Source organism: Lentzea flava (assembly GCF_014648475.1).
Taxonomy (GTDB): Bacteria; Actinomycetota; Actinomycetes; order Mycobacteriales; family Pseudonocardiaceae; genus Lentzea; species Lentzea flava.
Window position 1 is genome coordinate 1 of sequence record NZ_BMRE01000016.1, and the last position, 115,343, is coordinate 115,343.

The following is a 115,343-nucleotide window of genomic DNA, read 5'->3' on the forward strand; positions in this document are numbered from 1 at the left end:
ACCGAGTGGTCACAACCCTACCCATCAAGGTTGCACAAGGAATGGTGGCCTAATGAGCTCCGACGACCGACACAGGTCATCGTGTGCCAAAAGTGCTCAAGATCGCCCTGGGCGAGCTGTACGAGGCCACCTACGCGCTGGACATCCCGACGTGAAAGACCATCGTCATCACGATGGTGTGGTCCGGCACCCTGATCGGTGGCCTTGCTGCCCTGACGGTGAACGAGCGCAAGAACTCGACGCAGGCGTGCTACGAACGCATCTTGGACGCGACGATCACGCTCGTCGCCCTCATCGCCCTGTTCAACCTTTTGGCGACCGTGACCTCACGGGCGCTGGCGTTGAAGACGAAGTGAAGTGGATGAGCATGCGTTTCGCCACGGTCAGGCAAGGTGACACCCTCACCGGCGCACGCGTCGACGAGGACGGCCGGGTCGTCCTGGTCGACGCTGACAACGCGGTCGACGCGTTCCTGCGGTTGGACCAGCTGCGCGACATCGGCCAAGCCGACGCGGCCACCGTCCGTTACGCCTGCGTCTCCCCCGCCCCCGCGCACATCCTGTGCGTGGGGCTGAACTACCGAAGCCACATCGAGCAGCTGGGCCGACCGATCCCGCGGTACCCCACGTTGTTCGCGAAGTTCGCCTCGACCCTGACCGGCCCTCGCGACCGCATTGTGCTGCCTTCCGTCAGCGACCGCGTCGAGGGCGAGGTGGAACTCGCTGTGATCATCGGCAGACCGGTACACCGAGTCACGACCACCGAGGCCATGGCCGCCATCGCCGGGTACACCGTGTCCAATGACCTGTCGTTGCGCGACTGGCAGCACCGTACGAGCGAGGCCCTGCAGGGCAAGGTCTTCGACCGCTCCACTCCCCTGGGCCCGGTGCTGGTGACCCCCGACGAGGTGGACGATGCCCACGACCTGACGCTCTCCTTCACTGTCGATGGAGTGCCCTGGCAACACGGGTCGACCAGCGACCTGCTGTTCTCCCCCGCCGAACTGGTCGCCTACTGCAGCACTTTCCTCACGTTGCGTCCCGGCGACGTCATCCTCACCGGCACTCCGGGAACCACCGCCGACGCGGCCGGCCTCGTTCCAGGACAGACCATGGTCACCTCTATCGAGGGCATCGGCAGCGCCGTCAACGCCACAGCCGCGGACCCGTTTCCCGACACGCGCCCTGCAACGGATTCACCGACAGAGGAGGGAACTCCGCAAGCGGGGTGATCAGTCCGTTGCTCCTGAACGTCGCGCTGCATGGGCTGGAGGAAGCGGCCGGAGACCGTCAGGAACGCAGTGACACACGGCGAACCGGACGAGGCCACCGCGCTGGTGGGGTATGTCGACGACATGGTGGTGCTATGCCATTCCAGGCGGCAGGCCGAACAGGTCAAGGCGATGGTCGCTCTCTGGCTGGCGCCCAGAGGCTTGTCCTTCAACGGGGACAAGACGAGGATCATCCACCTCGATGACGGATTCGACTTTCTGTGATTCACCGCCCGCCAGCACGGCAAGCTGATCCTCAAACCCAGCAAGGCCGCAATCACACGAGTCATACAACGCCTCGCGCGGTAATCCGGGCCCTTGCGCGGCGCGAACGCGGGGATGGTCCTCACCACGATCAACCCGATCACGCGGGGCTGGCGAACTACTGCCGCGGAGTGGCATCCTCCAGGGGCTTCGCGACACTGGGCACCTACATGTGGCGGCTCAATTGCAAGTGGGCATGTCACCGCCATCCGACAAGCCAAAAGCCTGGGTCATCACCCAGGTCATCACCCGACACTTCGGCCGTTATCACAAGGTCAGGCAGGACCGCTGGAGTGTTCGGCGACCGCGACAGCGGCGCTTGTCTTCCCAAGCTCGCCTGGGCCAAGATCGTCCGGCACCGGTTGGTCCGCGGTGAGGCTCCCCGGACGAACCCGCTCACGCCGACTACTGGGTCGACCGGCGACGCAAGCGCACACCCCGCTCGATCGCAGCGTCCTTTCTGCTACTGAAGCAGAAAGGACGCTGCCCGACATGCGGGACATGCTCCTGCACCGCCTGCACGCTGAGGTTCCCGCGATGTCTCAGACATTGGTTGCCTGGCTCTGCGGGATGCGGCCGGCGAGCGGCTCTGGGTCAGCCTACGTAGTCTCGAGCGAAACCTCTGGCGTCAGCCGGGGACTGTCGCCACTTCGCCAGCCGTGCCACCTGGACCCGATACTGGAAATCCCGATCCCCGTTGCTGTGTGCGCACAACAGATCGATCATGCTGTGCGAGAATTCTTGAGCGGCCCAGGTTCGCTGGTTCACCGCGGCGCTGTAGCTGTTGAGCCCGTGGTCGTCGCCGTCCCGGACGGCAGCCAGAATGGCTCGGGCCAGACCGTCGGCGTCGGCGATAGCGAGGTTCATGCCCTTGCCGCCGAACGGGGTGATGACATGAGCCGCGTCGCCCACCAAGAGCATCCGGCCGTGGCGCAGTTCCTCGGTCACCGATGTACGCATGCTGAGCATGCTGGTTTCCAGAATCGGCCCTGGGCTGGGCAAAGAGCCGTCAGCGACGGCGAACCGGCGAGCCAGCTCACTCCAGATCCGCTCGTCATCCCAGTCGGCGAGCTCGTCCTGCGCATCGACCTGGAGGTAGAAGCGACTGGTGTCGCGGGTGCGCAGAGCATGGATCGCGCACCCGTCAGGATGCAGCGCGTACACCATGTCCCTGGTCAGCGGGGAGGTCGCGGACAGGATCGCGAGCAGGTTGGTTGGGTAGTGCTTGGTGACTCCACGCAGGCCTGCGGTGGGTACCGCCCGCCGGCACACGCCGCGGCTGCCGTCGCATCCTGCGACGAATTCCGCCCGCAACGTCCGGATCTTGTTGTCGGTGCCGGAGTAGCTGACCACGGCGTAGTCGCCGGTGAGGTCGGAGATCTCGGTAACGGGGGTCTCGAAGCGAATGTCGCCGCCGTTGTCGAGCAGGCGGGTGATCAGATCGCGGACCAGGAACTGCTGCGGGTAGACGTGATGAACCCGATCACCGGTGAACTGGCCGTAGTCCAAGACGAACCGCTCGCCCGCGAACCGGAACTCGCAGCTGCGATGGACGGTGGCCGACGCCATCAGGCCATCGGCCAGGCCGTGCTCACGCAACGTCTGAAAGGCGCGGTACTCGATCAGCCCGGCCCGGGCCCGCTGCTCCACGTACTCCCGGCTCGCCCGTTCGAACACGACTGTTGACACGCCGGCCTGGTTCAGGATGTTGGCCAGCACCAGGCCGGCCGGGCCAGCTCCTACGATGGCGACGGTCGTGTTCATGCTGCGACACAGAACCCGATCAGGGGGTGGCCGACATGCCCGTGTTCGGATGGCAGGGGGTCAAGCACGATGCGGCACGCAGCAGAGCTGGCCATGAGACGTCCTTAACACTGCGAGACTCAGGATTGGGAATGGACGGTAGCCCACTCTGGACCACGGAATGATGTGGGAACACCGTCCTTGCCCATTCGTGCATGGTTTCTGGTTCTCGTAGACCAGTAAACCTCTTCGAAGCCTGGACGGAGCGAAGCCGGTCAACCGTTTGTCCTATGTGGACAGTCAGGTCGTTCGGGTCACGACCTCGCCGGGCTGTCCATTCGTAGCGGTCACGACCGATCAGCACGGTGCTTTCGGGCTCACGCGGTGAATCCTCCGTCGATGTTCAGGCTGGCGCCGGTGATGTAGGCGGCGTCGGGCCAGCGAGGTGCGCGACCAAGCTGCGCCCTCGGCCGCGGTGCCGTGTCGGTCCGTCGATTCCGCGCGGTGCCAGTTCATGTGCCAGGCCGCGGGTGAGGCTCGACACCGCACACTTGGTCAGGGCGCAGACCAAATGGCCGGGAAACGGTGTGCGGTCGGGCTTGATGCTGCCGATGTTGATGATCCGGCCGCGGTGCCTAGACGCGCAAGCGCCTCGCGGATCGCGATGACCGGCAGTCACGTTCGAGGATGGTGGCGTGTCGACCTGCCACCGTAAGACTGCCTCACAGCCAACAGTGTCTCGGCCATGGACGCGCACGACGAGGGATCCGGGCCCGCACGGGCCAGCTCCACTCGGAAACCCTGCGAGCATCGCTCGCCGTGACGGCGACCGCCACGTTGATCGGCGCCGCTCCGGGATCGTCGGGAAACCCAGGCGGGCTCAACATCTGCTCGGACAGCAACTGCGGAAACAGCCTGGAATTCCCCAACTGCGGTCTCATCCCGGTGAATGACCGCAAACCCTTCTTCCGGGGCTACCGACCGGGTCAACGAGTCGATCAACGTCTACCGCCACTCGGAGTCCTGGTACTGCCGGGCCCAGGGCCAGGGGGAGGACGTCCTGGGCCCGGCAGAGGTCCTCAGGCGATGGGAACCAGGACGACGACGTTGACCTGGGGTTGGTTGGCGGCGCCCCGAACGAAGCCCATCCGCACCTTGCCGTTCACGTCGGCGGTCACCGCGATGTTCCACGCGCCCAAGGCGGTCGGGCCGGCGCCGTTCGTGGTGCCCATGATGTCGAAAATCGCGCAACAAGCGGACGTCGTTGACGTCGACGCCGAAGATCCGCTGGCCGGGACGGCAGTACCAGTCGGGGCGCACAGCCGCAGCTCATACGAGCCATCTGCGGTGAGTCCGGTCAGCAGATCGACTCGGGACCGCAAGGTCCGCGGGGTTGGTGTCCACCATGCCTCCCGTGCCGAAGGAGTCTGGGGCGAAGACGGGCGTCGTCCGCACCTCCGGTGTCCACCTGAACCCGGTCGGCCGCGAGTGCACCAGATGCGGTACCGAGGAGCACGACGGCCGCCGCCGCGAGCGCCCAGAAGTTTCGTGGTTATCCGCATTGGGCAAGAGTGACACCGCACCGACGGAGGAGTCGCCCACAAGAGCATCTCCGGTCATCGAAGTCGGCACGAACGGACGTCGCTCGAGTCCGTGTGCTGACGAAGGTTTTCTCGGTGGACGGAACGAGAAGGGGGAACGCCGGACGGCTGGTGCTCCTGGCAGCCGTAGCCGCAGCGGCCGCGATCCTGAGCGCCGTGGCGAAAGAACTCGCCGAGTTTCTCGGCCAATCCAACGACGTTGTTCGGTCAGGCCAGGAAGACCTGCGGATCGACTCCGACCGTGAACTCCAGAAGCTCGTCCTGGTCGTCGACTAGCGGATCTCCGAAGCTGTTCCGGCGCCGCAACCACGATTGCGCGGCACAGGGACGACCCTCGTCGGCGTGAAGGCGGTGACCATGACGATGTCACCGCACCCTCTGGCGGTCTTCCCTGAGTCTGCCGCACGTGGCTGTGGGACGAGCACGCCACCGTCCCGGTGATCGACGCGCTCGTGGTTACCACCCACATCGCCTGTCCGGCGCGCAGCTGCTCGTGGGCACTGGCCACGCTGGTCCGGACCGGGAACCTCTCGAACGACGGCGCGGTCCTGCGGTATCAAAGATCGAGGCCGATCCTGCGGCCCCAGACAGTGATCTTCGCGGGATCGATGTACCGCGCATGCGCAGGTCAAGCCGCGTCCAGCCCGATGTCGCGACCCGCGAGCTGGCGGTGGAAGGCTCGCTTGAGCTCGGCAAAGCTCTGGCCTGTCTCCTTCAGCGCGAGCAGCAGCTGCTCGGCCACGGGCGCGGAGGACGAACTCGATGTCCTGCTCGGTGTGGTGCACCGTGATCGGGTTGCGGACGCGTCCGCAACGAGCTTGGTGATGACGACCTCGACGCTGTACTTGCCAAGGGGGACGTCCCCGAGAGCGTCCTGGTCCATGTAGAGCAGAAACCGGTCGCCGGGTTGTTCGACCGGTTGTCCTTCGGCGTCCATGAGCATTCCCGACGCGTCGATGTCCACGTGCCCCTTCGGGTCGGTCAGGACCGTGAAGACGGCGCTGGCGGGAGGCGATGAATCGGGAGACCTCGATCCGTTCGGCGTCTTCGCCCGCCAGCGGCGTTTCCGCAGCGGCGGTCAGGACCGCGCGACCGAGGGTGTGCGAGGACATGACGAACCCGAGGAATGCCGGGGTGGCGGTCGGCCGGGACGCCGAGGAACGCGAAGTCGAGGGCGTGCACCACGATGAAGTAGCGGTGCGGGCAGTGCCCGGCCGGTGGAGCGGCACCGGTGAAGCGGGCCGCGCGGGCATCGTTGGGCAGTTGGATAGCGCTCTCGACGGAGACCTCCCCGACCTCGGATGCCGGGACGAACATGGCGAGATACTGGCCATCCAACCGGCCTCGAGGAGAAAGGCAGGCATGAACCATCAACGGACGCACCGTCGTCCGAGGCCCCGGCACTGACCGGGTCGTCGGCCTGGAGACCGTCTACATCGACGTCACCGGCCCCGGCTCCGTCGCCATCGCTTGCGACGAGGTCCTCGCGAGGCACCCCGGTCTCGACGTCCTCGTGACCATGTCGGGCATCATGCCCAGCGAGGACCTCCGCGACCCGGCCTACCTCGCCCAGGCGAAATCACGATCGCCGTCAACCTGCTGGGCACCATTTGCGTGATCGGCGCGTTCACTCCACACCTCGAGCGCGGCGGGGCGACATCATCACGGTCAGTTCCGGCGTCGGCTTCATGCCCTTCCCGCTCATGCCTTCCTACGGGGCCTCGAAAGCAGGCGTCCACTCCTACACCGAATCGCTCCGCGCACAACTCGCCGGCACCGACATCACCGTCACCGAACTCGTCCCACCGGCCGTCGCCAACGCCGGCGCGGAGAAGCTCAACCAACGCGCTGCCCCTCGGCGGCTTCTCGACGAGGTCATCGGGCTCCTCACCCAGACCCCGACCTCGAACGAGATCGTGGCCGAGCGCGCTCGACCACTCCGATGGACCGAACGGGACGGCACCCTACGCCGACCTCCTCGAGCGGCGCTCCCAGTCCCTCAGCACCCGTCTCGGCCGCTGAGAGCCCGGCGCTCGCGTTTCGGCGGGCGCGGCGCGGCTGTCCGCCGACCGGCCGCACTGGTCGGTGCCGGGATCTGGCAGTGCCGATGGCGTCCTCCGTGGCCGCCGCGCTCGGCGGTCTGTCTGGCACCGCTTCCTGGCCTCTCCGTGCCACCTGCATTCGGCGGTCGCGCTGGTTTCCTGCCGCAGGCTCAGTGCTGGATCGGGGCACTCTCCAGTGGCTGGCCTTTGCGAGTCAGCTCTGGCTGTGTCCGTGCGGCAACCAGATCTCCTCGGCGCGGAGGCTGGCCTGTGGGGTGAAGTAGTCGCCGGTCCTGAGGTCCTCCAGCAACGTCGCGTGCCGCGGCGCCCAGCCCAGGAGTGCCTGGGTGTGCTCGCTGGAGACGGGTACGTCGAGAGAGAAGAACCTGGCCAGGAACGGGTTCCCGAGATGCTCGGCGGCCCGTTCGACGGTCAGCGAGGCGGTGGGGATGCCGAGCATCTCTGCGACCTGCTCCGCGATGCTCCTGATCGTGACGGCGCTTTCGCCGACGCCGTGCAGCACGCTGCCGGCGGGAGCTTTCTCCAACGCCAGCCGGAAGAGACTCGCGGCGTCTGCGCGGTGGACGGCGGGCCAACGGTTGGCACCGTCACCGATGTAAGCCGAGACACCTGACCTGCGCGCGGCCGCGATGAACGCCGGAATGAACCCGTAGTCGCCTGGGCCGTGCACGGTCGGTGCGAGTCGCACGACGCTGGCTCGGACCCCCAGATCGGCGAAGCCAAGACAAGCCTGCTCGCCCGCGATGCGGAAGGCGGCGACCGAACCGGGATCCGGCGCGTCCTGCTCGGTGCTGATCCGGCCGACCTTCGCCACCAAGGTGCCCGAGGTGCTGACGAACGGCTTGCCAGACCAGGCCAATGGCCGGCCGAGCGCCTCGATCGCGGCGCAGTCGCGGCGGACGAGGTCATCCGGATCGGCGTAGTCGCCGCCATATGCCATGTGCAGGACACCGTCGGCGGCTTCGGCGCCGCGGCGCAGGCTGTCGAGGTCTTCCAGGCTGCCGCGGAGGGGTGTGGCGCCCAGCGACTCCAGCCGAGCGGCGGCGGCGTCCGAGCGTGCCAAGCCGGTGACGGTGTGACCGGCCGCGACGAGCTCGGCGACGACGGTGGGACCGGTCTGGCCGGTTCCCCCAGTGACGAACACATGCATGAGGACTCTCCTAGCTGACGCGAGCAACTGGTGACAGGTAGCGCCAGTCACTGACCCTACAGGTTGCGCCAGTGACTGACGCAAGGTGGCGCCAGTCACTGACGCAACGCGGTAGACTCGGTTGGTGCCACGGAACGGAGCAGAAGCGCGTCGCCGCCTTCAGCAGGCGGCCTTGGAGCTGTACCAGGAACGGGGGTTCGACCAGACCACGGCGGCGGAGATCGCCGCGCGGGCTGGGGTCAACGAACGCACGTTCTTCAGGCACTTCCCGGACAAGCGCGAGGTGCTCTTCGACGGCGAAGCCGACGTGCGCGCCGCGCTGATGCGGTCGGTAGCCGAAGCGCCCGACGGGCTGGAGCCGTTCGACGTACTGCTGTACGCATTCCGGAAATCCGCGCGGAACCTGGAGAACAACCGCTCGTTCTCCGAACCACGGTGGAAAGTCATCGCCGTGACCCCCGCACTGCGCGAACGCGAGTTGGCCAAGCACGCGTGGCTCACGGAGGCCGCGGCGGAGGCGCTGCGGCAGCGCCGTGTCGGTGACGGGTTGGCCGCCCTGGCTTCCCGGACCGGCTGGGCCACCTTCCAGCACGCGGTCCAAGCATGGATCGACGACCCCGCACAGAGTTTGGACGCGCACCTGCTGCGAGCCTTCGACGATCTACGCGTCCTCTCCGCGGCCACCACCCTGCCCCCGCAGACGGACCCAGAACACTGATACCGCACGATCGCGGTCACCGAACATCGCGACCACACCGCGCCACGAATGCAAGGCCACCGCAGCCTGTGCACGAACATCACCGGGCAGACAGAACGTATTGGTGCGCCCCGCCCCTCAGGACCGTGCGTGCACCTCGTTCGATGCACACGGCCCAAGCAAGCCCTCTTGGGGCGATTCAGGGGTACAGAACTGGTGGTTCCTTGCCGGCGCCGGTTGCCCGGCGCCGACAATTGGAGTGAACGAGACGGGTGACGTCCGGCGTGCCGCGTGTCCTGTGGGCGATGATGTGCGCGGCCTGGCGATCGCCTTTCGGGTGGTGCGGCGGACGGTGTGAGCAGGTGGTGCTTACCCCTACTAGGCCGAGGCTGAACGACCGTTCACGGACGCCCGACAGCAAAGGACATCCGAACTGGCGAAGCTGTTCCCCGGCTTCACACCGACGGAGCCTCGGGCCGAACACCACCTGGGCCGCAGCCGACCCCACTTCAGGGCTGCTGAGCGGACGCCGTGGGATCTCAGCCACGCGAGCTGGACAACAAGGGGCCCTGGCCGTTCCGGTTGAAGCCGATCAGGCGGTCATGCGGGATGACGGCGGTGCCAAGCACTCGCGTCACGCCTCGGCAAGCGGTACCCCTGCCCGCCGAGTGCGTCTGCTTCGGCGATCCAGCGTCCGTTGTAAGGACCGGTGCGCAAAGTCAGGCCCGGCCCGGCGAAATCCACTGTGGACGTCTCGGCGTCGAGCCAGGTATGCGGGACCGCGGCCGTCCGGGCCGAACGCGCTTTCGGGCACTGGGTGCCGAAGATCGTGGCCGACAGGTCGTCGTGACCGGCACAGGACTTGGTGAATGCGGCGAGCATGTCATCTAGCCAAACCGTGCGGTCACGAACGACATTGGGATTCCATTTGGTCAATACAAGGGAATGTTCCGCCATGCGGAACATTCCCTTGTATCTCAGATCAATAGATCCCTAACCTCGCTCGCGACCGCGCACTCACCACTGAATTTGCCTGGTCGCCCCAATGGCTTGCGATCCGAGCTGACAATGGAGACGCCATGTACAGCACAAGTTCCGCCACGAGCGCTTGGCTGAACGATGGCATCAATCGCGATTTCGCGTACACCCGGCGGCTCGCGATTGTGGGACGCGGTCGAGTCGGGTTCGCGCTGACCCGCGCCTTGCGCCAAGCAGGTGTCGACGTCGGCGAGCCTCTCGGCCGCGACCCGGATGTGGGTGACGCGGAGGTTGTGCTGCTCTGCGTACCGGACGGTGCCGTGGCAGCCGCCGCGGCCCGCCTGCCGCGTGACCTGGTCGTCGGTCACTGCTCGGGTGCGATGGCGCTGGACGTCCTGTCTCCGCACGAGGGATTCTCCTTGCACCCTCTGATGACCATCACGCACCTAGCCCCCGCCCCGCTCGCCGGATGCGTTGCCGCTGTCGACGGCACGAGTGCCCGTTCCCTCGCGATCGCCCGGGATTTGGCCACCCGCTTGGACATGAGGCCGATCGCGGTACCGGAACGCGACCGTGCCACCTACCACGCGGCCGCGTCGGTGGCGGCCAACTTCACCGTCACCGTCCTGGGACTCGCCGAGGACCTGGCGAAGACCGCAGGCCTGGATCGTGACGCGTACCTGCCGCTGGTCGAAGCGGCAGTGCGCAACTGGGCACGAACCGGGGCAGCCGACTCGCTGACCGGCCCTGTCGCCCGCGGCGACGAGATCACCGTCCAACGCCAGCGTGACGCGGTTCAGGCGCGCTGCCCAGGAGCCGCGGAGCTGTTCGACGCACTTGTGTCAGCGACGAAAACCCTTGCCGCAAACAAACGATGAGATGAGAGATCCATGCGAATCGCGCGTACGATCAGCGAGGTCCGTTCTCTGGTACGGGCGGCTCGAGCCCAAGGACAGCGGGTGGGATTCGTTCCCACCATGGGCGCCTTCCACGCCGGGCACGAGTCCCTGATGAACGCCGCCAGACGTGAGTGCGACCACGTCGTCGTCTCGATCTTCGTCAACCCGACGCAGTTCACCGACAACACCGAGTTCGGCCGCTATCCCCGGGACGAGGAGCAGGACGCGCGGATCGCTGAACGGCAGGGCGCGGACGTGCTGTTCGCCCCGGAGGTGCCCGAGATCTACCCGTCCCGGTTCGCCACTACGGTCAGCGTGGCCGGAGAGCTGGTGGAGATGTTGCGCCGCACCGGGTTGACCAAGGACGGCCAGCTGACCGGTATGTGCACCATCATCACCAAGCTCCTGAACATCGTGCAGCCCGACGTTGTCTACTTCGGTGAGAAGGATCTGCCGCACTGGGTCGCGGTGGAGCGCATGGCACGCGATCTGAACCTGCCCCAGCAGATCAAGGTCCTGCCCACCGTGCGGGAGCCGGACGGCCTGGCCATGTCCAGCCGCAACGTGCACCTCGGCGAGAACCGGAAGAAAGCCGTTGTGCTGCACCAGGTGCTCAGCGCGGTCGCCTCGAACCTGAAGGCCGGCGAGACCGACGCCGCGGCGTTGCGCGCACGTGCACTGTCCACGATGGACTTCAACGTGCCGGACGGCGGCGTGACGCTGGAGTACTTCGAGATCCTCGACCGCGACACGCTCGAGCCGGTCACCGCGGTGCGCGCTCCGGTGATCCTCGCCATCGGTGCCAGGGTCGGGGACGTCTCTCTGCTGGACATCCTCCGCCCGGAACTGCCCGAGTCGATTCGACCGGCCGACCCCATGGCGGCGCTGGCCGCCGGACCACGGCAATCACGCGAGTCGGCACTGACTCCCCAACCCAGCAACTGATCAATCCAGAGACGTTGCCGCACGCTTGACCCGAACCACTCACCAGGGAGCACAGCATGTCCACATATCCGCTACTGGCGCCGCGCGGTGCGACTTCAGCGGATCGTAAACCCGTCACCGTCAGCAAACTGGCGCAGATGCGGCATGACAGACAGCCGATCGTGATGGTCACCGCCTACGACTATCCGAGCGCCCAGATCGTGGACGCCGCCGGCGTCGACGTGGTCCTGGTCGGCGACTCCGGCGCGATGACCGTACTGGGATATCCCTCGACCGTTCCTGTATCCCTCGACGAGATGCTCATGCTGACCAAGGCGGTCCGGCGAGGCCTTACCACGCCGTTGATGGTCGGCGACCTGCCCTTCGGCTCCTACGAGGTCTCCGACGAGCAGGCCGTGCAGACGGCAATGCGCTTCGTCAAGGAAGGCGGCTGCGACGTCGTCAAGCTGGAAGGCGGAGGTCAGTCAGCAGAGCGGGCCCGTGCGATCGTCCGCGCTGGGATACCGGTGATGGGACACGTCGGACTGACCCCGCAGACGGCGACCGCGCTGGGCGGGTTCCGCGCTCAGGGGGTAACGGCGGAGAGTGCGCGAGAGGTGCTGGCCGACGCGCTGCGCCTGCAGGACGCGGGCTGCTTCGCCATCGTCTTCGAAGCGGTACCGGCCGAGGTCACCGACGTGATCCTGCGTCAGCTGCACATCCCGGTCATCGGGATCGGCGCGGGCCCCGGCACCGACGGCCAGGTTCTGGTCTACCACGACCTGCTGGGCATTTTCGACGGCTTCAAACCCAAGTTCGCCAAGCGATGGGGTGAGCTGCGCAAGACGATGATCGAGGCGACGAGCCACTACGTCAACGAGGTCCGCGTGCGTGCGTTCCCCGGGCCGGAGCACTGCTACGGCATCAAGCCCGCGGAGTTCGAGCGGTTCACAGCCGGTGTCCACATCGCCGAACCGGTGTAGTGCCACGTGCCGGTGTCGGCTAACAGCCCAGCCGACACCGGCACGTCCTGCAGGTTCATCGGAGATCGGCACGCCCTTCCAGCCAGTTGAGCAGCGCCCGGAACCGGCCCGCGCGAAGGGGTCAACCGGACCTCATCACCACCCGAGAAGCCGGGGTCGGCATCGCCATGCTCTACCGGCACTTCCCCACCCGCGAATCCCTGGTCGACGCCGTCTACCAGGACCAGGTCTCCCGGCTCATCACCGGCCCCGTCAGCTACTGGGCCGCCTCGACCCGCCCACAGCACTGCGGCGCTGGGTGGACCTGTTCGGAAACAGGATCGCCACCAAGAACGGCGTGCTCGACACGCTGCTCACGATGGTCGAATCGGGGAAATCGCCCATACCTACACCCGACCGAGCTGCTCGCCGCCATCGGGGCCATCCTCGAAGCCGACCACACGAGCGGGCAACTCCGCGCCGACGTCCCCGCCGAAGACCATCGCGGCTACCATCATCGGCATCTTCACCGTGGCCGGTTCACCGGAGCACGAATCAATGGCGAACCGCCTGCTGAAACCGCTGATGGACGGACTCCGACCGTGCGTCACCCAGCTTGACGGCGAGGCGTAGATCGCCGGCATAGGCCTCGGGCTGTTCCCAGGCCGCGAAGTGGCCGCCGGCCGGGTGTTCCACGTACTCGCGGACGTTCAGGAATTCCGCGGCGTAGCTCCGGGGCTCCGGTTTGGTGTCGCGAGCGAAGATCGACAGCACGGTCGGCGTGCCGATCCGGTCGGGCAGCACGGCTGGTTCGGCGTAGGTGGCGAAGGACGTGCCGATCGCGCCGGTGACCCAGTAGGCGGTGATCCAGGTGAGCAGCTCGTCCGGACTGAAGGCCGCTTCGTCCGACCAGGACTCCAGTTTTTCGGCGAGCCATGCGGCCAAGCCGAAGGGCGAGTCGCCGAGGGCGACGGCGAGCGTGTTCGGCCGCGTCGACTGCTCCGCGATGTAGCCGCCTTCGGTCCGAAACCATTGTGCCGCCTGGGTCAGGTAGGCCGCCGCGTCGGGGGCGAGTTTCGCGGGATCCGCCGAGAATGCGTGTTGCGGGGCGATGTTCGTGAGGTGCAGGGCAGCGACCCGGTCCGGGTGTTCGGCGGCGAGGACCTCCGCGACGGCGCCGCCCACATCCCCGCCCGACAGGATGTAGCGCGGGTAACCGAGCTCGTCGAGGGCGTCCGCGACGATTCTGGCGATCCGGTTGACCGACATGCCGGCCATCGGCACCTCGGCCGCGAACGGGAAGCCCGGCAACGCCGGGACCACCACGTTGAGGTCCGGCAGCAGCGGCAGAACGCGCTCGTACCGCAGCACCGAGTCCGGCCAGCCGTGCAGGAGCACCACAACCGGCGCGCCGGGGTCGGCAGAACGCTGGTGGATGAGCCGCAGGGCAGCATCCGGCGCCCCCACCGTCGTCCAGGGGTACTCGCTGATGCGACGCTCGTGCACGTCCCAGTCGTACCTGTTCACCCAGTGGTCGAGCAGTGCGTCGAGGCGGCCGGCGGTGATGCCGCGCGTCCCGTCGTCACTCCACGGGGTGGTGATCCGTCGCGTCCGGTGGAGTCTTTCCCGCATGTCGAAGTCCATGTGTATCAGCGTACACATGGAGTGTATGGTCGTACACATGACTTCGCGTGACGCCGCAGCGACCAAGCAGCGAATCCTCGATCAGGCTCGGGGGCAGTTCGCCCAGCATGGGTACACGGCGGTCACGGTCAAAGGCATCGCCGACGCAGCCGGCGTGTCACCCAACCTCATCACGCGCTATTTCGGGGGCAAGGACGGCCTTTTCCTCGCGGCGACCCAGGTGGCGATCCCGGTCTCGGACTCCTTCGACGGGGAGCGTTCCGCACTGGGGTCGCGGCTCGCCGCGAGCATCGTCCAGCGCTGGTTCGGCACCCATGGGGACGACCCGCTGCTTGTGCTGCAACGCGCCTCCGGCGAGCGCCCGGAGGCCGCGGAGGCCTTGGCCGCTTTCCTCGACGAGAACTCGCTGGAGCCGCTGCACCGCTATCTGCGCGAAAGTGGCATTGACGACGCGGAGGCACGCAGCAGAGCCGCCGCAATCGACGCCTTCGTCCTCGGCGTCTCCACCCGTCGGCGGATTCTGCGTTGGCAACTCGGAGACGCCGCAGAACTGCACACCTGGCTGAGCACCACCATCCAACGCCTCGCCGACGGGTGACAGCAGGGCCGCCGCGGCGACGTGTCTGCGGCGACCACGATGGCGTGCGGATCGGTCCTCCCCCGGCCTGCTGGCCCGCTACCTCAGCCAGAGCCGCGCCGAAGGCGACCGCCCCGTCACGCCAGCCGCCTGCTGCTCACCAACCCTGAGAATCTGCGCGCGAAAGACACGACTTTGCTGGAAAAGATCGCCGCAGCCTGTCCGGAGATGACCGCACTCGCCAGTCTGGTACGCGGCTTCGCCGCACGCTGAAACCGGCCGCTGGCAACGACGTGAAACTCACCGAGTGGTTCCGGGCGGCACGCGCTGTCGCCACACCTGCGCAGTCTCACCAACGGCCTCGAAATCGACCGGTCCGCCGTGGACGCCGCCCTCACCTGCTCTAAAACAACGGCCGCACCGAAGGCATCAACACACAAACCAAGAGGATCATGAAGCAGTTGCGCGGACGCGCGGGATTCGATCTTCTCCGCCACCGTATCCTTCTGCCCCGACAGCTACTCCACGTCACCACCGACCACGGCCAGAGCCACTCGTATTTGACACACCCCAGGCGGCGGCTTGGAAGAGGGCGAGGACCCAGCCGACGCTGCGCGCCGCGAGGTGGCAGAGGAAACCGGACTCGTCCTTGCGTCGCTGGGGCGCAAGCTGTGGATCCGAGAGTCCCGCTTCCACGACAAGGGGCGCGACCACCATCGCGTCGACCACGTCTTCCTCGGCCGCATCATGGACACCGCTCCCGAGTCGCGCTCGAGCCCACCGAGAACGAGAAGGCGGGACTGATCGAACTGCGGTGGTGGTCAGCGGCTGAGCTGCACCAGACCGCCGCGGAGCTCCTTTCTGCCAGGCTCCCCGGCTTGGTCGGGAACTCCTGGCAGGACCCCTGAGCACCACGCCGCTCAACCTGTCGGATTGACTACTCGATCACTCCGGCTGTGATCTGGGACCAAGCGCTTCCGCGGAAAGCCAGGCGGGCCTTCGTCGGGCGCCTTGGAGTTGAGGTTCCTCCGGTAGCTCGGTGACGGTCGTGAAGCTCGTCTCGCAGCTTCGGGGCCGAGCCATCCTCCGGGTCCTCGGTATCGCCTCCTGCACCTGCAGCCGCCCGCAGGTGCACGCCACGCCGCGACACCGCGAGACCTGGGTGTCACGCAACCGGATCGAGCCGCTGACACACGGCCACGAACCGCAAGGCGCGCTCCCGCGAAGGAGGTGGCGAACACCGGTTCACCCGGCGCGACCCACGAGCAGCACCGCCACTGGATCCGGCCAGCCGGGACCTCACCGCCCCGGCGCCGGACCGGCAGCGGGCCGCCGATGCCACCCCCAACCCCACCTGCGAGGACGTGTTCTGACCGGCCGCGGCCTGCGACGCGTTCTCCAACCACATCGCAGGCCGCAAGACCAGCGACCGCTGCCACACCAGCCTCGTGCCCGGCGCGCCGCAGTACGGTACCCGGTCCCGTGAGGCCCGTGACAGGCAGCTGATCCACCACAGCCACCAAGGCTCGGCCCGCACCTCGATCCGCCTCGCGCAACGCCGCACGGACAACGCAACCCTGCCGTCAACAGGCTCGCCCGGCGACCCTCACAACGCGTCGACGGACAACTCCTACTCCACACCGAAGACCGAACCCGTGACACACCCGCGACGAGGCCGAGAACACGATCTCCCGGCTATGTCGACGGCTGACACAACATCCAGCACATCCACAGAGAGCCCAGCTGGCTCAGCCCGACGAGTACAAAAGCCGGCCCGGCACACCCACCAACTCAAGCCACCTAATCATCCCGGCATCCCCCACCAGAGCCAGGCACCCCGAGACATCGCGGGAACCTCAGAGTCGCGAACGCCGACCTGATCAGCGCGGAACCTGATCTCGACACACGAACTTTTCGTCGGCTGGCTGTAGGAGGATTTGAAACCAAGCGCGATCTTCTCCTGCGCGCTCCACAGGTCCAGGTACCTCTTGACGATCTTCGGCTCGTCGCGGGCGTGTCGGTGAGCATGGTGGGAACCCTGCCTCCGGCGGCGTATGTCGGCAGAGATCCGTGGTCGCCGATGAAGGCGTCGACCGCGGCTGGTGGCGACTTGAGGGACCGCCATCCCAGCCCAGAGGATCGGCTTCTGCCGCGCACAGAGATACCGTTCGCCCCGTCCACGAACCAAGTCTCAAGGCAAGCAGGCCGCCGGCAACTCGAACCAGCGCAGCGCGTCGAAGCTGTCGGCCACGCACGCGGCGTCACGGTCGACGTTCGCTGCGGTGCTGAAGATCCGGTCGGCCTCGTCGAGGTGTCCGGTCAGGCCCCGCGCATGGTCGGGCGAAGGAAGTTCGTCGAAACGAAGATCGGCCAGCCGCACCCCAGGTTCCACGGCACGGTGATGCCGCCACCGGCCGGTCGTCGGATCGAACCGGTAGTCGCCGAGCAGGGTCCAGCCCATGGTCGCCACGCGGTGCACCGCCTCGATCACGTAGTCCACCACCTCGTCGGACATCGTGTAGTTGAAGCTCACCCGCACCCAGCCTGGCCGGACGCCGGCCCGGCCCTCGCTGACGATCTCGTCCATCAGACGCTTCGACTCGTCCTCGTCGATGCCGAGCAGTCGGTGCCCGTACGGGCTCGCGCAGGAGCAACCGCCCCTGACCTGGACGCCGAAGAGGTCGTTGAGCAGGGTGGCCACGTAGTTGTAGTGCAACTGCCTGCCGCCGGGAGCTCGCACCTGCACAGAGACGATTGCGACCCGCTCGGCGTGCACGTTCCCGAGGATCTTCAGGCACGGGTTGGCCGACCACGAAGCGAGTGCCCGCTGGACGAACGCCTGCTCGCGCTGCCTGATCAGTTCGGCACCGACCGCCCGTTGCAGGCGGAACACCAGCCCTGCCCTGATGGACTCGACGATGGCAGGCGTACCGCCTTCCTCGCGGTGGGCGACATCTTCGATGTAGTGGTGGTCAGTGGTGCTGACGAAGTCGACGGTGCCGCCGCCTGGGACACTGGGAACCCGGTTGGTCAGCAGCGAACGCCGTGCCACCAGGATCCCCGGCGTACCGGGGCCGCCGACGAACTTGTGCGGCGAGATGAACATCGCGTCCAGGTAAGAGTTTTCGTCGCGCATCTTGATGCCGCCGTGTGGTGCCGCAGCGGCGCAGTCCCAGAACGCGAGCGCGCCGTGCGCGTGCAGCAGGTCCGAGATTTCGTTCGTGTTGCTGAGGATGCCGGTGACGTTCGACGCGGCGGAGAACGAGCCGATCTTGAGCGGCCGGTTGGCATACTTCAGCAGCGCTTTGGCAAGAGTGGCGGTGCAGATGTGGCCGTCGGTGTCCTCGGGAATGACCACGACGTCACAAATGGACTCGCGCCAAGGAAGTTCGTTGGAGTGATGCTCGAACGGGCCGATGAACACCACCGGCCGCTCGTGCGCGTGAATCACGCCGGCCTGCTGGTCAGGGGCGCGCAACCCGAGCACGTCGACCATCTTGCTGATGGCCCCGGTTGCGCCGGACCCCGTGAAGATCACCACAGTGCCGTCGTCGCCGCCGACGGCGTCGCGGATGATCTGCCGCGCTTCCTCGCGCAACGCCGTGATTTGCGCGGCGGTGGCCGACGACTCGTTGTGGGTGTTGGCGTACCAGGGCAGCACGGTGTCGCGAATGAAGTCTTCGATGAACGTCACCGCACGGCCGGACGCGGTGTAGTCGGCGTACGTCAGCTGTCGTGGCCCGTAGGGTCCGATCATCGACAGACTCTCGCCGATGATCGATTTCCTCACGTGACGGACAAGGTTGCTGTCCTGCATCACATGATTGTGAGTGCCGACTGGGGGCAAACGATACGGTTCAAAAGGGTAGGATAACAGGCTTGAAGGGGCAGACCCAGGCGCGTAGCTGATCATGGTTGCCCGCCGGAGGGCGGCCGTTCATGGTGGTGTTGCGGCATGAAGTCGCCGCGCTGCTCCAGGTAACGCCGCGTGCCTGAGCCGGGCCGCCCGCTGATCCACGTGTGCTCAGACAGGTGGCGATGCAGAGGACCACCCCGTTGCGCAGATCGATTGGCACGGACGGGCATGCGGGAGCCGGAGTGGTGTGTCGGCGGGCTCTCGCGGTTCCACGGCGACGCGACGTGAAGTCAGACGGGGCTCTCACGCGCCGATTCAGCCGGAAGCTCAGTACCAGGATGATGTGCGGGCAGGACGATGAACCGTCACGGATTTGAGACCGCTTCCGTTCTTGAGGAAGATGGTCGTCCTCATGTCGAAGCGTTACCCGCCCGAGGTTCGTGAGAAGGCGCCGTGCGCCTGGCCCTTGAGCGACTCGATGAGTACGAGTCTCCGCATGCCGCCGTCAGGGTGATCGGCCAGACGGTCGACGTGCACTACGAGACGTTGCGGGTGTGGATCAAGAAGGCCCTCGCAGAGGGCTGCCGATGGCGGTCGATCACCTTGCCCTGCGTCGCGACCTCGATTGTCTGCAGCGCGGGATGTCAGACCGATGTCGCCCGGTATCGCAGGAACCACTCGGCTGCGGCGCGTAGCGGGTGTCCAAGGGGCCAACCGGATACCAGGCTTTCTCCCACTCCAGGGAGACCCAACCCGGCCGGCCGCGCAGCAGTTCGCAGCACTCGGCCAGCGGCAACGCGCCTGTTCCCGGCACCACCGGGTCAGATCGTGCACGCCGGCCACGTCCTTGATCTGGAAGAAGCCGAGCACGGCGCGAGTCTGCAGGGGCTGTTCCCAGTGCCGCCACGGGTGCAACGCGTCCCACAGCACGGCGACCAGGTCCGGTTCGCCGAGCGGCTCCACCAGCTGCACCGCCTGAGCACCCGTCGGGTGAGAGTCGTGCGTCTCGATCAGCAGCTGCACGCCACTGGCGCGCAAGTCGTCCAATACGGCCTCGACGCGAGGGAGGGCGTCTTGTTCACCTCCGGAGAAGACCCGCACCGCAGGGGCGCAGAGGCGGTAGGCAAGGCCGATCAACGCGCGAAGCTCGATGATCACCTGTTCGTCCGGATCAGAACCGCACACCTTCACGTAGCCGGCCAGGAACGCCACCTCGAGCCCGGAATCCTCAACAGTCGACCGTGCTCGCGCGAGCTTCCCGCCTGCTAGTCCGATGTGGACCTCCTCGTCCGGGTGAACACGGATCTCCAAACCGTGGCAGCCGTGCTCGGCCGCGTTGCGCGCGGACTCCTGCAAGGCGCGCCAGGCATGCCAAGGGTGCTGACGGCGAGCCTCACGGTTCCTCACCCCAACGATGCGTGACACCGACGGGATCGAAGGTGATTCGGGTGATCGTGTTGTCCTCCCACCGAACTTCGATGGTGTCGGCCGTGGCCCCGTTGACAGTGACCGGAGCCGGTCCTTCGGTGAGTGCGGCCACCGCGGCGAACAACGCCGTGCCACGTACAGAGGCGGAGAGCCTGGGCACACGGGCCCAAGGCGTGAAGGCTGTGCCGTGCGGCGCCTCGACCTCGTCCCGTTGTTCCCACCCGTGCAAGGGGTGCAGACCGGATGGTTCTGATGAGGCCCAGCCGGTCTGCTCCACAGTCGAGCCGTACGGCGCGCCCAGCACCCGGTGCACTCGCAGCTCCCACACCCCCTTGGCCACGGTGACACTCTCCACCCGCAACGCTGGGACCATCACAGGAACCGTCGCGAACACCGGCCGATGCCACGACGCGGCCCATCCACAGCTGCCCGTTCGCCCGGCGCCCAACGGGTGTATGCGCCGCCGAACACTGCGTTGTCCCGCCACCACAACGCAGAAGTGGTTGTCGGCGATGTCTCCGCGTGCGGTCGGCCCGGTCTCGGTCGAGTACGCGAAACGACCGTAATGCGGGTCGTCGCCGGCGGCCGACTCGGCCTCATCCGGTCCGACGTGGTCGCTGCCGTGGTTGTGCAGGCGGACAGTACCTCCGGTCCGCTGCACCAGCAGCCCTGGGCCGGGCAACGCCAGCACCCGGTCCTCGTCCAGCACGGACTCCGAGTCAGTCCAGAGCGGGTGATGTGGTGGAGCCAGCAGGCAGACAAAGGCTTTCGATGCCCAATAAGGCGATGCGGGTCCGGAGTACGGTTGGAGCGTCGCCGCGTGCGAACCGTGCCAGCCGAGGCTGAGCAGCCCGTTCGGCCCGATCGCCCCGCGGTCGAGGAAGTACCGGACCGTCGCGCCGATCAACGCGCGAGACTGACCATGAGACAGCGGCGTATGTCCGGTGACGGCCCCGAGTGCGACAGCCGAAGCGGCGGCGAACCGATAGGTCAGCGACCGTCCGAAGTGGATCGGCGCGCCGTCCGCTCCGAACATCTCCGCAAGACTCTCCAGGTGCGCGCACAGCCGCCCGCCGTGTGGGCTGTCTTTGCCTGCGAGATAGGAGTCGAGCACGGGGTACAGGTGGAGCGCCCACCCGTTGTAGTGGTCGAACGCACGCCCGTCGCCGTCGGAGTACCAGCCGTCGCCGCAGTACCAGGTCTCCAGCAGTTCCATCGCCCGCTCCCGTGCACGGGCCGTTTCCGCGTCACCCCGGCCGACTGACTCCAGGAACCCGGCCACGGTGAACGGGAACAGGTACCAGTTGTTGGGCGCGGGGACGTGTCGCAGCGCGCCACGCAACCACTCCTCCACCCGGTCCTGCACGAGCGAGTCCAGCCCGTCCCACAGCCACCGCCTGGTGACTCGCAGGCCCAACGCCACGGAGGCCGATTCCACCATCGGCTGTCCCTGGGCTCCCACATCCCCGATGACCGGCCACGATTCCGCGTCGTCTCGCCCAGGTGCAGCCGTACCGGCTTCCAGACCGGACGCATATCTGTCGATCCACCCCAACGGGTCAGAGCCGTCCGAGACCCGGAATGCCGCCGCGAGGAACGTGCGTGCATAGCCCTCCAAGCCGTCACAGCGTGCACCGTTGTGCGACGGTCGTCCTGGCAGGTTCAACAGTGCCCCGCAGGGGGTCGCCCACCGCCACGCAGCGGTCAGCAGACGGTCCGCGAGGGCCTTCCACTCGGCGCGGATCACGCGATCCTGCCCAGGTCGACGGGCAGCACGGCGTGCGCGAAACCGGCTCCTCCGATCCACCGCCGCAACTCGGCCAGGGCGGTCTCGGCCAGGCGCGCCCACTCGTTGCCCTGCGAACCGGCGAGGTGCGGAGTGATCACCACGTTGTCACAGTCCCACAACGGATGTCCGGGCGGGAGGACCTCGGGATCCGTCACGTCCAAGACGGCAGCAACCCCGCTCGACGCCAGCGCTTCCTGGTCGACCAGGGCTCCGCGGGCGGTGTTGATCAGCGTGGCGCCCGGTCGCATGAGGTCCAGCAGCTCCCGGCTCACGAGACCGCGCGTGGCCGGCAGCAACGGCGTGTGCACGCTGACGACGTCGCTGCGTGCGAACAGGTCCTTTAGACCGACGTGCTCGACGCCGAGCGCTGCCGCCTCCGCAGCCGACACGAACGGGTCGTACAACAGCACGTGGAAGTCGAAGGGACGCAACAGCTCGATCACCCGGCGACCGATCATCGAAGCCGACAACACGCCTATGGTCCGGCCAAAGTTGCCCACGTCGCGTGGGAACCGTTCGCCGGGATCACGGGTGGCTCGGAAGTCCCGTGCGCGTTCCAGCACGCGTTTGCCGGACAGCAGGATCATGGCGAGCGTGTACTCGGCGACAGGCAGTGCGTTGGCCACCGCGGCTGAAGACACCTCGATACCCCGCGCCCAGCACTCCGCGGTGACGTGACCGCGCACTGAGCCCGCCGTGTGCACGATCGCACGCAGGCTGGGCGCGGTGTCCAGCACGGCCGCGTCCAGTGGTGGGCAGTCCCAGCCGGTGATCAGCACGTCCACGTCCGCCAGGCCGTGGGCGAAGTCGTGCCGCACCGGCAACAACAGATCACACACTTCACCGAACGCCGCGATTGCCGAGGGCGTCAGCACCGCCTTTGCCGCCTCGGCCGACATCGCGAAACCCGCGCGCATTCTCACCGCATCCCTTCCGCTAACGTCCGTCCCGCCACGCGCAACCACGTACCGGGTTCCGCGAGCGCCAGTGCCGGGTCGCCGGCCATCTCCACCAGTGAGACGCACTGCCGTACTCCCGCAGGGAGTTCGCAGGCCCGTTCGCCCACCACCAGCGCCACGTCGCACTCCTGGGCGGAGGCCACGACGTTGCCGACGACCTTGCCGGTCCAGCTCTGCTCGTCGAGCCTGCCCTCGCCGGTGATCACCAGGTCGGCCCACCGCAACGCCGACTCCAGTCCGACCAGATCGGCGACGAACCGCGAACCGGACTCGGCTGTCGCACCCCAGCCCTGGACGAGCCCGAACGTGGTCCCGCCCGCCGCTCCCGCACCTGCGGCGTCCGGATCACCGCCGAGCACCGAAGCCCACCGCCGGAGCCCGTCCTCCAGCACCAGGATCTCACCCAGTCCAGCCCCCTTCTGCGGACCGAACCGATGCGCCGCACCGGTCGGCCCGAGCAGCGGTGTCGACACGTCGGCGAGACACACCACGCCACCTGAGGGCGGACTGATCAGCTCGGTGAGGTCCGCTCGCGCCATGTGCCGCAGTGCCGCGCCGCCTCGCGGAAGCACCGAGCCGTCCTCAGTGAACAGTCGAGCGCCGAGTGCCGCGAGCGCGCCGCTCCCGCCGTCCGTGCTGGCCGATCCGCCGAGTGCCGCGACGATCCTGGTCACGCCGGGATGCCCGGCTGCGGACCGCAGGAGCTGACCGAACCCGAACGTGCTCGCGCCCAGTGGATCCGGTGCGGGCAACAAGGGCAGCCCGCACGCGACGGCGAGCTCCACGACGGCCGTTCCTCCCGCCAGCAACGACCAGCACGCCGTCCGAGGCCTGCCGATCGCGTCGATCACCTGCACGGGCACGCGGCGGGCCTGCGGGAGCACGTCCACCGTGCCCTCCCCACCATCGGCCAGAGGCAGGCACCAGATCTCGTCGCACGGACTGGCGAGACGCCAGCCCTCGGCCAGCCGATTCGCCGCTGCCACGGCGTCGATGGTGCCCTTGAACGAGTCCGGCGCGATGAGAACGCGCATGGTCAGGCCACTCCGTACACGTCGAGCAGGGTGCTCATCCGATGTGCGGCCAGTTCCGGGTCTGGCAGCAGACCGCATCCGTCTGCCAGCACGAACGTCTCAACCAGATGCGGCAGGCTGCGCCCGCTCTGCCGACCGCCGACCATGGAGAAGCCCGGCTGCAGACCAGAAAGCCAGGCGACGAACGCGATGCCGGTCTTGTAGTGGTAGGTCGGCGAGCCGAAGATGTGGCGCGCCAACGGCAACGTCGGTGCGAACGCGGCGTCGTACGCGACTTCGTCGTCCGAGTCCAGCGCTCGCAACGCCGTCGAGGCGGCGGGCGCGATCGCCGCGAAGACGCCGAGCAGGGCGTCGCTGCCGCTTTTGATCAGCGAGGGGTAGTGGTAGTCATCGCCGGTGTACAGGCGTACGCCGGCGGGAAGCTTGGCCCGCAACGTCGTCTCGTGCTCGGCGTCGAGCAGTGAGACCTTGACGCCGTCCACGTGCGCGGCGTGGTCGTGCACCAGGCCGAGAAAAGCCTCGGTGGCTGCGGCGAAATCGTCCGAACCCCAGTAGCCGGTGAGGGCAGGGTCGAACATCGGCCCCAGCCAGTGCAGGATCACCGGCGCCGTGGCCTGTGGCAGCAGCCGGTCGTACACGTAGCGGTAGTCGGCAGGTCCGGCGGCCGCGGCGGCGAGCTGCCTGCTCGCCATCACGATCACCTGTGCACCTGCTTCCTGCACGACGTCGAGCTGGTCGCTGTAGGCGGCGAGCACCTCGTCCAGATCCGCGGCCACCTCGACGTGGTCGGTACCGGCACCAGCCGCGATGCGGCCGCCGTGGACTCGGGCCTCGGCGGCACTGCGCCTGATGAACTCACGGGCGACGGCCCAGTCCAGGCCCATCCCGCGTTGGGCGGTGTCCATCGCCTCGGCTACGCCGAACCCGTAGGACCACAGATGCCGGCGAAACGCCAGTGTGTGCTCCCACTCGACCACGGCGGGCGCTCCCGGACGGTTGTCGCCGAGCGGGTCTGCCACGACGTGCGCTGCGGCGAAGGCGACCCGCGAGGTGAACGGTTCGGCAGGCTTCGTCCAGGCGACGGGCTCGCGCAACACGTGCTTGCCGGTACCGGGAAGCACAACCGTGGCGCTCATCGAGGCAGCTCGACGCACTGGTTCGTGCGGGACGACTCGAGCCCTGCCTGGGCGAGCTGGACCCCGCGGACACCGGCCATGAAGTCGTAGGGGTGCGGGGCGTCCTCGACGACGTGCCGGACGAACTGCTCCCATTGGGCCTTGAACCCGTTGTCGAACTCCGCGTTGTCCGGCACTTCCTGCCACTGGTCGCGATACGACTGCGTCTCACGCAGGTCCGGGTTCCACACCGGTTTCGGGGTGGCCTCGCGCGGCTGGATCACGCACTTGTGCAGTCCCGCGACGGCACTGCCGTGCGTGCCGTCCACTTGGAACTCCACTAACTCGTCGCGGTGCACCCGAACGCACCAGGAGGAGTTGAGCTGCGCGACCACGCCACCGTCCAGCTCGAAGATCGCGTACACCGCGTCGTCCGCCGTGGCGGCATAGCGTGCCCCCGCCTCGTCGACCCGGTCAGGGATGTGCGTGGCGGTCTTGGCGATCACCGACCGGACCTGACCGAACAGGTTCTCCAGCACGTAGTTCCAGTGGCAGAACATGTCCACGGTGATGCCGCCGCCGTCCTCGGCGCGGTAGTTCCAGCTGGGGCGTTGCGCGGTCTGCCAGCCGCCTTCGAACACCCAGTAGCCGAACTCGCCGCGCACGCTCAGGATTCGTCCGAAGAAGCCGCTGTCCACCAGCCGCTTGAGCTTGAGCAGTCCCGGCAGGTACAGCTTGTCGTGCACGACACCGTTCTTCACGCCCGCCTCAGCCGCGCGACGGGCCAGGTCCAGCGCACCCTCGACCGACTCCGAGACCGGCTTCTCCGTGTAGATGTGCCTGCCCGCGTCGATGGCCTGCACGATCGACTTCTCCCGCACGGCCGTCAGCTGCGCATCGAAGTACAGCAGGAACGCGTCATCGCTCAGCGCGGCGTCCAGATCCGTGGTCCACCTGGTGAGACCATGCCGTCTGGCGAGCTCCGCGAGTTTCGCCTCGCTCCGGCCGACCAGGAGCGGTTCCAGCTGGACCCTCGTGCCGTCGGAAAGCTCCACGCCACCCTGTGCGCCGATCGCGAGCACCGACCGCACCAGGTGCTGGCGGTAGCCCATCCGTCCTGTGACGCCGTTCATCACGACACCGAGCGTTCTCATCGAGCCTCCTCGGAAAGCGCTTTCCGGCGAACTGTACAACGCTTGGAGCTTCAGTTGGTAAGCGCTTTCCGGTTAGTCTTCCTGACGCCAGGGGCACAAGGATCGTCGATGGTCGGCGTGCCCCTGGTCTGACCTCACGTGCCGTCGATCAGCCGGATCGCCAGATCAGGGTTGAACTCACCGGCCGGAGTGGTGGGAGCGATCCCACACGGTCCGTCGGACACACCTGGGGTTTTGACCCACAGGAGCATGTCGGCGCCACTACCACCGACCTGGGCGGTCACACCCAGCCTCCTGCCCGCCGGGTTGCACCACTCCCCGTTGTGCCCGTTGCCGTTACGGCTGGTGTCGATGACGAACTTCGACCCGGTACCGAGGTAGCCGACCACCGAGTTCGCGTAGGTGGCCGACTGGCTCGTGGTGTAGAAGTTCGACACGTTCACCGAGAATCCGCGCACGTTCGTGATGCCCGCGGACCGCAGCCTGCTCGCCATCACGTCCGCCGCCACCCACCCGGAGTTACCCGCGTCCAGGTACGCGTAGGTGTTCGGTGCCTTCTGCTGGAACATCTGGGTCGCGTAGAGGATCATGCCGACCCGTTCGTCGATCTGGGACTGCGTCATGCACCCGAAGTCAGCGAGCGCGTCCGGCTCGATGATCACCACCGCAGGTTTGGTCCCGATCCCGGCCGCGAAGCTGGAGATCCAGGTCCGGTAGGCGCTCACGGTTCCAGCGCCGCCGCCCGAGTGTCCCCCGCAGGCGTCCCTGCCGGGGATGTTGTAGGCGACCAGCACCGGCAGCTTGTCGTTGCCGTCGGCCGCGCCCGTGTAGTTCGCGACCGTGCTGCCGATGTCACTGTCGTTGCCGAACCAGCGTGCGATCGGCTTGGAGCCGATCGACGACTGGATGCGTGCCGCGCGGGAGTCGTTCGGGTTGTTCCTCGCCCACGTGGCCGGCAACGAGTTGGTGTTCACGTAGAAGCCGCTCGTCAGATCGATCGGACTCGCGGCTGTTGCGGGTCCCGCTGCTGCTACGAGCAACAACGTGACCACCCCTAACAGACGGACCGTCCACCACATTGTGGACTCCTCTCTTTCGGGACCGGGCTGCCGCACGCCCGCAGTTCGGCGCCGCCCCACGAAATGGAGCGGGGCGGCACCGCGGCAAGTCCTCAGATGGTGTCGGCGAAGGCCGAGACCCAGGCGAGGGCCGAGTTCCAGTTGATGGCCACCTCGTTGGTGGACCAGGAACCGATGTCGTCGATGTAGCACTTCGCCGGCGCGCAGCCGGGCAGATTCTGCTGTGCCACGGGATCCTGCAGACCCGAGTTGGGACCGCCAGCGAGCGAACCGGCCGCCGGGTTGGGCAGCGCTGGGTTGAGCTGGTGCGACCAGTGCCGGTGGTGCTGGTTCTCGCTGGCCCGCTCGCCGTAGCCGCTGATGAACGACTGGTTCAGGCCGTTGCGGCCTAGCAGGTAATCCATCGACTCCAGCACCGCGTCGCGGTAGACCGGCTTGCGGCTCAGGTCGTAGGCCGTCGCCATGATCACAGCGGCGTTCGCCGTGGCACTGGTCGACCCCCAGACGTACTGACCGTCCGCCGGGCGCCACGGGTTCGGATAGCCCTGGCCCTTCAGGTCGGCGACGTGCCCGTCCGCGACTTGCAGCACGCGATGACGTGCCGCGAGAACCTTGCCTGCCGGAAAGAGCAACGGCAGCCGGGCGATGGTGAGGTCCGCCAGGCCGCCGGTGTCCTTCCACGAGAAGCCGGTCGGCGTGAGCTGCGTGGTGATCGCGTCGAGGTACTCCCGCTTGTGCGTGGCCGCGTACAACTCTGCCGCAGCCCATGAGAACTCGTCGGTGACGTTCGTGTCGTCGTACGGGCCCCCGCCGACGCCGTCCTCGCGCGGCGCGTAGATCGCCGGGTTCGCCTTTGCGGCCTGCCACGCCGTCTCGGCCGCGGCCTGGCACCGTTTCGCGAACGCCGGATCCCACAGCAGCCAGATCCGAGCGCACTGGGCCGCAGCGGCGGCGAGGTTGAGCGTTGCGGCGGTGGACGGCTTGTGCAGGTACCGCGGCTGCGGGTCGTTGCCGGGCAGCATCGGGTGCGCCGTCCAGGCCAGGTCGTGGATCTTGTGGTGCGCCATGCCCGCGAGCGGCTTTCCGGCCGGTACCTGCATCTTCAGCAGGAACTCCACCTCCCAGCGCGCTTCGTCGAGTACGTCCGGCACACGGTTGCCGTTCTCCGGGATGGCGAGCAACCCGTCGCGCAGGCCCTCGAAGTCGAGCCGGATCAACGAGCGCTCGTAGAGGTCCATCAGCTGCCACGCGGCGAGCGCCCCGTTCACCACGTACTTGCCGTGGTCACCGGCGTCGTACCAGCCACCGCTCACGTCCAGTGTGTAGTCGCACTCCCCCGGCAAGCACGGCACGGCAGTATCCCCTTTGTTCGGCGCGACACCAATGTGCCCGGCGACCCTGGCATACGAGGTCCCCACGTACTTCGCCTCGATCGGGATACCGCTGCGGTTGTGGTAGAAGTACTCGAGCGAGTCCCTGCGCAGCTGGTCATAGGGCTTGGCGGCAATGTCGAACGGCTCACTGACGTCCGCGCCGACGGAGAGTGTGTAATCGCTTCCAGTTTGCCGCACAGCGGAGAAGTCCGCGATGTGGACGTGGTCGCCGGACATGGGGTCGGCACCGTGGACCGTCGTGCTGCCGGAAGTCACGACCGCACCCGTGTTGTCCCTCAACGACCAGATCACCGGCTCCGTCGCGTTGCTCACCACTGACGCGCGTTTCGCACCCGACGCGAGATAGCCGTGCTGGTTGACGCGTACCGGCGACCCGTACGTCCAGCCACCGCCGGGCGGGATCACCCCACCGATGAGCGAGACGTCGTCCAGGCAGATCGTGTAGGCCTGCGTGGCACCTCCCATCTGGAAGGACACCTGGCCGTGCCTGGTGGCCACTGTGGACGTCCCGACGAACTGGAACGCCTTGGGCGTGCTCGTCAAAGCAACCGGCTTGTTCAACGTGGTCGCGATCGGTGACGCGGTGGTCTGCACGACCGCACGGGCGGTGACATCCCTGGTGGCGGAGGCGGTGAACCGGAGCGTGTACGCCTGTCCAGCCTCCAGTGGAACGTCGTTCTGACCGATCATCGACTCCCAAGGGTTCACCGTCCCGGCCGGGACGGCGGCACACAACCGTCCGAGGTCCACTCCGGACGGTGTGTTTCCGCTGCTCCACCACGGGCTCTTGGTATCGCTGAAAGTGCCGTTGAGCACCCTCTCGTAGCCGTCGGCGCGAGCATCCGTGGCGGAACCGAGGACGAGTGCGACCGGCAGTAAGGCCGCGATGAGCGTTCTCTTGAGGGACATACCGGGGGCCTCTCGGAAGGAAGTGTCTCCCGGCGTAACCGCAGCGTCACTGTAGATGGTGACCTGGACAACAGCGGGTGTCAACGATTACGGTCCTGTAAGCGCTCACAGTTTTTGGGGTTACAGACAGCGCATCACCGGCACGTGCCGCAGCGTCGCAGCAGGTAATGGTGTTCGAGGCTGACTCGTTTCAGGTGTTAGCGCTTCCGGGCAACGCCGCCAACTGGAGGTTCGGAGATGACTGTCAGATCGACGCGGGCGCTGCTCGCGACGACACTCCTCGGCGCGCTGGTGGCAACCAGTGCGTGCGGAGGTGGTGGGACCGCCGACGCGGGCAACGGCACGACGACGCTGGTCGTCAAGACCTTCAGCCAGTTCGGTTACGCGGACCTCTACAAGGAGTACGAGGCTGGCCACCCCGGTGTCACCATCAAGGAGGAGAACATCGGCAAGCTGGGCGACTACACGCCCAAGCTGCAGCAATGGCTCGCAACCGGAACAGGCGCCGGTGACGTGGTCGCGATCGAGGAGGGCATCCTCACGCAGTTCATGGCGAAGCCTGACCAGTTCGTGAACCTGCTCGACCACGGCGCCGGCGCACTCAAGGGCAACTTCCTCGAGTGGAAGTGGAACCAGGCGTCCACACCGGACGGTAGCAAGGTGATCGGGCTCGGCACCGACGTCGGCGCACAGGGCATGTGCTACCGCACCGACCTGTTCGCCAGAGCAGGTCTGCCGACCAACCGCGAGGAGGTCGGCAAGCTCTGGCCGACCTGGGACGACTACCTCGCGACCGGCAAGCGGTTCAAGGAGAAGAACACCGGCGCCGCCTTCTACGACTCCTCCACCGGCCTCTACCAGAACATCCTGATGCAGCAGGGCGATCACACCTACTACGACAAGTCGAACAAGCTGGTGATCGACAGCAATCCCGGCGTGAAGAAGGCGTGGGACCAGACCATCAATCTGGTCCAGGCAGGGCTCTCCGCGAACATCGAGCAGTGGAGCCCACAGTGGAACGCCGGCTTCAAGAACGGCGGGTTCGCGACGATTCCGTGCCCCTCTTGGATGCTCGGCACGATCGAGAAGCAGTCCGGTCCGGAGAACTCCGGCCGGTGGGACGTCGCCCGCGTGCCCGGAAACGGCGCGGTCCGCGGCGGCTCCTTCCTCGCGGTACCTACCCAGAGCAAGCACCAGACCCAGGCGGCCGAACTGGTGAAGTTCCTGACCAGCGCCAAGGGCCAAATCGCGGCGTTCAAGGCGAAGAACAACTTCCCGTCCTCGCCGCAGGCCATCGACGACGCCGCTGTCCAGGCCTACACCAACCCGTACTTCTCCGACGCACCGGTCGGCCGAATTTTCGGTGACAGCGTCAAGGCACTCAAGCCCGTCTACCTGGGCCCGGCCAACCTCGCCATCGGCGACCGCGTCGGCAACGCGCTGACGGCCGTCGAGCAGGGCAAGCTCAAGCCCGACGAGGCGTGGGCAAAGGCCGTCGACGAAGCACGTCGACTGGTCAAGTGAAGACGTGGCAGCCGAGGGGCCGCCCCAACAGCCCCCTCGGCTGCCACACCCACAGCCGAATTCCCACCGAGGACACACGTTGCTTGCTGATCTGCAGCCTCGCACTGCCACCACGAGTGTCGATCCGCCGTCGGCACCACCGCCGCCACCGCGCAGGCGCCTGCGCGACCGAATCTCCCGGATCGACGCGAAGTGGGCGCCGTACCTGTTCGTCGCGCCGTTCTTCGTGATCTTCGGGATCTTCGGGCTGTTCCCGCTCGGCTACACGGCCTGGGTCTCGTTGCACGAGTGGGACATCAGCGGCCCAGGCGGGTTCATCGGGCTGAACAACTACGTGACGCTCTTCGGCGATCCGGACTTCTGGAACGCCGTGCTGAACACGGTCGGCATGCTCGTGCTGGCGACGGTGCCACAGCTGTTCTTCGCACTGGTGCTGGCAAGCTTGCTCAATCAGAAGCTGCGCGGCTTGACGCTCCTGCGGATGGGCGTGCTGCTGCCGATCGTCACCTCGGTGGCCGCGGTGGGCATCGTGTTCAGCCAGATCTTCGACCGTGACGCCGGCATGGTCAACGGACTGCTCGGGCTGTTCAGCATCGAGCCGATCGACTGGCGTGCCGACAAGTGGTCGTCGTGGACCGCGATCGCCACCATGGTCAACTGGCGCTGGACGGGCTACAACGCGCTGATCTACCTCGCCGCCATGCAATCGATCCCCCGCGACCTGTACGAGGCGGCCACTGTGGACGGTGCCTCGAAGATCCGGCAGTTTTTCAGCATCACCATCCCGATGATCCGCCCGGCGCTGCTCTTCACGGTGATCGTGTCAACGATCGCGGGCATGCAGCTGTTCACCGAACCGCTGATCTTCGGGCAGGGCAGCTTCGCGATCTCCGGCGGCAGTTTGCGCCAGTTCCAGACGCTGTCGATGTACATGTTCGAGAAGGCCTTCCGCGACTTCGACTACGGCTACGGCTCGGCGATCGCCTGGATGATGTTCCTGCTGATCACGCTGCTCGCGGTGGTCAACTTCCTCATCACCAGGAGGTCCCGGTGATGCGCCGGACGCAACCCTTGCTGTACCTGACGTTGCTCGCCGCGATCGCGCTGTCGGCATTCCCGCTCTACTGGCTCTTCGTCGTGGCCACACGGTCGAACGATGTTGTCGGTGACTGGCCTCCACCGCTCACTCCAGGTCCGAACCTGGGTGAGAACACCGGTCGGCTGTTCGCAGCCGAGGACGCCAACTTCCTGCTGGGGCTGCTGAACTCGGCGTTGTCGTCGGTCGTCGTGACGGTCTCGGTCGTGTTCTTCAGCTCGCTGGCCGGGTTCGCGTTCGCCAAGCTGCGCTTCCGCGGCCGCAACGCGCTGCTGCTGATCATCCTCGGCACCATGATGATCCCCGTCCAGATGGGCATCATCCCGCTCTACATGATCATGGTGGAGCTGGGCTGGCAGAACCGGATGGAAGCGATCATCGTGCCCGCGCTGGTGTCCGCGTTCGGCGTGTTCCTGATGCGCCAGTACGCCGAACGAGCGGTTCCCGAGGAGCTCATCGAAGCTGCCCGCGTCGACGGCTGCAGCACGTTCCGCATCTTCTGGACCGTCGTGCTGCCTGCTCTCCGACCCGGAGCTGCGGTGCTCAGCCTGTTCACGTTCATGGGCACCTGGAACGAGTTCCTGTGGCCACTCGCCGTGCTGGAAGCGGACAACCCGACCGTGCAGTTCTCGCTCTCGCAACTGTCCACCACCTACTACACCGACTACACCCTCATGTTCACCGGAGCGCTGATCGCCACGGTCCCGCTGCTGCTGGTCTTCGTCGGGTTCGGTCGCCAGATCATCGGCGGCATCATGGAAGGGGCGGTCAAGGCATGACGTTCGATCCCGGCTTTCTCTGGGGTGCGGCGACCTCGAGCTACCAGATCGAGGGCGCCGTTGCCGAGGACGGGCGCCTGCCCTCCATCTGGGACACCTTCTGCGCGACTCCCGGCAAGGTCGACAACGGTGACACCGGTGATGTCGCCGCCGACCACTACCACCGGTATCGCGACGACATCGGCCTCATGGCCGGTCTGGGCCTGAACGCCTACCGCTTCTCGATAGCGTGGCCGCGGGTCCAGCCAACCGGATCCGGCGCGATCAACCAGGCCGGCCTCGACTTCTATTGCCGGCTCGTGGACGCGTTGCTGGAAAAGGACATTCAGCCGTGGGCGACGCTGTACCACTGGGACCTGCCCCAGCCTCTGGAGGATGCGGGCGGCTGGCCGGAACGCGACACCGCACAGCGGTTCGCCGACTACGCGGCCGCCGTGCACGACGCACTGTCCGACCGGATCAGCCACTGGACCACGCTCAACGAACCCTGGTGCTCGGCGTTCCTCGGCTATGCCACGGGACGGCACGCACCCGGCCGCCGCGACGGTGCCGCCGCCGTGCGGGCCACGCACCACCTGCTGCTGGCACACGGCCTTGCGACACAGGCGATGCCGGACTCGCGCGTCGGCATCACGCTCAACCTCTCCCACGTCACCGCGGCCTCGGCAGCCGACCAGGATGCCGCCCGCCGGATCGACGGCATGCAGAACCGGATCTTCCTCGACCCTCTGCTGCGCGGCTGCTATCCCGACGACGTTCTCGCCGACCTGGCGCCCGTCACCGACTTCACCCACGTGCAGGAGGGCGACCTCAAGGCCATCGCGACGCCGCTGGACTTCCTCGGCGTCAACTACTACTCCCCGATGCTGGTGGCGGACGGCGACACTCCGGCGAACACCGCGTACGTCGGTTCCGACCACGTCCGGCAACTCGACGGGGGCAGATCCCGTACGTCGATCGGCTGGGAGATCGACGCCACCGGCCTCGAACAGCTGCTCGTGCGGCTCGACACCGACTACCCCGTCCCGCCGATCTACATCACCGAGAACGGCGCGGCGTTCGACGAGCCGGTGCACGACCAAGATCGCATCGACTACCTGGAAGGACACCTGCGGGCCTGCGCCACGGCCGCCCGCCACGGGGTGCCGCTGCGTGGTTACTTCGTCTGGTCCCTGCTGGACAACTTCGAGTGGTCCTTCGGGTATGCGCAGCGGTTCGGGATCGTCCACGTCGACTACGACACCCAGGTCCGCACGCTCAAGGACAGCGGCCACTGGTACGCGGCAGTGATCGCGCGAAACGGCCTGTGAGCGCTTACAGACTGGGTACGATCATGTCCATGAACAGTCGGCCACCGACCCTCGACGAGGTCGCCCAACGTGCAGGCGTCTCCACGGGGACGGTGTCCCGCGTCATCAACAACGCCAAACACGTCAGCAAGAAGTCTCGTGAGGCCGTTGAGCGCGCCATCGCCGAACTCGGCTACGTGCCGAACAAGACGGCCCGTTCCCTCGCGACCCAGCAACGGGGTGCCATCGCCCTCGCGATCTCCAGCGACGACCCGGCACTGTTCGCCAACCAGTTCTTCGCCGAAGTGATCACCGGCGTCAACGCGATCGTCGAGGAGACCGACCTCGAACTGATGCTCGTGCTGGCCGCCTCCGAACGAGGCCGTGCCCGCTTCGCCCGCATACTGCGCTCGCGCAGCGCGGATGGCGTCATGCTGCTGGCGCTCAAGGAGAACGACCCCCTGTCGATCATGGCTGAGCAGAGCGGCGTGCCCGTCGTACACGGTGGACGGTCGCTGGACCGGACACCGCAGTGGTACGTCGACGCCGACAACCGCGGTGGTGCCCGGCTGGCGACAGAGCACCTGCTGTCGTTGGGCAGGACGAGGATCGGCACCATCACGGGCGAACTGAACACCCACGCCGGCGTCGCACGTTACCTGGGGTTCCGCGAGGCGTTGGCGCTGTCCGGACTGAGCGATGAGCGGGTCGCGCACGGCGACTTCAGTGAGGCCAGCGGCATGGCCGGCATGAAAACGTTGCTGGACGACCACCCGGACCTGGACGCGGTGTTCGTGGCGTCCGACGCGATGGCCGCCGGCGCCCTCGGGGTGCTACGCGATCACGGCAGAGCTGTGCCGGAGGACGTGGCCGTCGTCGGGTTCAACGACATCGTGACCGCGCGGTACACGCAACCGGCCCTCACCACCGTCCACCAGCCCATCGAAGCGCTCGGCCGCGAGATGACACGCATGCTGCTGCGGCTCATCAACAACGAGCAGGTGACCTCACTGATCTTGCCGACCGAGCTGGTCGTGCGGGACTCGGCTTGAACTGGTTCGGCGCGCGCCGGGCATCGGACAAGTACCTCAACGCGCCGTACGAGAGAACCGGTTCAGCCGCCCACCGCCGGATCCCGAGAAGCCTGCAGCCTCGGGTGATTCGGTGTCGGCCGTGATGCCGCCCACGTGGTCCGCCTCCGCAGCTGCCGCAGATCGACCGCCGGAGCGACGAGCGGAGCCACCCGCACGGGCACGCCCAGCCGTAGTGCCCGAGCACGTTGCGAAGCCGAACAAGAAGGTCAGGCCGACGACCATTGCGATGATCACCGTGACCGCCCTCGTCGCGTCCTTCAACAGGCCCGAAGGTCCATCCGAGATGGGCCCGAGAACCCTGATCTGCGACGCCACCGGACGACGTGGAGCGGCAGGCTGCACCTCTGCTTCATGGACTTGAGGTGCGAAAATGGCGCTCGCTGGCACCACCCGGCACCTCAGCCGGGGTCGATCCCAGGACTCCCAATCAGCGGGTGCTCAACGAGCCGAGCGGATCGATCCCTGCGGATTGACGGTCATGCCTTACACACGTCAGCAGTCTGAACCTCAGGCGGTCAGCCGGCTCCGCGCGGATTGTCGATGCAAGCTGTCGAGCTTAGCCACTTGATCATTCAGCACCGTCAGCCCTCGCCGTGGCACGTAGATCGAGTAGACGATGAGGTGCCGTGCTCACAGGTGAAGCACTACAGTCCACAGGGCAGCTAAGGCTCCGACGGGGTGTCTTGCGGGAAGTCACTGCGGTTCAGAACAGCACAGCGCAGTGTGGATGCTGCCCAGCCTCGAGATACCCGTTGATTACTGTCCGTCACAGCAATACTTCACCACGGCCTCCATCCGCGGACGATGCGTATGCGGCACGAACACGTCCCTCCAACACTCGGCCCGTGCCCGCACTGATCTGCGGTTTCCGCTCCGCGACATACGCACGTACCCGTAGGACACGTCGGTCATACCGTGCTCGTCGATCAAACGGTCGAAGATCCGCTTCACCGTGTGCCGCTGCTCGCGCGGAGCCCTCAGATCCTCCCGCAGCATCACGTCGATCGCCGGCTTGAACGGATCCAGCTTCGAACCACGCGGCGGATAGATCTTGCGTCCCTACGGCCACGCCGTGGGCCGCCCAGGTCATCATCTGGCCCCGCACCACGGCCAAAGGCCATCGACAAGGCACGGCCACCGGCACCGGCCACCTCGTCCCTGACCTTCTCACCGATCTACGCGGACGCTACGACAAGGCCGTCGACTGGGGCCCTCACCACCAACCAGCATCGCGACAGGCACAAAGGCAACCACCTGGCTACACCCTCGCCCAACACCTCAAAGACAAAGCCGAACAGGTCTGACTGTTCGCCCGAAATGTCACAATCCCGTGGACAATCGCCGCCGCCTCGGAACAGCGCTCAGAAGCCCCAAGCGACACCAGGCCGTCTCCGGCTACTGGCACAGTACCAAACACCCTCCGCGACTATCTGCGCGTCGCTCCTACCTGACCAGCGCCCGCAACCACGGCATCCGCGCCATCCACGCCACTCTCACTGGCAACCCCTGGCTCCCCGCCAAAATCTGACCATCCAACGCGGCCACCCCGTGAATGGACACCGCCCGATTTCACGGAACGCGCGGTAGAGACGGTCTTGCACGAATGATTTCCCAGGCGCCGCAGCAGCGCCTGCCCGCATGACGACTTCACCGCCAGATTGATGGCAGCGATGGCGCCGGAAAACCTTGAACCTCGCGATCCGCGAAAGGTGATGTTCCACCACGCGGAACACCACCTTTCGACACTCCACACATTGATTGTACGGTCTCAAACCGAGAGCGATCGTTCGGCTTCCTGGCTCTCTTGACCGAAAGTCGAGAGCTGCTGCGGAAAGTGTGGCCGATCGCATCTAGTGCCGCGCAACGGAAGCATGCACATTCCTCGGGAGGCGAGCTTCTACTGTTCACAGCATGGTCGACTGATAGGCGGGTAAAGCCCAAACCATTACGCGACACGAGTTCGCCATGCTAGGTCGCCCCAGAACGAGTGAAGCTGGGTCGGCGAAAGGAGTCTGAGCGTGAAAGTCTTGGCGTGAAAGATTGGCAACAGCAGTTGGGGCGGACGGTGGCGTGCCGTGTGCGAGTTGCTGCGACCCGGCAGGTTTATCGGCGCGGCCAAAGTGTCAGAGGCGTTGGACCAACAGGTTTTCGCAGCTTGCGAGCTTGGCCTGTATCGCCTCCGACGCTCGTGGAACAACGGTGATGTCATCAGTGTGGCAGGCGACAGGAGAGTGATCATGAAACCGTATGTGCTGGACAACTTGGCGGATGAGACCGTGGACCGTTTCCGGGCGCTGGAAACATGCTACGACGGCGCTACCCGCGATTTCCTCCGGCAGACCGGTGTCGAGTCCGGCTGGCGCTGCCTCGAGATCGGGGCAGGCGGCGGTTCGGTTGGTCTCTGGCTGTCGGAGACTGTGGGCCCAGGGGGAGGGGTCACGGTGACCGACATCGAGGACATCCGGCTTGACTCGGCTCTGGCTGATCGCGCAAACGTCAGCTTTGTACGGCATGACATCGTCAACGATGCGCTGCCGGAGGCGGAGTTCGATCTCATCCATGCGCGTTTGGTCCTGATTCTCCTCCCGGAGCGGCTTGAGGTGCTGCGGAAGCTGGTGCGCGCTCTGCGGCCGGGAGGCTGGCTCGTCCTGGAGGATTTCGACTGCGGGTGGACTCCCGTGCTCATGACCCCCAATGAGGGGGATGCAGCGCTTTACGAGACTGTTCACGCCCGATTCCTGGCTGCCATGACCGATTCCGGCGCGGACGTACTGTGGGCCCGGAAGTCCTTCGCCGCGTTCGTCGCCGCGGGGCTCACCGAGATCGCCTCCTCTACTTTTGGCATGGCTTGGCGGGGCGGCAGCGTCGGCGCGAGTCTCCACCGGGCCAACACCTCGCAACTCGCGGATCAGATTGTGGGAGGCGACGTCACGCGGGAGATGCTCGAACGTTTCTGGCGCCTGCTTGACGATCCGGCCTTCGCGGTCGGGTCCTATCCCTTGGTCAGCGTGCGTGGCCGCCGTCCCTTGGTCAGCGTGCCTAGCGACCGCTCGAGCCGGTGACGTTTCCCCTCTCCGTTCGAGAAAGGCCCTAGCCATGTCCGTCCACATCTGGCCCCCCGAAACCGGAGAACAGACACGCGTGGCGACCACCGAGCCGCGCACAGACACTGTGAGCATCGAAGGATCACCTGCCGCCCGTGCGGTCATGCTCGTGGAATCCGGACTGTTCGATACATACGTTCTCTACGAACGCGAAGGTGTCTGGACAGTCGCCGGCGGTGTAAGAGGTTCAGTCACCCTGGATGCGAGCAGGATCCGAACGACCTGGTGCGGAGAGGAACGCTCCCGCCCTTGGCGAGCCCGGCCACTCGATGCGATCGGCGCCGCACTGGCATCGCTGCCTATCGCCGATTGGAATGCCTATGGCTGGATCACCTTCGAAACCGCCCTCCTGGCCTCCCAGGGAGATGTACCAGCCCGAGACCACGACCTTGCGCACCTGATCGTGCCAGAGATCGAGGTGCGAATCTCCGCCGACTCCGCATCGATCACCTGCACCGATGACAACCTTCGGAAGGCAGTGCACAAGGCGTTGCTCGGGGATGTGCCGGACGACGACAACTGTCCGTCTGTCGCGGTCGATCTGAGTGAAGGCGGCCAGCGGTACCGCGACGCGGTGGCCGAGGCTGTCCGCGAGATTCGGCGAGGCGCCTTCCGGAAAGTGATCCTCTCGCGCAAGGTGCCCCTCCCCGAACCGGTCGATCTCGCCCGGACCTACCTGCGTGGGCGGGCGGCGAACACCCCCGCGCGCTCGTTCCTGCTCAGCGCTGGAGGAATGGCCGCTGCAGGGTTCTGCCCAGAGACCATCCTGGAATCGGATACCGAGGGGTTCATCTCCACCCAGCCCCTCGCCGGCACCCGAGCCTTCGGAACCGAGGCCCTGCAGAACCGGCAGCTGCGCGCTGAACTGCTCAGCGATGCCAAAGAGCTCGTCGAGCACGTCCTGTCGGTGCAACTGGCCTTCGAGGAGCTGGAAGGCGTCTGTTCGCCCGGATCAGTGGCAGTCAGCGAACTGCTCTCGGTCAAAGAGCGCGGCAGCGTGCAGCATCTGGCGTCCCGGGTCTGCGGGAGACTGCGGCGCGGGCTGTCTGCGTGGGACGCGCTGGAGGCGGTCTTCCCGGCCGTTACCGCCTCGGGCATCCCCAAGGCCCCCTCCTCCAACTTCATCACCCGGAGCGAACCCGATAGACGCGGGCTCTACAGCGGTGCTGTGCTCACCGCCTCCAGTGACGGCTCGCTCGACGCGGGGCTCATACTGCGCACCCTTTTCGAAGAGGGCGGCCGACAATGGCTACACGCAGGAGCAGGCATCATCGCGGAGTCGCGGCCCGACCGCGAATACGAGGAGACCTGTGAAAAGCTCCGCAGTGTCGCACCGTATCTCGTTCCACGCGCACCACAGGGTGTGCCCCTGCCACTCGATCACTGAGCAGAAGACGTGGTATTCCCATGTTGAACCATCTGCCCGACACAACGATCCAGGTCCCCGATAAGCCGGATACCGCGCCGCCGAGCCCAGCCTGGCCGAGTGACTCGTATGATCGCGTTCCGGCGTGGATCTACTCTGATCAGGCGGTGTACACCAAGGAGCAGGAGCGCGTGTTCCGAAGCTCCTGGAACTATGTCGCGCTGTCAGCTGAGCTGCCCGAAAACGGCTCATTCAAACGCAGCTGGGTTGGCGATGCCCCCGTGGTGGTCACTCGCGACCGCGATGGCGTTGTTCATTGCGTCGTCAGCCGATGCGCGCACCGCGGAGTCGAGTTCGTGCGAGAACTGCGGGGCACCCTGAAATGCCTTCGCTGCCCGTATCACCAATGGACTTATTCACTCGATGGCCGCTTGACCGGCGTGCCGTTTCGGCGCGGGGTCGGCGGTAAAGGAGGGATGCCGCCCGACTTCGACGCCTCAGCGTCTGGGCTGCAACGACTAGCAGTCACCGAAAGGAACGGGGTGATCTTCGCGTCCTTCGCCAGCGAGCCGCCTTCCTTGGAGCTGTCTCTCGGCCCGACGATGATCGGCTACTTCGATCGAGTCTTCAATGGCAGGCCGTTGGAGATCCTTGGATACAGCAGACAGCGCATCCCGTGCAACTGGAAGCTCATCTTCGAAAACATTAAAGACCCATACCACGCAAGCACACTGCACGTCTTCCTGGTCACTTTTGGCCTGTTCCGCGCCGACACACCCGCCGCGGTGAAGATGGATCCATCGGGTGCTCATAGCGTACTCATCTCCTCAAAACGCGACGCCGTTTCCGCTGCCGAGACGGCTGAGCTCGCGACCTTCCGCAAGGACCTGTCCTTGAACGAGCCCGAACTCGTGCAGCCGATCGACGAGTTCGACGATCCGCACACTGCGGTAATGCAAACCATATGGCCGAACCTGATCGTTCAGCAGCAGGTAAACACCCTCGCAACCCGCCACATTGTCCCCCGCGGACCTGGCCAGGCTGATCTCCTCTGGACCTTCTTCGGCTATGCCGGCGAAGACCCGGTGCTGCGCCGCCGCAGGCTGTTGCAAGCGAACCTGATGGGCCCAGCCGGGCTGGTCTCGGTCGATGACGGCGAGGTGCTGCAGCAGACACAGGACGGGGCGTCCGCATATCCAGAAGCGAACTACCTCGTCGAGATGGGCGGGCGGGACCTAGCCGATGCCGACCACATGGTGACCGAGGTCGCGATCCGCGCCTTTTACCAGCATTACCGGGAGGTGATGGACCTATGAGTGAACTGCGCGACGAGATTGAGGAGCTATACGCCCGGTACGCCGAACTGCTAGACGACGATTGCGATCTCGACGGTTGGCTCGACCTCTTCCTCGACGACACCCGCTACGAGCTCATCAGCCGCGAGAACTTCCAACTCAACCTTCCGGTCGGCCTGATCATCTGCGAGAACAAGGGAATGCTGAAAGACAGACTCTTCGCCATGCGAGAACTGATGCTCGCCACCCCGCGCTGGACCCGCCGCGTGATCGGCAATCTGCGAGTCAGGGCCATGCAGGGCGATGAGGTCCACGTGCGAGCGGGATACATCATTGCCCAAGGACTCCGAGCGGAACCTCTCGCACTTTTCAGCGCCGGCGAATTCCGCGACATCCTGACCCGCGGCGACGACGGGAACCTCCGCTTTCGACACAAGCTCACTATTTACGATCACGATCTTATCGCCAACTCGGTCGTGAAGCCACTATAGGGGGAGGCTCTTCTATGCCCAGGTGCGTAACGATGACCAGTTCTTCGGATCGGCGTAGGGCAGCATCGTAGAACTGCCCGCGTATCGCGGGCCTGCTCGAATCGCTCACGACCACACCGTAGCGGGGACCGCGTGGCCGCACGGGCACCGTGGCGCGAGCCCACCGTGGGGTTCGCTGGCGCCGAAGCCCAGCCACCGCGCTGTTACCGTAACGACGTGATCACCGTGGTGCTGTCGCGCACGCCGGCCCCGCTTGTTTCCCGGCAGGTCGGGAGCGATGCGTGAACCGCGAGTTCCTGTTCGACCCAGGCGACCAGGATGGCCGAGGCCGCCCGATGTACTCGGCCCGGAAATAGGCCCGGTCCACCCCCAGCAGCCGTTCGATGCGGCCGCCACGGATCTGCGCCGCCATGGTCGCCGGCAGCCCGTCGGCAGCCCGTCGGCGGCCTGCCGGTAGGCCTGGTCCAGATCATGGGCCAGGCCTACCGCCGCTCCTGGAGGTGGGCGAGCAGCCCGAACGCGGTCAGCACCCGCGGCCGGGCGATCCCCACGCGGTGTCATCCAGCAGCCGCGTCCGCGGGTCACCCCACTTGTCGGTGCCCTTGGCGTAGACATCGCGGCGGCGCAGCGGCCGCCACAGCGCCTCCAGCACACAGAACGTGTAGGCGGCGCCGTCGACTTGCGGCGACGGGAGATCCGGGTTGCCGAACACCAGCCGCCGACACGCCCCCGACGCCATCCCCTTGGCCGCATGCTCCGTGGTCGGCGGGCGCCGCGCGAGCACACCGGCAGCGCCTGCACCGCGGCCAGCACCGCGGCCCCGGCGTCGGTCGCACCCACGGGATCACCGTGGTCAGTGGCTCCAGGAACCCTCGCACCGTCGCGTAGCTGCCCCACGAGTTCCGCCCGCCAGCCACGCCGCGTCGTCGTCCCCCTCGGACGTCCGGGGCCAGCCCGGTCACCGTGGCCAGTGCCTGAGCGATCTCGTCGTTGCTGGTGAACTGCACGATCTGCGCCCACCCCCTCGGCTGCGGCCTACCCGGCGATGTCCTGCTCGACCGTGGAGAGCTCCATCAGCGTCGACACCACCGCCGCCACCGTCGAGCCACAAGTCCCTGGCGCGGACGGAACTCGTCGTCGTGTTGGTGGATGGCGAGATGAACGTGGGCCCCGCCTCAGGCAACTCGTTGCTTACCGGGCAACCTTGTGGCGGGTGAGGTGGGCGGTGGCGATGCCCTGCAGGACCAGGTCGATCCCGGTGAGGAACTGCTCGCGGTCGTCGTGTTCGCGCAGTTGGTCGGCGATGACCCTATGAACGGGTAGTCATCGGGGTCAAGGTCCTGCCATGCCCTGGATGCGGCGTCGAGGAACTCGGCGCATTCGGCCTCGCGCCCAGGCGTCCTCCCGTCGCTGGTGCCGTGCGGCGTGCGGGCTTCTGGGCGGTGGCGCCGAGAAAGTAGTGGCCCATGGTCGAGGTCGTGGCGAACCAGTCGCGTTGCAGCACGCCCAGCGCGTGCATCGGTCGGCCGATGCTCTCGAAGACCCGTAGTGTGACGGCTCCCCAGGGGTGTTCGGTTACCGCGTCGAACAGGCCGAGCGCAACGGCGCGGATCTCCTCTTCGGGCGTGCCCGCGGCCCCGAGGCCCCTTGCGAGCGCAGTCGGCTCGGCGGACGGCGTGGCCAGAGCGTCGGCGATGACGGTGTCGGTCGCGGCCTCCAGCAGCTCGTTCATGGTGCCGACGTGATGGTAGATCGCGCCGGAGCCGGTGGACAGGCGTTCGGTCAGCGCCCGGACCGTCAGCGCGCCGCCTCCTGCCGTGTCCAGCAGCTCGATGGGCTGTCTCGACGATGCGCTCGCGGGAGAGCACCTGCCTGCGCCGTGGTGACTGGCGGGATGGTGTGGGAATGTCCCCATTCTGCCATGTTTGGAGCAATGCACCAACCGAAGGAAGTGCTGACATAGTTGACGTCGTGATCGCCGGGGCCGGGCCGGTGGACTTGTTCCTGGCCGGTGAACTCGCCCTGGCGGACCGCTCGGTCCTCTGATCCTGCTGCCGAAACGCGTGCCGCTCAACATCTATGACTGGGCCTGCTGGGCGCGCCAAACATTGGTTCCGCTGACCGTTGTCAGCCACTTCCGGCCGGTGCGGCCGGTGTCCTTCACCATCGCCGAGCTCACCGGCCCCGCGGACCATCAGCGAGACGAGTCACGCCCGGACCTCGTCGCCCGCTTCTTCCGCACCGCCGACCGCGTCCTACGCGCCTACCACCACGTGCCACACCGGCTCAAACCCTTGCGACGCCGTGCGTTGCTGCGTGCGCGGTCCTTGGATCCTCGCCCGTCAGGAGCACGACGGGAGCTGGGGTGGGCTGCAACCACCCCACGTCTACTCCATCATCGCGCTACATCTGCTCGGCCTTCCACTCAGTAGCCCGGTACTGGCCAAGGGATTGCGCGGCCTCGATGGGTTCGTGGTGCACACCGAAACTCCAGAGGGCCCCGCGCGGTGGATCGAGGGCTGCCAGGGCCCGGTGTGGGACACCGCGCTCGTGCTCAACGCTCTGCTGGACAGCGGTTTCGACCCCGACCAGGCGGCGATGCGGCGAGCCACCGACTGGCTGCTGGACCACGAGGTCCGGTACCAGCTCGCGATGGACTGTCTCAGTGAGGTGGGCGGCGATCCGGCGGCCGTGGCGGACCTGGGCGTGCTGGCCAATTTCGTGATCAGCAGGGACAGGTGAGACGAACATGTCGATCGAGGCGACCGGGTTTCCAGGTTTCGTACTTGATGCGGACCACGTTCGCCGTCGACGAGACCCGGAACGTCGTCGACACGTTGCGCGGGATGTTCCCGCGGCCGCAGGCGCCTCCGGCCGACATCCGCTACGCCACGACCAACCGCCATGACGCGTCTCAGGCGGTGATCGAGGACTCCGACCTGGTGCTCGTGGTGGGCTCGGCGAACTCCGTGCGCCTGGTGGAGACGTCCCGGCTTCTCGCGGGGTCCCGGCCGAGCGCGCCGAAGCACACGAGGACCACGCTGTCATCGGGAACCGGTACGTCGGCGAGTTCGGTGTCCTGCGCCGCGACCCGCCGTTGCCCAGCAGTGATCCGGTGGTCACCGTGCCCGCGCCGAGCAGGAACACCAAGTTGCTGACTAGTTTCCCGGCGTCAGCCTCGCCATGTCCCGTGAGCGCGCAGACAAGCGGAGCCTCCTCGCCGGCCCCGGCCAGGACCGTGCCCATGATGTGGCCGTCGAGCCGCGTCGTCGGCCTTCGCGAGCGGCTTGTCCGGCGGATGCAGTTCGTTGCGCTCCAGAAAGCTGTCGATCCAACCCGCCACGACTTCCTGGTCGTGGCGCCGCAAGCCGAGCAGCTCACCCATCATCAAACCTTTCTGCCGGGAGAGCTGATGCTCGACGCTGCCTCGTTTCCCGATCTGAGCGTGGACGCACTCGGGTTTCCTCGCGGCGTCAACTGGTTGACGCTTGCCCCGACCGGTCCCCACATCGTCGGCCGGCTCATGGCAGAGCTTCCGCGTATGCGGGGAGGGATCGGTTTCAGCGTCGACCTGGACCTCCGGTGGGTTCGTCGCAGCCTGCAGGAGCGACGAGCCGCGGAGGCAAGCCGCTACGCCGTACACGTGGTGGACGAGGCGGAATCGCTGGTCTCGCAGCAGAACGTCGGCGTTCTCGTGATCACGCCGCCCCTGCTGGAACGGATGACGGAACGGGACCACCTGGTCCAGGCGATCAACGAGAAAGTCTCGGTCATCATGTGGGGCGGTGCTCACATGGACGCTGACACCCGTGTCATTCTGCAGCAAGAGATCTTTCCTGACGTACGGCTGTTCGGGCAGTACGGCAGCACAATGATCCTCGGCGGCACCATGGAGCGACCGAGCGGCACGGACAGCCCTGGTCCGTGCGTGTTCGACCCCTTCTCGCCACATGTCAGCTTCGACGTCATCGATCCGGACACGGGAGTTCCTGTCGCCGACGGCGAACGCGGCCAAGTCGTCATGCATCACATCAGCAAGTCCATGTCGCTACCCAACAACATCGAGCGGGATGAAGCCATTCGGATGCCGGCGCTGCCTGGCGCGCTGGGCGTGTCGGTCGCGGACGTGACACCGCTCGCGGTGTTTGAGCAGGCGCAGGTGATCGAGGGTGTTGTACTGAGCCGATCCGCCTGGACGCCTTGGGTGTCCAGGGTCCGTACAGCACCGCGCGCACCATTCGCGTGTCCGGTGTGGACGGTAGCGAGATTGCCGTGATGAGCGCTGTTCCGCCGATCTACGTCCGGCGGAACCTACGCACTGCGCTGCGCCCGTCCGCTGTCGCACCGGGAGCGGATCAAGGCGCTTGCCACCGCGGGTGAATTGTTCACGGGCACGGTTGACGGAGTGACCCTGGAGGAGCACGAACGCCGCGTGTCTCTGTCGAGCGGTGTCGCGCTTCCCGTTGTGCGCGAGGCCTCGCGGAGAATCGCCGAGACAGCGGCTCAGGCGGAAGCGACCGCCGCCGACGCGCGGCCTCGGGCCTCCGTCCAGGACTGGCGCAACGTGCGGGACGCTGGCGCGGTATGGGTTCGGCGCGGCGAGGTGCTCGCGGTGCTGGCACCTGGGAACCATCCCGCGGTCCACGCCGCGTGGCTGGAGGCATTGGGACTGGGCTACCGCGTCGCCGTCCGGCCGTCCCAACGCGAACCCTTCACACCACACCGGTTGGTGAGCGCGTTGCGCGCCAGTGGTTTCGGAAACGATCAGGTGGTGCTGCTGCCCTGTGACCACGTTACTGCCGACGTGCTCGTCGATGCTGCGGATCGGGCATTGGTCTACGGCGGTTACGATGTCGCAGCGACCTACACCGCTCGTTCCGACGTGCTAGTCCAGGGACCTGGGCGTTCCAAGGTACTACTCGCCCAGGACGACTGGCGTGATCACGTCGGCACGACCGCGGACTCGATCAGCGGGTTCGGCGGGACGGCGTGCGTCAATGCCTCGGCCGTGTTAGTGGAAGGCGACGCGGCCGCGGTGGCGAAGGAGCTCGCGCGCAGGCTCGGAGAACTCCCCGTTTTTCCTCCGCTGCACGAGAACGCCGTGCTGCCGGCTTCCCCCTCGAACGCGCACGAACAACCGCAGCCTACTTTCGGGCGCAGGCAGCCGACGCCGAGTTCGTCACCGGCGAGAACCTCGTCGCCGAACTGGATACGGGCGGCGCCGTGCTGCGTCCCGCAGTCGTGCTGCTCGGCCGGGCCACCGCGCCGCAGGCACAGATCGAGCTGCCTTTCCCTTGTGTGTGGGTGGTTCCGTGGTCTCGTGCGGATGGCGTAAGTCCGTTGCAGAACACCCTTACGCTGACCGCGATCACCACGGACGACGAGCTGCTCGGTTCGCTGGCCGAGGATGGCTCGATCAGCAACCTCCGCATCGGAGGCACCCCGACCCACCACATGCGCCCAGGACTTCCACACGACGGGCACATCGCGGAGTTTCTCATGAAGAGCAAGTCGGTGCTCCGATGAGCGGCTCATTCGCTGAAGCGGGGACACGACATGCTCGACCACCATGATGAGCAACGTTTGCGCGCGGCGATGGACTTAGAACTCCTAACACAATGAGTGGTTGCGGAGTCGGCGCCAGCAGATAATGCCGCAGGCCAGGCTGAGGAAGGCTTCGTGGATCTCGTCGCGGATCTCCCAGCGGATCCGCAAGCGACGGAACCAGTGCAACAGCGCGAAAGTCTGCTCCATGACCCAGCGGTAGACGCCCAGGCCGGAGCCGTGGTCGCTACCGCTGCGGGCGATCACCGGCGTGATGCCCTTGGCACGCACGAGGGCGCGGTACTTGTCGTGGTCGTATCCGCGGTCGGCATACAGCGTGTCAGGCCGGAACCGGGGCCGGCCGCGTTTCCCGCGCACGGGCGGGACCATGTCGACCAGCGGCATCAGCAGCTCAGCCGCTGAACGTGTAAATTTAGGTGATGTCGGCGACCCGCAGCCGGTTGCGTGCTGGGGCGGCGAAGTCTCGCTTGACAAGGTCTGGGCGCGAGTCGCTACCTTGCCGCTGCTCGTGGTGCGCGGGCTCTTCATTCGGGCAATCTCTTGCAACCCGGCGGCCTTCATCAAGCGGGCGACCGTGCAGCGGGCGCCCGTAAGCCCGGTGACCCCGCCCTGGCGGGCCAGCTCGGCGTAGATCTTGCGCACGCCGTAGACGCCGTAGTCCGTCTCGTGCACCTCCTTGGTCTTCCCGGTGACGACCGCGTCGCGGACCGCGCGTGCCGAGGGCGGGCTGGAGCGGGCGGCGCAGTAGTTACTCGGAGCGATCCTGACGCCGGCTGCGGTCACACGGCACAGATCGGCTCGACTCCGAACTCGTGTTTGTGGGCGTCGATGTAGTCGACGATCAGAGTGAGGGATGCGGTGCGTCTTGGCGGATCCGCTCGTCCGAAGCACCGTCGTGCGGAGCAGCTCCGTTCTGGTTCTCTCCTGCGAAGACGAGGTTTCCGCCCGTCGGTGTCGCGCTTCACCAACACTGCTCCGATCTGCGGAGGCCTGTGACAGGCCCGAACCAGTCAGCGTTGCGCAGAGCACCCTTGGGTGAACCGTCGGACGAGTTCCCGTCCTCTCGCCGCCTGCACCTTCTTCGCCTGGGCCACCGCAAACCACAGCAACCCGAACGGCGCTGACAGGCGGTACTGGTCGATCACCAGGGCGCCTCCAGAGGCCGGGCTTACGCGGTACACGTAGTCCAACCGGACACCACCGGGGCTGACCACGTCACCAGAAACGATCATGTCACCAAGGCGCAGGGCGACCTCGATCAAATTGTCGTGGCGCAATGGCCCCAGGGCGAAGCGCTCCACTGCGGTGAACCTCACGTCGCCCGGCCCGCGGCGAACGTCACGGACTTCCACGATGAGCGGCGAGAGTCCGACGTAGTTGTTCGGGTCTGTCAAATGCGCGAGAACCTCCTCAGGTGAGGCGGGCAAGACAGTGGTGGTGTGAAACTCAACGGTCTTCATCCGAACTCCTGGCTGACGCGGCTCTCTATTTGAAGGCGATGGACTGCAAGACACGTTACGGCGAGGGAGTGCGACGCAGGAAGTAGCGAGCGTCTGCCTTGATCTCACGCAGGATGGTGATGGCGCGTTCGAGGTGACATAGGCCCGGCCACGCGTGGTTGAACTGGTCGTCGGAGTGGAGGAGGTCAGGCCGTTGCTCCCGTACTTCTATGAGGACCTCGGCCAGGTTTACTGACCTGAGGGGTTCGGAACGCGGCTGGCGGGTGGCTGGCCTTTGAGTGCGGTGTGACCGCGGTGGTGATTGTAGAGATGCAGCCATCGCGGGAACGCCTCGCGGCGTTCGGTCTCGGTGCGGTAGGGGCGGGCGTAGGCCCACTCGTCGGGCAGGGTGCGGTTGAACCGCTCCACTTTGCCGTTGGTCTGCGGCCGGTAGGGGCGGGTGCGTTTGTGGACGATGCCCGCGCCGGCCAGGGTGTCGCGCCAGAGCCGGGATCGGTAACACGACCCGTTGTCGGTGAGCACCCGCTCGACGGTGATCCCGTTGGTGTGGAAGAAGGTCTGTGCTCGTTGCCAGAACGCGACGGCGGATTCCTCGGTCTCGTCCGGCAAGATCTCGGTGTAGGCCAGGCGGGAGTGGTCGTCCACGGCGTTGTGCAGGTAGCTGTAGCCGAGATTCGCGCGACCGCCTTTCTTACGCGGCCGGCTCGGGTCTCGATACGCGGAACTGCTGCGCAGGCCCGCTTGCCTGCCGTGAACCTTGTGGCCACCGCCGTCGGGAATGTTGCCCAGCTTCTTGATGTCGACGTGCACGAGCTCGCCCGGTGCGGCGCGCTCGTAGCGGCGCACCGGCTGCCCGGTCGCGCGGTCCACGTGGGATAGCCGGGCCAGACCGTAGCGGACCAGGATCCGGTGCACGGTCGAGGGCACCAGCCCGAGCAGGTAGGCGATGCGTGCCGGTCCCCATCGCCGCGCCAGGCGGATCTTGATGATCCGCCGCCCGGTCCGGGTCGGGGTCCGGCGCGGGCTGGACAACGGACGTGAGGACCGGTCGGTCATGCCCGCGACGCCGAGCTCGCGGTAGCGGTCGGCCCAGCGTTTCGCGGTGCTGACCGAGACCTGGAACCGTTCCGCGGCGCGCCGCAGCGGCCAGCCGTCGTCGACGACACAGCGGGCCAGGCGCAGCCGGCCCAGCTCGGACAGCGGTGCGTTAGCGTGAGTAATCGAGGGCCTCCCGGCTAGCCGGTGCAGATGTCGCAATCCACACCGAACCCGGAGGCCCTCCCTCATGCCAAGATCATCTGATCACGTGTCGGACCGTTCGCAACGTCGCGGGTCAGTACACCTAGGACTACGTTGCGGTCAGCAGCCCTGCGTTCCTTTGAGGAAGGCGGCCGAGGGGTGCTGGGGTAGCGGGAGGCATTGCACAAGTGGAGCGGGAGGGGCCCAGTTACCGTTCCAAGCTGGCCGCCGGCGACGACGGCGACGAGGTGTCACGCTCCGAAATCACTCGACGGCGTGCTTCTAGCGCTCTTCGCCGCCGACCGGCGTACCTGAAGGTCAGCTACAATGGCCTGAACCCGGCGCTGGAGCCCAGATCACGAGGCATGAGCCGGACAGTCAGCGGCGTATCGGGGTAGTTCTGGTGCACACGGCACCGCCGATTGGCCGGCTGGTCCAACAGCACGATGTCGAATCGGGTCAGCACGTCGTTGAGCACGCTGGATAGCACGATCTTGCTGAAGTCCTGTGCGATGCAGCCGAATGGACCACGACCGAACGACGTCGTCCGCAGCGCCGGGACTCGCACGAACCGATCCGGGTCGTAGCTCTCGGGCGCATCGGGCACGTAGCGCTGATCTCTGTTAAGCCCACGGGGAAACACACCGACCGCCTGCCCAGCCGGGATGTGGTAGATAGTGCCGTTGCGAGTGAACTCCAGCGGCTTGTACAAGTAGCGTACGAGCGTAGAAACCGGGTTCAACCGGATGGTCTCCAGCACGCACCTGCCGAGCACCTCCTGACGCGCGGCGCGGTCGTCGAGCTCAGTGACGCGATTGCGCACACCAGGCGTGGTCAGCACGTCGACCAGCGACCAGTACGCGTACGTTCCGGGGTAGGCCATGGCATTCCATAAGACGTACATGAACATCCACAAGATGTCAGCTTCGTCGAGCGGTTCACCGTCGATGCGAAGCCGGTCGATTGCTCCCAGCAGGGGGGAGTCAGCCGACCGGAAGCCGGAGAGTTCGCTTCGCAACAGCTGGAAAAGCTGTGTCGTGGCGCGGTACTCAGGCATGAACTGGTGCAGCGGTGTGATCGACAACGCGGCGCGCATGACGTCCACGCCATCGGCGATAGTCCGGTATAGGCGACTGAGTTCGTCTCCGATAGCAGTCCAGATGGTGTCACCCATGAAGTACCGACCCACGACCTCGTAAACGACGAGATGCAGCACTTCGGTCATGTCTGTGGTGGGGCCCCACTCGGACATGTGACGTGTCGTGATGCCTGTGATTCTGTTGGGCAGCGTGCGGACCTTGTGCTGTGGCAGCATCTCCGCCATCAGCCGACGTCCCGCGACGACGAGCTGTTGCAGCGACTCCGGGTCGCGACGGCTGCGTGGGAACCAGTAGCCCACGGTGGGCACGCGGCTGAGCACTGGGCCGATCGCGGCGTGGTCGGCGGGGAGGTTCATGACCATCGCATAGGCATCGCGGTCCAGCAGGAAAGTGATGTCATAGATCATAGGGGCACGCAGCGTGAACATGTCGCCGTGGACGCGTGCGTTCCGTTCTATCAGGCCGATCGGGTCTGTGATCAGGCTGTGGAGCCTGGCGAGAAGTCCGATGCCTGGGACGCCGTCCAGTCCAGCTGCGGCTAACGGTGGGTGAACCGTTCCTTCCGGGGTTCGAATCGGTTTCTTGCTCCAACGCCAGTGAGCGAACGCTGCGGCACCTACTACCCCGAACGCCGCAAGGCTCTTGTACGCAGTCATGGTAGCTTCCGTCGACGTCGAGAATCGGTGATCGGCTTGCGCGTGTTATCGCGCTTCCGACCATATCGGCCTCTGATCACTGCCGACGCGATTTTGCGTGAAAGACCAGAACTCCTTGCCTGAGGCGACCTTGCGGTGGAGCAATGCTTGAAATCTGTGGATCTGAGGGGAAGGGGCGCACCTTCCCGATGATCTGCTGATGATCCTCAAGCAAGGCCGATGTTGGAGCGTCGGTCGGGAAGGCACGCCCATGCTCACCGTAGCCTCCCTGGCGATGAACCGACGACGTGAGCACGGCGACGGCGACGGTGACGGGGTCGTCGTCGTCGTTGATCGACGAGATCGTGCGGGAGGGCGCCCGGCGGATGCTGGCCGAGGCGCTGCGAGCGGAGATGGACGCCTACATTGCCCGGTTCCGCGAGGAGCTTGACGATTAGGGCTACCAGCTGGTGGTGCGTAACGGCTATCACCAGCCGCAGGGGACCAGCGAGGGCGCGGTGGAGGTGACCGTGCCGCGGGTCAACGACAAGCGCGTAGCCCCGAGACGGAGGAACGCAAGGGTTTTCCTCGGCGATCCTGCCGTGGGCACGTAAGACCCCGAAGATCACCGAGCGCTGCCGCTGCTGTACCTGCATGGCCTGTCGTCCGGAGACTTCGTGCCGCGCTCAGGCAGTTTCTGGGCAGCAGCAAAGGTCTGTCCGGGCTGGTAGTCACGACGCTGACCGAGCGGTGGAAGTCCGCGCAACGCGCGTTCGCCGGACGTAGTCGGTCCGATGTGGACTTTACGTTATCCGTGGGTGGACAGGATCCACGTGAACATGCGCTTGGAGGAACACAAACTCTGCCTGCTGGTGATGCTCGACGTCCCGTGTCGACGGCCGCAAGGAACTCGTCGCCCTGGCCGACGGTTAGCTTGAGTTTTCACCTCTGAAGGGTTGGTCGGCACCCTGGTTGATCATGGGCGAAGCCTAGGTCGATTCTTGTTCTTGCGACAGACGAAGATCGAGACCAAGGGCTTCAGTTGATCAGTGTGCACCATGCTTATGGCAGGAGTGTCCGGGGAGTTGTCCTGGTTGCGGCAGGAGTTCTACCGGTGCCTGCTCAAGCGGGCGGACGCGTTGTTCGAACTCACCGACGCTGTGTTGTGCGCCGGTAGGCCGGGTCCGGTCGGTCGCGGAGCTGCCGCTGGCCGGTGAACATCGACGCGGTCACGGCCGCGGTTGTGCTGCGCTGGCGTGGGGGCGGATCGATGTCGACCGTCACGCACGCGCTGGCGGGAGTGTCGTTGCCGCAGGCGGCGGATGGGCAGCCGGTGCTGGCGGTGGGTGTGACCTTCTGTGGGTATATTCGTCTTCTGTGACGTCGGTTATTCGTGAAGGCCGGAGGCGGGCTTGAACGCCGATTACGGTGTTCACGAATGTTGAAGTCAGGATTGCGTGCGGTGGGGAGCATGGTTGCTCGCGTGTGCTGAGGAGCTGCTCGTGCCGTCGATGTCGAGGGTGGAGCTGTACGCCGCGATTCGCCGGGACTCTCGCGCCGGGGTGTGGGGGCGTGAGATCGAGCGCCGGTACAACTTCAACCGCTGGTGACGTCGAGAGTCGCGAGCAAACGACGTCGCTTCACACCGTCACAGCCACCTCCTGGCTCCGCCCGGAAGCGCACACCTGTGCAGCGCGGTGAGCGGGGTGGTGACGGTGACATCCGCACAGCTGTGGTCGTCGGAGTCCCCGTCGGACAGGCCCGCTTTGCGGTGATGTCCGCCAGGTCGACCCGGAACAAGGCGTCGTCGACTCACCCCCCGCACAGATCTGTTCGATCCGCCGCAGCCGTGAGAGCCGACGGCCGACCAAGATGCGCGCGCACCGCCTCCTTAAGTTGGTGGCGTAGCCACTACATGAACTTGCGTTTTGACGTCCGACGTGGGGCAGATCGAAGCCCCCACGGGTGCTGATCGGGCACGGACAGCCCGAAACTTGACTCCACCACCAGGCTGCCGACGCGAAATCGCCGGTCAGCGCTGTTCCCATCCTTTGGTACTCCCGCCGGGGCACGCAAAACATGGGCAACATCGACAACCGGCCGGTTGACGCTCGGAGACACCTACCAGCTGTGAGCGCCGACCGGCCGGTTGTTGTTGGTGGTGGGCCTTTGACCTGCACTTACTTGGTGACCTAATCGAACGCTGGCAACGACGCCCCGACGCCCGGAAAGTGGAGCGTGTTGCCAGCGCAGAGGGCATCTGATGACGTGTGTCGTCGAAGGTGCGGACCGCCGGTGACATACGGGGACTCCCGCGAGACGCTGCCTTAACAAAGAGAGACGTCAGAGCATTTCGCGTCTCGCCACCCCTTCATACGGTGACAGGGTGAAGAGAATCATTCTCGGTGATGTCGAGGTCTCGCGGGTGGTCGAGTGGCAGGGTGCTTTCGCCACCACTGATGTCCTGTTCCCGTCCGTGCCCGGCGAACTGTGGCGCCAGCACGAATCCTGGCTGGCGCCGGACTTCCTGGACTCCGAGACGGGCGCGTGGCAGGCAAACGTGCAGACCTGGGTGCTGCGAAGCGCGAGTCGCACCATTCTAGTCGATACCGGTCTCGGCAATGACAAGCAACGCGAAGTCGAGGCGTTCAACAAGCGCGACGGCGATTTCCTCGACCGACTGGCGGCGGCCGGGGTGCGGCCTGAGGACGTGGATCTCGTCGTCAACACCCATCTACACAACGACCACGTGGGGTGGAACACCCGGATGGTCGACGGCGAGTGGGTGCCGACGTTCCCCAACGCGCGATATCTGATCAGCCGGGCCGACTTCGACTTCTGGAACCCCGCCAACGGCCACGTGCCGAGGTCCCCGTTCCAGTCGGCCACCGACACCGGGGTCACGTTCAACGACAGCGTGCTGCCCGTCCATCAGGCCGGCCAGGCGGTGCTGTGGGAGGGCAACAGTTATCGCATCGACGAGGCCCTGGTCCTGGAACTGGCCCCCGGTCACACGCCCGGTTCGACGGTGCTGTGGCTGGAGTCCGGCACCGACCGAGCAGTGTTCGTCGGGGACGTCGTCCACACCCCACTCCAGCTGATCGAACCCGATCACGACACCTGCCTGAGCGAGGACCAAACCGAGGCCACCCACTCCCGACGTCGCGTCCTGGAGCGGGCAGCCGCGACGAACAGCCTGGTCGTGCCGGCGCACCTGGGCGGAGCGGGCGCCGCCGAAGTCGTGCGGTCGAACGGGGCCGTCTCGATCAAGCGATGGGCACCGTTCTCAGACGCCTGACCAGTAAGGGAAGATCCGGCCATGGACGTGCTCAGCGACGCGATCGGCACCTTGCGGGTGGGGCGCCCCTCCCTGTCGCTGGAGGCGGCGGACCCGTCGTGGGAGAAGGAGGTCCAGACCTTCGAGGGCGCCCGGTTCTACGTGGGCATCACGGGACGCATCCGGGTAACAGCACCGGACGAAGCGGTCATCACCTTGCAACCGGGCGACGCCGTTCTGCTCCCGCACGGGACTGCGCACACGCTCGTAAACGCCACCGACAGCACTGCCCAGTTCTTGTCCGGCGCCTACCTGCTTGAGCGGGCCCGCCCGCACCCGCTGTTCCAGGACCTCGCCGATCTGGTGAGTCTTCCGGCACGGGCGGATCGCTACCCAGGTCTCCAGGCGTCGATCCACCTGTTGCTCAGCGAACTGGGCGAACAGATGCACGGCAGGGACTTGGTCCTGCCGGCGCTGCTCGAAGTGCTCCTCGTACACCTGATCCGGGCCTGCCTGATCGAACGTGCGGGAATGCAGGCCACTGGCTGGTGCGTCGCCCTCGACGACGAGGCGATCGCACGATCACTCCGTGTTGTGCACGAACGCCCCGCCGATCCCTGGACCGTGGAGTCGCTGGGCGCGCACGCGGGTCTGTCCCGTGCCGCCTTCGCCCGCAGGTTCACCGCCATGGTGGGGCAGCCACCGCTCACCTATCTGACGTGGTGGCGGCTCACCATAGCGGCACGCCTGCTCCAAACGACCGACGTCCCGCTGTCCACCGTCGCGCAGCGCAGCGGCTACGGCTCCGCGTATGCCTTCGCCACCGCTTTCAAACGCGAGTACGGAATCTCAGCCGGCCGTTACCGGCAGCAGCACCGCACCGACCACCAGCACGAGAGATCGGCTACGAACTCCCAGCGCCTCCCGACAGAAGATCCACCACCACGGTTCCCGGAGATTGAGCCAGCACGCCCCGACCGGGACGAACATGATCCGGGGATGGTCGACCAGCCATTCAGCCGGACTCACCACGGGTGACACTTCGTAGTGCCAGAGTTTCAGCGTTCTCGGCCCGTCGTCACCGGACCCGACCCGCACGCGGTGATCGCCAGCGCGGCCGCCAGCGCAACCGCCAGAGCCCGTTTGGACAGCCCTCGCACGATGATGCCGCCACAACGGAAGAACCATTTGAAGGTTTAGCTGAACGCGAATCGAGCGGTGCGGGTGGTTCTGTCGGTGAGGGTGAGTGTGAACTCGCGGCTGCTGCCGGCCCAGGACCTGTCGGTCTTCCAGATGTAGCTGTACTCGTCGCGTCCCAGGTCGTAGCGGAGGTCGCCCTGGTTCCGAGCCGGTGATCCCGGTGCGATGACGTCGCCGCCGGCGTCGCCGCCGAGCCCGAACCTGATCGGCACGGCGCTGCCCGCCTTCACCCTGTTGACCGCCGGTGGGATCGCGACCGGGGCGCGGAAGCCGTCGAAGCGGTAGCCGATCCTGAACCAGTTGATGCCGAGGTCGAGCCAGCCGGCCACCGCGCCGTAGGCGTTCGAGATGTCGGTGTCCGGGATGGCTGGCGAGATGTCGAACACGAAGTACAGGTCGTACACGCCAGGCAGGGTCGTGATCGGCACGGTTGTCCACCGCCAGTGGTAGAGCGGGTTGCGGTAGTCGGCCGCGGAGTTGAGGTCGTGGTCTCCGGTGACCGTCACGCTGCCGAGCACGGGCCCGCTGACCGGGTCGTCGGCCCTGATGGTGATCTTGGCGGGTTCGGTCGACACCTTGACGTGGTTGAGGATCAGGTCAGCCCGCGTGACGCCGCGGAAGTCGATCTTGCGGTAGACCGCCCAGTCGCCGTTGCGGATCCGGTTCAGCTGCAGGCCGACCTCGGCCAGGCCGGTGTTCTGCGGGAACACCGTGGCGTAGCCCAGCCAGGACACCCCATGCAAACAGTCGGTTCCGGTGCGGAACTGCGGGATCCCGAGGCGGATGACGGCGGCGCTGAACTGGTGCAGCAGACCCACCTTCTCGTCCAGCGTCAGCGCGGCGATCAGCGCCCGGACCCGCGCATCCGGTCTCAGCGCCGCCGGGTTCAGCCGGACCGGTACCTCGTGGGCGACGGCCTGGCGCACAAGCGGTAGCTGCGCCGCCACCGCCAGCCCCGCGCCGAGCACCGCGCCACCCAGGAACCGGCGCCGGTTCAGCTCACCCGACCAGGCACCGCCCTCCGCGTTGTCGTGTGCCGCCATGCCGAGTTCCTCCGCTGCCAGTCCGGTTCAAGCACATGTCGCGAAAGCTTCCAAAGCAATTCGGAGGTCATTCAAGAGTGCCGGTCAAACGAGGTCAACACACACTCATCGAATATCGAATATTTCAATTCCCATCGATGAGCTTCGACACGGCAATTGGGTGACAACCTTGACATGCGGTAAGCGCCACTGCCAGTATTCACCCAATCCGACACCGTTCCTACCCAGCATCGAAATGTTCATCGAAGCGCCTCGACCGGTATTCAACCCCGTTCGACAGTTGGGCGCCGACAATCGTGCAGCACACCGCGAAAGACTGTTCTACCGTTCGACCTGGCGAATCACGGCACAGGACCAATCGGTTGAGGCCCGGCTGTGATGCGACAACTTGTCATCCATCACCTGCCCAGTAATTCAACCGTCGCAAGCACGCAGAGCAAATACCGGATCATCTGAACTGCACTGGAGTTCACTTCGATTGAAACAAATGAGTGACTTTCTCAGAATTTCTCGGCAAAACCGATCAAGCCTGACTGCGGTCACAGTCGTCCACTTCCACCGACCTGACAGCATGCGGAAGAAGGACTGAACGCCAACCTTCCCTCCGCAATGGACACTGACCGTCACCGGCTCAGGTGGACGTGGCCATGGTGCCCAGGGAGAACTCCGCCCACACGGTCTTGTGCTTGTCACCGATGAACACGCCCCACCGGGTCGCGATGCGTTCTACGAACATCAAGCCTCGTCCTCGGAAGACCCCCGCGGACGACGTGCCCGGCACGAGCGGCGCCTGCGGGCTTCCGTCGTCGACCTCGACGCGGACCACGCACCCACCTCGCCCGACCGCGACACGGACACCACGCGGGCCACGTGCGTGTTCGTAGGCATTGCTGACCAGTTCGGTGCAGACGAGCAGAACATCACCCACGAAGTCCTCGGGAAGCGTCGCGAGGGTTGCCTCGAGCCAGCGCCGCAGTCGCGCCAGGGGCGGTGCGCCATCCGGCAGCTCTTGGCTCACAACGTCGTCGGAGACCGACGGCCTCCGCCGGTCGGGATGATCAGTTACCCCGGCACCGTCCACGTGTTCACTCCGCTCGCCACCAGATCGCGCAGCTGAATACCCCTCGCGAAATGTGCACAAACTGCACTGTTGTCGAAGTTGTCTCGTTCTGAACCAGCCGACACCGCCGAACGCCGGCACGTGAGCGGAGATGTCCTGGGTGGAACGGCGACGGATCGAACTCCTGGCACCGTGTCCGGGGTGACACAGGCCGGTGCCTGCCGAGTAACGGCCAGGGCAGCAGGCGTATGCGCGAACTGCGTGGACAGGCCTCACTCGCTGTGGCGGATGGCCACCAGTGCGACGTCATCGGTGGCCGGCTGGTCGCCGATCATCGAGGCCATGATCCGGATGCACGCCTCTTCCGGCCCCATCGGGGTGACCACCTGGCGAAGCCGCTCCAGGCCGTCGTCGAGGTCCTGCTCCCGGCGTTCCACGAGGCCGTCGGTGTAAAGGACCATCAGGGTGCCCGGCGGCACGTCGACGGCGATGCTCCGGCGGCCGGTGGTACCGAGGTCGAACCCGATGGGCGGACCGACGCGGACGTCCGCGAGCAGAGCTTCCTCCCCTGGCACGGCGAGCACCGGAGGCAGGTGCCCGGCCAGGGCGAGGCTCATCCGGTGAGCCGCGGTGTCGATGATCGCGTAGGCAACCGTGGCCATGGTGCCGGTCTCGAAGTGGCTGGCTTTGCGATCGAGTTTGCTCAGCACCTCGGCGGGATCGGGGTATTCCAGCGCGTAGGCGCGCAAGGCGCTCCTGAGCCGGCCCATGACGACGGCGGCACGCAAGCCGCTGCCGGCGACGTCACCGATCACCACACCGATGCGCTCGCCGGGCAGCTCGAACACGTCGTACCAGTCGCCACCGACGCCGCTCTCCGCGCCGGGCACGTAGCGGGCTGCCAGCTCCCAGCCCTGCGGACTCGGCAGGCGTGCGGGAAGCAGGCTCTCCTGCAGCATCGCGGCCGCGGCGCGCTCGGAACGTGTCCGGTGCATGTAGACCGCCACGGCGAGGCGATCGGCGACGAGCTGCAGCGCCTCGACCTCCTCGTCGGTGAACCGGCGTGACGTGGTGCTGCCCACGTGGAGGACTCCGGTGAGCTCGTCCTCAGCGATCATCGGCACGCCGAGCAGTACCCGGAGGCCGTGCTCCCACAGCAGCGGATTGACCACTGTGGACTGATCGACTCGTTCTATCTGCACCGGTTCCCGGAGGCGGGCCACACGGCCCGCGAAGCCCTTGCCGACCGGCACGCGCACCCCCTGGAAGACCTCCTCTTCCAGGCCTGAGGTCGCCCTGGCCACGAGCTGGCCGCCGCTGCGGTCCACCAGCAGGACGGTGGCGGTGTCGACCGCGAACAGTGCGCGGACCTCTCCCAGCAGCACCTCCAGCAGCTTGTCGAGGTCGAACTGCTTGAGCGCGCTGTCCATCACGGCGTCGAGGACACGGGAACGGATCGACGAACTCCGATCCTCACTCATTCCAACTCCGTCCACCGACCGTGTCCACGACACTACGTCGCACATCCGTGAGTTCCTACGGTGGACCTGTTCTTGGGATCGATCCGCAGCGAGCGCCACACGACGGGTGTGTCGGGCGGAGGTCGAGTGCGAGCTCCCGTTCCGATCGCCCTGAAACGGGCACGGTGATCAGACCCGGCTGACGGCCGAGGCGTCCGGCAGCGGTGCCGTCGCGATCTCGTGTGCCTCATCCAGCGGCACTCCGAGCATGCGCAGCAACTGCTCGGCCACCTCGTCGCACGTCGCGTCGGTGACTCGCTCCGGGTTGGCCAACGACATGTGCAGCACGGCCAGCAGCGCACCGGCGGTGGTCGCCAGGGCCAGCCTCGGCTCGCCGGCCTGGAAGCGGCCGGACGCGATGCCTGCCTCGATGTCGCGCAGGGCACGCGGAGCCAGCCCCGCGTCCGCGTCGATGTAGGCCATCCCGTGGCGCACCAGGACCTGCGCCGTCTCCGGCCGCGCCACCCCGAGGCGCGCGGCCAACCGCATCGACTGGGCGAAGGCCATCGCCGGATCGTCGACATCGCTGCTCAACTCGTCCAGCAGCCGGCCCAGCTCCTCCAGCACTTCCGACACGGCCGCTTCGAACAACTCGGCCTTGGTGGAGAAGTGGTTGTAGAACGAGCCGAAACCCACGTCGGCGGCGTCGGTGATGTCCTGGATGCTCACCGTTGCGTGCTTGTCGCCGGCCAGGAACCCGCGCGCCGCGTCGATCAGCTTCTGACGGGTCTGGGCTTTGCGCCGCTCTGTGCGTGTGGCGGGCTCGGCGCTGCGGGAACGCGGTGGGGCCATATCTGCAAGGTACTGCATGACAGTGCTGATGGATCAATCAGCGTTGAAGCTGGTCACGTGAGTTCCCGCAGTGCCGCGACGGGACAGACGTTGACGGCGGAGCGGGCGGCCTCAACGTGCTCGGGTGGCACGGTCCCACCTTCGAACTGGTGGACGACGTGCGCGTCGTCGTCGAGGTCGAAGACGGCGGGGGCCTGAACGGCGCACAGGCCGTGGCCTTCGCAGCGGTCGTGGTCGACGGAGATCTTCACAGCTCTCCCCTTTCGTCAGGCAGGAACGAGTTCGAGCGGCAGCCGGTGGAGACGGCGGATGATGTTGTTCAGACCCCACTCCGGCTCCCCGGTGGGCACGATCTTCTCGACGCGGGCGACGAGGGCCTGCAGGATCGCCTGGACTTCCAGCCGGGCCAGACCCTGTCCGGCGCAGCCGTGCGTGCCGCGGCCGAAGCCCAGCTGCCGGGAGGCGTCGCGACGGATGTCGAAGGTGTCGGGGTTCTCCCACTCCAGCGCGTCGCGGTTGGCCGAGGCGTAGAGGACGAGGACGCGTGAACCCGCGGGCAGCGCGGTACCCGCGAGCACGGTGTCCTCGGCGACTTTGCGGCTGAAGGCGCGCAGCGGGGATTCGTACCGCACGATCTCGTTGATCGCGTTGGGAATCAGGCCGGGGTCGTTCTTCAACAGCTGCCACTGGCCGGGGTGCGTCGCGAACAGGTGCAGGGCGCTGGCGATCGCGCTGAGCGTGGTGTCGAGCGAGGGCACGAGGTAGTCGATCATCAACGCCGGGCATTCGGAACGGGCGATCTTGCCTTCGTCCGCGGCGCGCAGCAGGTCGTCCCCCATGCTGCCGGGCAGGATCGATCGTCGCCGGACGACGCCTCGCGCGAAGCGCATCACCCCGAGGCCCCTGAAGGTGGCCGCGGCCGCTCGCGCGTTCAGCGGGCCCAGTACGTCGAAGGTCGCCGCGCCCCAGCTCAGCAGGTTCTTTCGTTGTTCCTGCGGCCAGCCGACGAGGTCGGGAACGACTGCCGTGGGCAGTGCCTCGGCGATGTCGACGCCATCGACGTCGCGCCGGGCCAGCGCCGCGTCGACGATCTCGGCTGCCTGGCATTCCACGGCTTCCTTCATCGTGCGCAGTGCTCTGGGCGTGAGCCGGTGCGCTACCAGGGCACGACGGCCGGTGTGGTCCTCGCCGTCGCTGTTGAGCGTCGTGCCGCGAGAGAACCGGTTCGTGAGCGAGTTCAACGCCACACCCTCACCGGAGGTGAAGGTCTTGTCGTTCAGCAGCACGGCTTTGCACTCCGCATAGCGTGGCAGCGCGTACACCTTGTGCTTGGGCAGCCAGACCACCGGCCCGAGTTCGCGCAGCTTCGCGTAGTGCGGATAGGGGTCCAGGACGGCTTGCGTGGAGTAGATGTCCGGCGCGTACGCGGGGACGTCAGGGTGTCGGGGCAACGTTGCTCCTCACGGTGGACCGGGGCAGGTGAAGGCACAGCTGGGAGAGGCTGTTGCTCGTGCTCAGCACCGTGCCGTCCGGACGGACGACGGCGGCGCGGGTGCGACCGGCACGAAGCCAGTGGTGCAGTTCGTCGGGGCGGCAGGTGGTGATGAGGACCGCGCCGCACTCCTCGATGGCGGTGCGTTCGGGTTCGGTCGGGGCGATCGTCGTGACGACGGCGAAGCGGCCTGCGGCCACGTCGTCGAAGCGGCGTCCGCCGTCAAGAACGGCGTTGGGGCACAGCCTTCCCGCCAGGCTTCGCCGCAGACGTGGCCGCATCACCAGGCCGGAGCGGCGCAGCGGGGGCGTCTCGCTGTCGAGAACGTGGCGGGACAAGCCGGGGACGAGGGCCAGGCGTGGTGCCAGCATCCGGCGGAGAAGGTCACCGAACCGGCCGCCCTCGGTCATGGCCGTGCCGACCAGTTTCGCCATCCGGATCATGGCGCGCGCGTGCGGTTCGCGCTCCGCCTCATAGGTGTCGAGTGCCTGTTCGGGCAGGGTTGCGCCGAGGACGCCCGCGAGCTTCCACGCGAGATTGACGGCGTCACGCATCCCGGCGCCCATCCCCTGTCCGACGAACGGAGGCGTGAGGTGCGCCGCGTCGCCGAGCAGGAACACCCGCCGGTCCCGCCACCGGTCCGCGACCTGCGCCCGGAAGGTGTACTCGGCGACGCGGACCACGTCGAGCTCGTCTGCCGGGACGTCCTTGGTCCACGGCGCGATCAACCGGTGCAGCCGGTCCCGGTCGTGGAAGTCGTCACCGTTCTCGCCCGGCAGCAGGCGGAACTCCCAGCGGTAGCGGGTCTTGCCGATGCGCATGTAGGTCGCGGCGCGACCAGGGTCGCAGACCTGGTGCACGCCTTCCCATTCGCCGAGATCGGCGGTCGTGGCGATGTCGGCCACGAGCCAGCGCTGCTCGAACTTCAGGTCCCTCATCGACGCGCCGATCGCCTGCCTGGTGAGGCTGTTGGCGCCGTCGCAGCCCAGCACGTAGTCCGCGTGGATCGTCTCCCGTTCGCCGGTGAGGCGGTCGGTCACCTCGACCCGCACCGGCCCGGTCCCGTCCTGGACGATGCCGGTGACCTCGGTGTTGCCGCGGACGGCGATCTTCAGTCCGTCGCGGAGGAGTCGTTCCAGGCCGGGCTGGTCGAACATGTTCGCCCGCGGATAGCCGTGGCGGCCGGTGCCGGGGGCGCGCCGGAACTCGGCCAGCACGCGCATGTCCGGGTCCAGCAGCCGCAACCCGTGACAGTGCCACGAGATGGCGGCGAACTCCTCGGCCAGGCCGAGGCGACCGAGGATGCGGTAGACCTCGTCGTCCAGGTGGACCGCGCGCGGCTGCGGGAACACCGACTCCCAGCGCTCCAGCACCACGTGCTCGACGCCGTACCGGGCGAGCAGTGCCGCGGCGGTGAGACCGGTGGGGCCCGCGCCGACGATCACCACGGGCACCTTCACGACGACACACCGAGAACTGCGAGATAGGCCGCGACGAGCGCCGCGCAGACCACGGCCGGGGCGAGTTCGCGGATGCCGTCCCGGTTGCGGACGTGGGTGATCACCGCGCCCGCGAGCAGGAGCAGCAGACCCGCGCCCGCCGCGGCCCCGAGCAACGGCACGGTCAGTCCGATGAGGAGGCCGGCGGCGCCGGCCACCTCCAGCGCACCGATCCCCCGGTAGGCCGCGACGGAAAACCCGGCGTGCGAGGCGAGTTCACGCATGCGTGGCAGCGCGAGCAACTTGGACACGCCGAGCAGGACGAAGAGAACTGCCAGCAGCACGGCCAGCACCGTCAACACGATCATGATCGGTCCTCTGAGGTCAGCTTCGGAAACGGCAGGAGATGGCGTAGCGGCCGAGCACGTCCTTCACCGCAGATTCGTCCACTTCGGACGGCACGGTGACCGACACGACGACGTCTCCGTCCTCGATCACCACGTCGACGTCCACTCCGTCGAACCCGGCGAGCGCCTCGGAGATCACGCGGCTGGTGGCGTTGGCGCGCAACGGAAGCTTGTAGGGCTTGCCGATGTCGGTCACCGGCAGCGCGTCGAGCACCGTGACGGCCTTCGGCGCGGCGGCGCGCTCGGGCACGCGGTCGGCAGCCCACGCCAGCAACTCCTCCTCGGCCGCGGTCACGCCGGGCGCGAGGGTGACGTACGCGACCGGGACCTCGCCGGCGTGTGGGTCAGGGCTGCCGACCGCGCAGGCGGCCGTCACCGCGGGGTGCGCCAGCAGGGCGTCCTCGATGACGGCGGGCTCGATGTTGTGGCCACCGCGGATGATGAGGTCCTTGGCCCTGCCCGCCAGACTCACGAACCCGTCGGTGTCCAGGCGGGCCAGGTCGCCGGTGTTCAGCCAGCCGCCGGCCAGCTTGCCGCGTCCATTGAGGACATGACCGCTGTCGTCGCGTGCGATGACATAACCGGGAAACACCGTCGGACCACTGATCGCCAGCACGCCGGTCCTGCCTGGCGGCAGTTCCTCTCCGGTGTCCGGGTCGACCACCTTCATGCGCTGGTACGGCATGCGCTGGCCGAGCGCGTCCGGTCGTGGTGTGCCGGGGAAACTGCGTGCGCTGGCACAGGTGGCTTCGGTCAGCCCATATCCCTCGACGAGCTGGACGCCGGTGTGGGACTGGAAACCTTCCCGCACCGCGGCTGGCAACGGCGAGGCACCGACCATCGCGAAACGCAGGCTGGTGATGTCGGCGTCGACCGGGCATTGGGCGAGAACCGCGTACACGGTGGGCACAGCGCTCATCGCGGCGATCCGGTAGTGCTCGACGATTTTCCAGAAGTGCCCGTACAGGGCGAGGTCGCGGTAGCCCAGCGGACCCGCCCACACCGTCGGCTGACCCTTGAACAGCGGCGCGAGCAGCGTGACGACCAGCGCGTTGACGTGAAACAGCGGCAGGGCGGCGAAGACGACCGAGTCGTCGTCGAGCAGCGAGTTGAGAGCGATCATCCAGGCGTCGGCGACCTCGTTGGCGTGCGTGTGCGCGGCCAGCTTCGGCGCACCGGTGGTGCCGCCGGTGTGGAACAACGCGGCCAGGTCCGACGACACCGGTGGCTCACCGGCGAAAGCGTCCGAGTCCGACTCGGCGGCGAGGTCATCGAGGTAGCCCACGCGTACGCCTTCGATGGCGGGCAACGGATCCGGGGCATCTGCCGCGCCGGTCGGACGCAGCACGAGAATCGCGTCGAGCTCGCCGGCCAGTGCCTGAGCCCTCTCCCACACGTCCGGTGCCAGTTCCGGACCCGCGGTGATCAGGACGCGGGCACCGGACAGGCGGAGCAGTTCGGTGAGGTGGTCGCCGGACAGGCTGCCGTTGAGCGGCGCCGCGATCCCGGCCAGCTGCGCGGCCAGGGTCGCGGGCACGAGGCCGGCGCAGTTGGGTGACATCAACGCCACCGCGTCACCGCGCCGAACACCCAGCTGCCACAACAGGTTCGCGTAACGGTGGACGTCCGCCAGCAGACCGGCGAAGGTGCGGTCGGCGAGCTCACGCCAGCGGGTGGCATTGGGCAACACGCTGATGGCCGTGCGCTCCGGCCACAGCCGGGCAGCGCGCGCCAGCAACGCGTAGGTCGACTCGGGCAGTCCCCTGTCGGCGAGCGGCACGGCCTCGATCGCGGACAAGTCGCCAGGTCCGGCGTAACGCGGCCACAGCAGGTCTTCGGTCATCGCGCGTACCGCACCTTCGTTCGCTGGGTGCCGAGGTCGATCGCGCCGTCGCCGGTGGCGACGCGGGCTTCGATGACGTCACCGTCGGCCAGGTACTTCGGGTTTTTCGCCTGTCCGTTGAAGAACAGCTTCCACTTCACCGCGGCGGGCAGCAGCGCGGCGATCTTCTCCACGGCCTTGGGCGGCGCGGACAGCGCGGTGCCGACCGGGGTCCCGGTCAGGATCAGGTCACCGGCGTCCAGCCGCTGGAACCTCGTCAGCGCTCGCAGCGCCTCCAGCGGCCGGTAGATCATGTCGGTGCCCACGACCGAGTCCTGCCGGGTCTCGCCGTTCACCGACAGCGTCAGCCGCAGGTCGGTGAACCGCCTGAACTCTCCGGCGTCGAGCAGCACCAGCCTGGGCCCGACCGGGGTGAACGTCGGGTAGGACTTGGCCTCGTAGAACTGGGTCTGGGGCAGCTGGATGTCGCGAGCGGACACGTCGTTCGTCACGACCAGACCCGCCACGAGCTCGTGCAGGTTCGCCTCGGTGACCTGCGTGCCGACCGGCATCGTGCGGCCGATCACCAGCCCGATCTCGACCTCGTAGTCGAGCAGCCGCACGTGCGCCGGTTTCACCACGTCGTCGACCGGGCCGCTGATCGAGCCGGACGTCTTGCGGAAGAACGTCAGCGGCACGGTCTTCGGGTCCATCCCGGCATCCGTCACGTGCGAGGCGAAGTTGGTCATCTGGGCGACCACGCGGCAGGGCGCGGTGACCGGCGACATCAGGGCGAGGTCCTCGACGCGGTCCGTGGCGACGCCCGTGGTCGCGGCCGCGATGGCCTGCCGGTCGGCCAGCAGCTCGCCGGTGGTCGTGGCCGCGGTGCTGATCTTCACTGCTCCACCGGCCGTGGCGACGTACCAGGCGTCGGCCGTGCGCAGAATCGAGGTGCTCAATGGTTCTCCTGGAGACGTGCGGGGTTCACGTGCGGGCGACCTTCATCAGGCCCAGCAAGCGGCGGAGGTCGAACTCGTTGTCCTCACGCAGCGCGGAGAGCACCGTGCGCACCTCGCGCAGCGACTCCTTGCCCGGCTTGACGCCGAGGAAGTCCGCGGTGGCGGGCGGCCCCCACTGCGCGAGACCGGAAGCCGTCATCGGGGCCCAGCCCGGTTCGAGGGTGCAGTCGAACAGGTCGCCGTCGCTGAAGTGCTCGACCAGGAACCCGTCCGGGTCGCGCCAGTAGTCGAAGATCTGACTGCCCTGAACGTGCCGGCCGATGCCCCACGACCGCTGGTAGCCGTGATCGCGCAGGTACTCCCCGCCCGTCGCCAGCGCGTCCAGGTCGGCGACCTGGTAGGCCGAGTGCACGTACCGGTTCGCCGGCCCGAGCGCCAGCGCCAGCGTGTGGTGGTCGGCAGGCGTGGCGCCGCGGTCGCAGCGGATGAAGCTCATCACCGAGCCGCGCTCACGCTGTCCCGGGTAGTACAGGAAGTCGCTGACGATCAGCCCGAGGTGCTCCAGGTACCAGTCCAGCGTCTGCCGGTACTTCGTCGTCTGCAGCACGACGTGCCCGAGCCGCTGCACCCGCGCGGGCTCCCGCGGCGGACGCTGCGCGGCATTGGTGCGCCGGGCCTCGTGGCCGAAGTTGAACGTGTGCGCGGCCTGCGGCGGTAACGCGGGCAAGTCGTCGGTACCCGAAACCACCCGCGTCCGCAGACCGCTCGGGTCGAGCAGGTCGACGGTGATCCCGCCCAGGGTCTCCGGCAGCGCGGTGGCCCGGTGCCCGGTCGCGTCGGCCAGCCGCAGCACGTCGTCCGGGTCGGCCGCCAGGAACGCCGCGCCGAGGAACGTCGACCGCGGCCCCTTGCGGATGATCACGCACGGCGCCCCCTCGTCGGTGCCGCGCAGGTGCAGCTCGTGCTCGGTGCGCAAGGAGGTGGTGAAACCGAACGCGGCCCCGAAGACCTCCGCGCGCTCCAGGTCGGGCTTCGCGAACTCCAGCCAGGCCAGGTCGTGCACCTTGATCACCGGGTTGGCGGCTCGTCCCGGGTGCTCCCCGGCGAGCGCGCCGTGCTCGCTGTGCAAGCCGGTGTGCGGATCGCTGTGGTCGATCACAGGGCCACTCCTTCCGCGTAACTGATGACATCATCAGTTACGCGGAAGTAATCAGTCAAGAGTTTCTGATGACATCATCAGCAACGATGGAAGATGTCACGCGGCGGCGACGGCCAGGTGATCGGCGCGCAGGCGAAGCCTCCGGGTCGACAGGTAGCGGCGGCGGTCGGTGATCAGCACGGTGGCCAGGCCACCGACGAGCAGCCAGGCGCCCAGTTGCGCCACTCCCGTGGCCAGGCCCGGCCCACCGGTTGCCACGGCCCGCAAGGCGACCACCGCTCCGCGGGTCGGCAGGTAGCCGGCGAGAGCGTGGAGCGGTCCGGGCAGGGTGGACACGACGCCCGTGGCGGCGGTGAGCACGAGCACGGCGAGAGCCGCCAGCCGGCCGCCCCGGCCGAAGAGCGCGGTCATCGCTTGGTTGAGCGCCACGAACGCGCACGCGGCGAGCAGTGCGACCGCTAGGAAGCCCAACGTGCGTGGGAAGTTCAGATGCAGAGTGGGAACGGCCACGGCGGTGATGGCGAGCGCTGCCAGTGCGGCGGCGGTGGCGCCGGGCACGGCGGCGCGGACGATGATGCGCCACGTAGGTTCCCGGGCGGTCAGGACGGCTCCTGGCACGGCCTGGGTCACCAGGTAGGTCGCCAGCGCCAGCGCCCACAACGCCAGTGCGGCGAACAGCGGGATGCCGAGGTTGCCCGCGGAGATCCCGTCGACCGTGGCGGTGGTGGGGTCGGCCGCGACGGTCTTGAGGTGGGCGCGTTCGGCATCGGTGTAGGCGGGCACCTGGTTGCGGCCCTTGTCGAGCTCCGTCGCGAGTTGCTGTGCTCCCCCGTCGACCTTGGTCACGCCATCGGCGAGCTGCCCGGCGCCGTCCGCGAGCTGAGCAGCTCCAGTCGAGAGCTGTCCGGCTCCGGTGGCCAGCTGCTGCGCGCCGGTGTTGGCCTGCCGGATGCCCGCGTCGAGCCGCCGTGCTCCAGCGGCGGCGTCGGCGATGCCGGTGGCCAGGTCCCCGGAACGGGCGGCGAGCGCCGCGTTGCCGTTCGCCACCTGACGGGCACCGGAGGCCAGCGCCTGCACGGAGTCGCGGGCTCGCACAGCGGCGTCGCGGACGGCGGCCTTGGCGCCGTCGATGCGTCCGGCGTCCGCGGTGAACCGGTCGGCGGCCGCCGTCAGCTCCCGGCAGAACTCGGGTGTGCCGGCGCATTGATCGGCCAGGCGCCGGAACTCCGCGGCGCTGGCGGCGGCGGAGGGCAGCGCGTCGATCGCGGCGATGATCCGGTTGGCCAGCGGCACCACGGTGGCGGCGAGTTGTTCGTTGCCCTGGGCGACCTGGTTCGCGCCGTCGGCGAGCTGCCTCGTCAGCGCGGGAAGTTGCGCGGTGTCGCGCTGCGCCTGCGTGAGACCGGCGGCCAGCTGTGACGAGCCGGTGGCGAGCTGAGCGGTGCCGGACGCGAGCTGGGCTGCTCCGTCCGCGAGCTGGGTGGCGGCGGTGCTCAGCTGGGCCGAGCCGTCGGCGACCTGGCGGGCACCGGGGACGAGCTGCGCGGTGCCGTCGGCGAGCTGCCGGGCACCGTCGGCCGCCTTGCCGATCTGGTCGTGGATCGTGCCGAAGGCGATGTAGACGTTGTCCAGGTAGGTTTCCACGACTTGCTGGTCGAGAGCCTGCTGGGTGGTGCGGGCGACCTCTTCGGACAGTTCGGGGTCGAGGACGCCGGCTGCCGACGTGGTCTGCACGGTGAGCACGGCCCTGGTCGCCTCGAGCGGTTTCGCCGTGGCGGTGGAGGTGGCGCGCGCGGAGAAGTCCTTCGGAATGGTCACCACGGCGGCGTAGGTGCCGTCGGCGAGCCCGTCCGCGCCGTCGGCGGAGTCGGTGAGCACCCACCTGTACGGCGAATCGGTGCTGTGGGTCAGTTTTCCTGCCAGTTCCCGTCCGAGCGGGATGATCTGGCCGTTGACGGTCACCGGTTCGTCGTTGTTGACCACGGCGGCCGTGGCCGTGCCGTGGTTGGTGTCGGGTGCGGTGAACGCCCAGGCCAGCAAACCCGTGATCACGACCGGCACGAGGATCAGCCCGGTCCAGGTCTTCCACGTCAGCGGCCCGGAAGCGAGGGCGCGGGCCGAGTTGGCGAACGGCTTGAGCATCAGAGGACCTCGACGGGCTGTGGGCGCAGGGCGCGGACGTGAGTGGTGGAGGGCAGCAGGTCGGCGATGCGCTCGGGGTCCTGGCAGGTGACCACGAACGACGCGGTGCGCAGGGCGAGCAGGTCGCGCAGCGCGGCACGGGCGTCGGTGCGCAGGACGACGTCGATGTCGTCGAGCAACACCAGACCGACGCCGTCGGCGAGAGCGGCGGCGACCTCAGCGGCGGGGTCGACGGTGGCACGACAGGGGATGACGGTCACCTCCCGGCGCAGCGCATGGGCGTGTTGCGGCAACACACGGCCGAGGACCTTCAGATCACCTCTGTGCTTGGTGACGCGTCCGGCGAGGGTGAACAGCAACGCGGTCTTGCCGGTGGCGCCCACGCCGTGCAGAACGAGCACTTCGCCGTGTGGCAGGTGGAGATCCACGTCTCGGAAGACCGACTGGCCGCGGTCGTCGTCGAGGCTCAGGGCGCGTGCGCTGACGGCTTCGTCGGTGCCCGGCCAGTCGGCCAGCCGCAGCTCGTGAACCAGTGCGTCGCCTTCGGCGTCGAACACCGGCAACGCCCGGTCGAGCTTGGGCGGCAGGCCCCACGCGCGGTGGCCCAGCAGTGCGAGCACGGCGGGAACCAGGGTCATGCGCACGATGAACGCGTCGACGAACACACCGACCGCGAGACTGAACGCGATGGGCTTGATGGTGGAACTGCCTTCCGGCACGAACGCGGCGAACACCGCGAACATGATCACCGCCGCCGCGACGACGACGCGAGCAGCCGACACGAAGCCGGTCTCGATCGCGTGGTGCGGATCGCCGTGGTGCACGTAGTCCTCGCGGATGCGCGAGACGAGGAACACCTCGTAGTCCATCGCGAGTCCGAAAAGGACACCCATCAGGATGATGGGCAGGAAGCTGATGACGCTTCCGGTGTGGGTGACGTGCAGCAGTTCGGCGAAGTGTCCTTGCTGGAACACGAACGACGTGGCGCCGAAGGCCGCGCCGACAGACAGCAGGTACCCGGCGGTGGCCTTGATCGGCACCCAGATCGAGCGGAACACCATGGCCAGCAGGACCAGCGACAACCCGACCACCAGGATCCCGAACGGGAGCAGCGCACTGCCGAGCTGGGCGGAGACGTCGATGCCGACGGCCGTGATACCGGTGACCGCGGTCTTCGTGCCGTAGGCGTCCCGGAAGTGCTGTTCGCGGTCGCGCAGCCGGTTGACGAGCTCGTCGGTCTGCGGTGAATCCGGCGCGGTGGCGGGGACGACCTGGATGATTCCCGTGTCCCCCTTGGGGTTCGGCGTCGCCAGCGGCACCGAGGCGACACCGGGGAGGCCCCGGATGTCGTCGGCGAGTTTGTTCACCAGCCCGACGGGGTCGGTGCTGGTGATGATGTCGGCGGTGACGATGAGCGGACCGTTGTAGCCGGGTCCGAAGTGCTCCGCCACGACGTCGTAGGTGTCGCGGGCGGGGCTGCCTTCCTCCTCGGTTCCGTTGTCCGGCAACGCGAGCCGCAGCTCGAGCGCCGGTACCGCGCACAGCGCGAGTCCGATCACGATCACGATCACCGTCACCAGCGGAGCCTTGGTGGCGGTGCGCACCCACCACCTGGCCACCTGCGGCTTGGCGCGCTTGCGGGGCTTCGGTGAGCGTGGCCGCAAACGCTTTCCGGCGAAGGACATCAGCGCGGGCACGAGCGTGACGGCGATCGCGACGGCCAGTGCGACCGCGACCGCCGCCGCCACGCCCATGGTGGTGAGGAACGGAATTCCGGCCACGGACAGGCCGAGCAGGGCGATCACGACGGTGAGACCGGCGAAGATCACGGCGGAACCGGCGGTGGCGGTGGCGCGAGCGACGGACTCCTCCACCTCCAGGCCTTCCGCGAGCTGGTCACGGTGCCGGGACAACAGGAACAGGGCGTAGTCGATGCCCACCGCGAGCCCCAGCATCACCGCCAGCATCGGCGCCGTGGACGAGATCGGCGTGACGATCGTGGCCAGGTACACCAGGCCGATCGACACGCTCACGCCGAGGACGGCGGTCACCAGCGGCATGACGGCCGCGACCAGCGAGCGGAACATCAGCACCAGCACCAGCAGCGCGATGAGCAGTCCGATGCCCTCGGTCGGGCTGAGCTTCGGCACCCGGTTGGAGAACGCGTCGCCGCCGGTGTAGACCTGCGCGCCGGCACCGACCGACTTCGCCAGATCACCGGCGATGGCCGACAGGTCCTTCTTGGTGGCCGGAGCCACGTCGGCCAGCTGGACCTCGAGCGGCACCGCGATCAACGCCGCCCGTCCGTCACCCGAGACCGCACCCGTGACGTTCTGCCCGAACGGGTCGACCACCGCGGCCACCTGGCCGACGGAACCGATGCGCTCGACCGCCGCCGCGACCGCGGCCCGATTGCCCGGCGTGTCGACCCGTCGTCCGTCGGGCACGACCAGGACGAGCTGCGCGGAGGTTCCGCTGACCTCGGGGAAGACCCGGCCGAGGTGATCGAGCGCGTCCTGCGACTCCGAGCCGGGAATGGCGAACGTGTCGTCGGTGCCCTGGCTCGCCAGCAGCGCCGCTCCCCCGCAGACCGCGAGCAACACGACCCACAGAGCCACGACGAGCAGGCGAGCGCGTGCCGCTGTCCGGCCCAGCCGGTAGAGGAACGACGACATGAGAGGCTCCCATCAGGGTGGATACACCGTGTATCGTAATACGCGATGTATCCGATGCATCGTGTATCGCGTCACTCGTAGGGCTGGTGTGATGACAAGAGGGATTACGCGGCGTAGGGCCGAGACCCGCCAGCGGCTGATCGAGGCCGCCTACGCGACGTTCAGCGAGACCGGCATTCGCGACACCCCCGTCGAGCTGATCTGCGAGCGGGCCGGCTTCACCCGCGGCGCGTTCTACTCGAACTTCGCCAGCAAGGAGGAGCTGTTCCTCGCCGTGTACGAGGTGCAGATGGGAGACCGCGCCGACCGGCTGCGCGCTGCGGTGGAAAGTGCCCTGGCCGCAGCCGACCCGAGCGATGGCGACTCCGTGGCGACGGTGCTGCGGGAGGCGGCAGCTCTGTTCATGGAATCACCGGCGGCGGATGAGACGTGGTACCTGCTCAACGCCGAGTTCCGCGCTCAAGCGCTGCGGCAACCCGAACTGCGCGCGTCGACTGCCGCCGCCGAACGGGTTTTCCACGACGCCCTGGCGCCTCTGCTGCAGGACATGCTCGACCGGCTGGGCCTGCGACTGACGGTCGACCCCCACGCCGCCGTCATCACGATCATCACGCTCTACGAGACCATGCTGCAACGCGCCTTGCTGAACGAAACCCCCAGCACCGCCGACAACAGCTTCCTGACCGAGGTGCTGCCACGCGTGCTGGCGGCACTCGTCACGCTGAAGACGGGGGAACCGTCATGAGCCGTGCACGCCGAATCGACACCCATCAGCACGTCGTTCCGCCCCGCTACGCGGCATGGCTGCACGAGAAGGGCATCCGGCCCGGCGGCGTCGACCTGCCGTCCTGGTCGGAGAGATCCGCGCTGAAGTTCATGGACGGCAACGACATCCAGACCGGCATCCTCTCGCTGACCATCCCCGGCGTGTACTTCGGTGACGTGCCGGAAGCCCGCCGCTGGGCCAGGGAGATCAACCAGTTCTGCGCGGAGATCGTGCAGCGACGTCCCGACCGGTTCGGCTTCTTCGCCACCCTCACACTGCCCGATGTGGACGGTGCGCTCGCCGAAGCCGAGTACGCGCTCGACGTTCTGCACGCGGACGGAATCGTGCTGCTCGCCAACAACGACGGCCGCTACCTCGGCGACCCCGGCTTCCAGCCACTGCTGGAGCTCCTGCACCAGCGTGAAGCCACCGTGTTCATCCACCCCGGCGAGCTGCCCGCGCCCGACGTGCCCGGCCTTCCGTCGTTCACCGCCGACTTCCTGCTCGACACCACCCGCACCGCGATCAGCCTGATCCTGTCCGGGTCGATGAAGCGCTACCCCGGCATCAAGTTCATCCTCGCCCACGCCGGCGGCTTCGTCCCCTACATCGCCTACCGCATCCTGCTGACGATGCTGAACGACAAGAACAAGCTCCAGCAGGCGTGGACACTGATCGACCAGAAACACCAGGTGCCCAAGCACTTGGCGGTGCTGAAGCAGTTCTACTACGACATCGCGTTGTCGTCGACGCCGGCCGCACTGCCCAGCCTGCTCGAGGTCGCCGATCCCGACCACATCACCTACGGCAGCGACTTCCCGTTCGCACCAGCGCCCGCGATCGGCTTCCTCACCAAGCAGTACGAGAACTACCCGCTCGATCCGAAGCTGCGCGAGGCGATCGACCGCGGCAATGCCGAGGCGCTGTTTCCGCGCCTCAAGGGCTGACACCACGCGGTGTGGCGTGCGGGGTGAGCGCGCCCAGAATCTGCCCGACTCTGACCCCACAAGCAAGCGTGATAAGCCTGACTCATCCTCGCGATGAGTCGACCTGGAGCCGGCGGCCCGCCGTCTCGGCACCTCGAGCCGGCAGGTCAGGCGGACTGAGGAAGTTGGGGGTATTTCTTCGCTCACCGCTTGACTTCACCGGCATGTCACCGCTGTCATAGTCATGGCTTTCGGCCGCGCACCGGACAAGTCCAAGCCTGGCCTGAGTCGACCACAGGTTCCATCCGCCGCCGCGAAGAGTCAGACCTATCCGGTTCGCCTTCCGCCGTCCCTGGCGGGCGCCACAACGCAGTGGAGCAGCCATGACAGCCAAGCCCCGAGGTCTCGCGCCCCGCCCCTCGCCGTCACGACTCCGCGGCCGCGCACCTCCGAACTCCGCCGTGCGAACCGGACGACCGTCCCTCCGCCTTTCCACCGGCTCCCGATCTCTCGCCGCGGTGCTCGTCACGGTGACCACTGCCCTCCCCCGCGACGACGACCCCGAGGCGCCGGATCACCAGCCGCCGGACCGGGCACCACCCGGACCTCGTTCGGCCGCAACGGCTTCGCCCATCCACCCGGTCGTGATCACCCAGCCCCTGCGGGAGTCCATGCGCCATGACCACGTCCAAGCCGCCGGGATTGACCATGTCCGCGATCGCGGGAGACGTGGACGGGACAGACCTCGAACCCACAGCCGCGACACGGCTTTTGTTGCAGCTCATGCGCACGGGAGCGATTGACGAGACCATCGCGCGGGAGCTCGGCGTCAGCCTCCGCACCGTGCACCGCCGGATCACCCGCCTCCAGCACCTGCTGTGTGTGCGCTCACGCTTCCAGCTGGGCGTGATCGCCTGCGAACGGGGCTGGGTGTGACCTGAGACGGACGCCGACGAAACCGCGCGAACATTCGACACCTGCCGCCCGTGGATCACCGTTCGGCAGCCGGAGAAACCCCTGCAACGAGTCTCCTGGCCGAAGTTCGCACGTCATTCCGCAGACTCCCGGTCACCGCCGCACCGCCGCCCGCGATCGGCCGGACCAGAAGAAGGAGGAGTCGTGAGAGTTCCAGGGTTGAGACTGCTGCTGACCGCGTGGCTCGTGGCCACAACCCCGCTCACCGCGGTGGCGCTCGCCGGCCCGGCCGCAGACGCGGTAGAAGGGCCGTGTGACATCTACGCGGGCGGTGGCACGCCGTGCGTGGCCGCGCACAGCACCACACGTGCGTTGTACGGCGCGTACAACGGTCCGCTGTACCAGGTCCGGCGCTCGACGGACAACACCACCCGGGACATCGCTCCGCTGAGCGCGGGCGGAGCCGCCAACGCCGCCACGCAGGATTCCTTCTGCGCGGGCGCGACCTGCCTCATCACCATCATCTACGACCAGTCCGGTCGCGGTAACCACCTCACCCAGGCACCTCCTGGCGGCATCCCCGGCCCTGGTCCTGGCGGCTGGGACAACCTCGCGGTCGCGACCGCCGCGCCGGTGATGATCGGTGGCCAGAAGGCGTACGGCGTGTACATCGCACCAGGCACCGGTTATCGCAACAACAGGACCAACGGTGTCGCGACCGGCGACCAGCCGGAGGGCATCTACGCCGTCGTCGACGGCACGCACTACAACGGCGGCTGCTGCTTCGACTACGGCAACGCGCAGACGAACGGCCTGGCCGATGAGCCCGCCATCATGGAGACCGTCTACTTCGGCTCCAACAACTGGTGGGGTTACGGCGACGGCCCCGGCCCGTGGGTGATGGCCGACCTGGAATGGGGCCTGTTCTCCGGTGTGAACCCCCGCTACAACAAGAACCCGACGATCAACCACCGCTTCGTCACGGCGATCGTCAAGGGCGAACCGAACCACTGGGCCATCCGGAGCGGCAACGCGCAGTCGGGCGGCTTGACGACCGTGTTCGACGGGCCGCGTCCCAACGGCTACCACCCGATGAAGAAGGAAGGGGCGATCCTGCTCGGCATCGGTGGCGACAACAGCAACGGCGCCGCCGGCACCTTCTACGAAGGCGTGATGACCACCGGCTACCCGTCGAACGCCACCGAGGAGGCCGTGCAGGCCAACATCACCGCCGCCGCGTACACCCCCGCGCCGCCCGGACCCACCAGCCCGGTGCGCGGAGCCGGCTCCAACAAGTGCCTCGACGTCAACGGCAACACCACGACAGCGGGGACGCAGTTGCAGATCTGGGACTGCCACGGCGGCGCGAACCAGCAGTGGACACGAACCAGCACGGGTGCGCTCACCGTCTACGGAAACAACAACATCCGTTGCGCCGACGCCTACGGCGCAGGCACGAGCAACGGCACGCAGGTGGTCATCTGGAACTGCAACGGCCAGACCAACCAGCAGTGGCGGTTCAACGCCAACGGCACGATCACGGGCGTCCAATCAGGACTTTGCCTGGAAGTCGCGGGTGGAGGCACCGGCAACGGCACCAAGGTCCAGCTCTGGACCTGCACCGGCGCTGCCAACCAGCGGTGGAGTCTCAGCTGACCTTTCATCTCGTGGAAAGGAACGGGGAGGTCGGGCGCAAAGCCCAGCCTCCCCTTCCACTGCGGGTGGCGCCCGGTCAGCGAACCTGCCACTTCTGGTTCGTGCCACCGTTGCACGTCCACAGCACGATCTTCGTGCCGTTCGCGGTACCGGCGCCGTAGGCGTCCAGGCACAACCCGGACTGGACGCCGGTGATGGTGCCGTCCGAGTTGACGTTCCACTGCTGGTTGGTGCGGCCGTGGCAGTCCCACGTCACGACCGCGGTCCCGGCAGTGGTGCCTTCGCCATAGGCATCCAGGCACTTGTTGCCGTACACCATCAGCTGCTTGCTCGCCGTGCGGCTCCAGTTCTGGTTGGCGGCACCATTGCAGTCCCACAACTGGATCGCGGCGCCGTTGGCCGTGCTCCCACCGCTCACGTCAACGCACTTGTTCGCGGAGACCGAGGTGATCGTCCCTGCTCCGCCTCCACCGCCGGGCCGCAGGAACAGGCCGAACTCGGCGATGGCCGGGTTCGACCTCGATCCGGTGATGCGCAGCCTCACCTGGCTGGTGGTGACCGGGGAAGACAGGCGGACCAGCTTCTTCTGTCCGATCGTGGTGTCACTCGCGATCTGGTTCCAGGAGCTGCCGTTCCAGGCGTCCACCGCGTAGGACTTGACGCGCTGACCGAGGTTCAGGTCCTCCTGGACGGACAGGACGTCGAACGTGCGCGCCGCGGGCAGGGTGAACACCAGCCCGCCGGTCGAGGCGGACGGTTGCCAGGAGCTGTCCAGGTTGCCGTCCAGCGCGAGGTTCGGGGTGCGGCCGGGGAGGTTGCCCGTCCCGCTGTCGTTCGCCGCGGTCGCACCGGCGGCGAGGTTGGTGCCGAACGTCCCGGTGAGCCTCGCGTTGAACTGGTTGAGCACCGTGATCGCGGACTGGTCGAGCACACCCTGCCGGTTCGGCGAGACGTTCAGCAGGGAGTTGCAGTTGCGGCCGACCGAGCCGTAGTACATCTCCTCGAGCTCCGGCACGGGCCGCCAGACCTCGTTGGGCTGCCAGAACCAGTTGTGGCGCGCGGAAAGCGTTCCGTTGCACTCGCCGGGTGTCCACTTCAGATAGTTCCAGGCACTGGTGCCGTCCGCCTTCCGCCGGGACAGCAGGGCGTCGCTGCCGAGGTCCGGAGCGCCGTTCCCGCCGGGCGGGTTGACGATGTTGTCCGCGGCGATCGCGGCGTTGCCGACGTAGGGCACGACCGACGTCTCGGACTGCCGGGCGTAGCCGTCCTCGTTGCCGATCCAACGGACGTCCGGTCCACCGTCGTTCAACATGACCGCGTTCGGCTGGAGCGCGCGGACGATCTTGATCCAGTCGAGGAAGTTGTAGGGCTGGGGACGTCCGGTGGGATTCGCCATGTCCCACCACACCTCGTCAACCGTGCCGTACTTGGACATCAGCTCGTAGAGCGTGTTCTCGAAGTAGGCGTTGTAGTCGTCGGAGTTGAAGCGGAACGAGATCCCGTTGACGATCTGCGAAGGGTCGCCGGGGATGGGCACCTGCTTCTGTGCGCTGCCGTTGGCGAACCGCCCACCGGGCTGGTTCTCGTGCAGGTCGGCCGGCGAGAGGTAGATGCCCACCTTCGACCCGTACTTGTGCATGGAGTCGGTGAAGTTCTTCACCACGTCGCCCTGGCCGTTCTGCCAGGCGCGGTCGGAGGCAACGCCGAAGGCCGAGTACTTCGAGGGGAACAGCAGGAAGCCGTCGTGGTGCTTCGCGGTCAGGATGCCGCCCTTGAAACCGGCGTCCCTCAACGAGATCGCCCACTGGTCGGTGTCCAGGCCATGGGGCGTGAAGACGTTCGGGTCCTCGGTGCCGGTGCCCCACTCCCTGCCGGTGAAGGTGTTCACTCCGAAGTGGATGAACGCCATCCGCTCCAGCCGCTGCCAGGCCAGCTGCCGAGGGGTGGGCACGACGTTCGCGGCGTTCTCGATGATCGTGGCGGGCGAGTCGGACGGTGCTATCGGGATGACCTGTGCCGGCGGCACCGCGGCGGAAACCGCGGCGGGCAGCCCGAACACGACCACGCCGAGCACGGACAACGCGGTCAGCGCCTGTCGGGTGAAGCCACCTGGTCGCGCGGAAGGCCTTCGCCAGTACGAGGAGTGCATGTCTGCGTCCTTTCTCCGGTGTGCGGCAATGCGTCCGGACGCAAGAGCATGTTCACGTTCACCACACCGAACTACTTGATCAAATCCCTGCTGAACGGATTCACACGCCATTGAGGTTCGTCCGGCCGAAACTGGGACAAGAGCTGCCGCAAACCCTTGTCCTGCAAGGGTGACGCCAACAACAGGAGTGGTTCACTAGCCTGAATGAGCGACTTTCGGCATTGTCCTGCAACGCAACGGAGGCGAACAGTCATTCGATGAGGTCAGCGGCTTCAGCAGAGAAGCCAACGCTGACACCGTGGCAGAAACATGCCATTGCCCCTGCCCCGAGCGGCAGGCCGTCGATGTCAGAACACAGGCGGGGCGGCACGATCCGATCGGATCGTGCCGCCCCGCGGTGGTGTTGCCGTGCGCTCACCCGAACACTTGGAACTCGGCGAGCGAGAGCGGTCTGTCCGAGCCGACCAGCTGGACGCGGAAGTACCGCGCTGTGCGGTTGACCGGCAAGGACAACGTGGGTTCCGCGGCCGGGGCCTGGAATCGGCTCCACACTCCCGGTTGTGCGGCGGTGACCTGAGGATCGGTCGAGGTGAACGGCGTGTCCGATGCGAAGACGTAGTACTGGCGCAGCCGGTCGGAACAACAGTCGGTGCGGTTCCACAACGTCACCGAGCTCACCCAGCGCGAAGCGCCGAGATCCACCTGCCACCAGGGATTCGTGTCGAGTGGACGGTCGGAGGTGTGCGTCACCGAACCCGAGAAGAACGCTCCGTTGGTGTTGCCGTCCACCGCACGGCCGGCGACGGCCCCGTTCGAGTACGTGCTGGACTGGCTCGCCGGTGCGTTCAGCGCCAGGTTGGCCGGCTTCCACGTCGTGCCGACGGCGCGGTAGGTGTGCCCCGCCGTGGCGGCGAAGGTCATCCGGTCGCCGGTGACCGTACCGCCGACGGGCTGTCCGGTCGTGGTGTTGGTCAGCGTGTACCGGCCGGCGAACACACCGCTGCGCACGGTGAGGTTGCCGGAGGTCGTCGGCTTGATGGTGAAGTCGACTCCGCCCGCCGAGGTCCAGGACACGTCCACCGCGACGTTGCCCCGCGCCTTCAGACCGGTCACCGAACCCGAGGGCCACGCGCCCGGCTTGGCGGGCAGGATGTGAATCTCCCCGTTCTGGCTCTGCAGCAACATTTCGGTGACACCAGCAGTGCCGCCGAAGTTGCCGTCGATCTGGAACGGCGGGTGGGTGTCGAACAGGTTGGCGAGCGTGGAGCTCTTGAGCTGTTCGGAGAGCATCTTGTGGGCGTGGTCGCCGTCGAGCAGCCGGGCCCAGAAGTTGATTTTCCAGGCCTTGCTCCACCCGGTGCCGCCGTCACCGCGGTCGGTCAGCGTCGCCTTGGCCGCGTCGCCGAACGCGGTCCCGGCCGAGATCTGGTGGCCGGGGTGCAGCGCGTAGAGGTGGGACACGTGCCGGTGCTGCGGCTCGCCGGTGATCGCGTCGCTCTTCCACTCCTGCAGCCGTCCGCCGCTGCCGATCCGCAGACCGGGGTCCATCGCGTTCAGCTTGTCCCGCACCTGGTTGCGGAAGGTCGTGTCGGCCCCGAGCGCGGTGGAGGCGGCGATGGTGTCGGTGAACAGCCCCCAGACGATCTGCTGGGCCATCGAGTCACCCGCGGTGAAGGGCCCGTGTTCCGGCGAGTAAGTCGGGGTCGCGACGAGCTTGCCGTCACGCGGGTCGGTGCGCAGGTTCGCGAGCCAGAACTCGCTCGCTCCCTTGAGCAAGGAGTAGGCGCGGTTCAGCAGCGCCGGGTCGTTGCTGAACGTGGCGAGGTCGTAGACCTGGGACGCCAGCCAGCCGTTGGCTTCCGGGAACCAGAACGCGGTCGCCCAGTTGTGCACACCGGTGTAGCCGAACGGGTTGGTCTCGTTGTGCACGAGCCAGCCTCCGGTGCCGAACATGGAGTTCGCGGTGACCTGACCTGGCGCCTTGAGCGCCTCGACGAACCGGACGAACGGTTCCGCCGTCTCGGCCAGGTTGGCCTGTCCGGCGAGCCAGTAGTTCATCTGAACGTTGATGTTGGTGTGGTAGTCCGCGCTCCACGGCGGCGAGGTGGAGTTGTTCCACACGCCCTGCAGGTTGGCGGGCAGCGATCCGGTGCGCGAGGAGGCGATCAGCAGATACCGGCCGTACTGGTAGTACAGCGCCTCCAGCGCCCTGTCGTCGGGCGAGGAGCCGCCGGTGTAGGCGGCGCGCAGGTCGTCGGTGGGCTTGTTCGGCATGACCTGGCCGATGTTCAGCTTCACCCTGTCGAACAACGCCTTGTGGTCCGCGACGTGCGCGGCACGCAGCGTGGTGAAGGACTTCGCCGCCGCGGCGTCCACAACGGACTTCACGCGACCGGCAGGATCCGTACCGCGGTAGTTCGGGTAGGTGTCGGCGTAGTCGGTGCCGGCGCCGAGCACGAACGTCGCGCTGTTCGCTCCGGACACCGTCACCGCGGAACCACTGCTGGTCACGGTTCCGCCGTCGGCGCGCACCTGGATCTGCGCTTCGAACACCATGCCGTTGTTGGCGAGCTTGCCGCGGATCGTCAACCGGCCGCCAGAGGCCGTGGCGGTGAAGTCGCTGCGCGGCGAGGTGTAGCGCAGGGTGAACGACACCTTGCCCGGCTGGTTGGCGCCCAGGCGTCCCACCATCACCTGGTCGGGATGGCTGACGAAGTACTCGCGGTCGTAGCCGACGCCGTTGTTGGTGTAGGCGACCTTGGCGGTGGCGTCACCGATGTTCAGCTCACGCCGGTACCCGGAGTACGAAGTGGACTGCCCCGCCATGTCCAGCCGGAGGTCGCCGAAGGTCTGGTAGGCCCCGAAGTTGGTCTTGGGCTGGCCCAGTTTGCCCGCCACCCAGTTCGGGTCGGCCTGACCGTTCTGGTTGATCGTGTTGATGACCTCGTCGAGCGCTCCTGGACGTGGTGAGGTCCAGTTGCCGAAGTTGTAACCACCCGCCGAACCGGGACCCCCGGTCCACAGGGACTTTTCGTTGAACTGCAACTGTTCCGATGTCACGCCACCGAACACCATGGCGCCCAGCGCGCCGTTCCCGACGGGAAGCGCCCTGCTCTCCCAGTCGGTGGCGGGCTCGTCGTACCACAGCGTGTTGCCGTCCGGGGCCTGTTGGGCATCGGCCGCGGGAACGGCTCCCGGCGGCAGGACGAGCCCTGCCGACAGGACGACAGCCGCGGCCGCGGCTGTGAAGGACGGTTTCGACAGCGGTCTACGCATGGACACCCTCCGTTGGGTGCGAAGTACGGGCAGCGGGCCGATGCTCGCAGCAGGATAGATCCGATGTATGTCCACACGGTAGGTCTTGACTTGCAGAAATTCTCTGATCACGGAGGGCACTCACGGGTTGGCGGTTTGCTAACCTCCGATCTTTCGACGCGATAGCTGAATGCACGTGAGCGTGACCGCCGGCCCGTGTCCAGCTACCACGCCCACTCACGATCTCTGGATCACCACTGCTCAGAAGGACCACTTCTGATGGTTGCCGCCGTTGCAGATCCCCAGGACCACACGGGTGCCGTTGACGGTCGCGCCGCCGTTCACGCTCAGGCACAGCCCCGACTGGGCACTGGTGATGGTGCCGTCGGCGTTCAGGTTCCACTTCTGGTTGGCACCGCCGTGGCAGGTCCAGATGACGGCACTGGTGCTCGACGCGTCGAGACACCGTCGCGAGTCACCGGTGTAGACGGTCAGCTCGCCCGCGGTCGTGCGGGTCCACTGCTGGTTGGGTCCGGTCGAACAGGCCCAGATCTGCAGCTGTGTGCCCGTCGTGGTCGAGGCGTTCGGAACGTCCAGGCACTTGTCCGCCGCGACCGCGCGCACCGGGCCGCGTGGGTTGTTCAGTGCGTAGAGCACGTCGTAGTAGGCCTGTTTCTTGGCGTAGTTGTTGTCGAACAGCAGCGGTGTCTCCTCGTCGCGCCAGGAGTACTTGTCCGTGATGCCCCAGACGGTGATGCCGGTACAGCGTGAGATGGCCAGGCAGGCCTGGGTGACCTTCCGGTACACGTCGGCCTGGGCCGAGCCGCTGCCGCCGACGTCGAGCTCGGTGATCTGCACCTCGACGCCGAGATCGGCGAATCGTTGCAGGTTCGCCTGATAGGTGCTGAGCGAGGAGTTCGAGCTGAGGTGGCTCTGGAAGCCAACGCAGTCGATCGGCACGCCGCGGTTGCGGAAGTCCCGCACCATGTTGTAGATCGCCGTGCTCTTGGTGTTGACGCCGTCGGTGTTGAAGTCGTTGTAGCAGAGCTTGGTGTTCGGGTCTGCTGCGCGGGCCGCGCGGAACGCTTCCTCGATGTAGCCGTCGCCGAGCTTCTGCTGGAAGACCGACTGCCTGCGCGTGCCGTCGCCCAGGAACGCCTCGTTGACGACGTCCCAGGCGTAGATCTGCCCCTTCCAATGACCCATGACCTGATTGATGTGGTTGCGCGTCGCCGAACGCAGGTTGGTGGCGTCGAGGTCGTTGACCCAGCTGGGGAGCTGCGCGTGCCACACCAGCGTGTGCCCGCGGATCGTCATGCGCTTGTCCCTGGCCCGGCTGACGATCTCGTCCGCGGGAGCGAAGTTGAACTGATCGCGCCGGGGCTCGGTCGTGCTCCATTTCATCTCGTTCCCCGGCGTGACGCCGTTGAACTCCGTGGTCCACGTGTTCACGTACGCGGCCTCGTCGAGATGGCCGGAGATTCCCGCCCCGAAGTACCGCCCGGTCTGGGCTGCCGCCGCACCGGGCGTGTTCGCCGCCGCAGCGGGTCCCGGGAACAACACGAGGGCGGCGGCCGACAGCGCCGCGGTCGCCAGGGCGGCCGCACTGACGCACCGCCGCAGTCGTGGGATGTAGATCAACTCGTTCCTCATTTCGATCTCTCAGCCCGTCTCGCCCGAGGGAGCGGTGAGCGTGGCGCCGAGCCGGACCGGGCTGCCGAAGTTCGGCGTGCCGTCGGAGTTCCAGGTGAACTTCTGGGCTCGCGTCGAGCGGTTCATGTCGCAGCCACCGGACGCGGAGTCGTTGGCGTGGTAGACGATCCAGTCCTCGGTGCCGTCGGGAGACTTGAAGAACCCGTTGTGGCCCGGCGCGTACACGCCGTTGCCGTCGTTGCGCTGGAACACCGGGTTGGGTGCCTTGGTCCAGTGCGCGCGGTTGAGCGGGTCGGTGCCGGTCAGGGTGAGCAGGCCCAGCTTGTAGTCAGGGCCCCAGCACGCGCTCGCCGAGTAGACGATCATGGTGCGGCCGTTGTGGTACAGCGGCTCCGCGGCCTCGTTGACCTGACCACCCTGGTTCTCCCACGCCAGCGTGGGCTGGCTGATCGTGCGCCGGGCGCCGCTGGTCGTGTACGGATTGGACAGTGGCGTGATGGTCAGGCTCTGAGTGCCGTCGATCGCGCTGCCCAGCAGGTAGAGCTTTCCGTTGTGCTGCAGGATGCTCGGGTCGATCTCCCACGTGTCACCGAGGTCCGCCTTGAACGTGTACGGCCCCATCGGGTCGGTGCCGGAGCTCTCCAGCACGTGCAGGCGCTGTGTCGGGTTGAAGTCCGGCACGTTCTGGCCCGCCACGTAGTACAGGTACCACCGGCCGTTCAGCAGATGGAACTCCGGTGCCCACATGTTGCAGCACCCGTTGGGCCGGCCGGACAGGGTGAACACGACGGTGTCCGCGGCGCTCGACAGACCGGCCAGCGTGCGGGACCGGCGCATGGTGATCGTGGAGTTCCACGTCGTGGTGGCCAGGTAGTAGTAGCCGTTGTAGTACTGGAGCCAGGGGTCGGGGCCGTTGCGCTTGATCGGGTTGGTGAACGTGCGGGCCGTGCCGAGCTTCACCAGCTGCCACTGCTGGTTCGTACCGCCCGTGTCGGGCCACTGGATGACCTCGGCGCCGTCGGAGGTGGAGAAGCCGAGCACGTCGACGGCCTTGCCGCTCGCGCGGTTGATCAGCCGGACCCGCCCCTCCGGCGAGTCCGCCAGCCGGAACTGCTGGCCGGGCCGGTTGGCGTCCGTCGTCTGCACCAGGCCCGTCCTGTCCGCTGTGGACGGGAAGTCGAGAACTTTGCCGCTGTGCCTCGACTTCAGCCGGTAGTAGCCGCCGCCGGAGTCGACGAACTGCCACTGCTGCCACGCGCCGTCGTTGCGGGTGTACTGCGAGATCCGCGCTCCGTCGGCGGTGGCGAGCTCGTAGACGTCCAACGCCTTGCCGCTGTTGCGGTTGACCAGCACGTAGGACGCGGTGGTGTCCACGGTCGCGGCGGCCGCGGTCATGGGCAAGGCGCTGGTGGCCCCGCCCAGCATCGTGACCGAGGTGGCCAGAACGACGGTGGTGCGCCAGCGGTGCCGCCCGGCAGTCGATGTCAAGATCGCCTCGCAGTGTCCTCAGTAGACAAACGGCCAGCCGGCCGAGTCGTAGGCCAGCAGGTTGATGCCGAGCAGTGGTGCGCCGTTGTCGGCGTAGTAGTGGTACACGAGGACATCGCTGTCCACATCGGCGAAAACGTCCTGGTGTCCTGGACCGTGCACGTTGTCGTGACCGGCCAGGATCTCCGTGCCGCCACCGGAGGTCATCGGGGTGCCGTTCCGGTCGTAGAACGGACCGGTGACGCTGGTGGAGCGACCGGCCATCACCCGGTACGTGCTGGACGCACCTCGGCAGCAGTAGTCGAACGAGACGAACAGGTAGTAGTAAGAGCCGCGCTTGACGATGGTCGGCGCCTCGATCGGACCGCCGTTGCGTCCGGCGATGGAACGGATCACCGAGTCGGACCGCAGGCCGTTCGACGGGTTGAGCGCGACCATCTTGATGCCGGACCAGAACGATCCGAAGCTCAGCCACCAGCGGCCCTGGTGGTCCACGACCAGGTCGGGGTCGATGGCGTTGAAGTCGTCCGACGTCCGGGACTCGACGACGAGGCCGCGGTGGGTCCAGGTGCCGGAGTTGCCGCTGGGACTGGTGGCCAGGAAGATCGCCGACTTGTTCGACCCGAACGTCGAAGCCGAGTAGTACAGCCAGTACTGGCCGTTGTGGTAGGACAGGTCAGGCGCCCAGAGGTGACGACCGCCGCCGGTGTAGCCCGTGGTCCACGGCGCGCCGCCGGGGAACGCCGAACCCGCGTCGCGGAACGCGATCCGGTCCGCGGAGGTCTTGAGCGAGATGTTGTCGCCGGTGTGCGCGACCAGGTAGCTCCCGTCGGTGCGCTTGACCACGCTCGGATCGTGCACACCGACGTCGCCGGTCACCCGGCCCGGTCCGGGATACGCCGAAGCGGGCGACGTCACCGCGACGGTGACGGACAGAGCTGTCAGCAGGGCCAGGACGGTCTTTCTCAGTGCGACCACGGGTTTCCTCCGCGTTCCTGGTCAGGAGGGGATGAGCTGCCACTGCTCCTGAGGAGCGTTCTGGTGGTCCCACTGGTCGAGAGCCGTGCCGTCCACAGTGGAGGCGCTGGGAACGTTGAGCACACGCTGGCTGAGCCGGTTGGTGAGGATGAGGCGGTACTGCGCTCAACCATGCCGTCAACGCGCGTACGAACGCAGGACCGCGTTGCAGCGGGGTGGTCTGCCGGAGGACGCGGTAGCGGCTTGCCGCTGTGCCGGACCTGGAGGCGGTAGACGGTGTTCGCGACCGGGAACCGGGAGACCAGCTGCGGCCGCGCGAACCTTCCTCCGATGTGGACACCGTTGCTGTTGGCCCACTCGACGACCTCGGGCTGCGGACCGGAGGCCCAGTTGACGTTCGCCACCTCGGTGAAGTCCACACCGTTGGTGCCGACGGAGATCCGGGCGGCGGTGATGTCGCCGTTGGTCCGCGGGTCTGCCGCGAAGGCGCGAGGCGAGTCCCCCGCGAGACCGGGCGCCGCGAGAAAGCCACGGCGAGACATTCCCGATGTCGTCATTGACGCTCCAAAACCTGATGTTCAGGAGCTCAGATGCTAAAGAGAGTCCAACGCAGAAGGCAATGCCCAGCCCAATTCAGGCACCTGACTCACGACACTTCAGAAGCCTGATTTCGATCGTTTCGACGCCGAACCGACAGCACTTCGAGCTAGGTTCCGATTTTGGCGCGACCGACTTTCGTCGAATGCGCTGTCGAACGCTGTCGACTCATCGTCGAATCCATTCGACGAGTCAGTCCGCCCAGGGCAGCAGGACCATCTTGCCCGTGCTCCGCCTTCCCTCCAGAAGCCTGTGCGCCTCCGCCGCCGCCGACAACGGCAGCTGCTGGCCGAGGACGAGCCGCAGCCGGTCCTCCTGAACGAGGCGGGTCAGCTCGTCCACGGCCAGCGCCAGCTCGGAGCGAGCGTGCTGGAAGTAGAACTGCAGGGCGAAAAAGGTGAACGACAGGTTCATCAGGACCTGACCGGCCAGTCCTGCCGTGAAATCCACGATCGGCATTTCGCCGTTCGCCGTTCCGTACACCGCCAGACGACCGAAAGGCGCCAGGCTTGCCGTCGCTTCGGTGAACATCTCGCCACCACCGGAGAGCATCACCGCGTCCACCCCCCGGTCCCCGGTCGTGCGCAGCACTTCGGTGTGCCACCTCGGCTGCGAGTAGTCGACGACCGAGTCGGCCCCCAGGTCGAGGACGAGCTGTCGTTTCTCCGGCGTGCTGGCCGCGCCGACGACCTGGCCTGCTCCCATGATCCTCGCCAGCTGCACGACGAGGGAACCGACACCGCCGGCGGCGGCGAGCACCAGGACGGAGTCGTTCTTCATGAGCCGCACGCCGTCGCGCAGCATGAGATACGCGGTCAGGCCCTGTACCAGCAGCGCCGTCGCCTCGGCGAACCCGAGGCCGGACGGCAGGGGGAACACCTCGCCGGCAGGTGCCGCGACGTACTGGGCGTAACAGCCGGACCGGGCGGGGTGGGTGATCCCGAAGACCCGGTCGCCGACGTGGACGCCGGAGACCTCGTCGCCGACCGCGACGACCACTCCCGAGAACTCGCCCCCGAGGACGTAGGGCAAAGGCGTGGCCACCGGGTAATAGCGGCCGCGGCGGCGTTCGGTGTCGGCGAAATTGATTCCCGCCGCTTCGTTGCGAATGAGCACCTCGTTCGCGCGGATCGAGGGAACGGGCAGGTCTTCGTAAATGAGCACGTCCGGTGACCCTTGTTGCGTGATCCGGACAGCTTTCATCATCTCACTCGACATGAACGCCCCTTCGGTTGGTTCACTTCGATCATGCTGATCAGCGCGACCAGAAACCAACATCAAGACGTGCAGGCAACGATCGAGGATTTCGATCCACCAGGTCAGCGAGGCGTCAGGCGTGCGAGCGCCATTCGCAGGAACGCCTGGGCCGCCGGTGAGGCCGGCGCCGGTTCCCGGCAAGCGAGTGCCATGGGCTGCAGCGCCTGGGGATCGTCGATGCGCAGCACGCAGTCGGCGAGGTCGGTGGGGACGACGGCGTCGGCGACGGGTCGCGGCACCACGGTCACGCCGATTCCCTCCACGGCCAGCGAGGTCAGATCAGCTGCGCTCTGCAGCGCGCACGCGCTGCGGCGGCGTGCGCCCGCTCTGCCGAACGCCGCGTCCACCTGGAGGCGCAGCGAGGTGTCCGGACCACCGTCGAGGAAACGCTCGTCCGCCAGCTGTGCCAGGTTCGCGACGCCGGCTCCCCGCAGGCGATGCCGCCTGCCGACGACGATCACGAGTGGATGCAGCCGAAGCAGGTGGTGCGAAAGCCCCGCGGGCAACTGGTGCTCGTGCAACCCCAGTACCGCGATTTCGAGCTCACCGGTCAGCAGCCGGCTCACGGCCGTCACACCGCCCACATCGGACATGAGGAGCTCGACCGCGGGACACGATTCCTGGAACTCCCTCAGCAGCCCGAGCATGTCGATGTCCGAAGCCGTGATCGTCGGCGCGCCGACGCGCAGACGGCCCTGGACTCGCCCGTCGAGCGACGCGATCTCGGCAGTCGTCTCCTGCACAGCGCGCAGCACGCGTCGTGCGCACGCGACGAACACCTCACCCGCCGCGGTCAGTTCGACCCGGCGGCTGGTGCGGTCGAACAACCGTGATCCGACCGCACGTTCGAGCTGGTTGATCTGGTGGCTGAGACCGGACTGCGCGATGTGGTAGCGCTCGGCGACCCTGGTGAAGCTGAGCTCTTCTGCGATCGCTACCGCGTACTCCATCTGCCGCAGATCCACCGGTGGCTCCGAATCCGTGCCGACACCTGACCGGAGATTACCGCGATCTTCCCGGCCCTTCCGTCACCAGCGAGGAAGCCTGTCCCCAGAGGGCCGCGATGTTCACGTGCTCCAGCACGTCCTCGAAGACGTCGACGTCACCGATCACCACCTGCGGCGCCACGGTCACGTCGCCCACGTGCACATCACCGACGGACACGAGCGGTGAGGCGTTCGCCGGAGAAGCGGTGACAACGGCGGTCGCGAAGATCAGCGCGCCCAGTGCCGACGCCTTGCGCATGGCCTTCTCCGATCGCTCGCCGACTCGAATTCGATCTTACGGCCGGTACGGGCCGAATCGGTCGGATGCACCCATATAAGACGGTCAGCAGGGATGAGAAGCCTGGGAGCGCTCCCAGGTTCTGGACCCACGGCAACCCGTCTTCAGGCATCACACCCGGTGGCGCACGACTCGGCCAAAACCTACCCGAGCAGCCGGTCGAAACGCCATAAGTGCACCTCAAGAGGCCTGCAAGCACCGCCAGACCGGCCAGCAACATGCACCTTAGTTACAAGTCGATCAGGACTCCTTGACACCTGGAAGCGCGGTCAATCAGACCCTGCGCGTCTGGGAGCGCTCCCAGAAATTCGCCGCCGAGACCAGAGGAGTTCTCCAGTGCGTCCCCGCCGTTTGATCAGCGTGCTGGCCTGCGCCGCCATGTCCGCTGTCACCGTCACCGCCTGTGGTTCGGGTGGAGCGACGAACCAGACCGCCGACGGCAAGACCGAGCTGACCGTCGCCACGTTCAACGAGTTCGGCTACGAGGACCTCTTCAAGGAGTACGAGGCGTCCCACCCCGACATCAAGATCACCCAGCGCAAGGCCGGTCAGGCCTCTCCCCACCACCAGAACCTCTTCACCAAACTCGGTGCCGGCTCCGGCCTCGCCGACGTCGAGGCGATCGAGGAGGGCTACCTCAGCCAGGTCATGTCGAAGTCGAGCCAGTTCAACGATCTCAAGGAGATCGGGCCGAACGTCGACAACCGGTGGCTGAAGTGGAAGACCGACGCCGCCACCACCAAGGACGGCAAGCTCATCGGCTACGGCACGGACATCGGCCCGCTGGCGATGTGCTACCGCAAGGACCTGTTCGAGAAGGCCGGTCTGCCGTCCGACCCCGAGGCCGTGAAGTCGTTGTTCGCGACGTGGGACAGCTACTTCGCCGCCGGTGACCAGTTCATCGCCAAGTCCGGCGGCGTGGCCTGGTTCGACAACGCCGCGCAGATCTTCAACGCCATGCACAACCAGCACGAGGTCGGCTACTTCGACAAGAGCGACAAGCTGGTCGTCGAGTCCAACCCCAAGATCAGGGGCGACTGGGACGCGGTGACGAAGGCCGTCGCGAAGGGCCAGTCGGCCAAGCTCGTGGCGTGGAGCAACGAGTGGAACACCGGCTTCAAGACCGGCGCGTTCGCCACGAAGACGTGCCCGTCGTGGATGCTCGGCGTGATCGAGGCGCAGGCCGGCGCGGAGAACGCGGGCAAGTGGGCGGTCACCGAGGCGTTCCCGAACGGGGGCGGCAACTGGGGCGGGTCGTACCTGACCGTGCCGAAGCAGAGCAAGAACGCGAAGAAGGCCGCCGAGCTGGCCGCCTGGCTGACCGCGCCGGAGCAGCAGATCAAGGCGTTCAAGGCGAAGGGCACGTTCCCGAGCCAGGTCAAGGCGCTCGAGGACCCCGCCCTGCTGGAGCAGACCAACGCCTACTTCGGGGGCGTGAAGGCCGGTGCGTTGTTCGCCGCGCAGGCCAAGAAGGTTGCCGCCGCGCAGTACAAGGGCCCTGAGGACGGCCAGATCCAGGAGAACGTGTTCAGCCCCGCACTGCAGTCCGTCGAGCAGGGCAAGAACACCGACGAGGCCTGGAAGACAGCGGTCCAGGAAGCCCAGAAGGCGGCCAAGTGACCGCCCTTCTCACCAAGGAGGTGGACCGCGAGCGAACCGAGGAGGTTCGTTCGCCGTCCCCGCTCCGGCATCGCCTGTCCAAATTGGACAACAGGGTGTCGCCGTACCTGTTCGTGGCGCCGTTCTTCGTGTTGTTCGGCGCGGTCGGGCTCTTCCCCCTGCTGTACACGGCCTACGTGTCGCTGTTCGACTGGGACCTGGGTGCGGACGACCCGAAGTTCCTCGGTCTCGAGAACTACCGGACGTTGTTCACCGACGGTCAGTTCTGGAACGCGCTGTTCAACACCTTCAGCATCTTCCTGCTCTCCAGCGTGCCGCAGGTGATCACCGCGGTCGTGCTCGCCGCACTGCTCGCCGCCAACCTGCGCGGGCGGACGGCGTGGCGGATGGGCGTGCTGCTGCCCTACGTCGCGTCGCTCGTCGCGTTGACGATCATCTTCGGCAACCTGTTCGGCCCGCAGTTCGGACTCGTCAACACCGTGCTGACGACGGTGGGGATCCCGCCGATCGACTGGCAGGCCAACACCTTCGGCAGCCACGTGGCCATCGCGTCGATGGTCAACTGGCGGTGGACCGGCTACAACGCGCTCATCGTGCTCGCCGCGATGCTCGCCATCCCCCGAGATCTCTACGAAGCGGCGGTGGTGGACGGGGCCGGCCCGGTGCGGCAGTTCTTCAGCATCACTCTGCCCATGCTCAAGCCGACGCTGATCTTCGTGATCGTCACCTCGACGATCGGCGGGCTGCAGATCTTCACCGAGCCCAAGCTGTACGACCCGTCCGCCGGCAGCGGCGGCGGTGCCGAGCACCAGTACCAGACCGTCGTGCTCTACCTGTACCAGTCGGCCTTCCAGCAACTCGATCTCGGTTACGCCTCCGCGATCGCGTGGACGCTGTTCCTGATCGTGATCGCGGTGGCCGGCCTCAACTTCTGGCTCACGAGGAGGGCCGTGCGGTGAAACGTCCGTCCTTTGTGGTCTACGGGGTGCTGGCCGCGTTCGTGCTGGGCTCGGCGTTCCCGTTCTACTGGTCCTACCTGGTCGCGAGCCGCGACAACTCCGTGCTCACCGGTGACCTCACGCTCGTCCCCGGCGGCAACTTCTTCGCCAACGCGGCGCGCGTGTTCGACACCATCCCGTTCTGGAAGGGGCTCGGCAACAGCTTCATCGTCTCCGGCACCGTCACGGCGTCGGTGGTGTTGTTGTCGACGCTGGCCGGGTTCGCCTTCGCCAAGCTGCGGTTCCGCGGCCGGGGCGTGCTGTTCCTGTTCGTCGTCGCGACGCTCGCGGTGCCGACGCAGCTCGGCATCATCCCGCTGTACATGGCGATGGCGGAGTTCGGCTGGGCCGGTGAGCTCGAAGCCGTCATCGTTCCCAACCTCGTCACCGCGTTCGGAGTCTTCTGGATGCGGCAGTACCTGATCGACACCGTGCCCGACGAACTCGTCGAGGCGGCGCGGATGGACGGCTGCAGCCTGTGGCGCGCGTTCTGGCACGTCGCACTGCCCGCGGCCCGCCCGGCTGCCGCGATGCTCGGAGTCTTCACGTTCATGCAGTCCTGGAACGACTTCCTGTGGCCGCTGATCGTGCTGACCCCGGACAACCCGACGCTCCAGGCCGCGCTGGAGAAGCTGCAGAGCGGCTACTACGTCGACTACTCGCTCGTGCTCGCCGGAACGACTCTCGCGACGATTCCGGTCTTGATCGTGTTCCTCGTGCTCGGACGGCAGATCGTCGCCGGCGTGATGCAGGGCGCTGTGAAGGGATGAATGTGACGGACATCGTTTTCCCGCAGGGATTCCTCTGGGGCGCGGCCACCGCCGCGTTCCAGGTCGAGGGAGCGACCGATTCGGACGGTCGTACGGACTCCATCTGGGACGTGTTCTGCCGCGTACCGGGCAACGTCGTGGGTGGTGACTGCGGTGAACCCGCGGCCGACCACTACCGCCGGTTCACGCAGGACGTCCGGATGATGGCCGACCTCGGGCTCAAGGCCTACCGATTCTCCATCGCCTGGCCGCGGGTGCGCCCGGACGGCGGCGCGGTCAACCAGGCCGGGCTCGACTTCTACCGCCGGCTCGTGGACACGTTGCTGGAGCACGACATCCAGCCGTGGCCCACGCTCTACCACTGGGACCTCCCGCAGAAGCTGGAGGACACCGGTGGCTGGGCGACCCGCGACACCGCGTTCCGGTTCGCCGACTACGCCACCGCCGCCGCCGAAGCGCTCGGCGACCGCGTCACCACCTGGACCACGCTGAACGAGCCCTGGTGCTCGGCGTTCCTCGGCTACGCGGCGGGAGTTCACGCCCCGGGACGCACCGAACCCGATGCCGCAGTCGCGGCCGTGCACCACCTGCTGCTCGGACACGGCCTTGCGGCAGAAGCGATTCGAGCCGCCACGCCCTACACGCGCGTGGGCATCACGCTCAACATGTACCCGATCATCCCCGCCGACCCGTCGTCCGAGGCAGACCAGGACGTCGCGCGGCGGCTGGACGGGTTGCAGCAGCGCATCTTCCTCGACCCGTTGTTCCGCGGGAAGTACCCGGAGGACGTCCTGGCCGACCTGGACCCGTTCGGCTTCTCCTGGCACGTTCGCGACGGCGACCTCGATCTCATCTCCGCGCCGCTCGACATGCTCGGCGTGAACTACTACACCGAGCACTTCGTCAGCGCCGAACCCGGCGAGACCGGACCGTCGCCGTGGGTCGGTGTCGGGGACCACTCGTTCCCCCGCCGCGACGCGCCGGTCACCGACATGGGCTGGGAGGTGCGGCCGGACGGGCTCACGTCCGTGCTGCTGCGGTTGCACGCGCAGTACCCGCGGCTGCCCCTCTACATCACGGAGAACGGCGCGGCCTTCCGCGACGAGGTCGACGGCAGCGGGATCCAGGATCTCGACAGGACCGCCTACCTTGAGTCCCACCTGCGCGCCGCACACGACGCGATCGAGATGGGGGTGGATCTGCGCGGCTACTTCTGCTGGTCGCTGCTCGACAACTTCGAGTGGGCCGAGGGGTACGCGAAGCGGTTCGGCATCGTCCACGTGGACTACGACACCCAGGTCCGGACACCCAAGCTGAGCGCGAAGTGGTTCGCACAGGTGGCGCGCGGCAACGCGCTCGTCGCCGTACCGTGACCGACACCAACGGTCGACGCCCCGGCCCGCGCATCGTGGAGGTCGCGCGCGCGGCCGGGGTGTCGAAGTCGACCGTCTCCCGTGTGATCAACGGCAGCACGTACGTCAGTGATCGAGCGCGTCAGGCCGTTCATCTGGCGATCGAGCGCCTCGGCTACAGCCCCAACCACGCGGCGCGGACCCTCGCGGGCAGCAAGGCGAACGCGATCGCGCTGGTGGTGTCCGAACAGGGCAGCCGCGTGCTGGCGGACCCGTTCTTCGCCGGCGTGCTGCGCGGGGTCCACACGGAGCTCGCAGGCAGGAGGATCCAGCTCCTGGTCATGATGAGCCGGCAGGAGGACAACGACGACCTGGTGGCCTATCTGAGCGGCGGGCACGTGGACGGCGCCCTCGTGTTGAGCCTGCACGGGGACGATCCCTTGCCGCGGAGCTTGCAGGCCAGAGGGATGCCGGTGGTCGTCGGTGGCCGTCCTCTCGTCGCCGACGACGTCCCGTTCGTGGACGCCGACAACTTCACCGGCGCGTTGCAGGCGACGCGCCACCTCGTCTCGCTGGGCCGCAGGAGGATCGCGACGATCGCCGGCCCGAGGGACATGGCCGTCGGCATGGACAGGTTGAGCGGGTGGCGGCGTGGCGTGGAGGAGGCACGGCGATCCGCGGATCTGTTGGTGCACAGCGACTTCACGCCCGACAGCGGCGCACTCGCGATGGAGGAGCTGCTCAGCAGGGCACCGGATCTCGACGCGGTGTTCGTGGCCGCCGACATCATGGCGCTGGGCGCGCTGCGAGTCCTGCGCGCCGGTGGCAGAAAGGTTCCCGAGGACGTCGCTGTCGTCGGGTTCGACGACTCGGTGCTGGCCGCCACGGCAGTGCCTCCGCTCACCACCGTGCGGCAGGAGACCGAGACACTGGGCCGCACGATGACGTGGCGGCTGCTCGCGGAGCTGGCCGGCACCGAGGGCCTGCCACCGTCGGTGTTGTTGCCGACGTCGATGGTGTTCCGCGCGAGCGCCTGACTCAGGTGCGCGGTGCGGGCACCACCGGCGGCGTCGGCGGCAGGGTGCGCGTGCCCGCCCCACTCCTCGACGGGCGCCGGCCGGCCGTGACGCGCTCGGGGTTGACGGCAGGGTTCGCTCGCCGGGCGAGCATCCGGCCGGGCACCCCGGCCGTGCTCGCCCGCTCCGCCAGCTCCGGCTCGAGCAAGGTCAGTGACGGAACGGTTTGCCCGTTGAGCTTGGCCACCAGCAACTCCACCGCACGCCTGCCGAGCTCCTCTGCCGGCAACCGGATCGAGGTGAACGAGGGCGACGCCTGCTCGGCGAGCCCGTCCGGGCAGATGGCGATCACGGCAACGTCTTCCGGCACCTTGCGGCCCAGCGAGCGCAGGCCTGCGCCGACCCAGCCGAGTGCGGCCTCGTTGTGCACCACGAGCGCCGTCGTCGACGGGTGAACCCGGAACAGCGCCTGGACGGCCTTCAGCACGGAGTGGTGGTCACCCGCGGTCGGCATGATCGTCGAGGTGATGCCCCTGCGCATGGCGGCCGCGCTGAAGCCCACCATCGCGCGGTGGGCGAACCCCGTCCTGCGTTGGTAGACCGGCGTGGGCGCACCGAGAAAGCCGATGTAGCGGTGCCCCGCGTCCGCGAGGTGCTCCACGCAGGCAGCCCCCGCGGCCTCGAAGTCGAAGTCGACACACGTCAGCCCGGCGGTGGTGGCGGGCTGGCCGATGAGCACCGAGGGCTGGGCGAGCTGGCGCAGCAGCGGCACCCGCTCGTCGTTCATCTCGACGTCCAGCACCAGGAACCCGTCGGCCTGGGCGCTGCCCGCGACCCCGCGCAGGCCGTCCACACCCTGGTCTGCCGTCATCAGCAGGACGTTCAGGCCGTGGCGTCTCGCTGCGGTGACCGCAGCGGTCACCATCCGCATCAACACGGGTACGTACACGCCTTCCCGCAACGGCACCGCCAGTGCCACCACGTTGGTCCGGCTGGTCGCCGACCCCCTCGCACCCGCGTGTGGGTGGTAACCGAGCACACGAATGCTCTCCAGCACCCTCGACCTGGTCGCCGCGGAAATCGGACGCTTCCCGGTGAGCACGTAGGAGACAGTGCTCGTAGCGACACCGGCGTGCCGCGCCACGTCGCAGATTGTGATCATTCCACCGCCTCTTCCGCGCCTCGTCGAAACGTTTCGACGACGTTAATGACTCAATTTCGACAACTCAAGAGCATCTCGGTATTTGTGACGACAAGCTGTTTACGTTTTCAGCGGTCCAGACAAGTAGGGAGTGCGTTCTTCGGAAAATATGACCTCTGCCAGCCGCACCCCGGCTCGATTCACGACGACGTACACATCGCGAGTGGACGGTTCCGGCATCGCGGGCAGGGCCGGAACCGTGATCTGCTGCCAGGTGTGGGGATCGCAGGAGAGCGTCACCACCGCGTCGGCCACGACGGGACCCGTCGCGGGATCGTCGAGGCGCACTCTCACCACCGCCTGCCCGCCGGTCTGCCCGGCGAGCCGCACGGTGGCATGAGTCACGCGGTCGTCGACGCGCAGACCGTCGAACCTCAGCCACGCACCCGAAGCCGTGCTGAGGACGACTGTGCCCTGCTCCCGGGTCTCGTCGGCGAGCGTCATCTCCGCGTAGTCGTCGAAGCAGTCAGCGCGGAGGGTCGCTCCCGCGAGGCGGCGAGGCGGTGGTGTCTCCCCCACCACCTGGATCTCGGCACGACTCGCGATCACCTGCGAGGAAGGCCCTGCCCACAGCTCGTGCACCGCCGTCTCGACGAGCTCGCGCCCGGAGACGACGTCCCAGTGCCAGAAGTCGTCACCGCGCAGGACGAACTGAACGAGGCGGCGCTCTCCCGGCGACAGCGTCACCCGCTCGAACGCCAGCAGCCTGCGCAGCGGCTGAGGCACCCTGGACTCGAGCTGCCGTCCGTAGAGCTGGACGACCTCGGCGCCCGGCACCGCGCCAGTGTTGGCGACCTCGACCGAGACGGTCAGCTCTTCACCCGGACGAACTGCCGGCGAGGACAGCACGAGGTCGCCGTAGCCGAACGTCGTGTAGCTCAGCCCGTGGCCGAACGGGTACAGCGGCTCACCGTCGAAGTACAGGTACGTGCTGCGGGTGCGGATGATGTCGTAGTCGAACAGGTCGGGCAGGTCGTCCGCGTCGCGGTACCAGGTCTGCGTCAGCTTGCCGGAAGGCGTCGACAGCCCGAACACCACCTCGGCCAGCGCCCGCCCGAGCTCCTGACCGCCGTGCGAGGTCCAGAGGATCGCCGGAACGTGCTCGTCTTCCCAGACCAACGCGTAGGGGTAGCTGCTCACCACGACGAGCACCGTGCGCGGGTTGAGCTGGCACACCATCTCCACCAGCTCCGCCTGCGCGGGCGGCAGCTTCAGGTCCGCGCGGTCCTGCGTCTCCCGGCCGTTGATGTGGGGGTCGTTGCCGACGACGACGATCGCCGCGTCGGCTTCGGCGGCGCGGGCGGCGGCCCGCGCGAGCCCGTACCGGCAGACCTCGACCGCGAAGGCCGTGGCGTCGGCCTCGTCGCTGACGAACTCGATCACGCCGTCGTCTCGCACGGCGACGAAACGCTCGAGCACGACGTTGCGCAGCACGCAGGTCCCGCCACCTGTGCTGATCGAGCCGAACAGCTCGTGGACGTTCCACCCGCCCGGCATGGTCCGTTCGGTGACGAGCCTGGCCTCCGGCGTCGAGGCCAGGAACCGGCCGGTTCTCACACTGCGCAGGGTGCAGACGCCGTGGCCCCAGTCGAACAGGTCGAACTCCACGGCGTCGCCCGAACCACGGCTCACGGTCACCGACCGGCCGGGTTCGGCGGTGAGGTAACGACCGTCGAGAGTGCGCAGCGCGATCCGGTCGACCCCCTCCTCGAACGTGGTCTGGCCCCGGTTGAGCGCGGCGATCCCGTCGTGCGGGGTCACGGCGTACGGCAGGGTTCCGCTGTACCAGTCCTCGAACAGCACGCCGGCGTGCGTCCCGATCACCGCGATGCTTCCGGCCGCCGGGTCGAGCGGAAGGAGCCCCTCGGCGTTCTTCAGCAACACGACGGACTGGCGCGCGGCCTCCAGCGCGAGCCGCCGATGCGCGGGTTGGTCGATCACGTCCTGGCTGATCGACGCGTAGGGGTTGCCGCCGGGAGGGTCGAACTCGCCCAGGCGGACCCGCAGCGCGAGCACGCGGCCGACGGCCCTGTCGACGTAGTCCTCGGTGATCAGCCCTCGTGCCAGCGCCTCCGTCACGTGCTCGACCGTGACGACGTGAACCGAGTCCTCGTCGGTGAAGCTGTCGAGTCCCGCGCGCAGCATCGCGGCGTGAGCCTCGGCCTGGGTCTTGTGGTAGGCCTGCACTCCCGCCACGTTCGACGGTGCCATCGCGTCGCTCATCACCGCGATCTCACCGTCGGTCCAGCTGCGCAGGTGTTCGTTCAGCCACGGCGAGAGATGTGCCGGTCTGCCGTTGACGAGGTTGTACGACGGCATGACGGCGACAGCGGCGCCGGCCGCGATCGGACCGCGGAAGCACGGCAGTTCGTACTCGTGCAGCACTCGCGCACGCAGGTTCGACGAGGTGGTGCAGCGGTCCGTCTCGTTGTTGTAGCCGAGGAAGTGCTTCAACGTCGGCGCCGTCTTCAGGTAGACCGGGTGATCGCCCCGCAGACCGCTCGCGTACGCCGTGCCCATCACCGAGGTGAGCAACGGGTCCTCGGAGTAGCCCTCCTCGTTGCGCCCCCATCGGGGGTCGCGCAACGGGTTGACCACCGGCGCCCACAGGTTCAGCCCGTGCTCGACGGGATCCTTGTCGTGGAAGCCGCGGGCCTCGGTGCCGGTGACGTCACCGACAGCCCGGACCAGCTCCGGGTTCCAGGTGCTCGCGAGGCCGATCGCCTGCGGGAACACCGTGGCCGTGCCCAGCCAAGCGACCCCGTGCAACGCCTCGGTGCCCGCGCGGAAGGCGGCGATGCCGAGCCTCGGCACGGCAGGCTGGCGCTGGTGCAGCAGCGAGATCTTCTCCGCCGTCGTCAACCTCGACACCAGGTCGTCCACCCGTGCTTCGAGTGACGCGCCCGGATCGCGGAAGAGCGGCTGCCCGCTCTCTTCGCTGGTGCTCACTGCCCCTGACCTTCCTTCGCCGCCCGCCGGGCAGATCAGACGCGGTTGCGCCCGACGTAGACGTTGCGGGCGCGGTAGTACGTGTCCGACGAGGGTCCCGGTGATCCGGACGAGCCCTCCATCTGCAGGTTGATGATCAGCCACATCGGTTTGCCGACGAAGCCGGCGCCGCGGTGCTGCCCGACCCAGTTGCCGTCGAGGTAGTAGTGGATGTCCACGTCGGTCGCGCTCACCTTGGTGATCCACGCCCGGTAGCCGTGCCAGCCACCGGGGTTGCTGACGTTCACCACCGTGTTCGACCATCCGCCACTGGCGTTCTTGTAGGTGTTGAACCAGTTCCGGGAGTCACCCTTGAACTCGAGGATGTCGCTCTCGGGAGGCCAGCTCGTGGCGCCGGTGAGCCAGAAGGCCGGCCAGGTCCCGCGGGCGGACGGGGCCTGGAACTCCCCTTTGACCTCCCACGACGGGAACTGGTCGGTCACGACGATGTGTTGTTTGGCGTGGATCGCGCCCGAGTGGTACCGAATCGGGAGATGGGGGTCCGCGGAGCTGTTGCCCTCGTCCCAGGAGATGCGGGTCGCCTTCAGCACCAGGACTCCGCCGGCCTCCAGGTAGACGTGGTTGTGGTCGCTCGAGCTGCCGTACATCCGCGCGGTGCCGTTGTGGTCCGATCCCCAGGGGTAGCGGTAGTTCCACGCCGCTTCCAGTGCGCCGTAGTTCGCGAACGTGCCGGAGAGAACGTTTTCCCAGACTGCGGCGTCGGCACGGCCTCCGAGCACGACACCCGCCATTCCCGCGGCGCCGGCAGCGAGAAAAGTCCTGCGGTTGTGCGTCATTGCACCACCTCCGAATGTTAGCGTTAACATCTCACTCTGGGAAGTTTATTGCCAGGCACACTCGCCGACAAGAGTCAGTTCTCGCGACACTTCGTACGGGAATAAACCGAACGACACGAAAACGTTTGTGGTATCGGTGTCGAAATAGTCGAAACCGTCGAAACAGGTGGCGATCGGTTTCACCGGCGGCACCGGCTGCGTGGCGCATTGCCGATCGCGGCCGGACGGGTGCGGTCCTGCCCGCCCCCCCAGGACGGGCAGGACCGAGTCAGGGCGCCTTCTTGAACACGAAGGTCAGCAGGCAGAGTTGGTCCGGGTGAGCAGGCCCATCCGCCAGGGCAACCGGATGTAGTCGCCGCTCGCGTTGGGATCCATGCCCTGGTACACGTACTGCAACCGCCAGGGGTTGATGGGCAGTGACTGGTCGTTGCCGGCACGCACCAGTTCTCCGTGGCTGATGTCCTCCGTCCAGGCTCCACCGGAGGAGAGGAAGTCGAACTGCTGGTTCAACCCGCCACCGCCTGCCCACTGCTGCAGCCGCCTCGATGAAGCCGGGACCGAGCACGTCGCGGAACACGGAGCCGCGCATCTCGCCGCTGCCGCCGTCGGCGAACGCCTCGTTGACGACGTCCCAGGAGTGGATCTGCCCGCGGTACCGTCCCATGAGGACGTTGATGTGGTTCTTCATCACGTCCCGCAACGTGTTCACGTCGTGGGTCTCGTTGACCACGCGGTCGAAGGTGAAGATGCCGCGGGACGGCTCGGTGAAGTCCCACTTCATCTCGTTCTCGGGGGTGACGGAGCCGAACTCGCGGTCGAGGATCCCCGAGTACTGCCCGTCGGCCAGTTCGTGCGCGGCGATCGCCGCACCGAAGTACCTGCCGGACTGCGCCGCCGCAGCGGCCAGGGTCGTGGCGCCCTGCACAGGGCTCGGCACCACCCAGACGGCGCTGGCCACGGCGAGGAACACGGCCGCGGTGCGCGCGAACGCTCTCGCGCACCCCCGGGAACTGCGGGCAGATGAACGCATGACCGTCCTATGTGGTCGGATGCCTGTGCTTCACGCGAGCGGTGCGGTGATGGTGACGAGCACTGCCAGCAGCGAACGCCATCCGCGGGTGCTCAGGCGCATGACCCCGGCTCCTTTCATCGTTGATGAAACCGGAAGTGAGCGCTAACACTATGGGTCCGGCAGCGGACGATGGCAATGGTCTATTTGTAGCTTCCTCAGGACATATACCCACAGTGGGTCTGTTGTTAGCGCAAACATCCATCTCGACAGCATGTCGATCTGCGACAGTGTCGACTCGGAACGGAGGCGGCCGTCAGCGCTGGGCGAACTGGAGGTTCGTCGACTGAGCGACACCCGGTCGAATCGGCAACGGGTTGCTGACGAGCCTCTGCCCGTAGATGTCGGTGATCGCGATGGCGCCACCGCACCCGGCCCCGTCCTCGGACAGGAAGTAGTTGTAGTCGGTGCGCCGCAGCTCCTTCCACCACCCACCGCTCGTGCGCACCTCGAGGCGCGCCACCGGGTTGCGGTGGTCGATCGCCTGGATCCCGCACCACCACTGCGACGAACCGTCCTTGTAGCGCAACGAGATCCCGCTCGACATACCGGGGCTGAGCAGCCGCCACGTCACCGAGATCTCGCCGACCATCGGGTCAGCCAGGCGGGCGAAGGCCTCCTTCGTCAGATCCAGCTGACCGACTCGGCACGGCGACGGACAGAGGTTGTTGACCCGCACCTGGATGGTCCTGCCGTTGGACGCGCGCACCTCCAGGTAGGCGCCGCAGGCCTTCGACGTCTCATAGTCGGTCTGGTTCATCGCGACGGTCATTCTGTCGTTGTAGGGCCCGAAGAGGCACGCGCCGTCACCGTCGCTGTCGTACCACGTTCCCGGACCGCTGTAGGTGACCCCCGGTTTGATCCTCCCCGCCAGCGGTGCCGTGGCGGCGGTCGCGCCGGTCGCGGCCGCGGTCATCAGCAGTGCGGCGACAACGGACGTGATCAGCCAGCGTTTCAGCATGACGTCTCCCGAGCTCGGTGATGCCAGGACGTGTTTCCACGAGCTGAAGCAGCCAGGGTTTCCCCGACACCACTCGGGATTCCACGCCGCACGACAGCTCGCGGCGAGCGTGACACAGAACCGATTCCCACCGAGACGTGTTCGTGTCGAATCGACTCGATGCGGGTGTTCACCAGAAAGTCCGCAAAGGACGAACGCGGAACGGCCCGCCGGCCTCAACGGGCGTGCAGCCGGCGCAAGCCGTTGATGATCAGCTCCAGCCCGAAGGCGAACTCGTCCTCCAGGGACACCGGTAACGAGTCCGCGACCGCGAGTGTGGCCGGGAACTCGGCGGGCGACAGCTGGTGGAAGTACGCCGACACCTGCTCCCGCTCGGCCCCGTTGTCCGATCCGGCGAGCTGGATGGCGAAGCCGAGGACGTAGCGCGCGAGCGACGCGTAGGCACGCGCCGCGAGACCCGCGGACAGCCCGCCGCCGAGCAGGACGGCCAGGCAGCGTTCCCGCAGCATCATCGCGTTCGGCCCGATCGGCGTCTGTTCGATCAGCAGGGGTGCGACCTTGTGGTGCTTGCCCAGCGTGTCGAACATCGCCTGGGCGACCGCCTGACAGGCCTGGTCCCAGCTCATCTCCGCGAGTGCGCCCTGATCGAGTTCGACCTCGCCGAGAACGCGATCGACCATGTGACCGATCAGCACCGCCCGGTTGGTGAAGTGGCGGTACAGCGTGGCGGTGCCGGATTCGAGCCGTTGCGCAAGGCTCCGCATGGACAGGGCCTCGGCACCTTCCTCGTCGACGAGCTGCAGCGCGGTGGCGAGGATCCGGTCCAGCGGCACGGCGGGACGGCCAGGCGGCCGCCGAGCGGGCGCGGAGCCTCTGGCGGCAGGCAGGGACGAACTGGTCACACGCATCAGTATGGCCTCCGGTTGACACCCTCCACAATAACGGCAACACTGTCGCCATTATGACGAGCGACTTCAACCCCACCCTCGACGTCCAGACCATCTCGGCGGACGGCCTGCGTGTTCACTACAAACGCGCAGGTCAGGGGCCGACGGTGGTGCTGCTGCACGGCAGCGGGTCGTCGTTGGAGGGCTTCGAGCGGGTGGCGGCGCTGTTGTCGGCGTCCTACGACGTGATCCGCCCGGACCTGCCGGGATTCGGGCGCACGGGGCCGCGGCCGGACCGCGACTACCGCGTCCGGACGTACGCGCGGACGATCGCCCGTTTCACGGCCGCGTTGCAGGTGCCGCACTTCGTGGTGGTCGGGAACTCGCTGGGCGGCAACATCGCGTGGAACCTGGCGCTGGACGCGCCGGAGCGGGTCGACGGGTTGGTGCTCGTCAACGCCACCGGCTATCCGGAGAAGTCGTTGCCCGCCGGGTTGCGGCTGGCGCGCAACCCGTTGCTGCGCCCCGTGTTGCGGCGGTGGCTGCCGCGCAGCGCGACCGAACGCGGGTTGCGCGAAGCAGTCGGGCCGAACTCGGCGATCGTGGACGACGCCATGGTGGACCGGGTGCACGCGTTGACGAGCCGCCCTGGGAACCGGTCGGCGTTCGTCGACTTCGCCAACACCGACCAGCCGGACCGCAGCGGTGAGATCAAGTCGATCACCGTCCCGACACTGGTCCTGCGCAGCGCCGAGATCGACGGGCAGCACTTCGCTCGCGACATCCCGGGCGCTCAGGAGCGCGTACACCCCGACGGCGGGCATCTGCTGCCGGAGGAACACCCGGACTGGGTGGCCGCGGCGATCGCGGAGTTCCTGCCCGCGGTCACGGAAAAGTCCCGCTACCGCAAGGAGGAGCGGCGATGAGGTACTTCGTCGCGTCCGATGAGGACATTCGACTCGACGCGGCGACGCGACGCGCCTTGCGCGGCAGCTACGTCGAACTGTCCGACGGTGTGACGCACTACGAGCTGACCGGTCCCGAGGACGGCGCACTCGTCGTGCTGGTCGGCGGCATCACGATCCCGCTGTTCTACTGGGACAAGACCGCAGAGCAGCTGCACGCCCGAGGACTGCGCACCCTCGCCTACAGCGCCTACGGCCGTGGCGGTTCCGATCGGGTTCGACGTACCTACGACGAGGCACTGTTCGTCCGGCAACTGGCCGAACTGACCGCGGCACTGGACCTCACGCCACCGTGGCACGTGGTCGGCACCTCGATGGGCGCCCTCGTCGCGATGGCGTACACGAACCGGTATCCGGAAGCCGTTGCCACGCTCACCGTCGTCGGCCCGGCCGGTCTGGGGCGGCGTCCCCTGCCGCAACGGTTGCTGCGCAACGATTTCCTGAGCGGGTTCGTCGCCAGGCGCTTCGGCCGCAGGTTGCTGGAGGGACACCTCGGGCACAACGTCCGCGACCCCGCCCTCTCCGCCGAACTGGTCGCGATGGTGCGCGACGCCTACCGGTGTGAAGGCTCGCTCTACTCGTTCTTCCAGACCCTGCAGGACTTCCCGCTGTACGAGCGGCAGGAGCTCTTCCGGCGCACGGGCGAGCTCGGCATCCCGGCCCTGCTGGTGTGGGGCGACGACGACCAGGTCACCCCGATCACCCATCTCGACACCGTCACCAAGCTGCTGCGGCCACGACAAACACACGTCATCACCCAATGCGGCCACATGGCCCCGTTCGAACGGCCTCACGACGTCGGCGACCTGCTCGCGTCGTTCGTCGTTCCCCAGTCAGATCGGCTAGAACCATGAACGATCCCAGGACTTCCCAGACCCTCGACGTGCTGATCGCCGGTGCCGGCCCGACCGGCACCACGCTGGCCGTCGACCTTCTGCGTCGCGGCGTGAACGTCCGCATCATCGACAAGGCAGCGCACTCCTTCGAAGGCTCTCGCGCCAAGGGCATCCAGCCGCGGACACTCGAGGTGTTCGACGATCTCGGCGCGGTCGACGGGATCCTCGCCGGCAGCAGCGACTATCCGCGCCTCGGCATCCACCTGGGACCGCTCGCCGCACCGTGGCGCATGTTCCGCAACCGTGAACGCACGACCGACGTTCCCCACCCGAACACCCGGCTGATTCCCCAGTACCGCACGGACAGCGTGCTGCACGACCGGCTCGAGCAACTGGGCGGGAGGGTCGAGTACGGCCGGGAGCTCGTGGAGTTCGTGCAGGACAGCACATCGGTCACCGCGACGACGTCCGGTGACGGCGGCATCGAGAAGATCACCGCGCGTTACCTCGTGGGCGCCGAAGGCGGTTCGAGCGCCGTCCGCAGCCAGCTCGGCCTGAGCTTCCTCGGCACGACCGACGAACAGGACCGGATGCTGATCGTCGACGCGGTCACCACCGGTCTGTCCCGCGATCGCTGGCACATCTGGCCCGGCGTGAAGGGCCGGTTCGCAGGCGCCTGCCCGCTGCCGCACAGCGACCTGTTCCAGTGGATGATCCGGCTGTCGCCGGACGAGGAACCCCCGGAGGGGGTGGAGGCGATCACCCGGCGGATCCAGGCGCACACCCACAACCGGAACATCGCACTGCGCGACATCCGGTGGCGGTCGGTGTTCCGGCCCAACATCCGCCTGGCGGAGGCCTATCGCCGCGGGCGGGTCTTCCTCGCGGGCGACGCCGCGCACGTGCACACGCCAGCCGGCGCACAGGGCCTCAACACCGGCGTTCAGGACGCCTACAACCTCGGCTGGAAGCTCGCCCAGGTGCTCGCGGGAGCCGACCCGCGGCTGCTGGACAGCTACGAGGCCGAACGCCTGCCGATCGCCGCGGGTGTGCTCGGCCTGTCCACGAAGAAGTACGAAGGCATCGCGAAGCTCGACCCGTCGAGCCTGCGCCGTGGCAAGGACGAGCAGCAGTTGTCGCTGACCTACTACGGCGGCCCGCTCGCACCCACCGACTGCGACCGCACGACGACGCTGCAGGTCGGCGATCGTGCGCCGGACACCGAGCTGCTCGGCTCGGACGGCACGTCGGTGCGCCTGTTCGACACCTACCGGGGCCCGCACTTCACCGTTGTCGCCTACGGCCCGGATGCCGCCGACGCCGCCGAAGAACTCGACTGGCCGGCAGCGGGGGCGCCGCTGCGGCGGGTCGTCGTCGATGCCGACGCCGATGCCGACGCCAAGGCCGACCACGTGCTCACCGATGCTCGGGAAGACTTCCGCCACATCTACGGGGTCAAGGGGGACACACTGCTGCTCATCCGGCCCGACGGCTACATCGGGCACATCGCCACCCGCGACTTCCTCACCTCGATCCGTACCGCCGCTCGCACCATGACGCCCGCGGCCCAGCAGGAGACCGTCCGATGACCCGCATTCTGCTGCGTGGCGCGCAGGTGATCACCATGGCGCCGCACCGGCCCGACGCCGAACGCTGCGACGTCCTCGTCGACGGCGACCGCATCGCCGGGATCGGCGGCGACCTCGACGCAACCGGCGCGGAGATCGTCGACGTCACGGACCGGATCATCATGCCCGGCCTGGTCAACGCCCACCTGCACACGTGGCAGACCGCGTTGCGCGGCGTGGGCGTCGACTGGACACTCGCGGACTACCTCGGCCGCATGCACGGCGCCGTGGCCAAGCACTACCGCCCCGAGGACATGCGCGTCGGCACGCTCGCCGGTGCGCTGAGCCAGCTCGACCGCGGCACCACGACCCTGGGCGACTGGTGCCACAACACACCCACGCCGGACCACACCGACGCGGCGATCGACGGCCTGCTGTCGTCCGGCATCCGCGGGGTCTTCCTGCACGGCACCCCCTACTCCGCCGCCGACGCGGCCCACCCGGTGAGTGAGATCGACCGGCTGCTCGACGGCCCGGCCGGCACCCACGCACTGCTCACCTTCGGCCTGGCCGTCCGCGGCCCGCAACTGTCCACTCCGGACGTCGCGGTCACCGACTTCCGCGCCGCCGCCGAGCGCGGGATCGTCGTGTCGATGCACCAGAGCGGCGGTGCACCGGGGCCGGGATGGGAGGCCGTGCGCGCCGCCGGGTTGCTGAGCCCCTCCACCAACGTCGTGCACGGCGCAGGGCTCACCGACGAGTGGATCAAGATCCTGGTCGACGCGGGCGCGAGCGTCACGTGCACGCCAGAGAACGAGCTCGGCCAGGGCCACGGCTCCCCCGTCACCGGACACCTGCTCGAACTCGGCGCCGCGCCGTCACTGGGCACCGACACCGACGCGGTCACTCCCGGCGACGTGCTCTCCGCCGCCAGGATCGCACTCGCGCACCAGCGCGACCGCGACCACGACCACCACCGGCAGACCACCGGCACGTTCTCCCTGAGCGCGACGATCACCGCCAAGCAGGCGCTGGCCTGGGCAACGGTCGAAGGCGCGCGAGCGCTGGGCCTCGACGACCGCGTCGGCAAGCTGGAGGCGGGCATGCAGGCCGACCTCGTCGTCATCGACGGCTCCGCACCGAGGATGTGGCCGGTCACCGATCCGGTCGCGACGGCGCTGCACGCCGGTGCCGGCGACATCGAGTCGGTCATGATCGCCGGACGGTGGCGCAAACGGCAGCACGCCCTCGTCGACGTGGACCTCGATGCGCTGCGAGGACAACTCCAGGAGTCCGCGAACCACCTCCTGCCCGATCTCGTGGACTGACCGCTGCTGTGCGCCTGCGCCAAATCGAGTACTTCGTCGCCATCTGCGAAGCCGGTTCCTTCAACCGGGCGGCGAACGAGCTGCGCGTCGCGCAGCCGTCGCTGTCGCAACAGATTCAGGCACTGGAGAAGGAACTGGGCGCGGAGTTGCTCGAACGCGGCCGCCAGGGCATCTCCCTCACCGCGGCGGGCCGGATCTTCCTGCCGCAGGCGCGGGCGGTGCTCGCCGCGGTGGAGTCGGCCCGCAGATCGGTGGCGGATCTGGTCCGCGGAATGGCCGGTGAGCTCCACGTGCTGACCGTCCGGTCGGTCGCCTCCGGGGTCCTGCCCGCCGCCGTGGTGCGCTGGCACGAGCACCACCCCACGACAGTGCTGCGACTGCACGACTACTCCCACCGCCGCGACCTCGAGGCCGCGCTGCGCGGCGGCCGCGGCGACCTGGCCATCGGGCCGCGGCCGCGGGACTGGGACGGCGACATCACGACTCTCGGCTTCGAAAGGCTCGTGCTGGCAGGGCGCGGCCCGTTCGACGCGGGCCGCGCCACGTCCGCCGAACTGGCCGAGGGCAAGTGGGTCGGCTTCGAACCCGAGCAGGGCATGTCGGAGGTCCTGGACTGGGCCGCGCGGTCGCTCGGGTTCACGCCGCGTCTGGTCGCCCGCGTCGGTCAGGTCACCGCCGCCCTGCGGCTCGCCGTCGAGGGCGTCGGCCTGACGATCGTCCCGGCGAACGCCGTGCCGCACGGCTGGAGCGCGCACGTTCGCTCACTGGACCCGCCGCTCTACCGCGAACTGACCGTGTACGGTCGCGGCCCGATGGTGCACCTCGCCCGGCGGTTCGTGGACCTGGTGGGCTCGGTGGAACTGCCGCTGGTCAGCCGACCGGATCTGCCAGCCGACGCGCTGGTCTGCTGACCGGTCCGGTGACGGCGTGATCAGTGCGGGGCCGACGCGCGGTGGGCGGTCAGCGGGTCGAGGCCGAAGTCGCCCTCCGGATCCCGCCACACCGAATGCGCGTGATTGGCGTGCCGCTGCGTGTTGTCGTACTCGACGAGCAGACGCGGTCCGGTGAGCCGGTAGTAGTGCGGTTCGCCCGGCGCGAGGCTCCCTGCCCAGGCCAGGTGCACGAGGTCGAGGTTGCGGTCGTCGAGGTAGTGCCGGCGGTGGGCGTCGGCGATCGGCTGGGGCGAGCGGTCGGTGTACGTCGCGAGCAGGCCTCGCAGCAGACGTCGTTGCTCCGCCGTCATGTCCCGCGCGGCGACACCCTGCGGTCGGTGGCCGATGGCGAGCCGCGCGTGGTCCGCTTCGGTGTAGCCGGAACCGTTCTCCGCGACTTCGTCGATCCGGTCGACGAGAGCGGCCAGGCGCGGGGTGGGCAGCGGGCCGCGGAACAGGTGCTGCATGTGGATCATCCGGTCGCCCGGCCGGACGACGGCCCGGTTGCCGGAGACGATGTCGGAGATCGCACGGGGGTGGAGCATGGCCTGGGCTCGTTCGGGCGCCGGAAGGGATTCCATCAGCGTGCGCGCGAGTTCCTCCGGGCCGCCGAGCGGTCGCAGTGTCCAGCCGAGCATCGGCGAGCACGCGGGGTCGGCGCCGAGGAACGACGGGGTCACCGCGGCGATCCGTCCGTCCCGCACCAGCAGGTTGACCGACAGGTGGTGTCCGCCCACGCGCCAGCCCCACGTGGTGTCGCCGGGCTGACCGAAGACCCGGACCCAGTACAGGCCGGGATCGCGGCCACGCTCCCTGCCCCAGTCCGCCTGCCACCCCTCGAGCTCGTCGAGGACGTTCTCCAGGCCCATCACGGTGCAGGCGGTGACGTAGGCCTGGCGGGTCAGGCCGGTGGCCAGCAGCTGCATGACCAGGCTCTGCTGCCGGGGCGCGAGCTCGCGCAGCGCGACTCCGCCGTGGTCGGTGGGGGTGTAGAACCACCGGACCCGTTCGGCTTCGACCGAGGGATCGTCGAGCGGATGCTGGTGAGCGCGGCCGCGAAGCGCCGGTGGAAGCCCGTCGAGGAGTTCGGTGGCGACCCGTGTCATGTGCGCGACGGTGGTGTGCTCGTCCATGGTCAGCTTGCGGCCGGGTCGTCCGCGATGTCGAGCATGACCTTGATGGCGTCACCCCGCCGCTCGGCGTAGGTGTCGAACGCCTCGGTCACCTCCTCGAGCGGGAAGTGGTGCGTCACCAGGCGGCCGGTGTCGAGCCGCCCGCGACGCGCCAGGGAGATGCCGCGCGCCAGGGAGCCTGCTCCTTCACCGCGGACGGTGTGCAGCGTGACACCGTTCATCACCGCACGGTTGAGATCGGCGGTCACCGGCTGGTCGAAGAAGCCCACCAGAACGATCACGCCACCGCGTTTGACCAGACCGAGGGCTTCGTCGACCGCCGCTGGTGCACCGGAGCACTCCAGGACGACGTCGACACCCTGCCCGGAGGTGACGGCGCGAACCCGCTCGACGGCGGTGCCGTCGCGGACGTCGAGGGCGAGATCGGCGCCGAAGATCTTCCCCAGTTCCAACCGGGACTCCCGCGTGCCGAGCAACGCGACCAGTTCCGCGCCGAGGGCGTTGGCGACCTGCACCGCGAGCAACCCGATGGGTCCTGGGCCGAGAACGGCGACCCCGGCACCGACGAGCAGATCGCCCAGCACGTCGAAGGCGTGCATGACGGTGCCGACCGTCGTCAGCACGACACCCGCGTCGAAGCCGACTTCGTCGGGCAGGCGGTGCAGCGTCGAGACGTGGTTGAGGACGTAGTCCGCGAAGCCGCCGTTGACGGTCATGCCCTGGGTCCGGTGCCCCTTCTCGTGGCGGCCGCTGTTCAGGCACGCGGTGTAGGACCCGGAAAGGCAGTTCGCGCACCGCATGCAGCCGCGGTGTGCCTCGGTGACGACCCTGTCGCCGACGCGAAACTCGTCCACTGTGGACCCGACCGCCACCACCCGGCCGGCGTATTCGTGGCCGGGCACGAACGTGCCCGGCGGCGGGCCGCCGTCGGGGAAGAACGCCCGGCTGCGGATCTTGAGGTCGGTGCCGCACAGTGACGCGCGGTGCACCCGCACCAGCACGTCTTCTGGTCCCGGCTCCGGCACGGGAAGTTCCTCCACGCGCAGGTGCCCGGGATCGGCCAGCACCGCCGCCCGCATCACGTCCGGGATCGCGGCCATCGACGATTCCTCACTTTCCTCCGGCGGTTCAGCCCAGTTTCGATGCCGCGGACCGAGGGTGTCCAAGACCGAACTCCACTGCCTCGAATAGTTGCCGCCTATGGCCGGGGTAATAGGAAACAACTATGCGAGGAACACGATTTTGGTATTTGCGCGCCCGGCGCGGAAACCGGTTCGGTGGTTCGGAAACCGGAAGGAGCGCAATGGATCTCGGGATCGCGGATCGAGTGGCGCTGGTGCACGGCGCCGGCGGAGGGCTCGGCGGGGCGGTTGCCCGGCGGCTCGCGGCGGAAGGCGCCGTGGTCGCGGTGGCAGATGTGCGCGCCGAAGCGGCGGAAGCCACCGCCCGGGCGATCCGCGACGCCGGTGGCCGCGCCCTGCCCCTCGCCTGGAACCTCGCCAACCTGTCCGCGATCGACGCGCACGTCGCGCGGATCGAGGCCGAACTGGGCCCGGTGGACATCCTGGTGAACAACACCGGCGGCCCGCCGCCGACTGCGGCGCTCGGCAACCCGCCGGCTGTCTGGGAGGAGCACTTCCGGTCCATGGTGCTGTCGGTGGTGGCGATCGCGGACCGCGTCGTTCCCCGCATGTGCGACCGCGGGTGGGGACGGATCGTGACCAGCACCAGTTCCGGTGTCGTCGCGCCCATCCCGAACCTCGGCCTGTCCAACTCACTGCGGTCGGCGTTGCTGGGCTGGTCGAAGACCCTGGCTCGCGAGGTGGGCCACGCCGGGGTCACGGCCAACGTCGTCGTTCCCGGCAGGATCGGCACCGGCCGCACCCGCTCGCTCGACGAGAACCGGGCCGAACGCGAAGGACGATCGGTGGACGAGGTCGCCGGCGAGAGCACCGCCTCGATCCCCGTCGGCCGCTACGGCGAGCCCGCCGAGTACGCCGCTGTCGTGGCGTTCCTCGCCAGTGCCCAGGCCTCCTACGTCACCGGGTCGCTCGTCCGGGTCGACGGCGGCCTCATCCCCAGCATCTGACCTCGAGGAGCGTCGACCCGTGAGCCTGATCAACCGCTCCAGCCGAGGCGTCTACGCGATCGTGCCCACCCCGTTCCACCCCGACGGGCGGCCCGACCTCGACTCGCTGCGCCGGCTCGTCGACTTCTACTCCGCGGTCGGGGTCGACGGCCTGACCGTGCTCGGGCAGATGGGCGAAGCTGCGAAGCTGACCCAGGACGAGTCCGTCGAGATCGTCTGGGCGGTCCTCGACCGGACCGACCTGCCGGTCGTCGTCGGCGTGTCCTCCCCCGGTTTCGGCACGATGCGCACCCTCACCGACCAGGTCATGACACGCGGGGCGGCAGGCGTGATGATCGCGCCACCCAGCACCCTCCGCACCGACGACCAGATCGTCGGCTACTACGCCCAGGCCGCGCAGGCGCTCGGTCCCGAGGTCCCGATCGTCGTGCAGGACTACCCGCTGACGTTCTCCGTCGTCATGTCGGTGCCGGTGTTGCGCCGGATCGCGTGCGAGGTGCCGTCGGTGGTGATGCTCAAGCACGAGGACTGGCCAGGGCTGGAGAAGATCAGCGCGCTGCGCGCTGCGGAGGAGAACGGCGAGATGCCGCGCCTGTCGATCCTGTGCGGCAACGGCGGCCTGTTCCTCGACTTCGAGATGGCACGGGGAGCGGACGGCGCCATGACCGGTTACTGCTTCCCCGAACTGCTGGTCGACGTCGTCCGTCTCGCAGGCGAGGAACGGCACGACCTCTTCGACGCCCACCTGCCCCTGATTCGCTACGAGCAGCAACCAGGGGTGGGGCTCGCGGTCCGCAAACACGTCCTGCACCGGCGCGGGCTGCTGGCGAGCGACGCCCAGCGCAGGCCGGGACGGACCCTCACCAGGACCGAGCGTGACGAGGTCGACCTGCTGCTGGAGCGCCTCGGCAGGCGCGACACCCGCACCCGGCTCTGAGGCCGGCCGGGCAGGCCGGCCTCAGAGCGGACCTGCTCAGGTGGGAGTGCAGGTCAGCCTCGACGCTGCCGCTCCCCCGGTGGCCTGGAACCCGAAGGTGGTACTGCCACCCGCACCGATCGAGCCGTTCCACCCGACGTCGGTGGCGACCACGCCGGTGGCGTTCTGCCGCAGGGTGGTGTTCCACGAGTTGGTGACCTGCTGGCCGGCCGGCCACGTCCAGCTGACCCGCCACCCGCTCATCGCCGTGGCGCGGTTGTTGGTGACGGTGACCGTCGCGACGTGCCCGGTGCCCCATTCGCCGTTGACCTGCAGGTTCGCCGTGCATCCGGCGGGTGGCAGGACCAGGAGCGTGATGGAGTTCGCCGGATACGTCGCCTCGACCCGGCCGTTGCTCACCTGGAGGTCGGTGCCGCGCACGATGGCGCCCAGGTTGGCCGGGCCGTAGGTGAACCGCTGCGCCGCGCCGGTGCTGTCGAACCCGGCGACCGACAACGGCGAGGTCAGGTCGTCGCCGGTCTTGTTGACGACCATGACGGTCAGCGCCTTGTCCGACGAGCGCTCCGCGGCGTACACGGACAGCCTGCCCTGGTCGGCAGAAGCCGCCGACACGCTGACGTCGCCGAACCGGCTGCCCGCTCCGTCGTAGTTGCGGTACATCCGGAACGCGTACGCGCCGGGATCGGTCGGCTTGGGCTCGCCCCACATCGTGGCGAGGTCGAGGCCCTCACGCCCGAAGACGCCCAGGACGTCGGCCTGCGCCAGCGCGCCGTTGATGTCGTCGAGAGCGCCCCAGTTGTACTCGGTGATCGCGGTCTTGGTGCCGGGGTAGTACTGGTCGATCCACGACTTCATCGTGCGGATGAACTGCAGCGGCGGCGCGTTGACCCCACCAGGCCCGATCCACGACTCCTCGACGTAGGTCGGGTCCCACAGCGACCGGATGGACCGCAACCGCAACGCGTTGGCCTCGGGCGTCTTGTCACCGCTGATCTGCGGGTAGAAGTGCTGGTCGAAGTAGTCCAGGTAGCGCTTGCCGCCGTGCGCGTCGCTGTAGTCCTTCATGTTCTTCAGGTACCACTGCGACAGGTTGAGCCCGCCGTGCGCGGCCGAATCGGCACCCGGTCCGCAACCGTCCACACCGGACGCGACCCACTCGCAGTACCCCCAGCCGGACGGGCCCAGCACCGCCGCGCTCGGATCGGCGGCCTTGATCGCCGCGGCGGTCGCGGTGCCCTTGTTCCCCAGCTCGTCGTACGAGACCAGTTCCGGGTGCACGTCACGATGCGTGTGGGCCCACAGCACCGGTTCGTTGTCGAGCTCGTAGATCGGGACGCCGCCCTGCGCCGCCGTGCCGAACCTGCTCACCAGGTGCGACACCATCTCACCGGCGAACGCCGCGTCCGCGGGAATCGAGCTGTCGGTCGGCACGCCGGTGAGGTTCTGCCCGTTCAGCTGACCGTTGCCGCAGTTGGGGTCCCACTCGTCGAACCGGTCCTGCTGCGGGAACCGGGTCGCGGGGAACCCGCAGTTGAACGGGTGGGAGGAGGGCGAGTCCTTGGCCACCCAGCCGACCATGGGCACGGTGACGACCGGCTTGATGCCACGACCGAGGTTCGAGCCGACCACGCCTTCGACGGAATGCGCCTCGTCGGCGACGATGTTCTCGAAGAACCAGTCGCTGCCCGTGTTGTAGGTGCGGTTCTTGAAGTTGTAGCGACTGGACGCGTTGCCGCCCCAGCGAGCCACCGTCTGGCCGATCTCGGCGTTGAACGCCGGATCGCCGCCGTTCAGGCCGTAGATGTCGGGGCTGATCGCGTGCCGGGCGGCGGAGGAGTCCACCGACAGCGCGGGCCCAGCGGCCGCCGCCGCTGCACTCGTGGCTGTCTGGACGGTGAACGTCGCGGCGACCAGGGACGCCGCCAGGCCTGCGGACATGATCGATCGCGGTTTCCGCAATCGCCGACTACCTGCCACGAAGTCCTCCCCTGGTCCAGTGCATCGATATTTCTTTTCCTCTCGACACTGGCGAGGAGTTCGAAACAAGTCAAGCCGTTGCCACCACGTTCGACGGAATTCGACTCGAACCATCGAAACGTCTGTCCAGAAATATGTTCAGCCAATTCAAAAAGCCTCCTCGAATTGACACCCAAAGGCGTTGAGGCCCCTCAGGCCGTTCCACACCGAGGCGGCTGGTGGGAACGGCCTGCGGAGGATCGGGGTGACGTCAGTGCGCGGTCATGAGCACTGCGCACCGTTCAGCGTGAAGCCGTTCGGCGCCGCGGCCTGCCCGTTGGCCTGGTAGCCGATCGTGACGCTCTGCCCAGGGGCGAGGTCCGGGCTCCAGCTCGGCGCGGTCGCGGTGACCGTCGACCCGCTCTGCGTCACGGTCGCGTTCCAGCCGTTGGTCACCGAGACACCGGACGGCGCGGTCCAGGTCGACCGCCAGTTGTTCGCGG

The 115,343-nt window shown here is 67.5% G+C and carries 100 protein-coding genes and 5 pseudogenes (1 of these 105 running past the window's edge); 48 read left to right on the plus strand and 57 right to left on the minus strand.

Annotated elements, in window-relative coordinates; genetic code table 11:
• Positions 1-173: 173 nt before the first annotated feature.
• Genes IEZ09_RS19695 through IEZ09_RS19705 form a run of 3 tightly spaced genes read left to right on the plus strand, consistent with a single transcriptional unit; the run spans position 174 to position 1,495 of the window.
• Positions 174-356, plus strand: coding sequence for a hypothetical protein (locus IEZ09_RS19695; protein WP_189255192.1), 183 nt, complete (start codon positions 174-176; stop codon positions 354-356).
• 5 nt (positions 357-361) lie between these two features.
• A complete protein-coding gene (locus IEZ09_RS19700; protein ID WP_229812730.1) occupies positions 362-1,231 on the plus strand; it encodes a fumarylacetoacetate hydrolase family protein in 870 nt (289 codons plus the stop codon).
• A gap of 30 nt (positions 1,232-1,261) precedes the next feature.
• Positions 1,262-1,495 carry a reverse transcriptase domain-containing protein gene (locus IEZ09_RS19705; protein ID WP_189255193.1) on the plus strand — a complete coding sequence of 78 codons (234 nt, stop codon included), beginning with the start codon at positions 1,262-1,264 and terminating at the stop codon, positions 1,493-1,495.
• Positions 1,496-2,128: 633 nt separating this feature from the next.
• On the opposite strand, the gene IEZ09_RS19710 is transcribed toward IEZ09_RS19705, so the two are convergent.
• The 3 genes from IEZ09_RS19710 to IEZ09_RS19715 form a co-directional block, all read right to left on the minus strand.
• Positions 2,129-3,298: a 4-hydroxybenzoate 3-monooxygenase gene (locus tag IEZ09_RS19710; RefSeq protein WP_189255194.1), complete on the minus strand. Its 1,170-nt coding sequence runs from the start codon at positions 3,296-3,298 to the stop codon at positions 2,129-2,131.
• 382 nt (positions 3,299-3,680) lie between these two features.
• Positions 3,681-4,088, minus strand: a complete 408-nt coding sequence (locus IEZ09_RS47900) for an SDR family NAD(P)-dependent oxidoreductase (RefSeq protein ID WP_368856151.1) — start codon at positions 4,086-4,088, stop codon at positions 3,681-3,683.
• A gap of 268 nt (positions 4,089-4,356) precedes the next feature.
• On the minus strand, positions 4,357-4,509 hold the full coding sequence (locus tag IEZ09_RS19715; protein WP_189255195.1) for a hypothetical protein: 153 nt from the start codon (positions 4,507-4,509) through the stop codon (positions 4,357-4,359).
• 444 nt (positions 4,510-4,953) lie between these two features.
• On the opposite strand from IEZ09_RS19715, the gene IEZ09_RS19720 reads away from it, so the two are divergent.
• Positions 4,954-5,154, plus strand: coding sequence for a hypothetical protein (locus IEZ09_RS19720; RefSeq protein ID WP_189255196.1), 201 nt, complete (start codon positions 4,954-4,956; stop codon positions 5,152-5,154).
• Positions 5,155-5,506: 352 nt separating this feature from the next.
• Here IEZ09_RS19720 and IEZ09_RS46550 read toward each other — a convergent pair whose 3' ends face one another.
• Together IEZ09_RS46550 and IEZ09_RS46555 are read right to left on the minus strand one after the other, a co-directional pair.
• A complete protein-coding gene (locus IEZ09_RS46550) occupies positions 5,507-5,842 on the minus strand; it encodes a hypothetical protein (protein WP_229812731.1) in 336 nt (111 codons plus the stop codon).
• Positions 5,843-5,859: 17 nt separating this feature from the next.
• Positions 5,860-6,249: a YbhB/YbcL family Raf kinase inhibitor-like protein gene (locus tag IEZ09_RS46555; RefSeq protein ID WP_308202414.1), complete on the minus strand. Its 390-nt coding sequence runs from the start codon at positions 6,247-6,249 to the stop codon at positions 5,860-5,862.
• Positions 6,250-6,488: 239 nt separating this feature from the next.
• Here IEZ09_RS46555 and IEZ09_RS47905 point away from each other — a divergent pair, with 239 nt between their 5' ends.
• Positions 6,489-7,199, plus strand: a complete 711-nt coding sequence (locus IEZ09_RS47905; RefSeq protein ID WP_368856152.1) for an SDR family NAD(P)-dependent oxidoreductase — start codon at positions 6,489-6,491, stop codon at positions 7,197-7,199.
• Here IEZ09_RS47905 and IEZ09_RS19735 read toward each other — a convergent pair.
• Positions 7,135-8,091 (minus strand): SDR family oxidoreductase, encoded by a 957-nt coding sequence (locus IEZ09_RS19735; RefSeq protein WP_189255197.1) that lies wholly within the window; start codon positions 8,089-8,091, stop codon positions 7,135-7,137. The genes IEZ09_RS47905 and IEZ09_RS19735 overlap by 65 nt on opposite strands.
• A gap of 124 nt (positions 8,092-8,215) precedes the next feature.
• On the opposite strand from IEZ09_RS19735, the gene IEZ09_RS19740 reads away from it, so the two are divergent.
• Positions 8,216-8,809: a TetR family transcriptional regulator gene (locus IEZ09_RS19740; RefSeq protein WP_189255198.1), complete on the plus strand. Its 594-nt coding sequence runs from the start codon at positions 8,216-8,218 to the stop codon at positions 8,807-8,809.
• A 579-nt stretch (positions 8,810-9,388) separates the two neighbouring features.
• Here the strand turns inward: IEZ09_RS19740 and IEZ09_RS19745 are convergent.
• The gene (locus tag IEZ09_RS19745) at positions 9,389-9,745 is read right to left on the minus strand and encodes a hypothetical protein (protein WP_189255199.1); all 357 of its coding nucleotides are present in this window, start codon (positions 9,743-9,745) and stop codon (positions 9,389-9,391) included.
• 206 nt (positions 9,746-9,951) lie between these two features.
• On the opposite strand from IEZ09_RS19745, the gene IEZ09_RS19750 reads away from it, so the two are divergent.
• From IEZ09_RS19750 to panB, 3 genes are read left to right on the plus strand one after another with little or no spacing between them, the layout of a single operon-like run.
• Positions 9,952-10,644, plus strand: a complete 693-nt coding sequence (locus IEZ09_RS19750) for a DUF2520 domain-containing protein (RefSeq protein WP_229812733.1) — start codon at positions 9,952-9,954, stop codon at positions 10,642-10,644.
• A gap of 12 nt (positions 10,645-10,656) precedes the next feature.
• Positions 10,657-11,610 carry a pantoate--beta-alanine ligase gene (gene panC / locus IEZ09_RS19755; RefSeq protein ID WP_189255201.1) on the plus strand — a complete coding sequence of 318 codons (954 nt, stop codon included), beginning with the start codon at positions 10,657-10,659 and terminating at the stop codon, positions 11,608-11,610.
• A 56-nt stretch (positions 11,611-11,666) separates the two neighbouring features.
• Complete coding sequence (panB, locus tag IEZ09_RS19760) at positions 11,667-12,572, plus strand: 3-methyl-2-oxobutanoate hydroxymethyltransferase (RefSeq protein WP_189255202.1); 906 nt, start codon at positions 11,667-11,669, stop codon at positions 12,570-12,572.
• A 534-nt stretch (positions 12,573-13,106) separates the two neighbouring features.
• Here the strand turns inward: panB and IEZ09_RS19770 are convergent.
• Entirely contained in the window at positions 13,107-14,195 is a 1,089-nt protein-coding gene (locus IEZ09_RS19770) for an epoxide hydrolase family protein (protein ID WP_189255203.1), read from the minus strand.
• 37 nt (positions 14,196-14,232) lie between these two features.
• On the opposite strand from IEZ09_RS19770, the gene IEZ09_RS19775 reads away from it, so the two are divergent.
• The 3 genes and pseudogenes from IEZ09_RS19775 to IEZ09_RS46565 all read left to right on the plus strand — a co-directional run bounded on the left by IEZ09_RS19775 (position 14,233) and on the right by IEZ09_RS46565 (position 15,576).
• Entirely contained in the window at positions 14,233-14,793 is a 561-nt protein-coding gene (locus tag IEZ09_RS19775; RefSeq protein ID WP_189255204.1) for a TetR/AcrR family transcriptional regulator, read from the plus strand.
• A 58-nt stretch (positions 14,794-14,851) separates the two neighbouring features.
• Positions 14,852-15,281: pseudogene (locus tag IEZ09_RS46560) on the plus strand (transposase); the annotation flags it as partial.
• A 115-nt stretch (positions 15,282-15,396) separates the two neighbouring features.
• Complete coding sequence (locus IEZ09_RS46565) at positions 15,397-15,576, plus strand: NUDIX hydrolase (protein WP_229812735.1); 180 nt, start codon at positions 15,397-15,399, stop codon at positions 15,574-15,576.
• A 1,000-nt stretch (positions 15,577-16,576) separates the two neighbouring features.
• On the opposite strand, the gene IEZ09_RS47910 is transcribed toward IEZ09_RS46565, so the two are convergent.
• The 10 genes from IEZ09_RS47910 to IEZ09_RS19830 form a co-directional block, all read right to left on the minus strand.
• Positions 16,577-16,897 carry a DUF397 domain-containing protein gene (locus tag IEZ09_RS47910; RefSeq protein ID WP_189255205.1) on the minus strand — a complete coding sequence of 107 codons (321 nt, stop codon included), beginning with the start codon at positions 16,895-16,897 and terminating at the stop codon, positions 16,577-16,579.
• A gap of 66 nt (positions 16,898-16,963) precedes the next feature.
• Positions 16,964-18,685 (minus strand): aminotransferase class V-fold PLP-dependent enzyme, encoded by a 1,722-nt coding sequence (locus tag IEZ09_RS19790; RefSeq protein ID WP_229812736.1) that lies wholly within the window; start codon positions 18,683-18,685, stop codon positions 16,964-16,966.
• Between the two features lie 366 nt (positions 18,686-19,051).
• A complete protein-coding gene (locus IEZ09_RS19795; protein WP_229812737.1) occupies positions 19,052-20,053 on the minus strand; it encodes a sugar phosphate isomerase/epimerase family protein in 1,002 nt (333 codons plus the stop codon).
• On the minus strand, positions 20,022-21,803 hold the full coding sequence (locus tag IEZ09_RS19800; protein ID WP_189255206.1) for a DUF2264 domain-containing protein: 1,782 nt from the start codon (positions 21,801-21,803) through the stop codon (positions 20,022-20,024). The genes IEZ09_RS19795 and IEZ09_RS19800 overlap by 32 nt, the downstream gene beginning before the upstream one ends.
• Positions 21,800-22,762: a hydroxyacid dehydrogenase gene (locus IEZ09_RS19805; protein WP_189255207.1), complete on the minus strand. Its 963-nt coding sequence runs from the start codon at positions 22,760-22,762 to the stop codon at positions 21,800-21,802. Before IEZ09_RS19805 ends, IEZ09_RS19800 begins: the two co-directional genes overlap by 4 nt.
• Before the next feature lie 2 nt (positions 22,763-22,764).
• On the minus strand, positions 22,765-23,838 hold the full coding sequence (locus IEZ09_RS19810; protein ID WP_189255208.1) for a glycerate kinase: 1,074 nt from the start codon (positions 23,836-23,838) through the stop codon (positions 22,765-22,767).
• Between the two features lie 2 nt (positions 23,839-23,840).
• The gene (locus IEZ09_RS19815) at positions 23,841-24,974 is read right to left on the minus strand and encodes a dihydrodipicolinate synthase family protein (protein WP_189255209.1); all 1,134 of its coding nucleotides are present in this window, start codon (positions 24,972-24,974) and stop codon (positions 23,841-23,843) included.
• The gene (locus IEZ09_RS19820) at positions 24,971-26,107 is read right to left on the minus strand and encodes a Gfo/Idh/MocA family protein (protein WP_189255210.1); all 1,137 of its coding nucleotides are present in this window, start codon (positions 26,105-26,107) and stop codon (positions 24,971-24,973) included. Before IEZ09_RS19820 ends, IEZ09_RS19815 begins: the two co-directional genes overlap by 4 nt.
• Positions 26,108-26,241: 134 nt before the next feature.
• Positions 26,242-27,186: a glycoside hydrolase family 6 protein gene (locus tag IEZ09_RS19825; protein WP_189255211.1), complete on the minus strand. Its 945-nt coding sequence runs from the start codon at positions 27,184-27,186 to the stop codon at positions 26,242-26,244.
• 92 nt (positions 27,187-27,278) lie between these two features.
• On the minus strand, positions 27,279-29,489 hold the full coding sequence (locus IEZ09_RS19830) for a glycoside hydrolase family 9 protein (RefSeq protein ID WP_189255212.1): 2,211 nt from the start codon (positions 29,487-29,489) through the stop codon (positions 27,279-27,281).
• 237 nt (positions 29,490-29,726) lie between these two features.
• Here IEZ09_RS19830 and IEZ09_RS19835 point away from each other — a divergent pair, with 237 nt between their 5' ends.
• From IEZ09_RS19835 to IEZ09_RS19875, 9 genes are all read left to right on the plus strand, one after another.
• The gene (locus IEZ09_RS19835) at positions 29,727-31,013 is read left to right on the plus strand and encodes an ABC transporter substrate-binding protein (RefSeq protein ID WP_189255213.1); all 1,287 of its coding nucleotides are present in this window, start codon (positions 29,727-29,729) and stop codon (positions 31,011-31,013) included.
• A gap of 79 nt (positions 31,014-31,092) precedes the next feature.
• On the plus strand, positions 31,093-32,067 hold the full coding sequence (locus IEZ09_RS19840; RefSeq protein WP_229812738.1) for a carbohydrate ABC transporter permease: 975 nt from the start codon (positions 31,093-31,095) through the stop codon (positions 32,065-32,067).
• Entirely contained in the window at positions 32,067-32,888 is an 822-nt protein-coding gene (locus IEZ09_RS19845; RefSeq protein WP_189255214.1) for a carbohydrate ABC transporter permease, read from the plus strand. Before IEZ09_RS19840 ends, IEZ09_RS19845 begins: the two co-directional genes overlap by 1 nt.
• Positions 32,885-34,198: a GH1 family beta-glucosidase gene (locus tag IEZ09_RS19850; RefSeq protein WP_189255215.1), complete on the plus strand. Its 1,314-nt coding sequence runs from the start codon at positions 32,885-32,887 to the stop codon at positions 34,196-34,198. The genes IEZ09_RS19845 and IEZ09_RS19850 overlap by 4 nt, the downstream gene beginning before the upstream one ends.
• 29 nt (positions 34,199-34,227) lie before the next feature.
• On the plus strand, positions 34,228-35,229 hold the full coding sequence (locus IEZ09_RS19855) for a LacI family DNA-binding transcriptional regulator (RefSeq protein ID WP_229812739.1): 1,002 nt from the start codon (positions 34,228-34,230) through the stop codon (positions 35,227-35,229).
• Positions 35,230-37,346: 2,117 nt separating this feature from the next.
• Complete coding sequence (locus tag IEZ09_RS19860; RefSeq protein WP_229812740.1) at positions 37,347-38,333, plus strand: class I SAM-dependent methyltransferase; 987 nt, start codon at positions 37,347-37,349, stop codon at positions 38,331-38,333.
• Positions 38,334-38,412: 79 nt separating this feature from the next.
• Entirely contained in the window at positions 38,413-39,762 is a 1,350-nt protein-coding gene (locus IEZ09_RS19865; RefSeq protein ID WP_229812741.1) for a salicylate synthase, read from the plus strand.
• A gap of 20 nt (positions 39,763-39,782) precedes the next feature.
• The gene (locus tag IEZ09_RS19870) at positions 39,783-41,057 is read left to right on the plus strand and encodes an aromatic ring-hydroxylating dioxygenase subunit alpha (RefSeq protein WP_189255218.1); all 1,275 of its coding nucleotides are present in this window, start codon (positions 39,783-39,785) and stop codon (positions 41,055-41,057) included.
• Positions 41,054-41,527: an aromatic-ring-hydroxylating dioxygenase subunit beta gene (locus IEZ09_RS19875; RefSeq protein WP_189255219.1), complete on the plus strand. Its 474-nt coding sequence runs from the start codon at positions 41,054-41,056 to the stop codon at positions 41,525-41,527. The genes IEZ09_RS19870 and IEZ09_RS19875 overlap by 4 nt, the downstream gene beginning before the upstream one ends.
• Positions 41,528-42,050: 523 nt before the next feature.
• On the opposite strand, the gene IEZ09_RS19880 is transcribed toward IEZ09_RS19875, so the two are convergent.
• On the minus strand, positions 42,051-42,266 hold the full coding sequence (locus IEZ09_RS19880; RefSeq protein WP_189255220.1) for a hypothetical protein: 216 nt from the start codon (positions 42,264-42,266) through the stop codon (positions 42,051-42,053).
• Positions 42,267-42,836: 570 nt separating this feature from the next.
• Positions 42,837-43,259, minus strand: coding sequence for a hypothetical protein (locus IEZ09_RS46570; RefSeq protein WP_229812742.1), 423 nt, complete (start codon positions 43,257-43,259; stop codon positions 42,837-42,839).
• Positions 43,260-43,590: 331 nt separating this feature from the next.
• On the opposite strand from IEZ09_RS46570, the pseudogene IEZ09_RS19890 reads away from it, so the two are divergent.
• The 6 genes and pseudogenes from IEZ09_RS19890 to IEZ09_RS46580 all read left to right on the plus strand — a co-directional run.
• Positions 43,591-43,954, plus strand: a pseudogene (locus IEZ09_RS19890) (squalene--hopene cyclase); the annotation flags it as partial.
• A gap of 105 nt (positions 43,955-44,059) precedes the next feature.
• A complete protein-coding gene (locus tag IEZ09_RS19895; protein WP_370467733.1) occupies positions 44,060-44,269 on the plus strand; it encodes a hypothetical protein in 210 nt (69 codons plus the stop codon).
• Between the two features lie 47 nt (positions 44,270-44,316).
• Positions 44,317-44,685 (plus strand): hypothetical protein, encoded by a 369-nt coding sequence (locus IEZ09_RS46575; RefSeq protein ID WP_229812743.1) that lies wholly within the window; start codon positions 44,317-44,319, stop codon positions 44,683-44,685.
• Positions 44,686-44,771: 86 nt separating this feature from the next.
• Complete coding sequence (locus tag IEZ09_RS19905) at positions 44,772-45,803, plus strand: AMP-binding protein (RefSeq protein WP_189255223.1); 1,032 nt, start codon at positions 44,772-44,774, stop codon at positions 45,801-45,803.
• 129 nt (positions 45,804-45,932) lie between these two features.
• A complete protein-coding gene (locus tag IEZ09_RS19910) occupies positions 45,933-46,862 on the plus strand; it encodes an aldehyde dehydrogenase family protein (RefSeq protein WP_229812744.1) in 930 nt (309 codons plus the stop codon).
• Positions 46,863-46,867: 5 nt separating this feature from the next.
• Positions 46,868-47,053 (plus strand): hypothetical protein, encoded by a 186-nt coding sequence (locus tag IEZ09_RS46580; protein ID WP_229812745.1) that lies wholly within the window; start codon positions 46,868-46,870, stop codon positions 47,051-47,053.
• Between the two features lie 84 nt (positions 47,054-47,137).
• On the opposite strand, the pseudogene IEZ09_RS46585 reads toward IEZ09_RS46580, so the two are convergent.
• From IEZ09_RS46585 to IEZ09_RS19930, 5 genes and pseudogenes are all read right to left on the minus strand, one after another.
• Positions 47,138-47,479 (minus strand): annotated as a pseudogene (locus tag IEZ09_RS46585) (transposase); the annotation flags it as partial.
• Positions 47,480-47,632: 153 nt separating this feature from the next.
• Positions 47,633-48,196: pseudogene (locus IEZ09_RS47730) on the minus strand (IS3 family transposase); the annotation flags it as partial.
• Positions 48,103-48,552 carry an SRPBCC family protein gene (locus IEZ09_RS19920; protein WP_189255225.1) on the minus strand — a complete coding sequence of 150 codons (450 nt, stop codon included), beginning with the start codon at positions 48,550-48,552 and terminating at the stop codon, positions 48,103-48,105. The gene IEZ09_RS19920 and the pseudogene IEZ09_RS47730, both read right to left, overlap by 94 nt.
• Before the next feature lie 228 nt (positions 48,553-48,780).
• A complete protein-coding gene (locus IEZ09_RS19925; protein WP_189255301.1) occupies positions 48,781-49,773 on the minus strand; it encodes an IS481 family transposase in 993 nt (330 codons plus the stop codon).
• Positions 49,774-50,113: 340 nt separating this feature from the next.
• Positions 50,114-51,547 carry a cytochrome P450 gene (locus tag IEZ09_RS19930; protein WP_189255226.1) on the minus strand — a complete coding sequence of 478 codons (1,434 nt, stop codon included), beginning with the start codon at positions 51,545-51,547 and terminating at the stop codon, positions 50,114-50,116.
• 287 nt (positions 51,548-51,834) lie between these two features.
• Between IEZ09_RS19930 and IEZ09_RS46595 the strand changes: the two are divergent.
• The 5 genes and pseudogenes from IEZ09_RS46595 to IEZ09_RS19950 form a co-directional block, all read left to right on the plus strand.
• Positions 51,835-52,456: pseudogene (locus IEZ09_RS46595) on the plus strand (transposase); the annotation flags it as partial.
• A gap of 283 nt (positions 52,457-52,739) precedes the next feature.
• A complete protein-coding gene (locus IEZ09_RS46600; protein WP_229812746.1) occupies positions 52,740-52,907 on the plus strand; it encodes a hypothetical protein in 168 nt (55 codons plus the stop codon).
• A 94-nt stretch (positions 52,908-53,001) separates the two neighbouring features.
• Complete coding sequence (locus tag IEZ09_RS47470; RefSeq protein WP_268247634.1) at positions 53,002-53,136, plus strand: hypothetical protein; 135 nt, start codon at positions 53,002-53,004, stop codon at positions 53,134-53,136.
• A 776-nt stretch (positions 53,137-53,912) separates the two neighbouring features.
• Positions 53,913-54,824: an MBL fold metallo-hydrolase gene (locus IEZ09_RS19945; RefSeq protein ID WP_189255228.1), complete on the plus strand. Its 912-nt coding sequence runs from the start codon at positions 53,913-53,915 to the stop codon at positions 54,822-54,824.
• A gap of 21 nt (positions 54,825-54,845) precedes the next feature.
• Positions 54,846-55,841, plus strand: a complete 996-nt coding sequence (locus IEZ09_RS19950; RefSeq protein ID WP_229812747.1) for an AraC family transcriptional regulator — start codon at positions 54,846-54,848, stop codon at positions 55,839-55,841.
• Positions 55,842-55,999: 158 nt separating this feature from the next.
• Here the strand turns inward: IEZ09_RS19950 and IEZ09_RS19955 are convergent, their stop codons facing one another.
• From IEZ09_RS19955 to IEZ09_RS20015, 13 genes are all read right to left on the minus strand, one after another.
• Positions 56,000-57,046 carry a PxKF domain-containing protein gene (locus IEZ09_RS19955; RefSeq protein WP_189255229.1) on the minus strand — a complete coding sequence of 349 codons (1,047 nt, stop codon included), beginning with the start codon at positions 57,044-57,046 and terminating at the stop codon, positions 56,000-56,002.
• A gap of 631 nt (positions 57,047-57,677) precedes the next feature.
• Positions 57,678-58,382: an ATP-binding protein gene (locus tag IEZ09_RS47735; RefSeq protein WP_308202413.1), complete on the minus strand. Its 705-nt coding sequence runs from the start codon at positions 58,380-58,382 to the stop codon at positions 57,678-57,680.
• Positions 58,379-59,587 (minus strand): PP2C family protein-serine/threonine phosphatase, encoded by a 1,209-nt coding sequence (locus IEZ09_RS19965; protein ID WP_189255231.1) that lies wholly within the window; start codon positions 59,585-59,587, stop codon positions 58,379-58,381. The genes IEZ09_RS47735 and IEZ09_RS19965 overlap by 4 nt, the downstream gene beginning before the upstream one ends.
• A gap of 168 nt (positions 59,588-59,755) precedes the next feature.
• Complete coding sequence (locus tag IEZ09_RS19970; RefSeq protein WP_189255232.1) at positions 59,756-60,418, minus strand: TetR/AcrR family transcriptional regulator; 663 nt, start codon at positions 60,416-60,418, stop codon at positions 59,756-59,758.
• A gap of 53 nt (positions 60,419-60,471) precedes the next feature.
• A complete protein-coding gene (locus IEZ09_RS19975; RefSeq protein WP_189255233.1) occupies positions 60,472-60,669 on the minus strand; it encodes a ferredoxin in 198 nt (65 codons plus the stop codon).
• A 15-nt stretch (positions 60,670-60,684) separates the two neighbouring features.
• Positions 60,685-61,869, minus strand: a complete 1,185-nt coding sequence (locus IEZ09_RS19980; protein WP_189255234.1) for a cytochrome P450 — start codon at positions 61,867-61,869, stop codon at positions 60,685-60,687.
• Positions 61,853-63,364: a bifunctional 3-(3-hydroxy-phenyl)propionate/3-hydroxycinnamic acid hydroxylase MhpA gene (mhpA, locus tag IEZ09_RS19985; RefSeq protein ID WP_189255302.1), complete on the minus strand. Its 1,512-nt coding sequence runs from the start codon at positions 63,362-63,364 to the stop codon at positions 61,853-61,855. Before mhpA ends, IEZ09_RS19980 begins: the two co-directional genes overlap by 17 nt.
• Before the next feature lie 2 nt (positions 63,365-63,366).
• Positions 63,367-63,717, minus strand: coding sequence for a DoxX family protein (locus IEZ09_RS19990; protein ID WP_189255235.1), 351 nt, complete (start codon positions 63,715-63,717; stop codon positions 63,367-63,369).
• 16 nt (positions 63,718-63,733) lie between these two features.
• Positions 63,734-65,599, minus strand: a complete 1,866-nt coding sequence (locus IEZ09_RS19995; protein ID WP_189255236.1) for an acyl-CoA synthetase — start codon at positions 65,597-65,599, stop codon at positions 63,734-63,736.
• On the minus strand, positions 65,596-66,537 hold the full coding sequence (locus IEZ09_RS20000) for a fumarylacetoacetate hydrolase family protein (RefSeq protein WP_189255237.1): 942 nt from the start codon (positions 66,535-66,537) through the stop codon (positions 65,596-65,598). The genes IEZ09_RS19995 and IEZ09_RS20000 overlap by 4 nt, the downstream gene beginning before the upstream one ends.
• A gap of 25 nt (positions 66,538-66,562) precedes the next feature.
• The gene (locus tag IEZ09_RS20005) at positions 66,563-67,696 is read right to left on the minus strand and encodes a VOC family protein (RefSeq protein ID WP_189255238.1); all 1,134 of its coding nucleotides are present in this window, start codon (positions 67,694-67,696) and stop codon (positions 66,563-66,565) included.
• Positions 67,697-67,792: 96 nt separating this feature from the next.
• Positions 67,793-69,838, minus strand: coding sequence for a YhgE/Pip family protein (locus tag IEZ09_RS20010; protein ID WP_189255239.1), 2,046 nt, complete (start codon positions 69,836-69,838; stop codon positions 67,793-67,795).
• On the minus strand, positions 69,838-72,513 hold the full coding sequence (locus IEZ09_RS20015) for an MMPL family transporter (protein WP_189255240.1): 2,676 nt from the start codon (positions 72,511-72,513) through the stop codon (positions 69,838-69,840). Before IEZ09_RS20015 ends, IEZ09_RS20010 begins: the two co-directional genes overlap by 1 nt.
• Positions 72,514-72,604: 91 nt before the next feature.
• Between IEZ09_RS20015 and IEZ09_RS20020 the strand changes: the two genes are divergently transcribed.
• From IEZ09_RS20020 to IEZ09_RS20035, 4 genes are all read left to right on the plus strand, one after another.
• Complete coding sequence (locus IEZ09_RS20020) at positions 72,605-73,258, plus strand: TetR/AcrR family transcriptional regulator (protein WP_189255241.1); 654 nt, start codon at positions 72,605-72,607, stop codon at positions 73,256-73,258.
• Entirely contained in the window at positions 73,255-74,226 is a 972-nt protein-coding gene (locus tag IEZ09_RS20025) for an amidohydrolase family protein (RefSeq protein WP_189255242.1), read from the plus strand. Before IEZ09_RS20020 ends, IEZ09_RS20025 begins: the two co-directional genes overlap by 4 nt.
• Before the next feature lie 657 nt (positions 74,227-74,883).
• Positions 74,884-75,141, plus strand: a complete 258-nt coding sequence (locus IEZ09_RS20030; protein ID WP_189255243.1) for a helix-turn-helix domain-containing protein — start codon at positions 74,884-74,886, stop codon at positions 75,139-75,141.
• Between the two features lie 183 nt (positions 75,142-75,324).
• Positions 75,325-76,776 carry an arabinofuranosidase catalytic domain-containing protein gene (locus IEZ09_RS20035; protein WP_370467731.1) on the plus strand — a complete coding sequence of 484 codons (1,452 nt, stop codon included), beginning with the start codon at positions 75,325-75,327 and terminating at the stop codon, positions 76,774-76,776.
• Positions 76,777-76,852: 76 nt separating this feature from the next.
• Here IEZ09_RS20035 and IEZ09_RS20040 read toward each other — a convergent pair whose 3' ends face one another.
• The 9 genes from IEZ09_RS20040 to IEZ09_RS20080 form a co-directional block, all read right to left on the minus strand.
• Positions 76,853-78,925, minus strand: coding sequence for an RICIN domain-containing protein (locus IEZ09_RS20040; RefSeq protein ID WP_189255244.1), 2,073 nt, complete (start codon positions 78,923-78,925; stop codon positions 76,853-76,855).
• 414 nt (positions 78,926-79,339) lie between these two features.
• Positions 79,340-82,201 carry a glycosyl hydrolase family 95 catalytic domain-containing protein gene (locus tag IEZ09_RS20045; RefSeq protein WP_189255245.1) on the minus strand — a complete coding sequence of 954 codons (2,862 nt, stop codon included), beginning with the start codon at positions 82,199-82,201 and terminating at the stop codon, positions 79,340-79,342.
• 240 nt (positions 82,202-82,441) lie between these two features.
• Entirely contained in the window at positions 82,442-83,833 is a 1,392-nt protein-coding gene (locus tag IEZ09_RS20050; protein WP_189255246.1) for an endo-1,4-beta-xylanase, read from the minus strand.
• 9 nt (positions 83,834-83,842) lie between these two features.
• Entirely contained in the window at positions 83,843-85,321 is a 1,479-nt protein-coding gene (locus tag IEZ09_RS20055; protein WP_229812749.1) for a family 43 glycosylhydrolase, read from the minus strand.
• Between the two features lie 18 nt (positions 85,322-85,339).
• A complete protein-coding gene (locus tag IEZ09_RS20060; protein ID WP_370467734.1) occupies positions 85,340-86,275 on the minus strand; it encodes an arabinan endo-1,5-alpha-L-arabinosidase in 936 nt (311 codons plus the stop codon).
• Positions 86,276-86,320: 45 nt separating this feature from the next.
• Positions 86,321-86,422, minus strand: a complete 102-nt coding sequence (locus tag IEZ09_RS47915) for a ricin-type beta-trefoil lectin domain protein (RefSeq protein ID WP_189255248.1) — start codon at positions 86,420-86,422, stop codon at positions 86,321-86,323.
• Between the two features lie 666 nt (positions 86,423-87,088).
• Positions 87,089-88,060 (minus strand): quinone oxidoreductase family protein, encoded by a 972-nt coding sequence (locus IEZ09_RS20070; protein ID WP_229812750.1) that lies wholly within the window; start codon positions 88,058-88,060, stop codon positions 87,089-87,091.
• 155 nt (positions 88,061-88,215) lie between these two features.
• A complete protein-coding gene (locus tag IEZ09_RS20075) occupies positions 88,216-89,118 on the minus strand; it encodes a LysR family transcriptional regulator (RefSeq protein WP_229812751.1) in 903 nt (300 codons plus the stop codon).
• A gap of 37 nt (positions 89,119-89,155) precedes the next feature.
• Positions 89,156-89,398 carry a hypothetical protein gene (locus IEZ09_RS20080; RefSeq protein WP_189255249.1) on the minus strand — a complete coding sequence of 81 codons (243 nt, stop codon included), beginning with the start codon at positions 89,396-89,398 and terminating at the stop codon, positions 89,156-89,158.
• Between the two features lie 375 nt (positions 89,399-89,773).
• Here IEZ09_RS20080 and IEZ09_RS20085 point away from each other — a divergent pair, with 375 nt between their 5' ends.
• From IEZ09_RS20085 to IEZ09_RS20105, 5 genes are read left to right on the plus strand one after another with little or no spacing between them, the layout of a single operon-like run.
• On the plus strand, positions 89,774-91,057 hold the full coding sequence (locus IEZ09_RS20085; protein WP_370467732.1) for an ABC transporter substrate-binding protein: 1,284 nt from the start codon (positions 89,774-89,776) through the stop codon (positions 91,055-91,057).
• On the plus strand, positions 91,054-92,016 hold the full coding sequence (locus tag IEZ09_RS20090) for a carbohydrate ABC transporter permease (RefSeq protein WP_189255250.1): 963 nt from the start codon (positions 91,054-91,056) through the stop codon (positions 92,014-92,016). Before IEZ09_RS20085 ends, IEZ09_RS20090 begins: the two co-directional genes overlap by 4 nt.
• The gene (locus IEZ09_RS20095; RefSeq protein ID WP_229812752.1) at positions 92,013-92,825 is read left to right on the plus strand and encodes a carbohydrate ABC transporter permease; all 813 of its coding nucleotides are present in this window, start codon (positions 92,013-92,015) and stop codon (positions 92,823-92,825) included. Before IEZ09_RS20090 ends, IEZ09_RS20095 begins: the two co-directional genes overlap by 4 nt.
• Positions 92,822-94,198: a GH1 family beta-glucosidase gene (locus IEZ09_RS20100; RefSeq protein WP_189255251.1), complete on the plus strand. Its 1,377-nt coding sequence runs from the start codon at positions 92,822-92,824 to the stop codon at positions 94,196-94,198. Before IEZ09_RS20095 ends, IEZ09_RS20100 begins: the two co-directional genes overlap by 4 nt.
• Positions 94,195-95,214 (plus strand): LacI family DNA-binding transcriptional regulator, encoded by a 1,020-nt coding sequence (locus tag IEZ09_RS20105; RefSeq protein WP_189255252.1) that lies wholly within the window; start codon positions 94,195-94,197, stop codon positions 95,212-95,214. The genes IEZ09_RS20100 and IEZ09_RS20105 overlap by 4 nt, the downstream gene beginning before the upstream one ends.
• A 1-nt stretch (position 95,215) precedes the next feature.
• On the opposite strand, the gene IEZ09_RS20110 is transcribed toward IEZ09_RS20105, so the two are convergent.
• The 6 genes from IEZ09_RS20110 to IEZ09_RS20140 all read right to left on the minus strand — a co-directional run bounded on the left by IEZ09_RS20110 (position 95,216) and on the right by IEZ09_RS20140 (position 103,111).
• Positions 95,216-96,355 carry a LacI family DNA-binding transcriptional regulator gene (locus IEZ09_RS20110; protein WP_189255253.1) on the minus strand — a complete coding sequence of 380 codons (1,140 nt, stop codon included), beginning with the start codon at positions 96,353-96,355 and terminating at the stop codon, positions 95,216-95,218.
• A gap of 99 nt (positions 96,356-96,454) precedes the next feature.
• Positions 96,455-99,343 carry a glycoside hydrolase family 3 protein gene (locus IEZ09_RS20115; RefSeq protein WP_189255254.1) on the minus strand — a complete coding sequence of 963 codons (2,889 nt, stop codon included), beginning with the start codon at positions 99,341-99,343 and terminating at the stop codon, positions 96,455-96,457.
• Positions 99,344-99,378: 35 nt separating this feature from the next.
• Complete coding sequence (locus IEZ09_RS20120) at positions 99,379-100,179, minus strand: glycoside hydrolase family 16 protein (RefSeq protein ID WP_189255255.1); 801 nt, start codon at positions 100,177-100,179, stop codon at positions 99,379-99,381.
• Positions 100,180-100,447: 268 nt separating this feature from the next.
• A complete protein-coding gene (locus IEZ09_RS48255) occupies positions 100,448-101,137 on the minus strand; it encodes an endo-1,4-beta-xylanase (RefSeq protein ID WP_440590322.1) in 690 nt (229 codons plus the stop codon).
• A gap of 367 nt (positions 101,138-101,504) precedes the next feature.
• A complete protein-coding gene (locus tag IEZ09_RS20135; RefSeq protein WP_189255256.1) occupies positions 101,505-102,209 on the minus strand; it encodes an expansin EXLX1 family cellulose-binding protein in 705 nt (234 codons plus the stop codon).
• Between the two features lie 215 nt (positions 102,210-102,424).
• The gene (locus IEZ09_RS20140; protein ID WP_229812754.1) at positions 102,425-103,111 is read right to left on the minus strand and encodes a TetR/AcrR family transcriptional regulator; all 687 of its coding nucleotides are present in this window, start codon (positions 103,109-103,111) and stop codon (positions 102,425-102,427) included.
• Between the two features lie 59 nt (positions 103,112-103,170).
• On the opposite strand from IEZ09_RS20140, the gene IEZ09_RS20145 reads away from it, so the two are divergent.
• From IEZ09_RS20145 to IEZ09_RS20165, 5 genes are read left to right on the plus strand one after another with little or no spacing between them, the layout of a single operon-like run.
• Entirely contained in the window at positions 103,171-104,022 is an 852-nt protein-coding gene (locus tag IEZ09_RS20145) for an alpha/beta fold hydrolase (protein ID WP_189255258.1), read from the plus strand.
• Complete coding sequence (locus IEZ09_RS20150) at positions 104,019-104,915, plus strand: alpha/beta fold hydrolase (RefSeq protein WP_189255259.1); 897 nt, start codon at positions 104,019-104,021, stop codon at positions 104,913-104,915. Before IEZ09_RS20145 ends, IEZ09_RS20150 begins: the two co-directional genes overlap by 4 nt.
• Positions 104,912-106,486: an FAD-dependent oxidoreductase gene (locus IEZ09_RS20155; RefSeq protein WP_189255260.1), complete on the plus strand. Its 1,575-nt coding sequence runs from the start codon at positions 104,912-104,914 to the stop codon at positions 106,484-106,486. Before IEZ09_RS20150 ends, IEZ09_RS20155 begins: the two co-directional genes overlap by 4 nt.
• Entirely contained in the window at positions 106,483-107,793 is a 1,311-nt protein-coding gene (locus IEZ09_RS20160) for an amidohydrolase family protein (protein WP_189255261.1), read from the plus strand. The genes IEZ09_RS20155 and IEZ09_RS20160 overlap by 4 nt, the downstream gene beginning before the upstream one ends.
• Before the next feature lie 8 nt (positions 107,794-107,801).
• Complete coding sequence (locus IEZ09_RS20165) at positions 107,802-108,704, plus strand: LysR family transcriptional regulator (protein WP_189255262.1); 903 nt, start codon at positions 107,802-107,804, stop codon at positions 108,702-108,704.
• Between the two features lie 20 nt (positions 108,705-108,724).
• Here IEZ09_RS20165 and IEZ09_RS20170 read toward each other — a convergent pair whose 3' ends face one another.
• Positions 108,725-109,858: a DUF3500 domain-containing protein gene (locus IEZ09_RS20170; RefSeq protein WP_189255263.1), complete on the minus strand. Its 1,134-nt coding sequence runs from the start codon at positions 109,856-109,858 to the stop codon at positions 108,725-108,727.
• A 2-nt stretch (positions 109,859-109,860) separates the two neighbouring features.
• Complete coding sequence (locus tag IEZ09_RS20175) at positions 109,861-110,958, minus strand: zinc-dependent alcohol dehydrogenase (protein ID WP_189255264.1); 1,098 nt, start codon at positions 110,956-110,958, stop codon at positions 109,861-109,863.
• Positions 110,959-111,161: 203 nt separating this feature from the next.
• Here IEZ09_RS20175 and IEZ09_RS20180 point away from each other — a divergent pair, with 203 nt between their 5' ends.
• Positions 111,162-111,947 carry an SDR family oxidoreductase gene (locus tag IEZ09_RS20180; protein WP_189255265.1) on the plus strand — a complete coding sequence of 262 codons (786 nt, stop codon included), beginning with the start codon at positions 111,162-111,164 and terminating at the stop codon, positions 111,945-111,947.
• Positions 111,948-111,966: 19 nt separating this feature from the next.
• On the plus strand, positions 111,967-112,884 hold the full coding sequence (locus IEZ09_RS20185; protein ID WP_189255266.1) for a dihydrodipicolinate synthase family protein: 918 nt from the start codon (positions 111,967-111,969) through the stop codon (positions 112,882-112,884).
• 36 nt (positions 112,885-112,920) lie between these two features.
• On the opposite strand, the gene IEZ09_RS20190 is transcribed toward IEZ09_RS20185, so the two are convergent.
• Together IEZ09_RS20190 and IEZ09_RS20195 are read right to left on the minus strand one after the other, a co-directional pair.
• Complete coding sequence (locus IEZ09_RS20190; RefSeq protein WP_189255267.1) at positions 112,921-114,822, minus strand: glycoside hydrolase family 44 protein; 1,902 nt, start codon at positions 114,820-114,822, stop codon at positions 112,921-112,923.
• A 300-nt stretch (positions 114,823-115,122) separates the two neighbouring features.
• Positions 115,123-115,343: the 3' portion of a GH12 family glycosyl hydrolase domain-containing protein gene (locus tag IEZ09_RS20195; RefSeq protein WP_189255268.1), read on the minus strand. 910 nt of this gene lie beyond the right edge of the window; only the last 221 of its 1,131 coding nucleotides appear in the window; the start codon falls outside the window, past its right edge; its stop codon occupies positions 115,123-115,125.

Bases quoted from the DNA above. Each gene is read 5' to 3' on its own strand.
- IEZ09_RS19880 (WP_189255220.1), bottom strand. From the start codon at position 42,266: ATGGCGTCGGGGGCGTGTCGGCGGCTGGTGTTCGGCAACCCGGATCTC.
- panC (WP_189255201.1), top strand. From the start codon at position 10,657: ATGCGAATCGCGCGTACGATCAGCGAGGTCCGTTCTCTGGTACGGGCG.
- IEZ09_RS19715 (WP_189255195.1), bottom strand. From the start codon at position 4,509: ATGGGCACCACGAACGGCGCCGGCCCGACCGCCTTGGGCGCGTGGAAC.
- IEZ09_RS19770 (WP_189255203.1), bottom strand. From the start codon at position 14,195: ATGGACTTCGACATGCGGGAAAGACTCCACCGGACGCGACGGATCACC.
- IEZ09_RS19745 (WP_189255199.1), bottom strand. From the start codon at position 9,745: ATGGCGGAACATTCCCTTGTATTGACCAAATGGAATCCCAATGTCGTT.
- IEZ09_RS20050 (WP_189255246.1), bottom strand. From the start codon at position 83,833: ATGAGGAACGAGTTGATCTACATCCCACGACTGCGGCGGTGCGTCAGT.
- IEZ09_RS19920 (WP_189255225.1), bottom strand. From the start codon at position 48,552: ATGAAGACCGTTGAGTTTCACACCACCACTGTCTTGCCCGCCTCACCT.
- IEZ09_RS19790 (WP_229812736.1), bottom strand. From the start codon at position 18,685: ATGATCAGCTACGCGCCTGGGTCTGCCCCTTCAAGCCTGTTATCCTAC.
- IEZ09_RS19905 (WP_189255223.1), top strand. From the start codon at position 44,772: ATGATGTGGCCGTCGAGCCGCGTCGTCGGCCTTCGCGAGCGGCTTGTC.
- IEZ09_RS19805 (WP_189255207.1), bottom strand. From the start codon at position 22,762: ATGCGCGCGGGTTTCGCGATGTCGGCCGAGGCGGCAAAGGCGGTGCTG.
- IEZ09_RS20030 (WP_189255243.1), top strand. From the start codon at position 74,884: ATGACCACGTCCAAGCCGCCGGGATTGACCATGTCCGCGATCGCGGGA.
- IEZ09_RS19810 (WP_189255208.1), bottom strand. From the start codon at position 23,838: ATGCGCGTTCTCATCGCGCCGGACTCGTTCAAGGGCACCATCGACGCC.
- IEZ09_RS20015 (WP_189255240.1), bottom strand. From the start codon at position 72,513: ATGTCGTCGTTCCTCTACCGGCTGGGCCGGACAGCGGCACGCGCTCGC.
- IEZ09_RS19970 (WP_189255232.1), bottom strand. From the start codon at position 60,418: ATGGCCCCACCGCGTTCCCGCAGCGCCGAGCCCGCCACACGCACAGAG.
- IEZ09_RS20170 (WP_189255263.1), bottom strand. From the start codon at position 109,858: ATGGACGAGCACACCACCGTCGCGCACATGACACGGGTCGCCACCGAA.
- IEZ09_RS19835 (WP_189255213.1), top strand. From the start codon at position 29,727: ATGACTGTCAGATCGACGCGGGCGCTGCTCGCGACGACACTCCTCGGC.
- IEZ09_RS46575 (WP_229812743.1), top strand. From the start codon at position 44,317: ATGCGGACCACGTTCGCCGTCGACGAGACCCGGAACGTCGTCGACACG.
- IEZ09_RS47900 (WP_368856151.1), bottom strand. From the start codon at position 4,088: ATGCTCGCAGGGTTTCCGAGTGGAGCTGGCCCGTGCGGGCCCGGATCC.
- IEZ09_RS19830 (WP_189255212.1), bottom strand. From the start codon at position 29,489: ATGTCCCTCAAGAGAACGCTCATCGCGGCCTTACTGCCGGTCGCACTC.
- IEZ09_RS20160 (WP_189255261.1), top strand. From the start codon at position 106,483: ATGACCCGCATTCTGCTGCGTGGCGCGCAGGTGATCACCATGGCGCCG.
- IEZ09_RS20155 (WP_189255260.1), top strand. From the start codon at position 104,912: ATGAACGATCCCAGGACTTCCCAGACCCTCGACGTGCTGATCGCCGGT.
- IEZ09_RS20120 (WP_189255255.1), bottom strand. From the start codon at position 100,179: ATGACGCACAACCGCAGGACTTTTCTCGCTGCCGGCGCCGCGGGAATG.
- IEZ09_RS19705 (WP_189255193.1), top strand. From the start codon at position 1,262: ATGGGCTGGAGGAAGCGGCCGGAGACCGTCAGGAACGCAGTGACACAC.
- IEZ09_RS19990 (WP_189255235.1), bottom strand. From the start codon at position 63,717: ATGATCGTGTTGACGGTGCTGGCCGTGCTGCTGGCAGTTCTCTTCGTC.
- IEZ09_RS20145 (WP_189255258.1), top strand. From the start codon at position 103,171: ATGACGAGCGACTTCAACCCCACCCTCGACGTCCAGACCATCTCGGCG.
- IEZ09_RS19825 (WP_189255211.1), bottom strand. From the start codon at position 27,186: ATGTGGTGGACGGTCCGTCTGTTAGGGGTGGTCACGTTGTTGCTCGTA.
- IEZ09_RS19710 (WP_189255194.1), bottom strand. From the start codon at position 3,298: ATGAACACGACCGTCGCCATCGTAGGAGCTGGCCCGGCCGGCCTGGTG.
- IEZ09_RS19815 (WP_189255209.1), bottom strand. From the start codon at position 24,974: ATGAGCGCCACGGTTGTGCTTCCCGGTACCGGCAAGCACGTGTTGCGC.
- IEZ09_RS20110 (WP_189255253.1), bottom strand. From the start codon at position 96,355: ATGATCACAATCTGCGACGTGGCGCGGCACGCCGGTGTCGCTACGAGC.
- IEZ09_RS19930 (WP_189255226.1), bottom strand. From the start codon at position 51,547: ATGACTGCGTACAAGAGCCTTGCGGCGTTCGGGGTAGTAGGTGCCGCA.
- IEZ09_RS20175 (WP_189255264.1), bottom strand. From the start codon at position 110,958: ATGGCCGCGATCCCGGACGTGATGCGGGCGGCGGTGCTGGCCGATCCC.
- IEZ09_RS19870 (WP_189255218.1), top strand. From the start codon at position 39,783: ATGTTGAACCATCTGCCCGACACAACGATCCAGGTCCCCGATAAGCCG.
- IEZ09_RS19965 (WP_189255231.1), bottom strand. From the start codon at position 59,587: ATGAGTGAGGATCGGAGTTCGTCGATCCGTTCCCGTGTCCTCGACGCC.
- IEZ09_RS20020 (WP_189255241.1), top strand. From the start codon at position 72,605: ATGACAAGAGGGATTACGCGGCGTAGGGCCGAGACCCGCCAGCGGCTG.
- IEZ09_RS20150 (WP_189255259.1), top strand. From the start codon at position 104,019: ATGAGGTACTTCGTCGCGTCCGATGAGGACATTCGACTCGACGCGGCG.
- IEZ09_RS20010 (WP_189255239.1), bottom strand. From the start codon at position 69,838: ATGCTCAAGCCGTTCGCCAACTCGGCCCGCGCCCTCGCTTCCGGGCCG.
- IEZ09_RS19845 (WP_189255214.1), top strand. From the start codon at position 32,067: ATGCGCCGGACGCAACCCTTGCTGTACCTGACGTTGCTCGCCGCGATC.
- IEZ09_RS20100 (WP_189255251.1), top strand. From the start codon at position 92,822: ATGAATGTGACGGACATCGTTTTCCCGCAGGGATTCCTCTGGGGCGCG.
- IEZ09_RS19855 (WP_229812739.1), top strand. From the start codon at position 34,228: ATGAACAGTCGGCCACCGACCCTCGACGAGGTCGCCCAACGTGCAGGC.
- IEZ09_RS20135 (WP_189255256.1), bottom strand. From the start codon at position 102,209: ATGCTGAAACGCTGGCTGATCACGTCCGTTGTCGCCGCACTGCTGATG.
- IEZ09_RS46570 (WP_229812742.1), bottom strand. From the start codon at position 43,259: ATGAACGAGCTGCTGGAGGCCGCGACCGACACCGTCATCGCCGACGCT.
- IEZ09_RS19875 (WP_189255219.1), top strand. From the start codon at position 41,054: ATGAGTGAACTGCGCGACGAGATTGAGGAGCTATACGCCCGGTACGCC.
- panB (WP_189255202.1), top strand. From the start codon at position 11,667: ATGTCCACATATCCGCTACTGGCGCCGCGCGGTGCGACTTCAGCGGAT.
- IEZ09_RS19695 (WP_189255192.1), top strand. From the start codon at position 174: ATGGTGTGGTCCGGCACCCTGATCGGTGGCCTTGCTGCCCTGACGGTG.
- IEZ09_RS19775 (WP_189255204.1), top strand. From the start codon at position 14,233: ATGACTTCGCGTGACGCCGCAGCGACCAAGCAGCGAATCCTCGATCAG.
- IEZ09_RS19850 (WP_189255215.1), top strand. From the start codon at position 32,885: ATGACGTTCGATCCCGGCTTTCTCTGGGGTGCGGCGACCTCGAGCTAC.
- IEZ09_RS47910 (WP_189255205.1), bottom strand. From the start codon at position 16,897: ATGGCGGTCCCTCAAGTCGCCACCAGCCGCGGTCGACGCCTTCATCGG.
- IEZ09_RS19995 (WP_189255236.1), bottom strand. From the start codon at position 65,599: ATGACCGAAGACCTGCTGTGGCCGCGTTACGCCGGACCTGGCGACTTG.
- IEZ09_RS19820 (WP_189255210.1), bottom strand. From the start codon at position 26,107: ATGAGAACGCTCGGTGTCGTGATGAACGGCGTCACAGGACGGATGGGC.
- IEZ09_RS20080 (WP_189255249.1), bottom strand. From the start codon at position 89,398: ATGCGCAAGGCGTCGGCACTGGGCGCGCTGATCTTCGCGACCGCCGTT.
- IEZ09_RS20180 (WP_189255265.1), top strand. From the start codon at position 111,162: ATGGATCTCGGGATCGCGGATCGAGTGGCGCTGGTGCACGGCGCCGGC.
- IEZ09_RS19700 (WP_229812730.1), top strand. From the start codon at position 362: ATGAGCATGCGTTTCGCCACGGTCAGGCAAGGTGACACCCTCACCGGC.
- IEZ09_RS20045 (WP_189255245.1), bottom strand. From the start codon at position 82,201: ATGCGTAGACCGCTGTCGAAACCGTCCTTCACAGCCGCGGCCGCGGCT.
- IEZ09_RS20190 (WP_189255267.1), bottom strand. From the start codon at position 114,822: ATGTCCGCAGGCCTGGCGGCGTCCCTGGTCGCCGCGACGTTCACCGTC.
- IEZ09_RS19955 (WP_189255229.1), bottom strand. From the start codon at position 57,046: ATGGCGGCACACGACAACGCGGAGGGCGGTGCCTGGTCGGGTGAGCTG.
- IEZ09_RS46555 (WP_308202414.1), bottom strand. From the start codon at position 6,249: ATGGTTCATGCCTGCCTTTCTCCTCGAGGCCGGTTGGATGGCCAGTAT.
- IEZ09_RS19950 (WP_229812747.1), top strand. From the start codon at position 54,846: ATGGACGTGCTCAGCGACGCGATCGGCACCTTGCGGGTGGGGCGCCCC.
- IEZ09_RS20040 (WP_189255244.1), bottom strand. From the start codon at position 78,925: ATGCACTCCTCGTACTGGCGAAGGCCTTCCGCGCGACCAGGTGGCTTC.
- IEZ09_RS19735 (WP_189255197.1), bottom strand. From the start codon at position 8,091: ATGCATGTGTTCGTCACTGGGGGAACCGGCCAGACCGGTCCCACCGTC.
- IEZ09_RS20025 (WP_189255242.1), top strand. From the start codon at position 73,255: ATGAGCCGTGCACGCCGAATCGACACCCATCAGCACGTCGTTCCGCCC.